A 93,000-nucleotide genomic window follows, 5' to 3' on the forward strand; every position below is an offset into this window, starting at 1 on the left:
GGCTTTTTTAAGCTTCAAATGCTTGTCAATAATTTAACTCGTTCAATTTTTCAAAACCTCAATATCCCTTATGGCAAGTTTTCCTCTGCGTAGAGTGACAAAAGAGGGTTAAGTACGGGCGGATTCCTCTGTTCTCTTAATCATTCAACTTGGTGCAACACCCATAATAGAGCGCGAAAGCTAACACTCAAGAGTGAGCAATGACATTTTTATGTCATTTATGCCTCCAGGAATGACATTGGAATGACATCGAGCGAGTCCTCGTCTCCGCTGATGAGCCAAATCAGAGGGAGCGAAATCAAAGCGATCGAAATTAGATCGCTTCTGACCCAATTTTCCCGCTTATTCTACAGTCTGAGAAACTGGCCGACAGCCAGACAATATTGAGTGCAAATTGACGACGTTTCCGATTACTGCGATCGCAGGTGCTGCAAATCCGACCGCCTCAACTTGCTCTACAATTGTACCCAAAGTCCCGATCAATTCTTCTTGTTCCGGCCGCGTTCCCCAGCGCACTAACGCTATGGGCGTTTCTGCACTCAATCCTGCATCTGTTAACTGGCCGATAATGTAAGGCAAATTGTGGATTCCCATGTATACTACAATGGTTTCCGAGCCACGGGCGATCGCCTGCCAATTTACTTCCGGTCGATATTTTCCCGCTGATTCGTGACCGGTGACAAAGGTGACAGAGGAACTGTACGATCGATGTGTTAAAGGAATTCCCGCATAAGCAGGGGCCGCAATCCCAGAAGTTACACCGGGGACGACTTCTACTGAAACTCCAGCTTTTACCAACTCTTCCATTTCTTCGCCGCCGCGGCCGAAAATAAATGGATCGCCGCCTTTGAGACGAACTACGAGCGCATTATCTCCAGCTTTTTCTATCATTAGTTGAGTGGTTTCGTCCTGCATTAACGAGTGACGACCTTTGCGTTTTCCGGCATCAATTCGTTCTGCTTGGGGGTTGATTGCTGCCAAAATTTGAGGGCTGACTAAAGCGTCGTAAATCACCACATCCGCGCATTCTAACAGAGCTTTTCCCTTCAAAGTCATCAAACCCGGATCTCCGGGGCCCGCACCTACTAAATACACTTTTCCTAAAGACATTTTTCTTTCTTCCTTTACCTCTTCTTTGCCTCTGCGGTTCATTTTTGAATTAAATTCCCAATTAAGTCTGCTAATTGTACACTTGCGCCTAGAGGATTTGCGAGATGAAGTTCCGCCGCAGGAAATTGCTGCTTTAGCTGTGCGACATTTTTCGCGATCGCATCTGTAATTCCTCCATTAAATAAGAAGTATGGCACAATCCCTATTTGCTGCTGTCCACCACGAACCAAACTCTCAATTTGCTCTTCCAAACTCGGCTTTACCGACCAATAAGCTGTCAGCGCACCGAGTTGGCTGGCGATTTCCTCAACAATCGAGTTACCTCCGGGGCGACGGCTGCCGTGAGATAATAAAATCCATTTTGGCAATAGCAGATTGGGGAGAAAAGTCACCTCTTGCATCTGACTTTCTACCAATTTTGTTAAGCCTGCTTCCTGGGAACCTAAATGCGGGCGCAATTCAATTTTTAGCTTGTCACCAAAAGTTTTTTGGGCAATTTCCACCTCTGCGGGTATGTCTTCGGCGACGTGAACTCCCGGCAATAAAAATACAGGCAGGATTTGCAATTCTCTCAGTCCCAGCGACAGGGTACGTTCGCCAAAACTGCAAATTTGTTCGTGCAGCGGTGCGGGCCCAAGTTCTAAGGTGGCGGTTGCTACTGCGGGGAACGAGTCAGCCAAATTTTGAGACAGCAGTTGACCTAGGTTTTCCAAAGCTAGTTGGGGTCTGGGGTCGCGGCTGCCGTGAGAGACTAATAAATAGGTGGATGATCGCAATTTCAATATGGATTTGATGTTAATGTTCGATCGGGATTTCAAATAATTGTAACACCGTAGGGCGCGTGACTTGAAAAATACTCAACCCTCAACCGGAAGCTTCCGAGTCGCGCACCTCTAACAACTAAAGCAAAGTACCCAGCTTGAAAATTACTCAACACAGGGCTTAAATCTTCTAAGCCGCGCACCTTACAAAAGAAGGTGCGCGGCTTAAAATTTACTTAATAATGGGCTTAAATCTTCTAAGCCACACAATCTAAACAACTCTCAAATTAACCTTTGGGAGCGGGATCGGCAATGTATTGGAAAGTAGGTTCTGAGTTCCAAGGGCCGCGTTCATCCTTGCCATTTGTTGACAAGTTAAAGTAGAGATCCACAGTGGAATCTGGCGGAATATTACCGAACAGCGGATCGGTGAGTTTACCCAACGCTTCGAGAGCTTTCATGAACATTTCAGTGTGAGAAATTTCGCGAGTCAGCAGAAAGTGCAGGGTCTTTTTCGTTCCCATATCCGGTGCTAGTTTAATCAACTCTTCGTAGGTTTGGCGAGCTCCTGCTTCCGCACCGATATTAGCGCGTAAATCGCGCACTACATCGCCACCTTCGTTGACATAAGCACCCGTCCAAGCTTGACCTTGGCTATCAAGCAAGTGCGGACCTACACCGCGCACCGCAAACAAAGTGCTTTTATAAGCTTCTGTTTGGTCAACGTTTTTGGTGTGCATTTCGATGAGTTTGCCCACCATTTCTAAGTGGCTGAATTCTTCTATTGCAATATCTTGGAGCATATCCTTAATCCCTGCATCTTCACAGTGAAAGGACTGCACCCAGTATTGCAGAGCTGCTGTGAGTTCTCCGGTTGCTCCGCCAAACTGTTCTAGGAGCAATTGGGCAAAACGCGGGTTGGCTTCGTCTACTGTCACCGCAGCCATTAATTGTTTTTTGTGAAAAAACATGGATCGATACCTCTTTTAATTCTGTTGTTACAGTCTCTGGATTGCAGACTTGTAGCTGTGTTCACCTTCAGCATCCATTGTGCGACAAGCGATCGCACCGAACCTCGGTCGCTGGTTACATCTAGCGCGACAAATTTCTCTGCTTTCAGGTAGAGTTTAAAGTTAAAATTTTAGTTAGTTAGTCGGTATAAACATTACAATTTAGGAGCAGCATTATTGTCGCACTCGGTTAATTTTGCTGACAGGGCATCGAGATGCCGCAGCCACTGAATGCCGCCAACCCAACTGCGAGAGGGGAGGTGTCCGATTGGTGCTTGCTGACTAAATTTAATCTGCCCTAAAGTATTAGCAGAATTGTAGGTTTGCCAGTTGACCCGATCGCAAAATCTGATATAGTCTCCCTTAACGCTTTCATAAATCTGCTTTTGGACGCTGAAGCCAAACCGACCTTGACTGTAGCGCAACCAAAGGCGATCGAGTGTTTGCAAATCTTCGCAGGGAAGCTGGTAAATTTGGCTAATTTCTAGCTGAGTTCCCGGTTCCTGGGAAATAGATTGACACATCAGACCCCAAGTTTCGCGATCGGCTTCTTTCCACTTTTTGTTAGACAAAAAATCGCGCAGTTTGGTATAATCAACTCCCCGTGCAGAAATTAGGGTTGGCTTGATATTTGAAGTATTTGAAGTAACAGATAAGGAAAAATCTTCTGCACAATCGGCGACGGCATTGGTCGGTAAAATTAGAGAATCAGGAGTTTGTAGGGCGCTGAGATCGGTTGAGTTGCCGCTATTATCGAGAGCAGGAGCGATCAATTTTTGGGGCGAAAGCAAATTTTGATGGCGAATATCTAAAGCTGCTTGGATATCTTGCAAAACTTCCGCAGCAAAACTGTACCGCTGAGTGAGACGAGTTTGCAGCAATTTATCTAAAATTTCACCTAACTCGTCGCTAAGACTCGTGGCTTTGGGGAGAAACTCGCGCCACCACCAGCGCTCGTTGTCGCAGTCGTACATATCCAAGGGAGGAACTTGCGTCATTAGGCGAATGCAAGTAACACCTAAACTGTAAAGGTCGCTAGCAGGAAATACTTTGCCGCGCATTTGTTCGGGAGCTACATAATCTTGACTGCCGATGACCGTTGCTGGACGAAGCATAGCTGAATCAGTCAGCAGTTTGGCAATGCCGAAATCGATCAATACGAGTTTGTTGTCTGACTGTCGGCGGATAATATTTTCAGGTTTGATGTCGCGGTGAATGATGCGCTTGTCGTGGATAAATTGCAGCACGGGCAATAAGTCTTGCAGCAGTTGCCAAATTTGCTCTTCATCGTATACACTCTTGTCTAATTCTTGTTTAAGAGTCGATCCCTCTATAAACTCTTGAACTAAATAAATATGACCTTCTTGTTCAAAGCAGGCTAATAATGTAGGGATTTGCGGGTGTTTTCCTAGTTCGTCTAAACGGACGCCTTCTTGCCGAAATAATTCAACGGCTTTGTTGAAAATTTCGGGGTCACGGTCGTAAAAATAAAATTGCTTGACTGCACAGGGGGGTAGAGATGGGATGTCTTCATCAATTGCTAGAAAAGTTTTACCAAATCCGCCTCTACCTAAAAGTTCAATCGGGCGATATCGCTGTCTCAGCACCAGGTTAAAGCCGCAGTTTAAGCAAAATTGTGCGGCGTTGGAGTTCTGAGGATTTTGACATTCAGGGTTCACACAGTAGCTCATATCGATTTTAGATTTTAGATTTTAAATTTTAGATTGCGGACAAGACTTTTTTTTAAACGAACCGCGCAGACGCGAAGCGGCGCGAAGGAATAGGGAAGAGAGAAGAGAGAGAAAAGGGATGGTGGAAAACTCATGCGGTGTGGGATAAGCTGTCCCGCTTCGGGCGTTGTATTTTTCGGGCGGGCGGGACACCCCACAAGCATTTCATCTGAGATGTTGCCCCATTCTCAATAAGGCTTTTAGGGGCGGGCTAGAAGATCCCACCCTAAAAGAAATTCATTCTTTGTGGAACAGGCATCTTGCCTGTTCTTAAAAATGGTGCCAGAGGTGAGTTTTATCAAACAGGACTGTAAAATGTAGATGCGCCTGGGCTGATAAGGCTATTTTAATGCGCTAGATCGAATCGGGAGGCTGCCAAAGCTACCGAACCCAGGCCGCATGACTGCTGGGGGCGAGATAATTGCCGATCGCACAGGCCGATCGCCCAGAGCGAAAATTGTGCTATAGTCTTACTGTGCATGGAACTTGAGGCACAATCGATCTGTCCGGTTCAGGGACGCTCAGAAATATTTCAAAATATTTTTGCCCTACCCCTAGACTTGTGCTGAGATCTGATGCTATAGTTAAAACTGATACGGCGAGCGTAGCCAAGTGGTTAAGGCAGTGGTTTGTGGTACCACCATTCGTGGGTTCAAGTCCCATCGTTCGCCCTTTTGATTCTAAAGTGTTTAATACGATCGCCCGTCGCCTGTACGGTAATTTGCGATGGTCGTAGGGTGTGCAATGCACACCTTAGTTTTTATTGGGATGTCGCGGTTCTGTCGCCACAAGTTCCGATGTGCTAATCTTAAATCCAATCTAAAATCTAAAATCTAACATCTAACATCAAAATATGCCATCTTTAGTAACAGAAGATTGGGGATATAAATTTAGTGGCGATCGCACAATTAATAAGTTTATTCTGGATATAGAAGGAGAAGGGGCTTTAGGGAAATATTGCGATTGGGAATGCAAAGAGCGTGCGGAAATTCTGATGTCGGAGATAGCTGGCAAATCCCACAATCTTTTCTACGTCCGTCGCCAAAAGGTAAATGAGAGATTTTCTGAAGAAGAAATCTGGGAATTACTCCTTGCTACGGATGGAGATGATTTTGAATTACCCCAATTGTTGCAAAAAGCCGATCGCACTTTGCGGTTGTTAGCAACTGTACGCTGTGAAGACGGAATTGGCGGTTTAAAACTGCTGGATGCTGGTTTGGTGGCGGTTCCCAGAGGTAGGAAAGATGGGTATGCTTTGCCGGTTCAGTTGCGACTTTTGGCTAACAGTCGATCGCCAATTCCTCTAAAGTCGATCGCCCGCGTCCAACAAATGCCTTTTTGGGACGACAGACACATACCGACTACCGAACAACTAAAAGTTTGGCATACTTTTTTAAATGTAGAAAAACGCATCGCGGAAGCGCGTCAATTTTGTGTACCTTTCCGAGGACACAATTACGGTTCCGGCTTCAAAATCGTCACTTTTGAAATCGATCGTAATTCCGCAACTCTTGACGGCTACGAGGAAAATTTCTTAGAATTGACCGACTTTCGCGACAGGCTAAAAAAGGCGCGAAATGAAGAAATTATTCTATTTGATTCGCCGCCCGGAAGCAGAAGCAGCCGCGATGGAGAGACATTGGGTAGCATCGCTGAAATTGACTTTGAACATGGTAAATTACGGATTAAGTTAGATGTTGATTTAGGATATCGCATGGCGGGCGGCAGATATCAACTGCCCAAACAAGGATTCTTATATTTTGAGGCTGCGGGCGATATTAGTCAGATCGAACGCAAGAAAAAAGCTTTAAAAATGCTGACAGACGGGCGCGCTCAAAATCCCTATTTGAGTGAGTTTTTATTCGATGCTTCTCAGGCGAGACTGCCTGAAAAAATGATTAAATTGGATCGGGAAAAATTATTAAATCGCAATGCTAATGACGACCAACTTGCCGCTGTAGAAACGGTGCTTTCGGCACGGGATTTAATTTTGATTCAAGGCCCGCCGGGAACTGGCAAAACGACTGTGATTGCAGAGATTTGCTATCAAATTGCCAGTCAGGGCGGCAAAACGCTCATTGCTTCCCAAGCAAATTTGGCTGTAGACAATGCTTTGAGTCGGTTAGTACACAATCCGGCGATTCGGGCTTTGCGGAAGGGAAAAGCTCATAAGGTGCAGGAAGAAGGGCAGCCGTTTTTAGAGGAAAATGCGATCGGCACTTGGCTGCAAAATACGGCGACTGACTGCGAAGAAAAGCTCTCGCAGCGCCTGACTAATGTCAAATCTTTGCGGCAGTTGGTGGCAGAATCAGAGCGATTTACCGCCTACTGGGCAGCAGAGAAAGATTTTTTTAATGAACTAAAACACCTGCATGACAGTCAAGCAAATATTGAGGAAAAGTGCAACCAGCAAGCAGCAGCTTATGAAAAGATTTTAACAGAAAAAAGCGATATTGAATCTCTAGTTAGCGGGCTAGGAAATTTGCTGGATGCGCCGAATGTCAACTGGGAATCTCCAGAAGTTGCCGAGTTTATGCCCAGACTAAAACCTTATTCAGAAGGCAATGTTTTAGTAGAAAACTTTATGGCAAATGTTCGCATTGCCACCAGCTATGCTACTCAAATCGGCTTCGATCGCCCTGCTTGCGGCGCGTTTGGAATTGCGGTTTGGTTGCAGGAAACTGTAGCAGGGCAAATATCGGAATTTAAGACGGCATTCGATCGCGCTGATGATGTTTGTCACGCTATGTCGGCGGTTGCGGAGTCGTTGCGGGTGTCGCGGCAGATGTCGGAGGCTGTGAATCAACTCGAATTGGGCGATCGGCAAAATCAGACACACCGCCACAATCTCGAACAGAAAATCAAGAATTTGGAATTGCGAAAAGCGGAAATTGCAGCCGTTGTCGTCGCCGTTGCACAGTGGATCGAGACAGCGGATACGGGACTTTATGAAGTCGTGAAAACTTGCTGGGAAACGGGCGCAATGCTCACGGATGATATGGTAGGATTGCCACCAGGATTGCTGAAAATTGGCCGATCGCTCAAATTGCCGATCGTGCCGTCCAAATGCAAAATCAATTTGCCCGATTTGGAGCGGTTGCAAAAGGCGATATCCCACGAAGAAAGCGCAGGTTTTAAGGACATACAAGGGCAACAGTTCCGGTTTAGCGAGTTTCTGCACCTAAATTTGAGTCAAACGCCGATCGTGCTCTCTGCGGGCGATCGTACACAGTGGCAACAACTCGCCAAAGACTTCGCCAGCTATTCCCAAGTCAGCCAAAGTCAACGCAAATTTATCATCGAGAAAGCTCGTACTTTCTTAGGCAGCATTCAACAATTTTATAGTGAATCCTTGCATCCAAATCATATCCAGGCTACCTTCGATCGCCTAGTCAAAGAATTGCTGCACAGTATCCTCGCCAATGCGCGTCAGTGCGTGGTTCCTCTGAAAACAGAAACCGAACAGCAGCTTATCAAACAGCAACAATTATTAGATAAAATCGGTCAAACATTGAACCAGCAGCAAATATCCGCCGCTAAACTTCAGGTAGAAACAGCGCAGCAAGAGGCTAACTTAAAAATTAGCGAAGTTACTAATTTGTTGCAAGCAATTGTCCAACAGCCAAATGTACCTGAAAAGTTGCGGATTTTATCCGAACAATATCTCGCCCAAAAATCGAATATTTGGGAGCAACCGCAGCAGTTTGTCAAGCAAGTTGATGCTTGGAAATCCAGCACGATTCAGCTTGAAAAATCCATTGCCGATCTAGACCCTTTTGAGGTTTTGGAGACCATCAAAAACACTCTTGACGAGCATTTATCTCCGCTGCAAACTGCGGCTGCAACTTTGCAGCAACAACTCGCCGAACTTCAAACAGAATTGAGCGAAATTACTGCTCAACTGCAACAGCAGCAACCGACAGCAGCATTACTTGTTGAGAGAAATTGGTGGGAGTCAGCATGGCAAACTATCCCGACCCAATATCAGCCAGAAGTTCCGAATACAGGATTATTCACCGTAGCTTTTTTAAACAAAATTAAGCGTTTATTCAAAACTTGGGAGCGGAAATTAGAACAAGAAGAAACAGCCCTAAATCGTTCTCAAAAGTTTGTGACAGATTGGATTCAAAAACTTCGCAATCCATCAGAAAAAGACCGCAACGATTTAAAGCAAATTTATATTGACAATGCCAACGTTATCGGCATTACTTGCGTGCAAGCTGCTAGCTTCGATTTTACTAAAAACTTTCCCAGCTTTGATGCAGTTATCATTGACGAAGTTAGCAAATGCACTCCCCCAGAGTTATTAATTCCCGCTTTGAAAGGCAGAAAGTTAGTATTAGTGGGCGATCACAGGCAATTGCCGCCGATGTTTAATCAAAGTACGATCGACGATATTGCCGAAGACATCGGCTGTACCGGAGACGAACTTAACTTTATCAAAGAATCGCTGTTCAAAGTTTTGTTTGAAAATGCCAGCGACAGCATCAAAAAAATGCTGACAACTCAGTATCGAATGCACCCACAAATCATGGGCGCCATCAATCAGTTTTACCAGCAAAAACTCAACTGTGGCATTCAGGAAGCTGACACCAAGCGCGCTCACAACCTGGCAGGTAGAATCATTCAAGAAAACAATCACATTCTGTGGGTGAAAACGCCCATCGGACAAGGATTTGAAGAAGAAAAACAGGGTACTTCGCGGTTGAATGTCAAGGAAATTGATGCGATCGAGCGTTTGTGCGAACAAATGGAGACAGCTTGGCAGCCCAAAGTTGCTGACGGTGAACCGCCGAAAGAAATCGGAATTATCACTTTTTATGCTGCTCAATTAAATGCAATTAAAGACAGAATCGAAGGCGAAAGATTCCCTGCTTTGAGCATCCGCACTGGTACAGTTGACATATTTCAAGGCATGGAAAGACCTGTAATTATTGTCAGCACAGTGTGCAATAATGTTAGGGGCGATATTGGATTTGCTAAGGAACCGGAACGGGTGAATGTGGCATTTTCCCGCGCTCAAGAATTGCTGGTAGTTGTCGGTTGCCACGATTTATTTACTCAACAAACAGGTACAGTGGGAAAAATGTATCAGGAAGTTTCAAAAACGGTGCGTCACTGCGGAGGTTTTGTAGATGTTTCTAGCGTCCTCAACTAAACCCATAGACTCAAATTTAAGTTCGCTAGCCGAACAGATTGAGCAACAAAATCCGGGTTTGTCAGTGTTGGCGGCGCGTCAATTCCGCTTTGCAATCCGCCAAACTCCCCTGGAGGTGGCGATTAGCGAACCGCGCGAGTTTAACGTGTTGGAAGAGTTCATTTTGCGGGCGGGTGTTGAGTTTGAACCTGCGCCAACTTTGAAGGAATTGGCGGATTTGCTGGGGTTAGACGAGATTTTTGTGAAGACTACGGCGGCGACTCTGGTTAGTTTGGAAAGCTTGGAGGTGGCTGAAAATGGAAAAATTGCGATCGCCCCGCAAGGTAGAGATTTTTTCGAGAAAGGTGCAGTTAGTCGATCGCAAATTCAATCAATTTATGCCATTTCCGATTCGCTTAATCAAACTCTTACCTTTAAATTCGATGCTTTAGCGACAGAATCGGTCAACTTGCCAGATTTAGCAGATTTAGTCTCGCTCGAACATAAAATTAGCGACCTTGCGAATTTAAGTCTAGCAGAAATCCAGCCGTTAATTCAAGCTTCCGGCTTAGGAATTCACGTCCCCGAAAACGGCAAAATTGTCTCTGCTTGCGATGTCGTCGGCGACGATTTAGATATTTGGCAAACAGTTTCGATTTTTGTGTTGCTAGATGCGAGCGAAAATAAAACTACTATTCAAGTCAGACAGGGAAAGCAAATATTAGAAACAGCTTCAAACTTGCTAAACGAACTTGAATCGCAACAAAAACTTTCCTTGAACGACTTGTGTGAAGTAACCCCAGACATCGCACAGCAAGAATCCGAGACCATCCCAGTCCAGAAAACTCCTAAAAAGCCGTCTAAGAAGAAACGGAAGGAAACGATATGATGAGGACTAAAGTTCTGATTGCGAACTGGTTTGTAGTAAGGACTAAAGTCCTGATTAACTGATATCTTGCACTATTCTCAATTACTTGTTTAGGAACGGGCAAGATGCCCGTTTCACAATAAAATCAACTTTTGTGGAACGGGCATCTTGCCCGTTCTTGACAAGAGTACAACATATAACTATTAACCAACAAATGAGGTAATTGTGCAATATACTTAGATTCCCAACTTCTTGAAGAAGTCGGGGAGCTAATTCGCCCTACTGAGCCTTAACGCATTTCAGCATCCGCCAAGTAGCCGCCGCCGCATAATTCCGCTTTGCAGAATCATCGAAAGCAAACCAATCGCCAATTTCCTTAAAAGCGGCAGAAACAGAACAATAAGAAAGAAGACATTTGAGCAAAAATAGAAGCAGCCCAATAATTCTGAGTGTCTGAAAAAGTTTTAGACGGCTCTTTAGCAACTAAATCCCGGTTCATTCCCCGCGCCGACAAACCAAATTCCGCCGCTCGAAGGCGCACCGCCATCAATTCAGCGCGAGTGACGGACTGCGTAGGTTTAAAAGTTCCATCTTGATAACCGCTAACTATCTTGTTTTCCCGCGCAAATAGAACTTTTCAGGCACTCCAGCGGAGAATATCAACATCGCTATAGGGACGGATAGAAACATTGCTAGGAAATGTGATATAGCATCTTGTATTCCTTTCCAGGATTCCAATACTAAAGATACCAATTGCTCTCTGGTAACAGGAAGTTGCAGTCGAAAGGTATTATTTTGAGAAAACCGGGCTACAAATCCAAAGCCCACAGCTTCTTTAATTTCGGAAGCGTAGATATCATCGGTAGCTATCTCCGAATTGTAGAAAAGCCAGTATGGCCTACGGTATTGGTATTTCCTGCGGTATTGTCTGCGGTATTGGTATTTCCTGCGGTATTGGCTGCGGTATTGGCTGCGGTATTGGCTGCGGTGATGGCTGCGGTGATGGCTGCGGTATTGGTATTGGTATTGGCTGCGGTATTGGCTGCGGTATTGCTTCGGTATTGCCTCCGGTATTGCCTCCGGTATTGCCAATTTCTTCCGGTGCGGATTGATTGGTAGTGAAATAAAAGTGACCTAATGTGCGACCTTGATAAGCTCTTTTACTCAATCGCCAAGCAGGATCGAGAGTGATTTTCATGAAGTCGTTAACATCGCCGTTTGTGCGACCGATAATCACCGATTTACCTTGGTAATCTACCGGAGTTCCAATTAGTAGAACATTGCCATCAACAGTTTCCAAAGTTAGGGTGTATTTTAATGCTAAATCGGTGCCTGCCATGCGAATTGAAAAGCCGTTGCTGTCAGTTGCGCGGCCACAAATACCGGTGAAATCAAAACTAACTAATAAGGGATCGACTTTCACGGGATTAGAGCCACTTTCGCTCCAGCATTTTCGCTTGTCAGATACTTGTTCTAGAATTAGCAATTGGTAGCCACCGGAAGGGCGGGGTTGGGCGATGACAATTACTCGGTCTTGGTTAATGTCGGTTTCGTCAAAAGTAAATGCTTTAGCCGAACCGATCGCGCCAAGTGTTAAAATTGCTGAACCTGCCAGTGCGGCTAGTGTTCGTGCCAATGAATGTTTCATGATTTTTCCCTATTGGCTCCTTATTGTGATGAGACTTATCTAGAATATAAAAAATTCGCCCTCTTCCAACAACAAGATAGAATTTTACCATCTCTTGTTCCGGTGGTACCAAGTGCGATCGATCGGCGATCGTCACCTTGGTTCCTAGTGAGAACTAAAGTCCGAGCGAATTTTTATCAGGACTTGAGTCCTCACTACAAAGTTATAACCGTTATTTTAGCGAGGAACTTGATAAGCTGTTCGGCCTCTAAATTCTATTTTCCGGCGGGCGGGACGCCCACTCCACAATAATTTAAGGGAAGTTGACAGTAAAATTGGCATGAGCCTGGGCTTATTACTTGCGAGAAACGATCGCACTCTTCACAAAAAAAACGGTGCGTTACACTTGGTTAACGCACCCTAAAACAAACATTCAAAAAGTCTCTTTGCCCTCTAGCGGAACATACTGCTAACAGAACTATCTTCGTGAATCCGCCAAATAGTTTCTCCCAGCAAATTGGCTACCGAAAGCACCGTCAACTGCTTAAAACGGTTCTCTTCAGGCACAGGAATTGTATTCGTAACAATTACCTCTTCCAAAATCCCGCTAGACAAGCGCTCGATCGCCGGAGGCGAAAACACCGCATGAGTAGCACAAGCATAAACCTGCCTCGCACCCTCGCGGCGCAACAATCTCGCACCTTCAGAAATCGTGCCGGCAGTATCGATCATGTCGTCCACCAACACAGCAGTTTTGCCCCTGACATCACCGATAAGATTCATCACTTCTGCCACGTTGTGAGCTTGGCGGCGCTTGTCAATAATTGCCAGGGGAGCATCACCAAGCTTTTTGGCAAAAGCTCTCGCCCTAGCGACTCCGCCAACATCCGGCGAAACCACAACAATATCCGTCAATTGCTTGCTCGCCAGATAATCCAAAAGCACCGGCGAACCGTAAACGTGATCGAAAGGAATGTCAAAATAACCTTGAATCTGAGCTGAGTGCAAATCCATCGCCAAAATGCGACCGGCCCCAGCTTCCGTAATCAAATTAGCCACTAATTTTGCAGTAATCGACTCTCTTCCGGCCGTTTTGCGGTCAGCCCTAGCATATCCGTAATAGGGGATGACGGCAGTAATTTGTCTGGCCGAAGCGCGGCGACAAGCATCGATCATAATTAACAATTCCATGAGGCGATCGTTTACCGGACAGCAAGTTGGCTGAATCAAGTAAACATCGCAACCCCGAATTGATTCTTGAATTTGAACGTAGAGTTCCCCATCAGCAAACCGCTTGCGAACCATCGGCCCCAAATCGATCCCCAGATAGCGAGCCACCTCTTGGGCGAGAGGAACATTAGCAGAACCGGAGAACAGCCGCAGACGGTCATGAGCGGAAACCGGCGGCTCGGGAAGCGGAAGCGGTAAAGTAGCAGAACGGATCACAGCAGGCCTCTTGCAGGACGTTTATTCCATCGCTATCTTACCATCTGAAACTAGAAATATTCAGCCAATTTTTTAATAGATTTAACATTCGGGGCGGCCACAAGTGTGAAGTTAGGCGAATTGAATAGGACTTGCAGAAATATGTCCAACAAATCCGCTTTCTACCCCACATTCGGTATCCTTAACGGTCACAATCGGTTTTTACTTATTTTTATCCAGCAATAAAACTATGAATTATACTTGAATACCGTACATTAACGGATAACCAACTTTTTAAAGGCATAATATATTACTGTAAAGATAGAGTCTTCTGCGTAATTATGCTGTATAACACCCCAGGGTGTGGAATGTGGGTTGTAGCGAACTCTGTACTGGCAGAAGTACGATCGCACTTGTGTCCCTGCGTCTAAAAGTTTTGGCGTGAGTCAATTTGGGGCCGAGGCTGGAAGTCTAGCCGCCCAAAATTCAGCCGAAGGCCGAAGGCATCCGGGTTCAATGCGATAAAAATGCCACCAACAGGCAATAAACTTGAAAAATACTGTAAAAAAAGTTAAGAATCGGAAGCATACTCCAGATTTTTGATATCGGGCAAAGCAAGGTAGAAATCGATGAGCTTAAGAGAACGCATTGACGAAGAAATCAAAGCAGCCATGAAGTCCAAGGACAAAGTTCGCTTGGAAACAGTTCGCGGCATCAAGAAATTTATTCTCGAAAAAGAAGTCAGCCTTCGTCCCTCCGGCCAAGAGACGCTGACAGAAGCTCAAGAAATGGAAATTTTGATGCAAATAGCCAAACAGCGCCGGGATTCGATCGAACAATACCGCAAAGGTGGCCGCGAAGATTTAGTGGCACAAGAGGAGGCGGAGTTGGCAATTGTTGAAGAGTATTTGCCGCCGCAGATGTCAGACGAAGAGGTGAGTCAAGTCGTTGACGAAGTGATTGCTTCGGTTGGCGCTACTTCTGCAAAAGATATGGGCAAGGTGATGGGCAAGGCAATGCAGCAGCTTAAAGGCAAAGCAGACGGTAACAGAATTCAAGACATGGTGAAAGCAAAGCTTAACAGTTGACAGTTGACAGTTGACAGTTGACAGTTGGCAGTTGACAGTAGTCATTAGTCAGTAGTCAGTAGTCAGTAGACATCTCCCATAAATAATCTCAAGCTTTATAGAGATGTATGGCTTAGGCCGAGGGGCGACAATTTATTAGGGCTAAGGCCAAAAAACCCGGTTTCTACGAAAAATCGTGCATTTCTCCCTTGAGATATTGACGCAGAAACCGGGTTTTCGAGCGGATTGGCGGGTTGCAAGCTGTGTATTTTCCTGAAAAAACCCGGTTTCTGAGCATCCTTGCGTCCAAGAATGTCAAAAAAATGTAAAATACTAACTTTGGTCGGGACTGGGGACTACAGATAGTGAAGTATGCTCAAGAGCATTAAAGACATAGCATTACTAAGTCTGTGAGCGATCGTCTATTTTTTAACAGTTTTTACTTAAACTTATGCAGCCACCTATTGCTATTGGAACTCTCCTACAAAACCGCTACCGCTTGGTGAATATTTTAGGTCAAGGAGGATTTGGCCGGACTTATTTAGTAGAAGATTTGGGACGGTTTCAAGAACGCTGCGCCCTGAAGGAATTGATCCCAGTGCAAAGCGGGCCTTACGTTTTGGAAAAATCGAAGGAATTGTTTCAAAGAGAGGCGGCAATACTTTACCAAATTGGGCACCCGCAAATTCCCCAGTTTCGGGCAATATTTGAAGAGAACCAGCGTTTGTTTTTAGTGCAGGATTACGTGGAAGGGATGACTTACCGCGAACTGCTGCTCGATCGAACTTCAAATGGTCGCGCCTTCAGTGAAGCCGAAGTCTTGGTATTTATCCGGCAAATGCTGCCGGTACTGGCTCACATCCACGCCCGCGGCATCATCCACCGCGACATCTCCCCAGAAAATATCATCCGCAGGGAAAACGACCAAATGCCGGTGCTGATTGACTTTGGAGTGGTGAAGGAACTCGCCACCAAAGTCCAGTCTCCCGAAGGAACAGCCCACGCGACAACTGTCGGCAAAATCGGCTACGCGCCGATGGAACAGTTGCACAGCGGGCGGGCCACTGCCAGCAGCGACCTCTACGCTTTAGCTGTAACGGCGATCGTCCTGCTGACAGGCAAAGAACCGCAGGAATTGCTCGATCAAACAACGCTGCAGTGGAATTGGCAGCAGCAAGCGCAGGTGAGCACGGGTTTGGCTTTGGTGCTGAATCGGATGTTGAGCCGGTCTCCGGGCGATCGATATCAATCTGTCAGCGAAGTTGCCCAAGCACTCGACGCCCAAACTAATCCTAAGCCCAGCCAGCCAACTGTACCGCCCGCGCCAGCAGTGGTGCCGACAAACCCTTCGCTAATAGCAACGGTGGCCGTGGGCAGACCGCCCGAGCCAGCCGCCCCGAGTTCCCCCCCGCCAAACCAGCCAGACCCGTTAAGTGAGCCTGCTGGCGACACTTTTTGGGACAATCCCATCGCTGCGATCGGACTGCTGGCGGGCTTAGTAATCTTGACTGGCTTCGGTTCCTGGGCCTTAGTAGGCTCATTTCTCAACAATTCGCGCCCCAAACCCACTCCGACACCGCCAGCACTTACAAGTCCGACGCCCACACTAACTCCGATACCAAACCCGCTACCTTTGCCAACCCCAACCCCGCAACCTTTACCAACCCCAACCCCGCAACCTTTGCCGGAACCGAGCCCAGAACCTTTGCCGGAACCAACCCTAGAACCTTTGCCGGAACCGAGCCCAGAACCTTTGCCGGAACCGGACCCAGAACCTTTGCCGGAACCGAGCCCAGAACCTTTGCCAGAACCAAGCCCAGAACCAAGCCCAGCGCCAACTCCGACACCAAAACCGACGCCCGCGCCGACTCCCGCGCCCAAACCGACGCCCAAACCGACGCCCGCACCAACTCCCGCACCCAAACCGACGCCCGCGCCGTCGCCAACACCAGCACCAACACCCGCGCCAGCTCCTGCACCGTCGCCGGAACCGGCCCCAACACCCGCACCGTCGCCGGAACCGGCCCCAACACCCGCACCGTCGCCGGAACCGGCCCCAACTCCTGCACCGTCGCCGGAACCCGAACCGGAACCCGCGCCGGAACCGGAACCAGCACCAACACCCGCACCATCGCCGGAACTCTAAACTTCTGGCAAAATTCCCCTAGACTGAGGTTGAGGCCAATTATTTGTTAGCTTTTTGCCAATGAACTCGCTGCTAATTGCTGGAACTGATACCGACGCGGGCAAAACTGTTTTGACCAGCGCTCTGGCTGCTTATTGGCAAATGTATTTTCCCGATCGCAGTTTGGGAATTATGAAGCTGTTGCAAACAGGAACGGGCGATCGCGAACTCTACACCCGTTTGTTTTCCCTCGACCAATCCCCCGAAGAACTCAATCCGCTGCACTTTGATGCGCCTCTAGCACCGCCGATCGCCGCCGAACGGGAGGGGAGACGTATCGAACTCGAAAAGGTCTGGACGGCTTGGCAAAGCCTCTCGCAGCGCAAGGATTTTGTGTTGGTGGAATCTTTGGGAGGGCTGGGATCGCCTGTAACGTGGGAACTGACGGTGGCCGATATTGCCAGGGATTGGCGGCTGAGGGGGGTTTTGGTAGTACCTGTGAGGTTGGGGGCGATCGGGCAAGCTGTAGCGAATGTTGCTCTCGCCAGACACACTGGTTTTAAGCTGAGAGGAATTGTGCTCAATTGCGTTAAAGCTTATTCGGAACAAGAAATTGCCGATTTAGCGCCCGTTGATTTGATCCAGTCGCTGACTCAAATACCTGTGTTGGGTATTTTGCCGCATTTAGATGACCCGAGTGACCTGGCTAAATTAGCTAAAATTGCTTCAGATTTAGATTTAGAGCGGTTACTGCCAGGGGTTAATTTAGTTGCTCAGACTTCTAAATAACCCTATTCTAAACACCTCTCTTTCTCTTTCTTCTCTTCCTCTGCGTACTCTGCGCCCTCTGCGGTTCATTTAAAAAAAATCTCCTGCACAACTGGGATAGGATTGAAGAAGATTTTCTTTTAACCGCAGAGAGCGCAGAGAGCGCAGAGAAAGAGAAGAAAGAGTTTCACAACTTATTCTGGGCTGCTATAATTAGTGATTACCATTTATTAAGTGATTAAATCTAAAACCTAATCAAAAAAAAGGAGAATAAAACATGGTTTCTACTTTACCGAATTTAACGTCTGTCGATTTATCTCAATTGCGGCTGGAGATTAGAAATTTGCAGCCTCAGCTAGTCGAATGGCGTCGCCTTTTGCACCAAAAGCCGGAGTTGAGTTTTGATGAAAATTTAACGGCGCAGTTTGTCTCGCACAAGTTGCAGGAATGGGGCATAGATCATGAAACTAATATTGCTAAAACTGGTATTGTCGCCACTATAGACAGCGGCAAACCGGGGCGGGTTTTGGCAATTCGGGCGGATATGGATGCTTTGCCGATTCAAGAGGAAAATGAGGTGGATTATCGATCGCAGCATGATGGAATTATGCACGCTTGCGGCCACGACGGCCACACTGCGATCGCCCTCGGTACTGTTTGTTATCTCGCAAAGCACAAACACAGCTTTTCGGGTAAAGTAAAATTTATCTTTCAGCCCGCCGAAGAAGGGCCAGGGGGCGCAAAACCGATGATTGAAGCGGGAGTTTTGAAGAATCCTGATGTTGATGCGATCGTCGGCTTGCATTTGTGGAACAATCTACCTTTGGGTACTGTAGGCGTCCGCAGCGGCGCTTTGATGGCGGCTGTCGAAGTTTTTGACTGCACGATTTTTGGCAAAGGCGGACACGGTGCAATGCCACATCAGACTGTGGATTCGATCGTAGTTACAGCCCAAATTGTCAGCGCTTTGCAGGCTATTGTCGCGCGGAACATTGACCCGATCGACTCAGCGGTAGTAACTGTTGGCAAATTCCACGCAGGCCACACCCACAACGTCATTGCCGATACCGCTCAAATCGGTGGCACGGTGCGCTATTTCAATCCAGCATATCAAGGTTATTTTGCAAAGCGAATCGAGCAAGTAATTGCCGGAATTTGTCAGAGTCACGGGTCTAATTACCAATTAGATTATTGTTCGCTGTACCCGCCCGTTATTAATGATTCGAGAATAGCTGAATTAGTGCGCGGCGTGGCCGAATCAGTTGTCGAAACTCCGGCGGGAATCGTGCCGGAATGTCAAACAATGGGGGGCGAGGATATGTCGTTCTTTTTGCAAGAAGTTCCCGGTTGCTATTTCTTTTTGGGTTCTGCCAATCCAGAGAAAAACTTAGCTTACCCGCACCATCACCCGCGTTTTGATTTTGATGAAACTGCGCTGGGGATGGGTGTAGAAATGTTTGTGCGGTGTGTCGAAAATTTTTGTGTGATGTAAATCAGGCTTTCAGGGGCGGGCTAGAAGCCCACCCCACAAGAAAATTTAGTTTTTGTGGAAGAAGCAAATTGATGTCTTGTGGAACAGGCATCTTGCCTGTTCATGAGAATGGTACAACATTTCAGATATTACCGAGTTTGAAAGATATTCTGCACCATTTTCTTATCTACACTCGCCGCCGCCTTATCCAATTCGGCAATCTCCCCGGAGTCTAACTCCCACCCCAAAGCACCAATATTATCCCTGGCCTGTTCCACAGATTTCGCCCCAGGAATGGGAATAGTTTCTTTGCAGATGCACCAGTTGATTGCTACCTGCGAAACACTCTTGTTTCTGAATGCCGCTATTTCTCGCAAACATTCCAAAAGCGATCGCATTCCCGGAAGTAGCTGCTTGCACGCCAAACCTCGGATACCTTTAGGAAGAGAGCCATTTTCCGAGTATTTACCCGTCAGCAAACCCAAGGCTAGAGGACTGTAAGCAATCAATTTTATCCCCAATTCATCGCAAACATCTTTCAATCCGAGTTCTGTCACCGGATAGGTAGAAAGTAGCGAATATTGCACTTGTAAAGTAACAATAGGAATTTGGCGATCGCTAAATTTCCGATGCACCCATTTCAGCCGTTTCGGCCCGTAATTAGACAAGCCCACTCCCTTGACCAATCCTTGCTCGTAAAGGTCAGCCAGACCGTCTAAAAGAGCCCCCTCTTGCCAAGGAGCGTAATTGGCTGTGGACCAGTGCATTTGTACCAAATCTACATTTTTTCCGAGGCGCCCAGCAGAGGCTTTGCAAGCCGATATCATTGATTGTCGCGTCAGCCTCCAAGGATAAGCAGCCAGTTTTGTCGCAATACAAATACTGTCTTTATTTGCACCTTGATCTTGTTGAGAAAACTGCCCCAAAAGCTGCTCGCTGCGTCCGTTTAATTTGCCTGTTCCGTAAGAGTCGCCGGTATCGAATAAAGTGACGCCGTTACTAACACAAAGATTGAAAACGGCTTGCAATTCCTCGTCCATACTTTCATTGTAGCCCCAGAGCAATCGGTTGCCCCAAGCCCAAGTGCCGCAGCCCATTTTGGGCAGTAAAATTTTTTGCTTTGTTTGCATTTTTATTGATGGTAGTTGTTGGTAATACGGATAGTTTATAGGAACATAACTCGGTATTCCCTAGCCCCCAGTAGAGCTGTTTCATTCTGCCACGGGCCGCCAGGGACTCAAGTCCCTGTCTAATAGCATAAGTCGGTTAAAACCGACTCAAATAGTAATCTCCATTTTTAAAATTAGAGTTACACATATATTCTGCGCTAACTCTATACAAAAACAGCTTTGATAGAATTGCTACAGTCGTCTTTAGACGACTTCAGCTATGAAACAGGGGTTTAAACCCCTGTTGGACGGTCGGACTAATGGCACGCCCTACAAAATTACCAATGACTGATGACTCTTTAATTCTTTTACGTGGTGGGCGAGGGTGAAGGTGCGGTGTTTTTAATAGGTTGCTCTGGCTTAGCTTTCGGGTCGGGTTTGGGTGGCGCAGGTGGAGGAAAATTCGCCGCGCGTCTGGGTATTTGTAGCGCTGTTCGGAATGCAGAAGACGGGAAGAAAGCACTAAATTGAGAAAGTCGATCGGCGATGGGTTCTGGCGCATATTCCCACAAGCTTTCGTAGTAGAAGAAAGCGACGCCTAAGCCGTATCCTTGGACTGCTTGCACCTGAGATTTAATTTGCTGAATCGGTACTGGGTTATTTCTCAAACCTGTCATAATCCCAACTCCGGTGGGAATTTTTTGCTGTGCTTCTTGCATTTCTGGACGGTTAATCTTGTCCACAAATGATTCTAGATTGGGACGGTACACTTGCACGATTAGCTCGTCGGCAATATCCAAACGCACCCAAGCCAGCCAATCTTGCAGGTGATGTTTGTAAGCAAAATCGTAGTAATTGGGAGAAATCGAGAAAATTGCATTGGGTTTGACTGCTTTGACGGCTTGATTTAGCTGCGACATAAAAGCGGTAATTTTATTTGCTCGCCACTGCACCCATGCTGGATTTTGAAAATCTTTTGGCGGAGCTTTTTTTGTTTCTTTGGTATACAAAGCAACTGTGTAGTCATCGTAGCCAAATTCGGCAGGCAAACTCATGTGATCGTCAAATTGTATGCCGTCTGCGTTATATTGAGTGGTGATTTCTAGTACGAGTTCGGTAATGAATTGCTGGACTTCTGGATGAAAGGGATTGAGCCAAACTACTTCGCCGCCGGCGTCGTTTGAGGTTTGGCTGCCGTCCTGTTTTTGTGTCAGCCACTCGGGATGAAGTGTGGCTAATTCTGATGTGGGAGGAGCCATGAAACCAAACTCAAACCAAGGAATCACTAACAGGCCTTGGCGGTGAGCTTGCTCGATTAAATCGGCGAGCATATCTTGTCCATCTAACCCTCTGTAAACAAAGGGTTGAATGTCTCTTTGCTGCGCTACATAGCTGGGATACATTGCATAGCCAGAATTCCAGGCTACAGGATAAATTGTGTTGAAATTTAACCGCTTTAATTGGCTGACAGCATCTCCTAGTTTGCGACGATCTCTGAGGATGTCTTTGTCGTTTGTCGTCATCCAAACGCCGCGAATTTCCTGGCGGGGTTGCTGGGCGATCGCCGGAATGAAGTTGTTCGCCAGCAATACTATAATGAATGAGAGGGCAAACAGAAGCGGGAAAAGAGTTTTAATCGATCGCTGCCAACTGCGCGGAATGATGCGTAATGTCATAGTTTTGAATGGTGAGTTAGCTATCGAAACGCACCCCGGCATAATTTGCTGATAAAATTTGCTCGCTCTACAGTCTACAGCCATTTGCGCTGAATGTGGAATCGGTTAACTGAAATGGGTGAATTGATGTAATGCGATGGCAACTGAGCTAAGTATAATCTCTGAGACAGAGGGTAAGTGACAGCATTCTGTCTAACTGCTGGGAAATCAATTACGCACTGCAAGCTTTCCTTACCGGATAGTGCGGCCCCAGGAGTGCAAGTGCTGTACAATATCGGTGCTGGAACATTTCGATCGAACATCTGTAATTGTGAAACATTTAGTGTTAATTGGCGGCGGTCACAGCCATGCTATCGTATTAAAAATGTTCGGTATCAAACCGCTGCCTGGAGTGCGTTTGACTCTGATTAGCGACGTGCTGCACGCGCCTTATTCCGGGATGTTGCCGGGGCACGTTGCCGGGTTTTACGATTATGATGAATGTCACATCGATTTGCGCTCGCTCGCTGAATTTGCCGGATGTCAAATATTAATCGACCGGGCGATCGCGATCGACTTTAACAAAAACTTAGTTATTTGTCAAACTCGCCCTCCGGTTAATTTTGACTTGCTTTCTGTGGATATAGGCAGCACTCCTGCGACTTTATCTGTACCGGGTGCCGCAGAATATGCAATTGCAGCTAAACCCGTACCGGAGTTTTTAGCTAGCTGGAATCAGTTAATTTCCGAAAGGCAAAACTATCCCCAAAAACCGCTGCGGATAGCGATTGTAGGTGGCGGTGCAGGCGGCGTAGAATTAGCATTAAATATGCAATCTCGATTGGGGAAGGAAGAAGGAAGAGGGAAGAAGGAAGAGGGAAGAAGGAAGAGGGAAGAAAATTTATCATCAGAAATTCATTTGTTTCACAGCGGTGCTGAATTAATGCCTGCACATAACCATCAAGTGCGTCGCCGCATTCAAGAAATTCTCATCAGTCGCGGCATTCAATTGCATTTAAAGGAAAAAGTCTGTGCTGTAAAAAAGATTGAGAGGGAAACCACTCTTCAATTCCCTACCGATTACCAAATTTCCTGTAAATCAGGTTTAGAATTAGAGTGCGATCGCATTTTTTGGGTGACACAAGCATCGGCAGCCAATTGGATCGGAGAATCCGGTTTAGCAGCCGATTCAAACGGCTTTATCCAAGTCAACGATTGCCTGCAATCAGTCTCTCACCCCAACGTATTTGCGGCTGGAGATATAGCTGCGATGGTTAATTATCCCCGTCCCAAAGCAGGCGTGTTTGCCGTGCGTCAGGGCAAACCGCTGTTTGAAAATTTGCAGCAGTTTTTATTGGGAAAACCCCTCAAACCCTTTGCACCGCAGGAACAATACTTAGGGTTAATTGGTACTGGGAATAAAAGGGCGATCGCATCTCGCGGATCTTTCATGTGGGAATCGGCGCTGCTGTGGTACTGGAAAGATTGGATCGATCGCCAATTTATGCAAAAATTTAGCAATCTGCCCAAAACCCGCAATACCAAATAGCAATACATTCAGATATTCTCCTCTCTTCCTCTGCCTCAACAGCGTCAATAGCGGTAAATAAAAAAAGTCTTATTCAAAAACCCTTTAAGCTTGCTATAGTAATATCAGAAGTAAGAAAAACTAACTATGTTCAGAAAAATTGGATTTTGGGTGATTTGGATTGCATTTACCACCTACGCCTTTGTATTTGCACCACCCGACAGCCCAGAACAAACCATCACACTAATTACCAATCTTTCCACAGGCAAAATAGCAGACATCAACCCTTTAATTGTAGCGTTGTTCAACCTCATGGGAGTCTGGCCGCTCATCTACAGTTGTGTCTTATTTGCTGACGGCAGGGGCCAAAAAATACCTGCATGGTTGTTTGCCACTTTATCCTTTGGCGTCGGCGCGTTTGCCTTGCTGCCTTATTTAGCCCTGCGCGAACCTAATCCAGAATTTTCTGCTCCTAAAAATATCTTTTTAAAGATATTAGACTCCCGTTTTACTGGAATTTTCTTAACATTAGCTGCTGTTGGTTTAGTTGCCTTTGGCTTGACAAAAGGCGATTGGTATGATTTTTTTACCCAGTGGCAAACCAACCGTTTTATCCACGTAATGAGTTTAGACTTTTGTATGCTTTGCCTACTATTTCCTGCCTTATTAGGAGACGATATGGCCCGCCGAGGAATGCAGAGTTATATAGCATTTTGGGCAGTAACATTAGTACCGCTGTTCGGGCCGCTGGCTTATCTGTGCACGCGCAAACCGCTGCCGGAAACTAATACTGAAACTGTTACAAATTAGACAGCCGTGCAGGGAAGTTTCAGTGTAATGTAGGAATTAATCACAAGTAATCAGATAAGAAACAGGCAAGATGCCTGTTTCACAATAAGTAAGTTTTATTGTGGGCCGTTGCCCCTAGTAGCCCGCCCATGAAAAACTTATTACAAATAGTGCCAAATCAGAGTATTAATCTAAATAATTATCTCCCAACCTCTAGCAAATGAAAAAATTTCCGATTGTTGGCATCACAACATACAACCGCTGTCCAGTAGGCGAATATCGCTTAAATGGAACTTATATTGATGCAGTGCAGGCTGCTGGTGGCATTCCGATTTTGCTGCCGCCCAATCAATTAGATTCGGCTAGTATTTTGGATGCAGTAGATGGTTTGATTTTTTCCGGTGGCGGAGATATCAACCCAGAACTTTATGGCGGTTATGTCGATCGCACAGTTTACTCGGTTAATGCAGAACGCGACAATTTTGAATTAAGCTTAGCAAAGCTAGCTTTGAAGGCTGACATACCTGTGTTGGGGATTTGTCGGGGAATGCAAATGTTGAACGTAGCCAGCGGCGGCAGTTTGGTGATTCACGTACCGGATGCTTACGGAGACGAGATTAATCACGGATCGGGAATTCCCCCGCGCGCGATCGAGCATACCATTGAAATTGAGCCAACCAGTAGGCTAGCAAAAATTATGGGAAAAACTTCAACAACAGTGGTTTCCTGGCATCATCAAGCAGTGAGGAAGGTAACATCCGATTGGCAAATAGTAGCCAATGCACCTGACACTTTGGTAGAAGCAATGGAACACTGCTATCACCCTTGGATGATAGCAATTCAATGGCACCCAGAAATGTCACCAAACTGTTCGTTCAACTCTCGAATTTTTAAGGCTTTCGTAGAAGCTGCAGCTTCAAAATTTATGAATTCTACCAAGTCTGCATCAAAGGCAATTCATACATTTTGATAGTCACTTATTCTTGATAGTCAGTATCTATTTCAATATCCAGGGTATCTTCATCTATTCTGACATACAGAACATTCGGGCGACAGCAAACCTGACAATCTTCGATATAAGATTGCTCCATACCACCGCTGATATCAACAAAAGTTGTACTCGGTTCGCCGCAGAAAGCACAGTAATATTCAGCCGTTGTTTGCATTTTTCTCGCACTCTCTTTTTGTGACTTCGTGGCGGTAACGAAACATATCTGTTAACCGCATTTCCACCCACCAACCTAACAGCAAATCGACAATCGGGCCGCCCGGAATCGAAAATGCGATCGCATCTGTCAATCTAGTCTTGCCATTTTCTGAGGTAAACTCGTGTCGGTGAGTCCAACTTGCCATCGGCCCCTCAGTTTGTTCATCAACAAACAAGCGATATTGTTCGCACTCAGTGTGAGTCGCCACCCATTTTACAGGAATCGGCCCCAATAACAGGCGAAATTCCGATACAGCACCCACATCGAGTCCCCCTTCGCGGCGAATGATTTTCACCGGTTGCCAAGGCGGAGTCAAAAGTTGCAGAATGTCCGGCCTTTCGTGAAAGTTCCAGACGGCTTCAACAGTGGCATTAATCAGCGACGAGTATTTAAAATTAGGCATTGTATCGTTGGGCTACACAGTTAAGTGCGATCGCGTTTCAGCATTTGCACTATTATCCTCTGTATCAGTACAAACAGCCACTGTTAGTTTCAATCCCAAAGAATTCAGCCAAGTTCCCAGATTGTAAATCGCATCACTTCCTTGTAGCGATAGCAATTCATCCAGTTTTTTTAAGTGCAATTCATATTCTTCAGGAGTCATTTTTGGTTGACCTAGAGCTTCAGCTACATCGCCCAGAGCTCGTTTCAGTAATGCTTCGTCAGGTTCTTCGCCTTCATCTAATTCAAAATGAGTTTCAATATAAGTTGCTGCTAGTTCCGGCTTTTTTCTTAGAGATTCAATCAAAAATCGACGATAAGGTAGGCTTTTAGGCATTTTTGGGTTTTGGTAAACAGTTAATTCAGAGCGGCTTTCAGGCATTTTTGGGTTTTGGTAAACAGTTAATTCAGAGCGGCTTTCAGGCATTTTTATGCTGTTTTCGGACTCGCAAACAGTCACAGTAAGTTTGAACCCCAAAGCCTTCAGCCAAGTTCCCCGATTGTAAATCGCATCGCTACCGGCTTGTGACAGCAACTCATCGAGTTTTTCCTGATTAATTCTAGCCTGTTCTGGGGCTATCTGCTTTTTGCTAAGAACTTCTGCTACATTGCTGAGTACCATTTTTAGCAGTTCCGCTTCGGGGTTTTCTTCTTCAAAAAAAGCCTCTAGATACATAGCAGAGTCTGTTGGGTTTCTGATAGACCGTATTAGAAAGGGATGGTAAGCTAAACTTTTAAGCATTGTCTTAACTCCTAGTTATACTCCAGAAAAGCCACTGGGGAAAGATGGAAAAACTTAGCTAACTTTTGAATTTGACGCGCCGTCAGTTCCCGCTTTCCATCCATCATCTCAGATACCCAAGACTCGGATTCAAAAATATCAACCAAATCTTTTTCTTGAATATTGTCTTCTACCATCAATGCTTTCAGTAGTGCGATACCTTTTAAGACTGGCATTGGCTCATGTTTTTGTTCGTAATCATAAACAAGAGTACCCAACACGTTTAAGTAGTCCCGATCGTCCTGCGTGAGATTGCTCTGACTCACAATAGAATCAATCCGATTTTGTGTAGCGATTAACTCAGCTTCACAAGTAATTGGACGCGGAGGAAAAATTGTGATTATTTCAATATAGTAGCTACTAGGAGTTTTTAAACCAGTCGTCATTTTTCCAGTTCTCCTTATTATATTCTGCATGAGTTAAAACACAGCGGACAAACACTATCTGGTATTCAAAATCGATAAAAGCAATTAACCGATAGTTATTGCCCCCAATATTAAATACCGTAAAGTTACCTACTAAGTCAGCCGAAGGAAATACTTTACGAATATCTACTAAACTTTGCCATTCAGCATCACAACTACGCTGATACCACAGCAACAGACTTGTTTCAGCATTGGGGTGTGTTTCCCAAAATTCTTTTAGTCGTTTTCGGCTAATGACACGCATGACACTATTATAATCTAATTTACTAAACGCGACTTAGTGAATTCTCACATTCTTGATTTGGCTGTCGTGTTGTATGACTCATCGCCTCAGCCAAATGCTTCTTCAAAGTCGGCTCCGGTAGCGGCCCTTTTAAATGACTCCAAGGCAAAACCTGCTCCAATTCCCACTCTTGAAAAACATAAAAATCCATCTCCGGCAACTGTCCCCGCAACTCCTTAAATGCCCGCCGATAACTGCCCAAAGTATCGCCGTAATGCCGCACTAATTCCAACAGCCGAGACAACCGCCGATCGCCCTTTGACAACAAACCCTGAACCACAGACCAGTTATAGCTTTCAGGTCTAAATTCTAAACCTAACTTACGCAATTCTTTATCTAAAAACTTCAGCCTCTTCTCCGCATCTTTATTCACTCCCAACCACTGAAAAGGAGTGTGAGATTTCGGGACAAAAGTGCTGCATCCCAGAGTCAACCGCAAACCTGGAGCGGCTTTTCTCATCGCCCGCATCATCTCCACTGTCTCCTCTAAATCCTCCATTTCTTCGCCGGGAATTCCCGCCATCCCGTAAAGTTTAATTCCCTTTAAGCCGCCAGCCTTAGCATTGATAGCAGCTTGAATAATTTCGTCATTTGTGAGTTTTTTGTTAACGATTTTGCGGAGGCGAGCGCTCCCGCTTTCCACCGCAATCGTCACTGATTTGCTGTCTCTGTTTGTCAATATTTCTGCCAATTTAACTGTCACCGTGTTCGTCCGTACCGAAGAAAGACTCAGGCGCACACCGTCGTATTTCGGATGATTCAAATGATCCAGCAAGGCTTCAAATTCCGGGTGCTGAGTGACCGAAGCACCCAACAAACCTAAACGATTAGTCACAGCTAAACCGCGATCGATCGCCGGAATTAGCGAACCCTCCAAACTCGCAGTTCTAAACGGCAAAGTCAGATAACTTGCCAAACAAAAACGGCACATTTCTGGACAACTCCGAACCACTTCCACCATGTAAATATTTTCCCAAGCTGCTTTTTCGGTCACCACAGTGGAAGCAGATAAAGTATTGCCGCGATAAGTCTGTTTTTCAACCATACTGGGAATTCCCGAATCCACAGGCTGAATCGATTTAATACCCTCAGCCGCATCCAGATAAGTTACTTCGTACAAACTGGGGACGTAAACTCCCGGAACTTGGGCTAAATGCCGCAATTTAGTTTGTCTGTCGGCGGTACGGACTTCTTTATAAGCATCAATAAAATTGTCAATGAGATGTTCACCATCTCCCAGCAAAATCACATCAAAAAAATCTGCAAAAGGTTCTGGATTAGCAGTAAAAACCGGGCCCCCGCCGAATACTATCGGATGATTATCCGTTCGTTTTGACGCCCAAATCGGAATTTCTAGAGATTCCAATAAATTTAGGATATTTACATAATCTAGTTCCCAAGAAAGCGAAAATCCCAGTAATTCTGGATTTCGGGGAAGTTGTTCCCGGATATCAGTAAATAAACGGCCCACTTCAATATCCGATCGCACAGCCAAAGTTGCCCACACTATCTGATAGCCGAGACTGGTAATACCTACGGTGTACTCGTTGGGAAAAGCAAAAATAGTGGGGATAGCATCAGTATCGGGCGTTGCGGGGGCAAATAGTAAGCGTTCTTGAGCAAAGGGATTAGGAGTCACGGGCAAATTTAGTTTTAACAATAGGTCTGTTCTTATCTCATTTTAAGCCATTACCAAAGTCATTGTAGGGTGCGTCAGGGTTGAATGTGGCGACCACAAACTAAGAATCTCCCCCCTGACGCACCCTATCGTTAGTTAGCTGTTACATCCGTTACATCCGAAGAAAGCGAATCTGTTGGCGAACTTCCTTCTTGCTTCTTCAAATTTACTCTGAAATAGAATTGTGATCGTCCTGAGTTCTCGGAGTAGTCGGAGTAGGCGGTGCACTGTGAAAAGTTGCAATCAGCAAACAGATAATCCCAGCATTAATAAACACATCCGCCAGATTAAATACCGGGAACCGAATGAGCCGAAAATCGATAAAATCTACAACATGGCCCGAAACAAATCGATCGATCCCATTCCCCAGTGCTCCCCCCAAAATCAAACCGTAGCCAGCTTGTTCCCAGCGGTTAATTCGCGGCCCGAACCAAGCCAGCACAATCAATCCCACACTAACGCCCAAAGACAGCCAGCGCAACCAAATCGCCCCGCCATTGCTGAACAGACTAAAAGCGGCACCTGTATTAACAACATAAGTGAAGTGAAACACCCCGGGTAACAGCGGCTGCGTCTGCGGAGGAACCGTCAAGTCAAAATTTTGTACCACCCAAAACTTAGTCAGGTGGTCTAAAACTAAACTGATAACAGCAGCAATCCAAAACCAGGGATTTCTTTTAAAACGCATGAATTAAGCAATAGAAAATGGGGCATCGGGCATGAGAGAATTTACTCCAATCTCACTTGTCATTGCGATCAGAATGCAGTGCAGCAAAGCAATCCCAGCCGCAGCGAGATTAATCTCCCGTTTGGCAATGATAGTATAACCTTATTTTGGACACTTACCAGTTACCTCTTCCTTCTTCCTTCTTCCTCCTTCCTTCTTCCTGAAATCCGTTACATCCGTTACATCCGTTACATAATCCGTTGCCGAACTTCCTTCGCAATTAATAAAACATCAATCGGCGCAAAGTAAATGACAGCACTGCGATCGCACAAACTACCGCCAATTGTCCCGGCAGGGGATAAACCGAATATTTAAGAATCTCATCGAATAAAGGTGTTTTTTTTGCCGGAGGCAGCCAGTAAGTAAAAATTAGATAAGTTAAGCCGATCGCGTGAACAGTGAACAAACCGCACAAACAGCTAAAAGCCATAGATTCCAGCCGCGAAGCCACCTTAAAAGCCACCCAGCCGCACACCCAAGCACCAGGCACAAAACCCAGCAAATACCCAAAACTCGCTTCTTTGAGATAGCCGATGCCGCCGCCTTGAGAAAAAACTGGCCACAAAGTTAATCCTAATGCCAAATAAGCAATTTGCGAGAGAGCCGCAGCATTTTTTCCCCCCATGCAGCCTACTAGCAAAACGGCTCCAATTTGATAGGTAACACCTAAAGAGTACGCCTGAAGTCCTCGATCGTCCCACAACCCAATAGGAATTGTGACAGATGCAGGCAAAAAAGTGCCTCCTATCGTCAGAAGCAAACCAATAACAGCCCAGATTAGTTCAATAGGAGCAGGCATTATAGCAGAAGAAAGAAGGAAGACCGAAGTTGCAATCGACCGTTTATGTTTGTGCACTTAAGAACGTCCTAACCGTCAGGGCGGTTGCCATATCATCAAACAGCATTCGTCAGGATGTATTTGTCAGATGCAAGCTTCAATGCCCGCAGCTTTTAAATTCTTAATACTAGCACTACTGTCAAAATAACCACCATTGTATGGTTTTCTGGTTCTCAAGCCTCGATCTTGTGATAATTTAATGGGGAATTTTTCGCTATCGGGCGATCGACTGCTTGTTTCCGTAGCTATTTCTATGCCCTATATCTTATAGAGTCACACTTGTCAAGCTCATAAATAACATTAATAATATTAATTAATATTAAATTGCGATTAAGTGTAAAGATTCTTAACCTAACCTTTACTTTTGCGCGCTATGCTGATGCGGGAGACCCATATAACGATCGCAGATTTTTTATACCTATGCTTTTTCGTCTCAACTTGATTAATCCAAACCGTTTGACTACTGCAATTTCCGCTATGGCGATCGCCCTCAGTGTAGCAGCTTGCACCAGTCCCAGCACAAACACAAGCACCACCACCAGCCCCGGCGACACCGCAGCATCCCCCGGCGCTTCCCCCGTTGCAGCCACGGGCACCGCGGAAAACACCAAACTCGCCCTAGCCTCAGACGTAGCAATCACCGCAGCCGGCGCCTCATTCCCCGCCCCTCTGTACCAGCGTTGGTTTCAAGACTTCAACAAAATCAACCCCAAAGTACAAATTAACTATCAATCAGTAGGCAGCGGCGCCGGAGTCGAACAATTTACCAAAGGCACAGTAGACTTTGGGGCCAGCGACACCGGCATGAAAGACGACGAAATCGCCAAAGTTCCAGCAGACAAAGGCGTGATCTTGCTACCCATGACAGCCGGCAGTATCGTCATCGGCTACAACCTGCCAGACTTAACCGAACCATTGAAACTACCACGGGATGTTTACGCAGATATCTTCGCGGGTAAAATTACCAACTGGAACGATCCCAGAATTGCAGCCGCCAACCCGGCCGCTAAATTGCCAGACCAAGCCATCACCATCGTCCACCGTTCCGACGGTAGCGGTACCACCGCCGTCTTCACCAAACACCTGAGTGCCATCAGCCCCGACTGGAAAAGTGCAGTAGGCGACGGCAAAACAGTACAGTGGCCCGTAGGCGTAGGCGCAAAAGGCAACGAAGGCGTCACAGCCCAAATTCTGCAAACCGTAGGCAGCCTCGGCTACATAGAATACGGCTATGCCAAAAACAACAATGTCAAATTTGCATCTTTGGAAAACAAAGCAGGCAGCTTTGTCGCACCTACCGACGAATCAGCTTCTCAAGCTTTAGCAACTGTGCCGATGCCGGAAAACCTGCGAGCATTTATCGAAGACCCCGAAGGCGCTCAATCCTATCCAATTGTCACCTACACTTGGATGCTCGTCCCCAAAACAGTTACTGACCCCAACAAAGCCAAAACCATCGAGGCAATGGTTGAATACGGCTTAACTGAAGGTCAAAAAGTTAGTTCCGAATTGGGCTACGTTCCTCTGCCCCAAAGCGTTAAAGAAAAAGTAGCCGCGGCCGCTGACGGCATCAGCGCAGACTACAAGATTGAGGTTGCCAAATAGTAACTGTTGACTGTTGACTGTTGACTGTTGTCCGTTGTCAGAGGGAAAAAAGCCCTTCGGCATTGCGCGTGCGGGTAAAAATCAGGAAGAACGAAGAGAGATATTTCTGTGGGGCGGGTTTTACCAGAAATATTTGTTAAAAAGTCAGGGGATTAATAAATCCGCCCCTCTTCTATGTAACAATCGGTGCATCTGTGTAGGGGTGGGTTTGACCAGAAATACTTGTTGAAAAGTCAGGGAATTAATAAACCCGCCCCTCTTTGATTTTATTTATGGTCTTTCTTTCTGCTTCGTTCTAGCTTTTTCCGAAACAGGCTATTTTCGGCTACTATATATTTGGTTTTTTTTTCTATGATTTCAGATAATAACAGCGCTCGATCGCAGACCCGATCGCGCTCTGGGGCAGAAAAGTCCTTAGATCAAGGCTTTATCTGGCTCACGCGGATTTTGGGCATAGGAGTTGGTGTAATTTTGCTGGTAATCGCGCTCACCGTTGCTTATCGGGCTTTACCGGCGATTCAACAGTACGGTTTGGGCTTTCTGTTTGGCAGTAGCTGGAATCCGGTTAAAGAAGAGTACGGTGCGCTGCCGATGATTTACGGGACGATCGTCAGTTCGGCGATCGCGCTCCTAATTGCAGTACCATTAGGAGTAGGGACTGCCATTTTCTTGAGCGAGGACTTTCTGCCGCTACCAGTGCGTACAGCTTTAGTTTTTTTAGTAGAACTTTTAGCCGCCATTCCCAGCGTAGTCTACGGTTTGTGGGGAATTGCTGTATTGATTCCCATGATTACCACTCTCGGCAAGTTTCTCAACGGCACTTTCGGATGGCTGCCGATTTTTAGCACATCGCCAGTTGGGCCGGGAATGTTACCAGCCGGAGTAATTTTGGGAATCATGACTTTGCCCATTATTACTGCTATCTCCCGCGACTCTTTGGCAAGTCTCCCGCCCGAATTGCGGCAAGCATCTCTAGGTTTAGGAGCTACTCGCTGGACTACAATTTTTAGAGTGCTCGTACCGGCAGCTTTTTCCGGCATTGTCGGCGGAATTATGCTTGGGCTCGGTCGCGCCATGGGAGAAACAATGGCTGCAACTCTGTTAATTGGTAATTCCAATCAGTTAAGTCTTTCTGTGCTAGCTCCGGCAAATACTATTGCTTCTCTGATGGCAAATCAGTTTGCGGAAGCCTCCGGGTTGCAAGTAGCAGCTCTGATGTACACTGGGCTAATTCTGTTTATTATGACACTGATTGTTAATATTTTGGCAGAGTGGATTGTCTCTCAAGTAAGAGCGAAGTACAACTAGAAGTTTGCCGCCATTTCCTACATATTTTTAGTTTATGTCAAATAGCGTCTCCGATGAGAATTCTTTGGTATCGAAAACAGGCAGTTTAAAGAAGGTTAAAAACAGCCCGCAAGCGCTGTTTGGTCTGGGGATGACTGTACTGGCTGGAGCTAGTCTGGCCATCACTCTGCTGCCTTTGTTTGCAGTTCTTTCCTATGTCACCGTACAAGGTTTCAATCGCCTAAATTTAGACTTGTTTACCAAGCTGCCACCGCCGCCCGGACTATCGGGAGGCGGTATTGCTAATGCAATTCTCGGTACATTGATGACGGTGGGAATTGCTTCTTTAATTGCTGTTCCTTTTGGTGTATTGGCAGCAGTTTATTTGTCGGAGTTCAGCAGCGGCCAAGTAGCTCGCTGGGTACGCTTTGCTACTAATGTCCTCAGCGGCGTTCCTTCGATTATTGCCGGGGTATTTGCCTACGGTTTGTTCGTGGTAAATATGGGAGGTTTTTCGGCAATTGCAGGGGGTGCGGCGTTGGCTGTGCTGATGTTGCCCACGATTGTGCGGACTACTGACGAAGCTCTACAAATCGTCCCGCAAGATATTAGATGGGCGTCGGTTGGTGTGGGTGCTTCTAATTATCAGACGGTGTTGCAGGTGGTTTTGCCTGCGGCCATTCCAGCTATTTTAACGGGCGTGACGCTGGCAATTGCTCGCGCTGCTGGAGAAACTGCTCCTTTGATTTTTACGGCGCTGAATTCGCCTTTTTGGCCGGCAGGATTTGATAAGCCAACTCCGAGTCTTTCGGTTTTGGTGTACAACTTTGCAACGGTTCCTTTTAAGGCACAGAAAGAATTGGCTTGGGCGGCATCTTTGATTTTGGTGATAATGGTTTTGCTGACGAGTATTCTTTCTCGCTGGGCTACTCGCCAAAAAGTTTATTGAAGGAAGAAGATTCTTCGACTTGGCGAACGGGTAAAAAGAAGGAAGAAGGAAGATTTTCCTTATCTCCAACTTTCCCACTCTCATCTTCTCCTTATTTTGTAAAATTCGATTGGATACTTACCTGTATGATGATGGATTTAGACAAGCAAACGGAAACAGTTTTACGGACAGAAAATATCAATATTTTTTACGGCGCTTTTCACGCGGTTAAAAATGTTTCAATGGAGATTCCTAAAAATCGCATTACTGCCTTGATTGGGCCGTCTGGCTGCGGTAAAAGTACAATTCTGCGATGTTTTAACCGGCTCAACGATTTAGTGAGCGGTTTTCGTTTAGAGGGTAGAATTGATTACCACGGTCAAAATCTTTACGATCCTGATATTGATGCTGTGGCGGTGCGCCGCAAGATTGGGATGGTGTTTCAAAAGCCGAATCCTTTCCCGAAATCGATTTATGACAATATTGCTTACGGTGCGAGGGTAAACAATTATAAGGGAGATATGGATGAGCTGGTGGAAAAATCGCTCAGCCAAGCTTATTTGTGGGATGAGGTGAAGGATAAGTTGAAGCAAAGCGGTTTTTCTCTTTCGGGTGGCCAGCAGCAGCGTTTGTGTATTGCTAGGGCGATCGCGATTAATCCTGATGTAGTGTTAATGGATGAACCTTGCGCTTCTCTTGACCCGATTTCTACGATTAAGATTGAGGAGTTGATGCGGGAACTCAAGGAGAAGTATACGATTGTGATCGTTACTCACAATATGCAGCAGGCTTCTCGGGTTTCTGACCTGACTGCTTTTTTCAATGCTAAACTTTCTGACGATGGGAAGCGGTTTGGCTATCTTGTGGAGTGTGATAAGACTGAGGTAATTTTCCAAAGTCCGAAGGAAGAGTCTACTTTAGATTATGTGAGTGGCCGTTTTGGTTGATTACCCGACAGGTTGAAACAATCGGGCTACACAAACTCTCGTCCCTCTCTAAGGGATGAAAAGAATTTAATTTGCTGAGTATGGTAACGACAAAAAAAACTGCGTAAAAGTTTTGTCAATTTAGAATCCCGCTTTCTTGGAGAAAGCGGGATTCTGGATTTTATGATTAAAAGCTCGATCGTACTTTTTGCAGATATAAGCCGCTGATTTTTGTGAAGAAATGCTCGAAGAGTTCACATATTCTTCATCCAATGCTTGAACAGGTTTTCTTTAACCATGTTTTGCCGCATAACTTCGAGCAAGTATTCCTGAGCTTGGTCTTGGCTTAACCTTTTTACTTCTTCGCGCAGCACTTGAAGTTTGAACTGCTGTTCCATGCTGAGGCTGGTTGTAGGCATATCCATAAATCGCTCCTCCAGTTTGCTGAGATTGATGCGAAATTGATCGGAATGACGTTTCGCAGGATTTGTTGTGTCTCCTACATTGTAAACTATCATAACATTCACTTGACAATATGTCCAAAGTAGACATTTTGAGACTAATTTGTGTAGCAAAAGTACATCTAAGTGGGGGGAGCTCTATCATAAAAAGGCGTCAACACCGGGAAGCATAAGCCAAAGGAGCTAGTTCGTATGGATGCAATGGAGTTTTTTCAAAGCAGTGCTGGGGAGTGGCGTTCTCAGCGCAGCACTCACCACCTCGCTTTCCGCCAAGCGGAGATTGGGGATTCAAATATTCAGGTAACAGCCCTAGCTGGCGATGACGCTAGAGTCGCGGAGATTTGCAAGATGCACGAAGTAGATCCGAGCCGGGCTGCTGGGGGGGCTTTTGTGACATGGCACGGCTCGATGGCGTGGGATAAGGATGATGAGAATCATAAAGGGTCTACGGTGTTCGCGATCGTCCCCGATCCTGAAAATCCCCGGCAGGGCTTGATGTTGCGCGAACGAGGCTATGCGGAAATTGTGCCTGTGGCTGGCCGTTTTGAGATGGATGATGAGGATGGGCTGCTGCTGATTACGGAATACGAGACGATGAGTTCGATCGAGCGTTTCTGGTTTGCTAATCCGAACGTGCGGATGCGGACGAGTACCGTAAAGCGCTTTGGCGGTTTCAGCACTTCGACTTTTTGTACCGAAATTCGGGTGCAACCCGACTCGGATGCAACATCAGAAGCAGCAGGAGATCAAGTACCCGCCAGCGAGTTTTATTCGGCTCTGGGCTGGTAATTTGTAAGCTCGTTCCCCAGCTCTTAAGCTCGTTCCCCCAGCTTTGCCTGGGAAAGCCTGGCAGGAGCCGTTTGCCTCCTGTTTGACGAGGCAGAGCCTCGCCGAGCGGGGTTCCTGCCCGTTTCCGGGGAACGAGCCTTCTTTCTGCATAAGTTCCCTCTCCCCTCTTCCCTCTCCCCTCTTCCTTCTTCCCTCTTCCTTCCCCAAAGTCAACAAATGTTACAGATTGTTGCAAAAATTCAGGAAAATCAGATTTAGATTGCGGGAATCCCCTAATCTGTATGTTGGTTAGTTGTATCCGTTATGCTGGCAGCTCACGGTGTCAACTATTTCTGAAATTTGAGATAACGGAGATTTTAACGTGGCGCTTCCTTTATTAAGCTACGCCCCCAAGAGCCAAAACCAGCGCGTTGCTGGTTTTGAAGTGGGGAGCGACGAGCAGCCGAGAATTTTCACAACTGAAAATGTGCTCTCGTCTGGAGACATGGAAAATTTGATTTGGGCTGGATATCGCCAGATTTACAGCGAACACCAAATCCTCAAGAGCAACCGCCAAAAGTCTTTGGAGTCGCAACTCAAGTTCGGCCAAATTACTGTGCGGGACTTTATTCGCGGTTTGGCGACTTCTTCTCCTTTCTTGGAGCGGAATTATCAAACTAACAGCAATTACCGGTTTGTGGAAATGTGCGTGCAGCGCGTTTTGGGCCGGGATGTGTACAGCGAGCGCGAAAAGATTGCTTGGTCGATCGTGGTAGCAAATAAGGGGCCTCAAGGCTTTATTGACGAGTTGGTCAATAGCGAAGAGTACCTGGATAAGTTCGGCTACGATACCGTACCTTACCAGCAGCGCCGAATTTTGCCTCAGCGAGTTGGAGGGGACACTCCTTTCAACTTGAAAACGCCGCGCTATAGCGAATACCACCGTTCGCAGCTTGGCTTCCCGCAAATCATCTGGCAGACTGGCGTGCGCCGTTTTGTTCCTCAAGAGCAGCAACCGAAGGCTGGCGATCCGTCGAACTATTTGGGTATGGCGCGCAATATGCCCCTGCCTGCTACTCCGCCGCAGCGCGTGCCTCTAGCTAATATCAATATCGATACGATGGTTCCCCGTCGCCGGTAATTGATGCTGCCCTGATGCGATTATTTGTGTCGGGCCGACTGAATCGATCGGCTTTTAGGCTGAGAGAGTTTTGAGTCTTGAGTTTTGAGGTTTGAGTTTTTTGCTAAACTTGGAATCCAAAACTCGGGACTCATAATTTTTTGTCATTAGGAAGAAGGAAGAGGGAAGTTCGGCAACGGATTGTGTAACGGATGTAACGGATGTAACGGATGTCAGTCCGATGGAAGTCGGAAGAGGGAAGAAGGAAGAAGGAAGAGGGAAGAGGGAACAGGGAAGAGGGAACAGGGAAGAAAAATAATTCGACCTTTTCTCATTGTCAACTCTAAGTGCATAGGTGCATTTATGCAGCCGCAATATAACGAAGATGCTGGACAACCATTGCGCCGCCATGCTAAACAGCTTCGTGCCAAAGCCTTATACAGGTACGGTGCCGCGACAGGGCTAGTGTTTTTGCCACTGCTGGTATACGCGGTAGCACCTTTTGCTCCTTTATTTTTGGTCGCGGCTCTTGTGATAGGGGCATTAATCGCCCTTCCGTTAATTGAGGACGGGAAAACGTTTTGGAAGTCGTCTCAGAGATTTGACCAAGGGGCCTGTGGTGAAGAAAAGATTCAGCAAGTTTTGGAGTCCCTAATCCAATCTGGATGGATAGCTGAGTACAACTTAAGATTGCCGGAAGTAGGCGATATCGATGTGTGGCTGCGATCGCCTAAAGGGGTCAATTTTATCCTTGATGTGAAGTCTCACTCAACCGTAGTTCTGTTGGATGGGGATGTGCTCAAGCGTCTATCTTACGGGAAATTGAGAGATTTTGAGAAAGACTTTCTGGCACAGATTGCCAAAGAAGTCACAGCTATCAAAAAAGCTAAGAAGTTAACCAAGGTCACTCCAGTAGTTGTATTTAGCGATGCCAAGGTGAGTTTTAGCAACACAAAGAAGATTAGGGGTGCTTACGTCATGGAACTGGGCAATCTGGTGTCAGGGTTGCAAGAACTCGATCGCACCTAGAGGAGTAGATAAGATTGGGAGAAATGAGAGCAACGGCTACATTGATATGTTTGACATCAACAAATTTGCACAGACCCGTAACATCCCAGACTTGTACTAGCATCTAAGTGATACTGGTGCTATTAAAAAAATTTAAGGTAGAAACAATATCCTAGAGGGAATGTTGAACAAAGCAATCAAGGTAGATAAAATTCTCAACGCCTGATGGCGACTTTCCCTAAAAGCTTTGCTGACTGCTATACCAACTATCAAATATTAGCCCGCAACCGCAATATTTTTAGCAGGGTGTTGAATTGATCGGGCAAAGGTGCGATCGCCTCTATTAATTCTCCTGTTACGGGATGCTGCAATGTCAGCCGCCATGCGTGGAGGGCTTGTCCGGTTAAATTGACGCCGATCGAACGGTTGGAACTGTACATCGGGTCGCCGACAATGGGATGTTTTATTTCGGCTGTATGCACGCGAATTTGATGGGTGCGGCCTGTTTCTAATTGATAGTGCATTAAGCAATAGTTACCAATTCTTTCTTTGATTGTCCAGTGAGTAACTGCGGGGCGACCGCCTTTTTCTACTGGTACTACCGCCATTTTTTTGCGGTCTGTGGGATGCCGTCCGATGGGTAGGTCTATTGTGCCTGTTTCGGTGTTGGGAGCGCCGTAAACTATGCCTAAATATTCGCGGCGGGCGGTTTTGGCTTTCAGTTGGGCTTGCAGGTGTTGGTGCGCGATGTCGGTTTTGGCGATCGCGATCGCACCTGTTGTATCTTTGTCTAATCGGTGCACGATTCCCGGTCGCTGAACTCCGCCTATTTCTGCTAGGGGACAGTGGGCTAAGAGGGCGTTGACTAATGTACCGTCTTGGTGTCCGGCGGCTGGGTGGACGACTAATCCGGCTGGTTTGTTGATAATAATTAGGCTGTCATCTTCGTAGAGAATGTCGAGGGGAATTGATTCCGGCTGCAAGGAAGTGGGCTGGGTTTCGGGTAAAGTGAGGTGGATGCGATCGCCCGTTTTTACTGAGATTTTTTTCGAGGTGCAGGTTTCGTCGTTGACTTTGACGTTGCCTTGTGATATGAGAGTTTGGATTCGCGATCGGGATAAGTCCGGTATCTGGTTTGACAGCCAAATATCTAATCGCTGATTGACATTACTGCGATCGAATTCCTCTGTATTTTCTACTGTGTAAATCTGTGCCGCAGTGTCTGTTTCTATCATTTACTTTTTACTATTTTTTGCCAATTGTGTAAAGCAAATATCTTCATCATAACATCTGTGAGTTAGTTCGCGATCGCACGGGCAACGAGAAACCGGGTTTTTTCACCGCAATACTTCGTTTCTGCCCGCAGACTGGGTAAAAAACCCGGTTTCTTTGATCGGAGTGGTTAAGTCGTTTGAGTATAATCGTCAATTCTATCGACAATTATCGCAGTGGCCGCAGCGCATTGATTTAGCTTCCTTGGCAAACCCAAAAGCTTGCAGCAAAAATTGCCACCTGCACTCGCGATGTTTGAGATATTTAGCCATTTCTTCCGCTGCGGTAAAACTTAACTTTTCTGATTTTTGCTGTGGAGATTTATCGATCGCATAATTAAAAGGATCTTGCCATGTTAATTGTCCGCTGCTGTGCAAGATTGAAAGGGCGATCGCACTTTCGGGAAATTCGCGGGAAACTGCTTCTATATCGCCTTTAACTGGCAGTTTTTTGGCTAATTGCTGAGCTTCTCGATATTGCGATCGCAATTTATCTTGAAAAAATTCCTTTCTTTGTTTATCTTCGGGATAAAGCAAACCCGTCGGTTCGCTAATCAATGTCAGGGCGATCGCCGATTTGCCGTCGCGTCCGCCTCTACCAATTTCCTGAATGTATTCCGATAAGAGCAAAGGTGCTTGAAAGTGAACAACCCACCGGACATCTGGCTTGTTAATTCCCATCCCGAATGCTGACGTGCAAGTCACGAATTTAATATCATTGTTCAGCCAAGCTGTTTCTATTTTTCGTCGTGATTCTGGACTCAAACCTGCATGATATGCTGCTGTTTCATAACCTGCGGCGTCCAACAAATCCGCCAAATTTTCGCTATCTTTTCGGGTGCGGACATAGACTAAACCTGCTTGTTTTTGTCGCTCTTTGATAAAATTTAATAATTGCTGCTTGCGTCCTCTCGGCGTCCAGACAGTCTGCACTTGCAGGTGCAGGTTAGAACGGTAGGGAGTTAGCAGAAATGCTTCGGGTTCTTGCAGTTGCAAGACATTTTTGATTTTCTGCTGTGCTTCCGGGTTGGCGGTAGCGGTGAAAGCGGCGATCGCAATTTTACTATTTGCTGGTTTAGCTTTCAACAAAGCCGGCCGCACTGTTCCCAAACGGCGGTAAGCTGGTCGAAAAGTATCGCCCCATTGTACTAAACAGTGAGCTTCATCTAATATTAAACCGTTGATTTGGATCTGCGGCTGACTGATAATTTCCCAAACTGGTTTGCTGAGTAACGTTTCGGGAGACAGGTACAGCAATCTTAATTTGTTTTGTTGCAGCGATTGCATAGTTTGTCGGCGCTGCGCTGTTGGCAATTGACTGTGGAGGAGGGAAGCAGGAAGATTGCGATCGCGCAATTCTTGCACTTGATTTTCCATCAGTGCGACTAACGGCGAAACTACCAAAGTTAACCCTGTTTGCAACAAAGCTGGCAGTTGAAAGCAGATTGATTTGCCACCACCTGTCGGCATAATTATAATTGTATCTTTTCCGGCTAATAAACTACCGACGATTTCTCCTTGGGGTGGTCGAAAGTCGTCGTATCCCCAGATTTTTTGGAAGGCGGCGCGGGCTTGATTTAATGATGTTGGTTCGGGTTGGTATTTCATTTGATTTATTCCCAAATCAGACGTAATGTGAGCAGTGCGTGTCCTACATAATTAAATTTTGTGTAAGTCTTGATGTACCAATAAACCAGGTGGCTGGTTTTATAGTATGCAAGTATCGAGCAGAATAACTGTTAATTTAATAACAGTTAATAATTTTACTTTTTGAATTATGAACGCAAACACGTTAAGCGAAGTTTTCAGCTATCGGCAAAAGACTTATGATCTTTTCGATACCGTATGTCTAGCAGAAGCAGTGCATGAAGATGGTTTTGCGCTGATTCCTGGTGTACTCAGTCAGTCGGAAGTGGCGCAAACAAAGGAAGCACTCGATCGCCTGCAACCCTTTGGACTCGATGGTAGCAGTTGGAGTGAATTGAACCAGCATTTTAAGTGCGTTTTTAATCGCGATCGGCTGTGGCTTTCCTATGTCGATCGACCGGGTATAATTGAGTTAGCCGAAGCATTAATGGGCAGCGATTGCCACATTATCGGCATGACTGCGTGGAAAAGCGGGCCCGGTTATGATGGTTGGCGCGTCCACGTCGATCAGGTGTTTGTACCCGTGCCCGAAAGCGTGTTTGCCGATCGCACTTTTCAACTCCCGGTATTGATTGGCACGGCTCATTTTTATCTCAGCGATGTCACAGAAGAGCTCTGTCCTACCTATATTATTCCCGGCAGTCATAAATCTGGTCGCAAACCCGATCGCGGGGAAGAAACTTGGAACGGACACTCCCCAGAACCAGTTTTGTGCAAAGCAGGAGATGTGCTGTTTTTCCGCAGTGAAATTTGGCACTCCGGCGGCAAAAATACGACAACAGATGGAACTCGCTACTTACTGCAAGTGCATTATTCCCATCGCAACATCGCGCAGAAATTTTCGCCTTGGCCGTGGCAGTTTAACCCCGAAATTATCGCTACAGCTACAGAACGGCAACTGCGGCTTTTAGGCAAACATCCTGAGTCAGATTACGGTTAAGATAAATTATGAATTTTGTTTGAGGCGCGATCGATAAATAAACGGGAAATGTCATATTTATTTAAGAGTTGGAGTTTTGGATTTGAGATTACGATCAATTCTAGAGGCTGGTAAATCTCCGAATATCTTGAGCAATCCAAAATCCAAAATCCAAAATCTAAAATCGCCTAAGATTGACCGTCCCGGCGGCCGAGCTCGTACACGCCGCCACCAATACAGGCGATCGTACCCATAGATACCGCCCAACCAGTGCCCAGAGACAATTCGACCCCCCAATTGCACAATCCGCCCACAATCAAAAAGGGCAGAATGCTCAACAGCGAAGCGTAAAAGGCATTTTGAGCTTCTCTCGCTTGGCGGGTTCTTTCAAACTCGGCTTCCGAGGTGTAGAGGGATCTCTCGGCAAAATTCATCCAGCGGTTGAGTTGCAGGATTACCCATTCTGTAAGGGGCGACAGGCCCCAGTACAGGGCCAAAGACCACAAGGACGCACCGGCGATCGCAGTTGCGTCTATGGCAAAACTAAACGGAAAAATTTCAGTAAGCATTGCTTGATGTTTGTGATGAATTTGAGATTTTGGATGTTATCCAAAATCTCCGAACTTAACTATAGTGTCAAGCAAAAGCTCGATCGAATTCAACCGCAGCAGCAATTCCTCGGCCAATTTTTTTTTATCACCCCTGGGCATTTACCCGGAAGCCTTGACACGGGTTTTGGATGGAGTAAGATACACGTTGTTGATAAACTGATTCGCGATCGCGGGTAGAGCTCAAAGCCAATCTTGCAGCGAATTGGCATAATTTACATCTTGCACCCTTCTGAGAAACGGGCAAGATGCCCGTTCCACAAAGAATGATTTTTTTGTGGGGGGGGCCGGAAAGCCCGCCCCTGAAAGCTTTATTGACAAGGGTGCAAGATGTGAGCCTAAAAGACAACGCAAACTCGCACACACATTTAACTTTGAGCCGTGAAAAAAATCCTGCAAGACTCTAGAGGCCCGCTGACGGCAAAACGCTTTTTTCGTCTCAGACATATGCTGCTGCTGGCACTTTCGATCGGCATTGTGTTGATCAGCCCTTATTTGCAGCAGCAGGTGGTCAAAGCTCAGTCAGGCTTACCAAGCAGAGTAGCGACGGGTAATTTGTGGCAAGAAGCTTCTTTTCCAGTCGAAAACTTTGAAACATACACTTCCGCCTTCGGCCCCCGTGGCGGGGATTTTCATTACGGTTTGGACTTGGCCGCCCCGGAAGGCAGCTATATCCGCAATTGGTGGGGCGGGCAAATTGTGGAAGTTTGGGAAGATGGCCGGTGCGGCACTGGTATGGTGGTGCGATCGGGAAATTGGGAACACATCTACTGTCACCTCAGAGGCCGAGTGCTAACGGCTAACGGCGGGCGTTATTATACCGATCGCGAAGGTACCGTGCAAATTTGGCAAGGTCAAACAGTGCCTGCGGGTGCGAGAATTGCCAGAGTTGGGATGACGGGCCGCACGAGTGGGCCTCACTTGCACTGGGGATTGAAGTACGGCGGCCGCTGGGTAGACCCGGCTTTGGTACTCCGGGAAATGTACGCGCAACAATCTTAATTAGTCATTAGTCATTAGTCATTAGTCATTAGTCATTAGTCATTAGTCATTAGTCATTAGTTAGTAGCCATTTTTCTTGGTTTGTAGTAAGGACTAAAGTCCTGATTTTTTCGAGAATGAGGAATAAAGTCCTCACTACAAACTTGAATAACTAATGACTAATGACTCTTTACGTTGGTGCCAACTCTTTTTTGGTCAACTCGGTGTACCGCTCGACAATTTGGCGGAATTCATCGCCGTCGATCGTTTCTTCATCCAACAGCGCTTCGACAAGTTTGTCTACCAAAGCGCGGTTTTCGCGGATAATTCGGCGAGCTTCTTCGTAGCACTCAAAGGCAATTTCCCGGACTTGCCGATCGATCTTAATTGCCATGTCTTCGGAATACTCGGATCGCGAATTCCAATTCTGGCCTAAAAACACCTCATTGTTCGGACTTTCCAAAGCCACAGGCCCCAAATCCGACATTCCATAAAGCGTTACCATCTCCCTCGCGAGACTGCTAACTTTTTTGAGATCGCTACCGGCACCGGTGTCGATTTCAGCATCGCCATAAATTTCTGCTTCCGCCGCCCGTCCCCCCAAAGCTACTTTAATTCGGTTTAACAGCAAAGCCCGACTCCTCAAACCTTCGCTGTCGAGCATTTCGTCGTCAAGCACAAAGCTAGTAAAGCCTTCGACCCCGCCGGAACGCGGAATAATCGTTACTTTTTCAACCGGGTCGGCATTTTTGAGCATGGTCGCGACTAGGGCGTGTCCGACTTCGTGGTATGCTGTCATCCACTTTTTCTTGCTGTCGAGCAGCGGGTTGAGGGTAAGCCCGATCGTGATCCGGTCGATCGCGTCGTGAACTTCTAAGTTAGTAATCGTGTCTTTGCGACGCCTCGCGGTAAGAATTGCTGCTTCGTTGAGCAAGTTTGCCAAGTCGGCGCCGGAAAAGCCGGGAGTGCGGCGGGCGATCGTGTCTAGGGCAACTTCTGGGTCGAGTTTTTTGTTGCGTGCGTGAACTTGCAAAATCCCCAAACGCCCTTTGTAACTGGGTAAATCTACCGTTACTTGGCGATCGAACCTGCCGGGCCGCAGCAGGGCGGTATCGAGTACGTCGGGCCGGTTAGTAGCTGCAATCACAATCACGCCACTGTTACCCTCAAAGCCGTCCATTTCTGTCAGCAACTGGTTGAGAGTTTGTTCGCGTTCGTCGTTGCCGCCGCCGATACCAGCGCCGCGCTGCCTTCCTACGGCGTCTATTTCGTCGATGAAGACGATGCAGGGGGCATTTTCTTTAGCTTTGCGGAACAAGTCGCGGACGCGGGAGGCGCCAACTCCGACAAACATTTCGACAAATTCGGAACCCGAGATACTGAAGAAGGGGACTGCTGCTTCGCCTGCGATGGCTTTTGCCAGCATTGTTTTGCCGGTTCCCGGAGGCCCGATTAACAGAACTCCTCTGGGAATTTTGGCGCCGATGGCGTTGAAGCGTTCGGGTTTTTTGAGGAAAGTTACGACTTCTTGCAGTTCTTCTTTAGCTTCTTCGATGCCTGCTACGTCGTCGAACATCACGCCGGTTTTGGCTTCCATTTGGAAACGGGCTCTGGATTTGCCGAAGTTCATGGCATTTCCTTGAGATTGGGTCGATCGGCGCAGGATTGCCATCAGCACTGCCAACACTGCAAAAATCACTAGCAAGTTTACTACTAAACTGACTGCGGCGGCGTTGTCGGCTGTTTGTTTGACTTCAAAGTCAATCTTTTTGGCGCGGATTTGCGAGTACAGTTCTCGGTTGTTGTAGTCGAACAGACTAACTGATTGGGTTTGATCGCTTTTTTGATTTTTTAGCCTAACCTTGGCAGTTTTTTGAGTTTCGTCTACTTCGACTCTACTGACTTGCCCTTTTTCTATGTTGTCGATCAGTTGGCTGTAACTCATGGTGTTTGGCGCGCTCTCGGCAAACACCGGGGTCGAGAGCAATATTCCTTGAGAAATCACCAAACTGCCCAGGATGCGCCAAAGATTCCGTCCTGGAATTGATTTTTTAGGATTCTGGCTCGATTTGTCTTTGTTTTCAGCTAGATGCCCCAGCCATGCGTGTTTCCAAGAATTTTTCATATTGCTTTGCCCAAGGTTGAAGACTGCCAAGATTGACCGCTTGTGGTTTGCTACGTTCATTTATTTTAACAAGATGGCGGGTGTTGGATGGGTTTATCTCTCGCGGGCATCTTAAGAAACCCCTCAAAATAGTGGCTTGTGAACGCTCCGAGTCTGTTTTCCCTGACCGGGCTTATGAGCACTCACCCCTCCTACCCATAACCTTCTATTCTTCCTTCTATTTTCTACATCGGAAACTTTACTTGACAGTTGCCGATCGAACTTGCTATGTTAATCATACTCGTAATGAGTACGCTTTAGGAAAGCAGTTTTTGTTTTTAAGCTTTATGGTAAAAATTGTCGGCATTGGTGGAAGTTTGCGGGCTGGCTCCTACAGCCAGTTAGCGTTGAAGGTGGCAGCAGAACGGGCGCAAGCCCTGGGCGCGGAAATTGAAATATTCGATTTGCGATCGCTCAAGCTGCCATTCTGCAATGGTGAGAATGATTATATCGATTACCCCGATGTGGAAAAGCTGCAGAATGCGGTTAAGCAAGCCGACGGCTTGATTTTGGCAACGCCGGAGTATCACGGCAGCATCAGCGGTGCTCTCAAAAATGCCCTGGATTTGATGAGTTTTGAGCATTTGGACGGGAAAGTTGCGGGTTCGATCAGCGTTTTGGGAGGGCAAGTTAACAGCAACGCACTCAACGATTTGCGCGTGATTTTGAGATGGGTACACGCTTGGGTAATTCCCGAACAAATTGCGATCGGACAAGCTTGGAAAGCTTTTAGTCCGGATGGTAAATTGTTGGATGAAAAACTGTCTGAAAGGTTCGACGAATTTGCTCGGAGTTTGGTAGAAAATACGCGGAAGTTGCGAGGAATTTCGTAATTTTATCTCATGACAAATGCAGTCCGGGACGCAACTGGCCTATTCTTCGGATGCGTCAGTTGCAATAATTGCTCAATTTGAAGAGGTTTTGTCTCTAGTAGAGCAGCCGACAAGCTGTAATGTTAACAGTTAACAGTCAACAGTCAACAGAGTTAAAATGGCATATCGATCATGTCTCCGAAAGGATGGGGTACGTCGATCGGCATTCTTCCGGGTTTTGACTCATATTTGTCTATCCACTTTTTGGCCAATTCCAAAGCTTCCTCCTCAGTCTTGGCATTTTGGACGGCGACGTGGCGGTTGCCGCGGCTATCCCAAACCTCGACGTAGAAAACTTTCTGGGATTGAATAATCCAACCTTTATAAGTGTCTGCTGGTTCCATAGTTAGAATCCTAAAATAATCGGGCGGGGAGTTCCACGGGCGAGCTAATTGTAAATATTGCCCTGCATAAAATGAATTTTACGGGGGTTTCTATAGTATTTTTGGAAAAAAGTCAGTTTTACGGTTAACCTCATGACCCGACTCCTGAAGCAATTATTTAACTGGAGAAAATATCTCCAACCTTTGGCGGCGACGATCGCGATCGCCCTAATCGCATCCCAGATGGCGGTATTGCCGGCATTGGCGACTGGCGTTTACGAAATGCCCGTGTTGTCGGCGGGCGATCGAACTTGGGTGTTCGACAAAGGCGACGTGCTCAGCCGCAGCAGCGAAAGCAATATCAGCAGCGTGCTCGACAACCTGGAAAACAAAACAGGGAAACAAGTCCGATTTGTCACCATCCACCGCTTAGACTACGGCGAAACGACTGCCACTTTCACCGACCAACTGTTTGAACAGTGGTTTCCCGCAAAAGAAGACCAGACTAATCAAATTTTACTCGTTCTCGACACTGTTACCAACAGCGCGGCAATTCGCACCGGGGAAGGGGTTAAGTCCCTGCTAACCGATGAAATTGCCCAGAGTGTAGCTGGGGAAACCGTGCAAGTCCCGCTGCGGGAAGCGAATAAATACAACGAGGCATTTGCGGCTGCAAGTACGCGCATTGCAACTGTTTTGTCGGGCGAACCCGATCCGGGTCCTCCTGAAGTTGTTGACAACATTCAAGTTGAAGGCACGTTTAAAAAAGCTGAAGAAACAGATCAAGGCAATGCCACAGTTGTTGTGGTTGTGCTGTTGGTGTTGGCGACAGTGATTCCGATGGTGACTTATTTCTGGTATCAAGGTTTTTCGTGATCGGGTGCTGACAAATTCGATCGGTTGCCGTTTTGTCAAGAAATTAAGGCAGGGCTGCACTAATCTTGAACGTATTCTCGATCGCTCAACAATGCAATTTCTGCCCGTACAAATTCCCGTCCCAGATAAGCCGCGTGATCTAACATTGTCACCGGACAGGGGCGGGTTTCTTCTAGGATTTTGACGCAAAGTTCTTTGGCGGTTCTGCCGGTAAAAAGTGTGGCCTCAGTGCGTTCTACTTTGCCACGGGCGGGGATGGGTTTGCCAGTTTCCGGATCGACGGCGAGGCCTCGATCGTCGATGATGTTGGTGAAATGTTTGGCACAAATTAAGCTGGTTTCGCGATCGAGATAGATGATGAAGTAGCCGCCTGGATCTAGGTCGATGTGGCGTTTGGATAGCTTGTCATCAATGGCGGTGAGATTTTCTAAGGTTTGACTCATGGTTGGTGAAAGGAAGTAAACAATAGCTATATTTTTTTTGCTATTTCTAGTTTAGTCGGCTGCGGGACAAGTTTGGCAGGTTGGTTGGTTGAATGCGGGGGGAAATTTCGGGTGATCGACAATTCCTGCAATTTGCCGATCGCTCCTATGCTACAGTCGATCGGACTGGACAGATAAATTGATGAGTAAACTTAAGACGCGATCGCTGTTAGAACCCAGACTTTTTCAAGAATTCGGGGTTCTGGATATTGTGTTTTCTTAGCCGTTGCTCACTTATCTAGGATGCAAAATCGGTTATTATTGTATAGATGATTTGTTTGTGTTAAAGCTGAGCAAAAATGAAATTTATAGATTTGTTTTCAGGAATAGGAGGTTTCAGACAAGGGTTTGAAAAAAACGGCTTTAAATGCGTTTTTTCCTGCGAAATTAACAGCAAATGCCGACTAGTTTACACGGAAAATTTCGGTGAGGTTCCTTTTGGAGATATCAGTAAAATTAATCCCGTCGAGTTAGAAGAATTTGATATTTTAGTCGCCGGGTTTCCGTGCCAACCTTTTAGCATCTGCGGCAAAAAGCTGGGTTTTGAAGATACTAGGGGGACGTTATTTTTCGAGATTTGTAAAATTATCAAAATCAAGCAGCCTAAAGTTATCGTTCTCGAAAATGTCAAGCACTTAATCCATCATGACAAGGGAAATACCTTAAAAGTAATTATTGCCAGCCTTGAAGATTTGGGATACAGCGTGAATTACAAAATGCTGAATGCTAAAGACTTTGGAATTCCTCAACATCGTGAAAGAATATTCATTATTGCAACTAAAGGTAAAAATTTTAATTTTTCTCGACTTAAAAGCAAGTTTCCTCCGCAACTCAGGGAATTTCTAGACGAGACAGGGGATTTTGAAATATTGGACAAATCAGAGTATACTTTAATTGAGTCTCCGAGAAAGCAAGATTCGGGACTTTTGTTTGTAGGTTACAGAAATAAAGGTACTTGGAAAACTGGCGTGAGGCCGAATACAGAACATTTATCGAGAGTTCACAGACAGCCTAATCGCATTTATTCGGTAGATGGAGTGCATCCGACTATTCCTTCGCAAGAAACATCTGGCAGGTTTTTTATCTACATTCCTGAGCAAGATATGGTAAGAAAGTTGACGCTGAAGGAATGTTACCGCCTTATGGGTTTTCCTGAAGATTTTAAGAGTTATCCGAGCGCGGGGGAAAGTTACAAGCAAATTGGGAATTCGGTTTGTGTGCCGGTTGTGGAGGCGATCGCGCAAGAAATAGTAAGTCAAAATTTATTGTATGATGAAATGAAGGGATTGCCAAGAGAAATAAATGAATATTTACAGGTTGCTCTTTTCTAACAGCACTTACGCAAGTGTGCCACTCCCATCGACTTGTAAGGTGCGTCAGACGGGTGTAGAGAGCGACAATCGAGGATTTTGGTTCTGACGCACCCTACTAATACAGGACTAATATTAAATTCCTTAATGCGATCGCCAGTTTCATTTTAACACAGCCTCATGCTGTGAAATTTGCACTCAAAACTTTGATCGTTGACTGTTGATCGATATTTGCAATGACACAGCAGTGCCGTGTCCAAATCCGAATATATTTGTAGGGAGACAGGAGTGCTGTGTCCGCGATATTTGCAAGGACACGGCAGTGCCGTATCCCTACCGAAAACTCTAATTAATGAAATTTTTAAGCTTGTAGTTGGGATTCAGAGTCTGCCGGCGCTGAAGCGCAACTACAAACCTCGATTAGGCGGGAACTTGGATTTTTTCGGTACCGGCAAGTTCAAAGGCTGCGTGAATTGCTTTCAAAGCAGTTACTCCTTGTCCTTCATCCACAACGCAGCTAATTTTAATCTCGGAAGTGGCAATCATTTGAATGTTGATTTGCTGGCGGGAAAGCGCTTCAAACATCTTTGCCGCTACTCCCGGATGCGCTACCATCCCGGAACCGACAACGCTAACTTTGGCGATTTGTGTATCGACTGCGACTTCGCCCCATCCAAATTCGGGGGCGGCTTTTTCGAGGGCGTTTTTAGCAGCTTCTGCGTCAATTTGTGCTACGGTAAATGCAATGTCGCGAGTTAATATGCCGTCAATATTGTGACAGCGCTGCGACTGAATGATCGTGTCTACACTGATATTTTCCTCGGCTAAAAGTCCAAACAGTTTTGCTGCTACTCCGGGTCGATCGGGCAATTGGCGAATTGCTAGACGCGCTTGATTGAGATCCAACGCAACGGCGCGGACTGCAGGCGGTTTGTGGGAGGATGAACGCAGCCCAATAGGGGAGTTGGCAACATCAAATGTTTTGCAGAGTTCGGCAACAGCCCGATCGCAATCTTCAGCATCGATTGCACAACTAACTTTAACCTCTGATGTAGAAATCATTTGAATGTTAATTCCCGCATCCGCTAAAGTCTTAAACATCTGCGCCGCTACCCTCGGACGACCGATCATTCCCGCACCCGCAATGCTAACTTTAGCTATTGGCCGCTCTTCTGCTTTCACTTCCGGTTCTCCCAATTCGGGGCGAGAATTCTTGCCGAGGGCGGGGATAATTGCATCTGCAACGGCGGCGGCTTGTTGCAGAGATTTTCGCGTCACGGTGAAGGCAATATCGTTAGTATTTCCTTCATGAATTGACTGAATAATTAAGTCTACATCGAGGTTTTGCTGCGCGATCGCACCAAACAACCGCGCTGCTACGCCGGGGCGATCGGGCAAACGCAGCAGCGACACTCCCGCCTGATCTAAGTCAAATTCCACCGCATCCACCGCTTTTGCGAGCTCCAAGCCCTCCAAAGGACGGGGTTGCGGGGGTGGAGACACTACCCGCGTACCGGGGGCGTCACTCCAGCTAGAAAGCACTACCAGCGGCACGCCGTAATTCTTGGCAATTTCTACCGCGCGCGGGTGGAGGACTTTTGCGCCCAAACTCGCCAATTCCAGCATTTCGTCGCAGGTGATTTCGTCCATCAATTGCGCGTCGGCAACCAAGCGCGGATCTGTAGTCAGAATTCCGGGCACGTCGGTATAAATTTCGCACCTGTCAGCCCGCAGGGCTGCAGCGAGGGCAACTGCTGTCGTGTCGGAACCGCCACGGCCCAAGGTGGTAATTTCCAATTCTCCGGCATCGGCGATACCTTGGAACCCCGCAACCACAACAACTTTACCGCTTTTTAACTGACTCTCCAGCCGATTTGGGTCGATTCGCAAAATCCGGGCGCGGGTGTGGGCGGCTTCGGTGACAATGCCGACTTGGGCGCCGGTGAGGGAAATTGCGGGCTGTCCCATTTCCTGCAATGCCATGCTCAAAAGTGCGATCGAGACTTGTTCCCCAGTGGAGAGCAACATATCCATTTCCCGCTTGTTGGGATTTGCGGAAATTTCCTTGGCGAGTTTAACTAAACCGTCGGTGGTTTTGCCCATCGCTGAAAGTACGACAACGAGAGAGTTGCCGAGCTGTGCCGTTTTTACTACTCGTCTGGCTACTTCCAGAATGCGATCGACTGTACCAACCGAGGTTCCGCCATATTTCTGAACAATTAGTGCCATAGGACTTACACAAAAAGTGATGCAATACTTTAAGCTAATATACGCAAATTTTTGATAATAACCGATGAATGTTTATATCGTTTCTGAGGAGGCTGCTAGGCGATCGGGTTTTTACAGCACATGATGTTCCTAGGGACAGTGAATAGCCGTGTCTCTACCGGAACCTGCGACTGATGGGAATTTAGATTTTTGATTGAAGAATAGAAGAATTGCCAATGACTTATCAAGATCCCAACCCCGATCATCATCAGTCATCCCCAATCTAAAATCTAAAATCTAAAATCTAAAATCGCATTACTCGCCTTCTAACTCTCGCAAACGCGCTTCTAAAGCTTGAATTCGCAACTCAGCTTCTATGCGCCTTTGTCGTTCTTGTTCTGCCACTAATTCGGCTTGTTCTGCCCGTTCCTCGGCGGCCCGCAGCAAATTCCCCTCAGCATCCCACCAGCGCAGCCAAGGCAGTTCTACGCCCTGATAAACCCCTTGCCAAATGCCTAATTCCACTCCCATTTGTGCGATCGGGTAATGTCCGCGCTGATTTTGTGGGAGTAACTCGAAGCGATCCTCTACCAAATGATAAACTTCAACTTGTGCTTTTGTGACTTCATAAATGCCGTAAAAAGCAGGTCGAATTATCCGCTCGTAAATCCAGAATTTGCCCTGGCGAGGAGTCCTATCTCTTTCTTCGCTGCCATCACCAGAAACAAATTCAAGTACAATCCGAGGCGGCATTAATTCCTGCCACATGACATAGGAGCGGCGGAGATTTCCGTCAAGAGTTGGCGGCACGTCGGGTACGTAAAACCAATCAGGCGCTTCGGCTCCTCTTTCTGGCGGTTCCGGGGGTCTGGTCACTCGCCAGTAAATACCGGAATCTTGACCGATGCAGTATTGTCCGTCGGGATGAATTTGGTCTAAAATGGGTCGAATTGATGTTGTTAACAGGATGCTTTGAGGATGTTGTTGGAAGTTTTTTACAAAAGTACCGTCGGAGTCTGGTAATTGAGTGTGATCAGGGGAATCTGTTGCTATAATTTCTGGTTGTTCGGTGACACTCATGTTGACCTCTTGAACGTTTAAAAATTATATTTATAATTATTGCTTTATAGATTAATAATGATATTATATCATTGGAAACCTTCGGTTGCTCTATAGAAAAATTTCAGAAATATGAGTAAGTACAAGTTAATTATTTTTGACTTCGACGGCACTTTGGCAATTACTCACAAAGCTATTGTATTTTGCTTTACCAAAACTTTTGAAAGTTTCAATGTTACCCCGCCTGCGGCTGATATTATTATAGGTACGATCGGCATCAATTTACCAAATACTTTTAAAATCCTGCATCCGGCGATCGCGGAAAGCGCAATTCCTGAATGGGTTGAAACTTACCGCTCTTATTATCGGACGGAAGGTGAAAAGCAGGTAGATTTATTTAGGGGGACCAAGCAAGTCTTGCAGTTGGCGCGTAAGTCGGGATTGAGCCTGGGAGTTTTTAGCAACAAACACGTTAGTTTTGTTAATTCGTTACTGCAAAAATTGAAAATTCACAGTTTTTTTGATTTAATTTTAGGTGACAACGGAGAAATAATTATGAAACCCAGCCCAGCGGTTTTTAACTCGATTATTAAACCGCTGTTTCCGGAATTGGATAACAGTCAAATTTTAATGGTTGGCGATACGGCGATTGATTTGCTATTTGCTAAAAATGCTGGGATAGATGTTTGTTGGGCGGCTTACGGATATGGCGATCGCGCTCAGTGTCTCGCCCTAGAACCGACTTTCGCGATCGACGATATTTCAGAACTTGCTGTGTTCGTTCAACATTAATTTTTACTGGTTTTTTATTAGAATATTTTGAATCGTTTAAGTCCTAGGTTTTTTATTAAAAATATTTCAATAGAGACTCCTGGTATCGGATTTTGGTTCAATAAAAAAAATAAGTGCGCGAATTTGTAAGCTACCTAAACCCTACCAAGTAAACCATACTAAAGATAGAGTGATCCCAAGAACAACTATTATAAATTAACAAGTAGGATTCCTTTGAAGGTAGAAGGCACAAGGCAGAAGCAAAGAGAAAAAAACGAGGGAAGCCAGATTTTTTTTAGGTAGAATTTACCGCCCATATTCTGCATAATAGCCTTCTAACTTCTGCCTGTGGAAAACAGGCAATTCTGTTAAAGTCTAGGGTGTGCTGCCAGTCGGGATCTACAATAAACTCAATTTATAGAAACTCATGCAGATAGATATAAGCATTCCTTCTGAAACGCTATCGCCGACTCGTACTGGCGGCACACCGAATTTAATAGAAGAAGTATTTCGGCTGTACGATCGCGCCCTGGCAGCTACCAGCAACGGCATCGCGATCGCGGACGCTACCCGGCCGGACAAGCCTATAGTCTACTGCAACGGGGCTTTCGAGAGGATTACAGGCTACAATCGCAGCGAAATAATCGGGAAGAACTGCCGCTTCCTGCAAGGCCCGGATACCGATGGCGCTGCCGTCGAGCAAATCCGCGTGGCTTTGAAAGAACAGCATGACTGCAAAGTAGTTCTGAAAAACTACCGCAAAGACGGCACCGCCTTCTGGAACGAACTCAGCATCTCGCCGGTGCGCGACAGCAGCGGGCTCGTTACCCACTTCATCGGCGTCCAATCTGATATCACCGATCGCTTCCAAGCAGAAGAAGCCCTCAAACAAGCCGAGGCAAAATACCGCAGCATCTTTGAAAACGCCACCGAAGGCATATTCCAAACCGCGCCAGACGGGCGCTACCTCAGCGCCAACCAGGCACTCGCCCGAATGTACGGCTACGATTCCCCGTCAGAACTGATCGCCAAATGTTCTGCAAAAAACCTTTACGCCGATCGCACCCGCCGCGCTTCCTTCATTGCAGAAATCAGCAAAAATGGCTCCCTGAAAGAGTTTGAGTCTTGCGTCCGCCGCAAAGACGGCAGCACTACCTGGATCTCGGAAAACGTGCGCGAAGTCCGCGACGAAAATGGCGAACTTCTTTACTACGAAGGAACCGTCGCCGAAATCGCCGATCGCAAACAAGCCGAAGCAGCCCTGCGAAATCAAGAATACTGGTTGAAAACCGCGATTAACGCTGTCCCCGACGCCATCAACCTCACAGACAGCGAGGGGCGCTGGCTGATTGCCAACGACTGCGCCCTCCAACTTTTGGGCTGGGAAACCTCAGACTACCAGGGTAAAACTACTGCCGAACTCGCTGCCGCCGCCGATCCGAGAGTCAGAGAAATCCTGCTAACTTGGCAGGAAACCGACGAAACCACCTGGCAAGCAGGCACTCTCACCTCCAGCCGCCAAATTGTCTCCTTGCCCACAGGCGGCAGCAATTTGTTTGAAGTGCGGAAAGTGCCGCTGTTCAACCCCGACGGTTCGCGCAAAGGTTTGGCAGTGGCGGGGCGGGACATCACGCAGGAAGTGGCAGCGGATGCAGCTTTGCGAGACAGCGAACAGCGGTTTCGGGCAATTTTTGAACGCGCTGCGATCGGCATGGTAGTCGCTACCCTCGAAGGTGTTGCGATCGCCACTAATCCGGCATTTCAAGCTATGCTAGGGCGCTCGGAAGCTCAACTGCGGGGTGTCGGGCTCGACGACTGCGCGCACCCGGAAGACGCAGAAGTTTCCCGCCAGTTGCGCCAAGAGTTGGCCGCGGGCTCCCGCGAAGCTTATCAAATCGAGAAGCGCTACCTCCGCCAAGACGGCAGCATCAGGTGGGGACGCCTCAGCGCCTCTGTCATCGACAGCAGTCAGGGAACGCCACAGTTTATTTTGCAAATGGTAGAGGATATTACCGATCGCAAACAAGCCGAGTCAGCTTTGTTTCAAAATGAGGCTAAGTGGCGATCGCTAATTCTCAACAGTTCCGACATCATTACTATTCTCGACGCCAGCGGTCGCATTGTTTACGAAAGCCCTTCTGTAGAAAGAGTGTTAGGCTACGAAGCCGATGAACTCGCCGGTCAAATTGCTCTCAATTTGATCCACCCTGACGACCTGCCCTCGGTGATTTCCGACGGCGAAAAACTGATGGCAAATCCAGGCGATCCGATCCCCCTAGAAGGTCGGTTCCGGCGCGCTGACGGTTCTTGGTGTTTTCTTGAAGGTGTCGGCATCAACTTGCTAGCAGACCCCGCTGTGAAAGGAATTGTGATCAACTCCCGCGACATGACGGCGCGCAGGCAAGCAGAGTACCGCCTCAGCAAAATCAACGAGTGCTTTTTGGGATTCACCACCGACGCCGCTGAGAACATCCAGCGGCTGACATCCTTAGCCGGCGAGCTTTTGGGCGGAAGCTGCGCCATCTACAGCCGTTTAGGTGGCGGACTGCTGCACGCAATCGGGACTTGGCAAGCGCCGCCGGACTACCCGCTGGTCGATCGCGCCGAGGGCCACATCTGCACTGACGTATGCAGCAAAGGAAGCGATCGGGCTGTTGCCATTCCTGACTTGCAGAACACGATCTACGCCCAAACCGATCCCGCTGTCATCCGCTACCAACTGCGAAGCTATCTGGGACAAGCAGTGCGGCTGGGCGACAATTACGTGGGTGCCGTGTGCGTTGTCAACACCGAGTCGATCGCGCCCACCGAAGCCGACTGCAAGCTGATCGGAATTATTGCCGGGGCGATCGGAGTTGAGGAAGAACGGGCCGCCGCCGCCGATCGCGATCGGCAAAAATCCCAAGAATTGCAAACAGCTTTGCAGGAATTGCAGCAAACTCAAATGCAGTTAGTACAAACCGAAAAAATGTCTTCCCTCGGACAGGTGCTAGCAGGAATTGCCCACGAAATTAACAACCCAGTGGGCTTTGTCGCAGGCAACCTCTGCCACGTCCGAGGCTACGTTCTAGACTTATTAGAAATCGTGCAAGTGTATCGAGAAGAGTACCCGAATCCCCCAGACAAACTTCAGCAACAAGCCGATGATATAGACTTAGAATTTTTAGCAGAAGACCTGCCCAAGTTGCTCAATTCGATGCAGACCGGATGCGAGCGCATTGTAGAAATTATTCAAACTCTTCGCAATTTCTCGCGGGCAGACGAAGCTAAAATCAAGACTGCCGACATTCACGAAGGTTTAGAAAGTACCTTGTTAATGTTAAACACCCGACTGAAAGCCAAAGCCAACTGGCAGGGCATTAAAGTGATCAAAGAATACGGAGAACTGCCGCAAATAAACTGTCATCCCGGACTGTTAAATCAGGTATTTATGAATGTATTGGCAAATGCGATCGACGCCTTGGAAGAAAGCAGCAGCCAAGCCAAATACACCGGAAATTCTATCTTTCCTACTATTACCATTAAAACTGAAACGATTGATGACAAGAGCATTTTAATTCGGATCAAAGACAACGGTCTTGGCATTCCCGAAGATCAGATTGTGCGTTTGTTTGACCCGTTTTTTACCACAAAACCCGTAGGTAAAGGCACAGGTTTGGGTTTATCAATTTCGCACCAAATTGTCGTTGAAAAACACAACGGCAATTTGCAGTGCTTCTCAGAACCCGGTAAAGGTACTGAATTTATCATCAAAATTCCAATTCGTTGACATCAGGACGAAGCTAATCAGGACATCATGTCAATTCCGGTTGCACTGTCCGTGATTGTTGACTGTTGGCTGTTAACTGTCAGTCGAAAAACTGAATGATGGTTGAGTGTTGAGTGTTAACTCGATTTTACGCCCGACGATGCTAGCGGATTTGATATCATGTCCATTAATTATGTCCGCATTCGGCTTAAAAACCCCCTTGATTTCTTAGTCCCTCTCAGCTACGAACGAAAGTTTGTGTAGTAGCGATTTCAATAGCCGAGTCTTATCAAGGGGTTTTTAACGCGGATTTGGTATCAGTGGTTTGACACCCTACTAAGAGCGCGGTAATGTGCTCCAGGCGCACCCTAGATAATATGGTAAGGTGCTCCAGGGGCGCCCTAAATATAGCAGTTTTAAACTGAGTCAGGTACTATGCAGTCAGCACCCCATTACCCATTACCCATTCCCCATGTGTACCTCACTCAACTGAAAAATACTATAATTAGGTTCAAGTAAGTCCTAATGTAGTTAAAAACTAAACTGCGTCCGCAAATTGCCCACAAAAATTGTCGGGTTGTTATCGAAATTATTGGCATTGCTGATCGCATAAAATGCCGGCACGATCGAAATATGGTCGGTGAGAGGCAAATAATAAGTTGCCTCTATTTCGTACTGAGTGCCGCCATTCCCTCCGCCAGAAACTAGAAACCTCCGACCGCCAGTAAAGTCAAAAGGTACTAAATATGACACCGTAAGCAAAGCTCCTTCTTTGAACAAATCGGGAAATGCAAGTCCTAACTGATAAGATTGATTTTTGATCGTGCCGTCGGGTCGGTCAGTCTTGGGAAATATATTGGTTTCCGCGTAGCCGTAGCGGCCGAAAAGACCAAAGCGGCGAGCAACTAACCAATCGAAATTGAAACTATAAGTATTCGCAGTCGCATTGCCCAGGCGGCCGCCGAAACCGTCATCTGCCACACCGTTCAACGGCTTGCTGTTAGGAGATCCAATTAAGCCGCCGATTTGCTGGATGTTGGAACGGCTGTACAAAAAGCGCAAATTAGTCCGATCGCTCGGACTGAATGTTAATTCTGCTGTAGTCGTATTTGTCCCACCAAACAAGCCTTGAGACGGATTGGAAGCGGAATTAAAAACGGAAGTGGGCAAAAATTCCGTACTCTCGCCTAAATAGCCAAAACGCAGTTTCAATGCGCGGCCGATATCCCACAAAACCAAAGCACCGGCACCCCGTCTGGTAGCGCTTAACAAAGGGCTGTTGTTAGAATTAAAGCTGCTCGCACCGTCTACGAAAAAGTTAAACCTATTGTTGTCAAAGTAGCGGTAGAAATTAATCCGCGGCCCGACTACTACTTGGAAGCGGTTGCTAAGCGGGAACCGGTAGGAAAGTTCTCGCAGGGTAACTTCATTGGGATTCACCCCAGCAGTCTGGTCGAGAAAAGGAGTGCCAAAGGTATTGAACAGGCCCGTAGAAGTATATTGATTGGCTGGGGAATTGCCGTTACCTACAGCTAGCTGTGTAATCAATTCGTCTTTCCCTGTAAAGGAAGTAGTGAGGGTCAACCAAACTAACTGACTGAAAGTGATTTCTGGGTCGTCCACTCTCTGCACAATGGGTCTGTTGGTGACAGGATCGCGTCCGGCTACTCGATCGAGCGGAGCAGCATTTCCATTTGTTGCTTCAACTCGGACTCGCTTGCTCGCAAAAGCTCCTGTCAGGTTAAACCAAGCAAATCCGTTGAGTTTAGTAGTAGTTGAAAATTGGTTGGCTTCCAATTCGGCAGTGCGGGCTTCTAAAGCATCTACCCGACCGCGCAAGGTAGCTAATTCTGCTGCAAATTCTTCTTGCAATCTTTGCAAAGCAAGTAAATCTTCTCGCTTGACTAAATTACCAGTAGAACCGCCAAGTTGTTTGGTAATTTGGTCTAAGCAAGCGTTTAATCCGGCGGCGAATTCATACCGAGTCATTGCTCGATTGCCTCGGAATGTGCCGTCTGGATATCCCGCAATGCAGCCGTATCTTTCTACTAAGGATTGCAAGGCTTGAAAAGCCCAATCAGTCGGCAGCACGTCGGACAGTTGGGAAACAGAAGTGACTTGTGCTGCGTCTTCTTGTATGCTGAGGTCATCAGCGGTGCCCGTCTCGCTGCTGATGTCGGCAACTTTGCTGGCTTCAGCCACTTGTTGAGACTGAGGAGAGTTTGCAATTTCTAACTCCTGGGGGGGTAATTCGCGAATTGCCCCCGTTATTTCTGGGGTTGTTGTTGCACGATCGACTGTTGCTATATCTGTTTGGGGTAAAGCGCGATTCACCCATGCTATATCTGTTTGAGGTAAAGCACGATCGACTGCTGCATCTGTTTCGGGTAAAGCGCTATTCACCCATGGTGCATCTGTTTGGGGTAAAGCGCGATCGACTGTGGCTGCATCTGTTTCGGGTAAACTGCGATCGACTGCTGCATCTGTGTCGGGTAAAGCGGTATTCACCCATGCTGCATCTGTTTCGGGTAAAGGGCGATCGACTGCTGAGTTAGTCTCTGCCGTGCTCGCCGCTAACTGCGGTATCTCAATCTTACCTGCTGCCAGCGCTGCCTCTGGGGTAGCCGTAGAGACGGCACTCGCTTCTAGCGCAACTTCTGGAGTTGAGGTATCCTGAATTTGAGCTGTTGCGGAGATCGGCGCCAAAGGCACTGCAGCACCCGAAATCAAGAAAGACAGCCAAAAAGCTTTAACGGAGGTTGCATTATTCACCATAAAACTCACACCACTTATTGAAAATTAAATCTGGCCAATGTTAACCGATAAGCTTGCTTATAAATGTAGTTGGTTTAACAAATTCTTATAAATAGTTAAAATTATTTTAGGAAGCGAGCAATTCCCAATCACTAATGACTGAAGACTACTGACTCCTGACTAATTCCCCAAATGAAGTTTTTATTAGTTACAGATTTAGACAACACGCTAGTCGGAGATGACGAAGCAACTCAAGTTTTCAACCAGCGCTTGCAATCACAGCGATCGCAAATTTGTTTGGTTTACGCTACCGGGCGTTCTTATGCTTCAACTTGCGAATTAATTGCCCAAAAGCAACTGCTAGCACCCGACTATTTTATCGCAGGTGTAGGTAGCGAAATTTACCAAGACGGAATCCTCGATTTAGATTGGGCGGAATATCTTTCTCAAGACTGGGATAAAATGGCGATCTCCTCTTTAGCTCAGCAGTTTTCCCAGCTTAAACCCCAATCCCTAAAAGAACAAAATCCTTGGAAAATCAGTTATAGTCTGGAACCAGCAGGAGAAAATAGCTCGACTGTCCAGGCTTTGCAGCAAAAGTTAACTGAATCGGGACTGCCAGCTCAAATCATTTTTAGCAGCAATCGCGATGTGGATATTTTACCGCAAACTAGCAATAAAGGCAATGCCCTTTTTTATTTACAAAAGCGCCTACAAATTCCATCTGAGGCAACATTAGTTTGCGGTGATTCGGGCAATGATATCAGTATGTTTGAACAGGCTGTCCGGGGAGTAATCGTTGCTAATGCTCTGTCAGAACTCTTAGAATGGCATCGCGAATGTGGCACTGAAAATCATTATTTAGCAGGTTCTGCTTGCGCTTGGGGAATCATGGAAGGAATGGCATATTTTTGGGAATTTTGATGGCCAAAAAAGCGGTTTGGTTTGTAGTCAGCAGTTAAGTCCTCAGAGGATGTTTTAAAAGTCGGCGAAGGTATAATTTAGCCCTTCTGATTGGGCTTAGCTGAGACGATAAATCAAGGTTTGGGCCCCTACTTAGATGTTTCTTTGTGCCCACTATGAGGTAAAACGACGCTTTTAAAACATCCTCTCATACAAATCAGAGGACTGAAGTCCTTAGTACAAACCCACCTCAAGCGCCCCAAGTCCTGCAAACCGTTAAAATCTGTTCAGGAATCTCAACCGCATATCGATCGAACCTGCGAGTTGCGATACCATCAGCGTGTACTGCTTTATCAAAGCTAATCGAACTTAACTTTAGTTACCTCAAGCGAGTTGAAGTTTATTTCCTAGCCTGTTGGGCGGAACGTAGTGGAGGGAGTCGGCTATCCCAAGATAAGTCGCCTATTCCTCGATCGCCAAAGGTTCTATAGTTAAGTGTAGCGCCTAAACCTAAATTACACTCTCTATAAAAACTTATCTTTCTAGATGAACAAGATGTAGGTTGAGTCAACTATTTGCCCCTTTAGTTCAGTTCGCGAACGCACCGCCACATGGAACAAAATACTTTACCTGTAGAGGTGATTCTCTCTCACCCCCGCCAATATTTAGGTAGCATTCGGCTGGATTGGACGCCACAACCGGGGAACTATCTAGATTTAGAGGGACAAACCTACGCTGTCTTGGAACGCCACCACCGCTATCAACTCAAATCCGGCCGCTACCGACTGCAAAAAATTGCCCTGTACGTGCAGTCGGCCACACCGCCGACGGAAAGAACTTTTGTAAGCGGCATCTGGGTTATCGGAGATGCTAGCTGTCGCTTTAATGCTCTATCGGAAATTCTGCGCTGTGCTGTCAATCCCAATGGCCCGTGCAACTGCTGCTGCGATTACCAAAAGTCTTGAACCATCGAGTCAGTACACAATTCCACCTCGCCCAACCGAGAGGGCCGAGAATCTCGGCGTCTCCCTCAATTACAAGAAACTATCACAACCAACTAGCAACTCTCGAATCAAATTTAACTTCTTCAGGCAGGGGGTAATCTATCTTCTGATAGCTGTGCAGCACGTCACGAATGCCAGTATGAATCAAATTTTCTATGTGCAGCAACTGCTCAGAAGAACAGCGAACCTGAACTGTTTGGTTTGACACAGACTCGCCGGAGTCGATCGCAGTATATCTATTAGGAACTCGGCTGAGCACATAAGCAATTAAATCCTGTCGCAATCCCGAAGGCGAAAAAGCTTGTTGGTATGGGTGCTTCGGATAAGACTGCAAGATAATTTCTACTTCCTCTGTTACTACAGCTAAGGTAATATTGACAAGATTTTTCTGCATTTTCCCTGTCCCCAAACACTCGTTAACTAATATTTTTGTGCCCGTTCTCGATCTCGTCTGATTTCTCATGAATTTTAACCGGCTAATACCGCCAATCGTTCTTCGGTCATCACCAGCTCAAACTCTGAACTTACCTCTTCTATAACCCGCAGCACGTAGCAGGGAATCTTGTCCGATAAAATAGCACTTGCCACCGTACCAGTGTGAATTTCTAAGACTGCTTCAGCAGCAGCTTCAAACATCAGTCGCTGTCCCGGAAACAGCACTCTTTCAAAGTACCAATTAGGAATGTTCCCAATCCGAACCACCTGAACTAGGTTGGTAACATTTGCGTAATAGCACAGAATCTGTTTGTTACCTTTATAAGATAGCTGATCAGACATTAAAAAAATCTCCACACTCTTTCAAAAACTTACTGAGACTTGGCTTTGCCTGTTAGTGGCAATTGCGAGTTTGACTCTTTATCAAACGACCGACTTATTTTTGGGGTGTTATTCGAGAGCAAATCACATCTTCAGTTATTAATTTTTGTAGCATTGAGTTATCCTGCCAACACTTAGAGGTCTGGCGCATAAACTCCGTTTTTCCCGGTTAAAAAACCCGGTTTTTTTGGTATGCAGGGCCTAGATCCTGACTTATTGAGGTTGGTTGTACTGTAGCAGCAGTTAATTGAAAGTTCCGTCACTTTCCCGAACTCTCCTGACAACAGATTTACTCTTTGACAGCGGAATGGTGCGGAGAGTGCGATCGACCTTAAGATCAAGAGCTTGGAGTAAACTTTATCTAAAAAATATGAGGAAATTATGAAGACCATCATTTTTTTTGATAAATATACTTTTGCCGAAGCAGGGATTACAACAGTTAGGCAAAAACCTGGTTTTTTAGCCAAAAACTTAGCTCCATCTGTGCTCCTGGGTTAAAAAACCAGGTTTCTCAGGGAACTCTGCGTAAATCTTGGGTTAGCAGGCTGAAACCGGGTTTTTCACCCAAAAACTTCGCTGCATCTGTGATTCCGGGTAAAAAAAAACCGTTCTTGATGCCAGTGTGCGTAACCTCTGGAGGAGTTATTCTGCCTGTAAATACGGTGATAGCCGATCAGCTTTGGAGGTAACAAAAAACCCCGACTCCCTGAGATCATCTCTAGAACTTATAGGGAATCAGAGTTTAAATTAACCAATCACCGATCCATCTCAAAGCTAAATCAAAAAAATGAGGAAATTATGAAAATAGCCGGAAAAACTAGAACTTTCCTGAACGCATCAACCCGGTTTAATAACGTAATTGCGTGATTTTCGGAATAATCAAGAGAACCAGAAAGCGGATTTTCGATCGTCATCCGGCTTTAATGCCCTTGATTCTGCCGTCGGGGTGGGCCGACTTTGTTCGTCTAGTAGCGGTTTCAAATGCCGAGTTTGATATGCTATCTGCGATCGCCTTTTACCCCAGTTTAAAGCAACGGTTCCCAACCCAGAATGTCCGCCACTTGCTGTGCCAAACTCAAAGGATCGAAAGGCTTGGCAATCACCCCCGCTACCCCCAAATCAGCAAATTCGCTCAAATCCATCGCCTGCACCTTAGCCGTCAGGAAAATCACCGGAATCCCCCGAGTAGTCGCATTGTTTTGCAGCAAACCAAACAGAGTAAGTCCGTCCATATCCGGCATCATCACATCTAGCAGAATAGCGTCAGGGAGTTGAGTTTCAGCTAAAAGCAATCCTTGGCTGCCGTCGGGTGCGCTTAGTACAATCCAGCCGCCTAAATGTTCCAGACAGGCCTGAATCACGCTGCAGAGGTTTTTTTCATCATCGATGACCAGAATGCGCTTTGCTGACATAATTAAAACTCAAATTTTAAATTAATCATGGTAAACCGAAAAAGGACTTACGCACGCTGCCTCATCAACCGGGTTTCTTGAAAGATATAGCCAAAGGAAGAAGCAATAAAATTAAGAGTTTCAGCACTTAAAAACGTCCTAATCGTCGGGCGCGGTTGATATATTTTGCCGCTCACCTACTTAAACCCTGAACTGAAAAATCGACCTATCAGCCTCCCAAAATCATTCTACCCGCGTGGGTTGCCAGGAACTTGAGCTTTCGCGAGATATTATCAAAGCAATCTCAAACCTCCAAACTTTTTCCCCCTTCGCCTTCCAACGGTGCAGGCACTGTGAAATAGAAACTGCAGCCTTGTGAGACAACACTTTCGACCCAAATTCTGCCCCCATGCTGCTGTACTATGCTGCGACAGATAGCCAAACCCAAACCCGTACCTCCTTTTTGGCGGGAGTCAGAAGCATCGACCTGTTGAAACCGTCCAAAGATAGTTTCTAGTTTATCGGCAGGAATCCCCCGCCCTCGATCTTTGACTTCAAATAAAACCCGTGAAGCGTAGCTATCCCGTAGGGAATCGCCCAAATCTTCCACCCTGACAGTTACTGTACTCCCTGGATCGGAGAATTTAATCGCATTGCTCAACAAATTTACCAGCAGTTGAACGATTCTGTCGGGGTCAGCCCAAATTTGGGCTGTTTCGGGCAAAATCGACAAATCAATGTTATTTTCAGCAGCCAAAGAAAGTACAGCTTCTGCAGACTTCCGCATCAAAACCTGGGCATCGCACCACTGCTTGACGAGGATAACTTGGCTCGAATCGAGCCGCTCTAAGTCGAGAATATCGTTTACCAAACGCACTAACCGTTCAGTATCGCTGGAAGCGATTTCTAACATCTGTTTGGCAGTTTCCGGTTTACTTTTCAGTACCCCAGCCGCCAGCAAACCTAAAGAACCGCGAATGGAAGCAAGCGGCGTTCGCAGTTCGTGGCTGACAATCGAAATAAACTCATTTTTCATTTTTTCAATTGCCCGACTTTCTGTGATATCTGTGACTGTGCCGACGTGACCAATTAGTTGAGATCTGTCGGAAAAAATCGGAGCTGTTTTAAGCCGACAAAACCGGATGGTTCCGTCTCGCTGGATGTGGCGGAATTCGCAGGAAAATTCCCCATCTAGCGATTGCGATTGGGACCACTTAGACAGAATTAGTTTGAGGTCTTCGCGGTGAACAAACCGCATCCAGCCTTTTCCTAAAGCTGCTGCAGGTGTGAAGCCTCCAATTGCTTGACAGCGGGGATTTGTATAGGTACATTTCCCCTCAGCATCAATTTTGAAAATGCCGACGGGGGAACTCTCGCTCAGAGAGCGAAATAAAGCTTCGCTTTCCCGGAGTTCTGCTTGAGAGCTTTCTAGTTCTCTGGTTCGCTGCAAAACTCGCATTTCTAACCGTTCGTTGAGCTGTTGGAGGGCGGCTTCAGCAAGTTTGCGATCGCTAATATCGCGGTGCACTGATACCCAGTGGGTAAACTCACCTGTTTCGTCAGCTATGGGCACAATGCTCATTTCTACCCAAAATTCCGTCCCGTCTTTGCGGTAATTGATCGAGTCAACCCGCACCGGCTGCCAGGTTTCTAAAGCTGTCCGAACTTGATGGAGACTTGCGCGGTCGGTTTTTTCTCCTTGCAAGATGCGCGGCGTTTTGCCCACAACTTCTTCTAGCGTATAGCCGGTCATCCGCGTGAAAGCTGGATTGACATAAATAATTCGCGGCCCCGGTTCCTCAATCGGTTCAGCTTCGGTAATTAACACGGCGTCGTTAGTAGTGGTAACTACTGATTCCAACAGGCGCAACTGTAATTCTCTAGCTTTGCGATCGGTAATTTCTGTAACAGTCCCCACCATCCGCACTGCATCGCCGGCTTCGTTGTAAAAAAACTTACCTTTTCCCTCCATCCAGTGAATGCTGCCGTCGGGCCAAACCACGCGGTATTCCAGAAAGTAATCTGCTCGCTGGGCCAGGGCCTGATTTAGAGCATTCTCCGTACTTTTTAAATCTTCTGGGTGAACGCAAGCTGCAAAACTTTGATAAGTTCCGGCAAAAGTGCCCGGGGTCAACCCAAACAACTCTTCGTGTTCCCTCGACCAAACTATGCGATTTTTCTGCACGTCCCAGTCCCAAAATCCAATTTTGGTAGCCGACAAAGCTAAGCTGAGTTGCTGATTGGTTTTCCGCAACTCCATGCTAGTAATAGCAACTCGAAGTTCTCCAGCTATTTCGATTTCGCAGCGCTGCCAAGGCAAAGATTTTGACCTCACAGTTTCTTGCCACAAGTCAAAGGAATTGCGAGGAGACAGCGGCCGGCTGCCATCCGGGTTAACTTCAATTTCCCCGTCTGGTTTACCGGCCCAGTTGACAGTTTGAATTGTTTCTGGACGGAACCACAAAATGTAATAATTTTGCATTTCGGACATGGCAAGTACCAGCAAACCGCTAGCAACTTCTTTAAACTTCTCGGATGGCGGATACAGTTTTGAGAGAGAATCTGTATGAAAAATATCATTATTTCTTTGAGTTTTTATCCAAGCAATTAAGCTTTCGATTTCTCCCAATTCCGGGGTTTTGCCGAGGGTTGTTAAATTTTCATTGGCACACACAACTCCACCCGTAGCGCCCACTAAGGTCAGCAATTCATCTCGGGATTTAAGTAAACCTTCTACAAACCAGTGTGATTGAGAAATTTTGGTGACAAATTTATGGCAGTTTTCTTTTAAATAAATAGCATATTCCCAATTTTCGCTATCTTGTTTGTAGCTAAGTTCTAGATTCACAAACTTGGCTAGCAGTTCGCAAGCCTTTCTTGTTTCGTAGTTGACATACTTTCGTTTTGGGTGGTGACAGGCGATCAATCCCCAGAGTTTTTTATCTTTGATTAATGTCAAGGTCATGCTAGCACCAATGTTCATGTTCTTGAGATATTGAACATGGCAAGGGGAAACTGCTCTCAACAAAGAAAAGCCCAGATTCAGGGGGCGACCGGTCAGCGGATTGCAGTGAGGAATTAGTTCTACAGGCTGACAGTTAATATCCGGAATAAACCGAATTGAATTCATGTTGAACAGGTTTCTTGCCTGGGGGGGAATATCGCCAGCCGGATAGTGCAGTCCCAATAAAGGAGCCAAACTTTCTACTTTGTCTTCGGCGACAACTTCCCCCGCCCCGGTGGCATCAAATTGATAGACGATGGCTCGATCGAAACCGATCATCCTCCGCACTTCTTCAACTGCTGTCTGACACAGCACTTGCAGGTTTGGTGTTCTGTGGATTTTGTCGATCGGCTCTTGGACTAAATGATAAAAATTGAAAGAATCGCTAGGTTTGGGGGAAACAGCCGACTCGAGTTCAAGAATTAATGCTGAACTAGATTGATGCACCGTCCCCTGAAAAAAAGACTGGCGGTTTTGACTTTTGAATGATAATCTGATACCGTTAGATTGATCGCAGTGTTCAAATAAAGCTTTTTCTATAGCCTCAATTTCCTCAGTTTCGACAAATTCCTGTAAAAATTTGCCCAAAAGTTCTTCGGGATAAATGCCGAGATCCTCAAATATATTGTTACTAACTTGCAAAATTTTTAAATCAGGAGATTCCAGCACTAAAAGGATGCCATGAGGTTGGATCGCAGCCGGGGCGTAAATTACTTCGCAGTTGCTGCCATTGAGATTGTCTGTGTCTGAGGGCAATACCATTGCTTTCATCTGATTAATACTTCTCTAAATTAGCCTGTGTTCTCGATCGGCGGGCAAGCATCAATCAACAGCACCGCGTCGGATTCACACAATCTAACAATCCCAAGTCTTGGCTAAGGATTCCTGATTTGTTTCGGACACGCACTGCATATTTGCTCCTAGTTATCCCATTAAAAAAAAAGAATACAACTATAGGTACGTTATCGAAATCCATATCTTATCAGTCATTCCCAGTTCTTCAATTCTTTAATTCTTTAATTTTTTAAATCTAAAATTGGATTAGCGCTGTGCCTGAGCCAGTCTGTTTCTGAGTTGAGTCCGCTCCAAACGGTTCAGGAGGCGAGCAATTAATTCCGGTTTCACGATCGGCTTGTTCACGTAGTCGTCAGCACCTGCGACAAACATTTGGCGCACGGTTTCCGATTCGGAATGAGCTGTCAAAAATAGCACGGGGAGCTTGCTCCAGCGCAAATCGTTGCGAACTGCCAAACACAGCTCGATACCGCTGTAACCCGGCATCTCCACATCTAAAATTAGCAAATCCGGACAAGTTGTTTCGAGTACCTCCCAGAACTTTTCGGGATCGTCCAATGTTGTTACTTGAAATCCCCAAGGTTGTAGAATCACTTGCAGTGCAGCCAATAGATGCACGTCATCGTCTACCACCATAACTTTAGCTTCAGCAGGGCCAGTCTGGTCGAGTAGTTGGGCGACTGCTTTGAGTATATCTGCTGGGGGGATAGATTTGTGTAAAAAGCCCGAAGCTCCCAAACGAGCAACTTCTATTCGATCGCTCAATTGATTGTGCCCGCTAAAAACCATCACCGGAATTTCTGGCTTTTCACTGCGGAGTTCGGCTAGGAGAGAAAGTCCGTTTTCCTGAGATCTGGAAAATGTCAAATCCAGCAAAATCGCGTCGGGAGGCTGTTGAGAAATTGCATTTCTTGCCGCTTGCGGAGAGTTGGCGACTTCTATCTGGAAGTCGGAACCGGATGCTACTGTTTTCAGTTGCTCGCTCCCAAAAGTATCATCATCAACAATCAGCATTCGGCGCTTTTGGGAAACCGCAGGAACCAAATCGCCTTCTGGTTCGGCCGACGGGCGATCGAATATCTGTTTGAGCTGATGCAGAAATCCCTCAATCTGCTGAGCCGTATCCGGTTTCCAGATGTTTTCAGCCTTGAACAAATGTTCTATCTGGCGCGCAACTTCTGAACCTTTCGGCAGCCCTAGAGTTCCCAAAGAACCGACTAATTTGTGAGCTTGGGCTTGGGCTTCCTGGCGCACTTCGCCCTCCAAGCTTCCGTTTTTCATTTGAGCGATCGCGCGATCGAATATCGCCACCTTTTCTATAAAATTAGCTTTTAAATTTCCCCGCATTTGGGCAATCGCATTCAAGACTTTGAGACGGCGCTCGTCTTTGTTTAATTCCTGGATCGACCCGCTGGATTCAGTAGATAAAGTCTCTTGAGTTTTAGCAGTTTCTGCCGTTTCCTGCCCAACTTGTTGGCTCTCAATCTCCTCCGGCAGACTTTTGAGCCGATAGCCCAATCCGTAAACGGTTTCCACTAAATCTACAGTCATCCCGGCTGCTTTCAGCTTCTGCCGCAGCCCCTTGATGTGAGCGGTAACGGCTTCTTCTTGAGGAAATTCGCCGGCCGACCAAATGCGATCGAGGATGGCGCTGCGACTGAAAATGCGCCGAGGATTTCTCAGGAAAAGTTCTAGCAAATTGTACTCTTTGGGAGTCAAGTGCAGCACTTTTTCGGCATAAGTTACTTCCGTAGTGTCCGGGTTGACTTGCAGTTTTTCCCAGGTCAAATTTGTACTCGACAAAGTTGCCTTACCCCGGCGCAGCAAAGCCCGAATTCGAGCGATTAATTCTTCGAGATTAAAGGGTTTGACCACATAATCGTCTGCACCCGCCTCTAAACCTTGGACTCGATCGTTGCTGCTATCTAGCGCTGTCAGCAGTAAAATCGGCATTTGGCAGCCGGACGATCGCAATTTTCGACACAAACTAATGCCGTCGAGTTTAGGAATCAGCACATCCAAAACAATCAGGTCGTAATCGTATGCCTGCACCAAATGCAACGCTGTTTCACCGTCTGCTGCCGCATTCACATTGTAATTGTGAGAGTTCAGCGCTTGAGTCAGCAAACTGACTGTAACTGTGTCATCTTCTACCAGCAGGATTTTCATAAACGTCACCTGTTCTTCCAACTATTTTTGGAACTTTTTATCGGTTTTTGGGGCTAATTAAATAGCCTTTTTACAACTGAATTTAAAAATTTCCTACCTTCAGTATAACAAATAGTATTCTGGAAATAGAATAATTGTAAATTATTATTTTTATTTTATTTGTTTGCCTCTCGAAATATTTCATTATATTTGGGCGGGGATTTTATGGCTTTTTGGACTTCAGCGCCTGCTGAATCTTTTGAATCAGATATTGCGAGGAATCTTGATGTTTAACTAAGTCTTCCAACTCGGAAACCGTGACTTCGGCTTGTTCTCTCTCTCGAACTAAAGAATCAGCGGTAACACTTTTTATGACTCCCAAAGGTTCTTGGATAGCGGTCAATGAATTGAATTTTTTTTCCGCTATTAATTCTTCTAACTCTAACAGGGCCATTTCTGCGCGATCGATCTTGATCGTCACGGATTTAGCCACATTAGCACCTGCTCTTGCTGCCTCCGTGAGTTCGTGAACTCGAAGTTTAAACCGGCTGGCAATTTGCTCCATTTGAGTCCCCAATTCAAAAGTTTTACTTGCCAGCCTGCCAATTTCTAGACTCACTTTGCTCAGACCGCTGGGCTGACTTCCCATTTGATTGGTAACTACAGCCACCTGTACTGCTAAATGCCTGACTTGTTCGATCGCCTCCCGGATGGTTCGGGAAGTGCGGTTAACCGTTTCTAAATCATTAGCTATGGCTTTGCCCACGCCCAAAATTTTATCTGTATTGTTGCAAATAGAATTAGCACCTTGAAAAGTAGCTTGAAATGCTTGCCGACCTTCCGAAGAAATCAGTTTCGCAATCCTCACAAATCGCTGATTCATTTGAGCAATTTCTTCAGCTTGTTTGATAAGTGCCACTTGCTGGGAACTAGGATTGGCATAGGACTTTTCTGTTTGACGTTGGTGGATTTTTAAAAGCTCATTACATTCGTGAACCTTAGCCTGTTCTTGTTGAAGTAGCGCCAAATACTTGTGTCTTTCTACTCGGTATTTTTGAATAACTTTGTTAGCTTGCGCTAAAAGTTTTGACTGGGCAATCACCAGAGTATGAACGTCCAAAAGGTGGTGGCTCTGGTCTTCTCTTACCACAATAATCGGTTCATAAACCAAGTCTTTGTGCCTGTTGAAAGACGCTTGCACGGCATCGTCAACTTTCCAGTTTGCCGAAAGCAGCAAAGGCGGAATTCTAATAAAATCTAACAAGGCTCGAATCGGGTGTGACCCGTAAAGTTCTACGCGATCGGGAAAACTCATTTGCTCTCGAAATTTGACGCGAGAAATCATGCCCAATACCTGTGATTCATGGGTAATAATGACTCCCGGCAGCTCGGGTTCTTGCTCAAATCTTTCAGCCACTACCTGTCCTAGAGTTGCAGCGCTCACTTGGAAGTCGTGACACGGCAGATGTCCGATCGTGAAATCGGGGGTGAGTTGAGTTGGATTGCTCATTTACCCGGATAGTGTTAAGTACAAGTTAACAAATTATATATTAATATTATACTGGAATAAGATTGTTGAAAGTAGTCAACGACCCAGCACGGAAGTGACTGGGCTTCGCGCCTAAAACTTCATTTTCAGTTGACCAGCCTGACAGTAATGACACCAAGCGGATACGTAGCTAGTCCCCTGTTCTGTCGTTAAGGGTTAAACATTTTTATTTGGGTTAAGGACGTGCCATTAGCCGAATCAGCTCAGAAAACAAAGGCGCGTGCTAACTTCACCCCAGCAATGGGAGTGGAATTGCTTAGTTTCAATCAACAACCCGGTTCACAAACACCACCAGAAGCGATCGATTATACAGCCGTATCCCTTCCCCCCGTTTCCTCCTACCGCTTTCGCGCTCGTAAAGCGCTGAAGCGGGGGTCACTCGCCCAGAAGAAAGAGGACAACTATAGGGAGAAATTAGCTCTCTGGCTCCGGGGCCTTCTATTACCTACTTTCTGACTTTGGATCGGCCGCGCCTGCTGTTCCCCAGGTTCCGTCCTCACAACAGGGGCATTCATATTTTGTTCTTTAAAACAACCGGGAAAATATCTAGATTGAAACCAAAAACCTTAAATCGGACTTTGCCACTAGCAACCTTTGAGGCTGCTTACCAGTTGTTACAGCAAATGGCTGAAATCCCAGGGGCGATTTGGCTGACCGACGATGCGATCGCTGATTCTCAAAATCTGGACAATTCGTCGGAAAGGTTTGCAGCAGTGGTATCAGAGCATTTTAGCGCGCTGCTGCGGGGCAATCTATTAGATGAGTTCGCAACAAACGGACACAAGCACAGCGAACAAAATCTCCATTCGCAATTGAATGTGCAGTTGACTTTCGACCCCGGGGCGATCGCCAATTTCCTGTCTCCCCTCGCAGACAAACTCGCAGAAATAACGGGCTCACCCTCGTGGAAAATTGACATTCGCGCCCTCAAACAAGCAATTAAAAATATACAGACTAACTCGGCCGTTCTTCAAAGCGAATTCACCCTAAATTTGCTGGATATTCTCGCTGCCAATGCCAGCCAAAATAATCACCTGCCCCTACACAGCCAAACAGAAATAGAGGGAAAATCCGCGCCCAAAGTTATAGATCCAGAAACGCTACAAAGCCAGATTGCTGAAGCCGTCAATCAATTACAAATTGCCAGTCCCTGCATTTCATTTTGTCAGCCAGTAGAAGATGCTTTGCAGCAACAGCTTGAACAAGAGCGACTTTTAAATCAGGTCACAACTCAAATCCGCCAGAGTCTGGAATTGCCTGTAATTTTGTCAAAAGCAGTCGAGCAAGTGCGAGAGTTTTTGGAGGTCGATCGCCTGTTAATTTATCAATTTGAAAAAGTTCCTGCGCCGCACAAGGGCGAGTTAGCTAAAGAAATACCGGCGGCGGTTTCTGGGTCTGGCGAAATCCCCGAAAATTCCGGGTCTTACTTGTATTTAGGTCGCGTTACCTACGAAGCTTTAGCCAATGATGGTATCTCGTCTGTACTAAATTTTAGTGAAGACGCGCAGTGTTTTACCAATGGAGTCATTGACCGAGAGAAATATCGCAAAGGTTTGGCTTTGTGCGTCGCGGATGTGGAAACAAGTTACTCTTCGCAGCCTTGTTTTTTAGAGTTGATGCGGCGGGCGAAGGTACGGGCAAAGTTGCTAGTGCCGATCGTAGTTCAAGACGACTTGTGGGGGCTGCTAATTGCCCACCAGTGTACTTTTCGCGAGTGGGAAGAAAGCAAAAAAACATTTTTGCGACAAATAGCAGAACATTTGGCGATCGCCATTTACCAAGCCGAACTTTATGCACAAGTCCAGCAGCAAAAGCGCACCTCAGAACAGCGCGTAATAGAACGCACGCGAGAACTGCGCGATGCACTGGTTGCCGCCCAGTCTGCCAGCCTCGCCAAGAGCGAATTTTTGGCAGCTATGAGCCACGAATTGCGGACTCCTCTCACCTGCGTCATCGGCATTTCCGACACGCTACTGCGGTGGTCTTACGGCAAAGTTGGCAGTAAAGAAGTGCCAGTGCAAAAGCAGCGGCAGTACCTGCAAACTATCCGAGACAGCGGCGACCACTTATTAGAATTAATTAACGATATTTTAGATTTATCGCAAGTAGAAGCGGGAAAAGCAATATTAAAAATTAGTGAATTTTCACTTTCTAAATTAGCTTCTCAGAGCCTGCACGCCCTCAAAGAAAAAGCTGCGGCTAAGGGCGTGGAACTGCTGCAAGAACAACGGATCAAACAAGAGTGCGATCGCTTCATCGCTGACCCCCGCCGCTTGAGACAAATTCTCTTCAATCTTTTAGGAAATGCGATTAAATTTACTCCCAAAGGCGGGCGAGTCATCCTGCGAGTTTGGGTGACAGAAGATAAAAATCGAACGCCGGCAGTGCGGCAGCCCGGTACTGCACCGGCAGGCAGCACCGCTGTTTTTCAAATCAAAGATACCGGCATTGGAATTCCCGAAAATCAGCGATCGCTTTTGTTTCAAAAATTCCAGCAGTTGGATTCCCCGTACCGCCGCGAATACGGCGGCACAGGTCTGGGATTGGCTTTAACTAAACAGTTAGTAGAGCTTCACGGCGGTGCGATCGAAGTCAGCTCTACAGTTGATGTCGGCTCTACTTTTACGGTTTTTATACCCATCCAAACTTTCAGCAAAGATGAATCCACAAAATTTACATATGAAAAATCGAATTCATCTTTACCGCTGCATTCTTCCTCGTGGGGCAGCCTCGTACTCGTCGAAGAAGATGAAGAAACTGCCATGCTGATTTGCGATATCCTGACAGCAGCAGGACTGCAAGTGGTGTGGATGATTGAAGGTTCGGCTGCCGTGGAACAAATTGAACTTTTGCAGCCGAATGCTGTGATTGTCGATATGCGTTTGCCCGGTATGAATGGCTGCGAAATAATTCACCAACTGCGCCAAAAACCCGCTACTGAAAATATCAAGATTCTAGCTTTAAGCGCTAATGAAATTCCGCCAGATCAGATATCTTTTGTGACGGCGGGAGCTAACGAGTGTTTGGCTAAACCGATTCACCCTGAGCAATTGCTGGACAAAATTATTTCTTTAATGGCCGGGATTGGTAATGGGTAATTGGGCATGGGGCATGGGGAATTGGGCATGGGGCATGGGGCATGGGGCATGGGGCATGGGGCATGGGGCATTTCATAGAATTGAGTTTTTGAGGTAATTATGGGAAGACCTGATTTTGAGGAATTAGAGGTTTATAAGTTGGCGGAAAGTTTGGCGAATCAGATTTGGGAGATTATAAAAAAATGGGATTACTTCACAAAAGATACGATGGGCAAACAGATAGTTCGGTCTGCTGATAGTGTCTGTGCTAATATTGCTGAAGGAAGAGGTCGTTATAATGATCAAGATAATCGGCGTTTTGTAAAAATTGCGAGAGGCTCTTTGTACGAAACAGTAAACTGGTTAAGATTAGCCTATGCTAGACAACTTATCACCAGCGAAGAAGTAAGCAAATTTAAACCAATTATCGATAAATTACTACCAAAAGTTAACGCTTATTTGAGTTCAATAGGGCACAGGGAATAAATTACAAAAAAAGCCCAATGCCCAATGCCCGATGCCCGATGCCCGATGCCCGATGCCCAATTCCCCCTTCTCCATTCCCCATGATTAATTGTCAAATTCCTACAGGATTAATTGTTTCTTGTCAAGCACCTGCTGATTCGCCGCTGCACGATCCGATCGTAATTGCGGCAATGGCGCGAACCGCCATCAATCGAGGTGCATCGGGCGTGCGGATTGACACTCCGGCTCACATTGCAGCGGTGCGAAAACAGATATCCGCTCCCATAATTGGGATTTGGAAGCAGCAATTGCCGGGATGCGAGATTTACATTACTCCTCGGTTTGAAGACGCGCGGGCGATCGCCGCTTCTGGAGCCGATATTATCGCCGTTGATGCTACTCTGAGAAACCGTCCTGCTGGCGGCGAAGACTTAAAGACATTAATCGCGCGAATTCACAGTGAATTGGGCAAATTAGTGATGGCGGATGTAGATACAATAGAAGCTGCGATCGCGGCTGCCGAAGCGGGTGCAGATACCGTAGCAACTACTCTTTTTGGCTACACTCCCCAGACGGAAAATTTATCGCCACCGGGATTTGATTTGCTTGCGGAAATGGTAGAAAAGCTTAAGGTTCCCGTTATCTGCGAAGGCGGGATATCGGGGCCGGAAATGGCTAAAAAAGCCTTGGATTTAGGAGCGGTGGCTGTTGTTGTGGGGACAGATATTACTGGGATTGATCTTAAGGTGACAGCCTATAAGTCGCTGATGGGGAAATAAGTTCGGCAACGGATGTAACGGATTTAACGGATTGAAGGCAGTTCGGCAACCGATTATTTAACGGATTTAAGCAATGTAACGGATGTAACGGATTGAAGGAAGAAGGGAGAAGAAATATTCGGCGATAGAAATGGCTTGTAGGCAAAGGAAACGCGCCAGCTAAGGGTGGGAAATAGCGGGCGATTTCCATCGCCCTTTATCAGGGGAAGTTGCTAAATCAGTGCGCCGTTGATAAAGCTGCTAACTACAGCTAAGGCGATCGCCCCCAGTACCGCGCTCCAAAGGCCCATCCGCAAACTAAATCCTTCAACTAACTTCGCAGCCGAGGCAAAAACAATCACGTTCATTACAAAAGCAAACAGGCCGGAAAGCAATCCCAGCGTCAGTAGGTTCGGTACGAAAAAAACTGCTTTTAGAATTGGCAAAATTAAAACATTCAACATTCCCAAAACCGCAGCGGAAATTACTGCTTTCGGTGTGCTGTCAATTTCTACGCCGATCGGCAGTTGAGAAATTAGTAGCAAGCTGCTACCTGTCACCAGCCAAGCAATCAAAAAATCGATCGGTTCCACAGCGCTCGTACCTCCTTAACAGTTGAATTGTTAAAAAAACCTGATATTTAACATCTACCTTAATCAAACAATCCGGCTGATTCGTCTGCCAACAGGCCGAATTTATGTCTGTCACTAAAGAGTGAGAAGTTCCAATCGCTGCATTTTCTGCCAAATGATCCGGATGGGAACCGTATCAACCTGTTAGTTGAATAAAAAGAGCAGATTAATTAATATGGCTGGCGATTTTTCTTTTAACTCTAAAATCAGATTCGACAAAAAAGCCTTGGACAACCCTGCACGGCAAGGCAGCCGATCGCTCCAAGTTATGATTTTTATGCTGCTCGTCACTACCTTGGTGACGCTACCGGTATTTCGTCTAGCCGAACTGCAACTGGTACAGGGAGCCTACAACCGACAGCGGGCGGAAAATAACCGCATTCGCCCTGTTTCAGTCCCAGCGAATCGCGGTCAAATTTTAGACCGCAACGGCAAAATTTTTGCGGCCAACCGCGTATCTCGATCGGTCTATGTGTGGCCAAAAGAGCGATCGGCCAAGGAGTGGCAAGAGATCGCCGCTACACTGGGCCCGATCGTCAAACTTCCCGCAGCCGAAATTATCAAAAAAATCGATGGAGTGGGCTACAGATCAGCCCTGCCAGTGCGAATTAGTAAAGATATCGATGTCGCTACTTTCGTCGCGTTGGGAGAACAAGCTAATACTTTGCGGGGAGTTGAAATTCGCGTAGAATCGAGCCGAGACAATCCCCACCAGCAATTAGCAGCTCACCTTTTGGGATACGTCGGCGAAGCTAGTTTAGAGCAATTAAAAGCTAATCCTGCATATCCGATGGGGATGCTCGTCGGTCAAATGGGAGTTGAAAAATTAGCCAATTCAACTTTAGAGGGCGTTTGGGGAAACCGTTTAATCGAGGTGAATGCTAAGGGCGAGGAAATCCAAGATTTAGGTGTAAAAGACCCTATTCCTGGCAAACCGGTGCAGCTAACTTTAGATTTAGATATGCAGAAAACTGCAGAAAAAGCTTTGGGCGATCGCTTAGGCGCTGTTGTGGCGATCGACGTGAAAACCGGCGCTCTTTTAACAATGGCTAGTTGGCCGACATTTGATCCCAATATTTTCACCCGCAAGGTAACTCAAAAAGAATGGGATCGGCTGCAAGGGCCAGAAAAACCGTTTTTAAATCGAGCCGTTCAAGGTTATCCAGTCGGTAGCACTTTTAAAATTGTCACTGCTGTAGCCGGGATGGAGTCGGGCAAGTTTTCTCCTGACTCGACTTTGGTAAGTTCTGCTTCAATTAACATCGGCGGAATTTCCTTTAACGAACACGGCGCCGGTTACGGCGTTATCGGTTTCCGCGATGCTTTAGCCTACAGCAGCAATACGTTTTTCTATCAAGTAGGTATGACTGCTGGGCCGGAAGAAATGGCAAAATGGGCTAAAAAAATGGGTATTGGCGGTACTATTAATTTAGATCTTTTGGGGATAGACGGTGCCAATCACGGTCAAGTTCCGATACCAGCCGAGAAACAGAAAATGTATGGGGAAGATTGGTATGTGGGCGATACGGTAACAATGGCGATCGGTCAAGGTTTGGTACTTTGTACTCCCCTAGAATTGGCAGTGATGGTGTCAACTATTGCCAACGGTGGTTGGCGAGTGCAGCCACATTTGTTGGCTTCTCAAACCAATACGCCTGTTACTCAAAAAATTTCAACAGGTATTAAGCCGGCAACTTTAAATGTCATTAAACAAGGATTGATTGAGGTGGTGAAAAAAGGTACAGGCCGCGGCTTGAATGATGGTACTATTCCTTTAAGTGCGGGCAAAACTGGAACGGTGGAAATGCCCGGTCATCCTGACAATTCTATGTATGTGGGTTTTGCTCCTGCTGACAAACCTGAAGTTGCGATCGCAGTTATAGTTGAAGGCGGCGGATATGGTGCTGTATCGGCGGCACCAATTGCTCACGAGGTATTTAGAACCTATTTTCAAAAGCAGGGTTTTAAACCTACTAATAAGCCTCTATAGTCATTAGTTAATAGTGGACTGTTGACTGTTGACTGTTCTCATTTTGTCCCATACTTCGATCGCACTATCCTTGATATCTGGGAAAAGTGCGATCGATCAAAAGTTTTCCCCTACCAATCCTCTCACTTCCACGGTCGATAAATTCATCATTTGCGCTACCTGTTCCAGACCCACTCCAGAATTTAAGAGTTGATTTACGAGCGAGCGTAATGTTCACTCCGCAGCTAGTCGTCCCAGGTTCTCTTCCTTATGAGTCTTCAAAAACTCCCCCGTTTCAGGAACTCTAAACCTCAATTATCCTGAAATTAGATGCAATTCTAGTCCCAGCACTTCACTGAACAACCACAGCGTATCGAAAGCGATATTGTTGGCTGCAATCGGCTCATACTGATTGTTTATTAGACGTAATCCCTGTAAAATTGGATTCAGATAATCTCCCGACGGATCATACTGAAAATATTCCCTAACTCCCCAAGCCCGATAACTTTCCGGTTTGGTTTCTTGGTCTTTCGTCTGAGTTGTTTTCCAAGTAATTTATAACACAAAATCGGGAGTAATTCCGCCTTATTCCCCAACTTTATAATTATCTCTTTTGCGGTTTGCCACTCCAAACACCACATAAATATCCGGATCAACAACCGCTTGGTTGTTCCCTTGTTCATAATAAATGAAAGAATTAGCTGACACGTAAACATCAGAACGTTCTTGAAAGTAAAGCTTGACAGCTTCTACGGTGTAAGTCATTTAATCGCGCGTGATGTCGCTTTCAGCCATCGGCTCTCCGTCGCTGCTGGGATCTTCAATTTCTACTTGTTCGACTTGAGTTAAAATTGTCATTTTTCAATTTTCCTCAAAGTTAATTAATTTAATATCGGGTAAATAAGCGTTCTAAGGTTTCTAGTGAGAACTTCATTCCTAGTAGTTTTATGAGGACTGAAGCCCTCACTACAAACCTATTTAATTGTGGTCGTGACCGCTGACATGATAGGATTTAATGCTAGCATTCTGTCGGTACTTTTAAAAGTTCGAGATTTCTCAAACAAATCAACAGCCGTAAGGTACACAGGGAGCACGCTACATAATTAGGTTCTGCGTCCTGGACTCTAAGGCTGGTAAGATGGTGTACAGATACAGACTATTTAAATTCTAATTAATCCCTCTCTCTAAAATAATCATTTCCGAACCAACAACCGGACTTCTAGCTATTAACTTGCCTTCCATATTCGCAATTTCTAACTTGCTGAAATCGAGTGAGTTAGCCTCCTTCCACATCTTGGTTGCTAGTTGATTTTGCTCAACTACGCTGAGCTTGTACCAATCTTCAGCGACTTTTACTGTCAAAATGCTGCTGGAAAAATTAGCTTGAACAGACTCAACTAAACCGCCGCCCAGTCGATTCTTAATGTCAGTAACTTGATTTTGAATCCCAGCAATCAGAGACTGTTCGGGCGTCAGCGGGGGCGGTGGGATAATTTCTACTGGTTGCGGTTTTTCCGGCGCCACTAAATCGGGCAACTTGCTTTTGAATTTAGCAGAGATTGGCTCAGACGGTGCGATCGCCTCTGGCGATTTCGGCGTTCCCGATGCCATAAAATCACCAAAAGTTGGAGGCGACTGCTGCGCTGCTGGCAAAGGCACTTTTGCTACTTTATCCGGCGGTTTTCCTGAGAAACTGTTGAAAGTTAAACCGACTGCAACGATCAGAATTGCTGCTATGGCGGCGTTTAAAATTGGATCGGACAGCTTCTGGTTCGTAGATGGTGGCAGTAGCGATCGCACTAGCCGCACAATACTTTGCCAAAGTACACCGACGTTCTGTAAAAAACTCCCTTCCCTGCGTTGGGATACAGGTTTTTTCTCAACTTTTACAGCCACTTTTGGTGGCACACTGTTAACTTCTGCTGCAACAGCGGGAGGAGTTACTGTTGCTGAGTCAGAAGCGGTGGGCGCGATCGGCTTTACTTGCTGCAAGGGGGGTTCGGCTGGTAATTTTTTGCCTTTTTTTCCCAAATTCCCAATCGATGCCATCAAAGTTTTGATTCTCTGATTTTTGGGAACCGCGCTGCTGGCATTTTGAGTTTTGCTGCCAGTGGGGGCAGACTTTGCAGCCGAATCAACCTGCGGTGTCGGAGATTGAGAGGGTTCTGGAATTGACTGGTTTAGTTGTTCTTCTGACATTTTCTCTGCCTTGGGGCGTTGCAAATATATCTAAAAGCGATAAATTTTTAGTTGAGCCATCTCAACCTTAATTTATCATTTTATTAGTTGTAACCGAATCAAAATGAGCATCAAACGCCGTCACTTTCTAATTTTAGGCAGTCTCAGCAGCTTTGGTTTTGCCGGAGTCTGGAAAATGTTTCAGCTTCGGACTGCCTGGGGTACAGACGCCAACGCTGCTGTGCCTTCTAACGTTGAGGCAGAAAGGGCGATGGTCTCTTTGCCGGCCTCACCGCCTATTTTACGCTTTATTTCGGTAGCCGACACCGGTACGGGCGCTGAAGGTCAGTATGCTGTCGCTGAGGCGATGGCGCAATATCACCGGGAAAACCCTTTTAATGTTGCTGTTCTCGCCGGCGACAATATCTACAATAACGGCGAATTTGAAAAAATTAATGCTGTTTTCGAGCAACCTTATGGGCCGTTATTGCAGCAAGACGTAAAATTTTATGCTTGTCTGGGAAATCACGACATCCGCACTGGTAACGGCGACCAGCAAGTTAAATATGCGGGTTTTAATATGCAAGGTCGCTACTATACTTTTCGGCGCGACCCGGTACAGTTTTTTGCTTTAGATACCAATCACAATGCTGACTGGGAAAATCAGCTTGTTTGGCTGGAAAAAGAGTTGAGTCAGAGCACCGCACCTTGGAAAGTTGTGTTCGGCCACCACCCGATTTATTCCTCTGGCGTGTACGGATCGGATCAATCTTTTATTAAGACTTTGACGCCTTTGTTTCAAAAGTACGGCGTGCAGCTTTATATCAACGGACACGAGCACAGTTACGAACGCACTCGCTCGATTAACGGTACGACTTATTTAATTTGCGGGGCTGGGGCTGGCACTCGTCCGGTGGGGCGTTCTGAGTGGACGGAGTATTCTGCTAGCCGCCTGAGTTTTGCGACGTTTGATGTCTATGAAGACCGGATGTTTGTCAGTTCTATCGGTACTGACAAACGGGTTTTTGACCGAGGGGTGATTCAAGTGCGATCGGCTTAATTCAAATTATATTCAGGAGCCAACAAAATGAATAGGGGTTTTAGAGCCAATAAAACTGGTTTTGTTTTAGAAACAACTGTAGAAGGTACGTTGAGAGGCCACGGATATCTCGAAATATGCCCTCAGTTGCCGAAAAAGCGCAAGCGAGAGTGGCTCTTAATCTCTACTGAAAATTCCAACCGATATGCTAAACAGGTTTATATCGGGTCTAGCATTTATGAAACTGAAATAAATGTCGATTTTTATATTGTAAATTCCGGTTTGTTTCCTCGGGGTCTGATTGTTGAGTGCAAGTGGCAAGAAGACAAAGGTTCAGTAGACGAGAAGTATCCTTACCTAAATTTAAATATTAAAAATTGTTATCGGGTTCCTACTATTGTTATAGTGGGTGGTGACGGTATGAGGCAAGGTTCGATCGACTGGTTTAAAAAACAAATTTCTGACAATCAAAATCTGTTGGCAGTTCACAAGCTCGAAGGTTTTATTACCTGGGCTAACAAATATCTATAACAGAACTTGCGGAACTTTGCCGTGTGTGGGGAAACTACGTATTGCTGCTACAAAATATGCTTAATTAGAGAGTGGGCTTAAGTAAGGTTTAAAATAAACGTATTAATAATTCTTTGATTTTTCCGCGCTTAAAACTATTAGAATTAATTCCCCTAGATGCTGAAATTTCAATGAGTTTTGGCAGAAATTTATTGGGGAAAAATTGAGTATCGCTGTAGATTTTTTCGATAAAATCGCAGTTAGAATTAGATAGCATAACTTTCACGCCCCGTTCTGCAAGTTCTGCAAAAATATCTCTCAGTTTAAGCTGTTCCGATTCTTTGAAATTATCCCGGCTGTAAGTCGTGAAGTTACTGGTGGCACTGATGGGATAATAAGGCGGATCAAAATAAACAAAGTCTTCGCTGCTGGTAGCAAAATCCAAAATTTCATCGAATTTTCTGACTTCAATTTGAGCGGGCGCGAGTAAAGATGAAACCGATCGCAGTAAATCTGCTTGACAAATGTTAGGGTTTTTGTATCGACCTATGGGAACATTAAATTCACCTTTTGAGTTTTCTCTGTAGAGGCCGTTGTAACAAGTTTTATTTAGGTAAATCAGGCGTGCTGCTTTTTCTGTATCTGTTTTGTAGGAGCGCGATCGCACCGAGTAATAATAATCTTTATTGTCCTTGGTATGTTCTAACTGATGCTCCTCTAAAAGTAGAATCAGCTCCTCAACTTTATCCCTGACACAGCGATAAGCATTAATCAACTCAGGATTAATATCTGTTAAAACAGCTTGCAAACCAGGGTGCTGCTGTGCTAAGTAAAAAAATACAGCTCCGCCACCCAAAAAAGGCTCGTAGTAAGTTGTGAACTTTTCAGGAAAATAAGGTTGATATTGTCCAATCAACCTAGTTTTGCCTCCTGCCCATTTCAGAAAGGGACGTGGCAAGACGAAAGAAGGTGCGGAAGCAGACATTTATCTAGAAATAACGGCCCTATAATATTTATCACAACTAGAACTCAATAGAAATACTTCTGAAGTTCTTACCGGAGGTCGCGTGGCATTAAACAGACAGTGCCGGAGCCATCGGCAAAAAGTTTTCGTTAGAATTATATATATCAGCCTCGCCGGCAAAAATGCCCGATCGCCCGATTGGCGGATTTAGCTCCGGCTGTGCCAAAATTGTCTAACTCGCTCACAAGTGTTACCAGTCCAAGATCGAGCTGTGACACTTTACCCCACCAAGCCAATGCAAGATTTTATTAATAACGTCTCTCGCTACCCGCGCTTTTTCATTACGATATGTCTGGGAATTTTCTTTTTCCTGTTCGAGCGACTCAAACCCCTGCTCGATCGACCGGCAACTGCGATCGCCCTGATTAGTTCGATTGTAGCGACTTTTGTCTTTCTAACTTTTACACTGCGGGCTATGTTAGGCCTGAGTTCGGTTTAAAGCCAAGCTAAAACGCAAACATCAACGGCAAATTCAGTTAAAACACTAACTCCCAAAGTAGCTGCCAATTCTTGCAGGCGATCGCACACTTGACAATAGTCGCTGCGATAGATTGGAAGAGGAAAAAAATTGGGCTAGTTACGCCAGTGCTGCTCAACCAAGGCGCAGGCAAACATTACCGAAGTGCAGGGCGTTTGGGGCTATCAACATTCACTGGGGAAATACTGCACCTCTGTTTCCCCGGTGTCCCACTTAATCATTAGGAAGCGGCACACCCCGCCCCGCTTTCCTCTCCCGTTAACCTGACGGTATCACGAGAGTTTCCAGCGGACAAGACAGATGAAGTTTGAACATATCTATCAATTTTTTCAAGACCCCCCTCCTGTTTATCTAAACAAGGAATTAGCTGTGTGTTACATTCTCTCCGTGTTATTGCGCGGAGATTCCTACGGTACAGAACTGATTGGCCAACTAGAGAGGGAATTCCCCATCTACCGCCTTTCTGATACCGTTCTCTACAGCGCTCTGAAATTCCTCGAAGATGAAGGCGTCATCACCGGTTACTGGAAAAAAGTAGAAGGACGCGGCCGCCCCCGCCGGATGTATCAAATCCTCGCTGAGTGGCGGCACCAAGCTCAAGACCTTGCTCGTCTCTGGCACGATTACATTGGTCAGGGAAACGGCGCTTCAGAGCGTCGTTCCCGCCCCTTAGAAACTGGTCAGACGGGTTAACCGAGTTGGAATCGGATGCCTAAACCCTGGAGATGCTGGCGCTACTTGCAAAGCGATTTGCCTTCCTTGCCTTCGCTTTGCTCGATCGCCCGCGGCACAGCGATTAAAGCAGCTACACTACGTCAGGACTTACGCATTGTCACTTGAGAATTAGGGATGATGGGGAGATATGGGAATTGGGTGATGGAGAGCAAAACGCCTTGCAGAAGAAGCTTTCTGCGAATTTTGATAACAAAGTGTCTGCGTAAGTCCTCGATCGCTTTCGTATGTCAAGTTATGTAAAGTAATAGTAGATAATTTCAATTACACAAACTTCTACCGATGGATACTGCTGTTCTTCCTTCAACATTTGTGCTAACGCTACTGCTGGCTGTTGGCTTGTTTTTCTTCATCAAGGCTTCAGTCAAAGATCGAATCGAACAAGTCAAGCTGGCTTCTGAGAGCGCTCAAGAGTCACTGTTAGCCGACTTACAACAGTATTTTGCCGATAGAGCTTACCGAGTTGCAGCCGTCGATGCCCCCAACTATAAAGTCACGTTTGAGGGTTTTGTGCGGCCGAGTTGGTTTCTAGCTATTTTTCTAACTCTGCTGAGTGCAGGCGGCGCTCTGTGCTTGGGACTGGTTTTGGGAATGCTAGTTCCTCAACAGGGTCAAATTTTCCTAGCTTTGGTACTGCTGTCCCCGCTAGCGGGGGTATTTTACTGGAAAAAAGCTGGACGCTCTGAGCAAGTCTCCCTCAAACTCGAATCAGTTGCTGAGTCGGGAAGCCAAACCAAGAGCTTTGTTACTGTCAGAGCTCACCGCGATGAACTAGCAGCCATGCAAAAAGCTTTAGATTTGAAACCGATCGATTAAAAGTTTGACGCGGAACGTTTTTTGATATGCTAGATGCCGTAGTTAGACTTCTAGCTGACAAACCGATGACTCAAGAGCGGCTCTTTCGTTGATAAACCAGTGATAAACCAGTGGCTGTTTTTTTGATCCACTTGTTCGATCGACCAAAAAGTAAAAAAAAACCATTATCGTGAAAGTGCCAATTGTGGCGATCGCCCTTGGGCTGCGATCAAGCCTGTTGCGATGGCTCCTTATACCCTAATTCGTAAGGACTTTTCGCAGAAATTTCAGTTGGCACTCTCCAGACAATGAGAACTCTCGCGCTTTTGTTAAAAGACTTAGAAAAACATTGCTGTCAATGTTTTGAGCTAAACATTTTGAGCTATGCGCGGCTGGCTGACACCACAGGAATTTTTTCTGTGGTAGCTTCCAACATCACCTTTAAGCTGGGAAACAAGAAATGGTTCTCTTCTACGTATTGGGCTCCAAATAAACCTTTTTCAGCCCAGAAGTATCTGTCAGTGGTATGCTCGTTACGCTTGACTAACAGCAAAGCTGGGGGAGCAATGCCTTCTGCATGGATGAACTTGCGAGCCGCTGTTACGGGTTTATCTTCGCCGCTCTCGATGCTATATTGAGGCACACACTCTAAAATTCTGCGTCCTTCTTGTCGGCGGCGACTCTTGCGTTTGCGTCTCCTGGCCAATTTCTTTACCTCCTCTGTGAGCAGACAGTATGAGCAGACAGGTTGTAATGATAGCTACCAAATCCGAGGCCAGTATATCCGTTCTAGCTCAAAATTTCAACTGTTTTTAATATATCGACATAATCTTAACATTCGTGCCGATCGACAAAAGTGTAGGGGTTGTGGTAGGGCTGGCCGCAAGTTCCGGCAAGATCCAAGGTTGGGGATCGGTGGAAGCTGCGCGGAGGGCGATGCGGGGCAATTTTGGTTCATGAAAGCCCCATGCCTTCAACATAGCTGCCTTCTATCAAAGGGAAGAAACCTGAAACCTAGAAGTCTCTCATCAGTAATCGGTAGCCGATCGTTTGTAATTTACTTAGAATTCCGTTAGATATCTTAATGTGGCGCTCATGTTAATGCCAGCCAGTTCAGAATTTGTCAAACTTTGCCGCTCGCAGGTGGCCATCGCCGTTAGTTTGGGAGCGAAATTCAGCGCGGTATACCTGACACAAGAGTTGGTAGAAGGCAGCGAAGCAAAGTTGGTGCCGATCGCAGTTTACCCAGAAAGCTCAGCCGAATCGGAAGAAAATCAGGGGTTGAGGTTGCAATGTTCCGAAAGCTCGACAGTGAAACCAGTGCCGCGACTGCTGGCGCCGCCGGTTCGGCCTGTGGAAGAATCAACGGTGGGGGCGATCGCACCCGAGCGACTTCCGGGTAAGGAGCGCAGTTCCCATCAGTGCCAAGGCCCGGAGAATGTGTGGCAGCAGCGGATGCAAATTGTGACGCCTCTGATACACGAGGGAGCTGTAATGGGACTCCTAGTCAGCGGTCGGCAAGACAGGCCTTGGAACGAGCGAGAAGAGGCTCAGATACAACAAATTGCTCGCACCTTAGCCCTAGCCTGCATTTTAGACCAGCGATCGCAGTGGATGCAGCAGGAATTGGGTACGAGTCGGCAAATCCAGGCTCAGGTTTACGACACGATGCACAATTTGCTGCACCAGTTCAAAAGTCCGCTGACAGCGTTGCGAACTTTTGGCAAGCTGTTAGCGCGGCGGCTGGTACCGGAAGACAAAAACCGCAATGTGGCTTTTAGTATTGTCCGAGAGAGCGATCGGCTGCAAGAGTTGCTGGGCCAGTTCGATCGAACCGTTGACACCGGCGAAGCACATCTAAAACTGCGATCGGGGACTTCAGAAAAAGCAATGTCCAATGTGGAATCAATCCGGCATTCTCCTCTGTCGCTGTTACCTGCTGCCAATTTGCAGGAATCCTGTTTTGTGGCAGAAGTCTTAAAACCGCTGTTAATTTCCGCCGAGGCGATCGCATCTGAAAGGCATCTGAAATTGCTAGCCGACATTCCGGCAGATTTGCCGCCAGTCTCAGCGAACGATCGAGCTTTGCGCGAAGTTTTGAGCAATTTAATTGACAATGCTTTGAAATATACCCCTGCCGGCCACCAAATTTATATTAAAGTCAGGTACAAAGCAGCGGATGGCGATCGGGCAGGATACAGCCAATTGCCTGCCATAGCAGTTGCCGTTAGCGACACAGGTTCCGGCATTCCTCCCCAGGATTTAGAGCATTTATTTGAGCGGCACTACCGGGGAGAAAAAGCGCAGACCGAAATTCCGGGTACAGGATTGGGTTTGGCGATCGCCCGCGATTTAGTCCGCCAAATGCAAGGAGAAATAGAAGTATTTTCCCCAGTCAATCCTGAATGGCTGCCATCGGCGGAAACTCATTTATATCCAACCGATCGCGGCACTACCTTTGTGGTTTGGCTACCAGTGAATAAGTAACGAACTCTATTGCTTAAAGACATTTTTTATGAAGCATCTACCTTTATCCAATCAAATTTCCAAGTTATCAAATTCTTTAAAAGTTTTCAAGAAAAACTTTTTTGGTGTACCGTTTTTAGCTTTTTTTAATATTATGACTCTTCTGATTTTGGGCGGGGTGAGCATATACGCCAAACTCAACAACAAGGGACGCGGAGTTGAACGCCTATTTAGCGACCCTTTTAATTTCTGGTTCCCTTACGAAGGCATTCTCACCGGAGTTTCCGAAGTTCTCGGGTGTCTCCCAGTCGCAATTTGTGCATTTACTTTCGGAGTGTTGCGCCAAAAAGATCGGGGTAGTAGATCGGCGATATTCTTATTTTTTAGTGCTTTACTCCTGGGAGCCTTTTACCTGGATGACAGGTTTCGGATGACTTTGATTATGTCTCGGTTGGGAATATCTAAGAAAATAATTTATTTGTGTTATGGGAGTGCAGTTTTCCTTTACGGAGTTAAGTTTTGGCGATACATCAAAACCACTCATTACCTGCCATTAGTTGCAGCATTCTTCTTGTTTGCTATCTCGCGGTTAGAGGATCTTTTAGAGACTCCACATCAAGCATTACACGCGATGCTAGAAGATGGCACTAAATTATTAGGTCTTGTGAATTTAGCCGTGTATTTTTGGTACGTCTGTCATCATGAAGTTTGGCGGCATTTCCAGCAAAGCGAAAATCGTTGATCGCGTCGATGATATTACAAAAAAAGTCGTTTCTGAATTAAGGGATCACTAAGCAACGCCGGCAATCGCATAAAACCAAAATAATTTCTTTGATTTTGATATGGCATTGGAAGATTAGCAAATTTTATATAGTAAATTAATAATCCAAAAGAAAGTCTGATCAACTTGTTGTCTCATTTAGAATAAAAAAATTTTTTTCGCTTCAAACTAGCTATCAGGGTGTATTAATATTGTATTTTCGCGCTCAACTCTTGTCCTATAGGTTGTGTTAATAATTTGACATTCCTCGGTAAAATTTGGGTAAACTTTCCAGCAATCTGTCAGATAACAATAGCATTTCGATTTATGAACAACAGTCCAAAGTTGTTCAAAGGTTTGGCGACTATGATCGCCTAATACCCATCCTAAAATAGCGGGTGTAAAGTGGTCTACTGCTGTCCATAACCAGATGCAAGTTTTTTGTGAGCCGACAAATGTTTCTAATTCATCCAATCCACCCAGTTGTGGATTTGTCTCTGTGCGCTCAAAATCTGGCAAGAGTTTTCCTACTGGTTTGAGCCAATTAATTATTGTCGTAGCACATTTTTGACTCTCTCAATTGCTCGCCAACCCATACCATTGACCTACATTTTTAGAGAGTAATTTTTAACCTCTTCAGAGTAACCTTTCTGAGGTTGATAGCAATCTATAAATTGTCTGCAACAACCGACACAAATATAATTCTGTTTACCTCTTTTTATGACCATTTTTATTAACAGAAGTTGCCTGACATTCAGGACATTGCAGAATATCTGCGTTTAATGAGTGTTATTTTTTTGCCGATCGCACTATAAACTTATCATACCCTAATTCAGCCGCGCCCTAATTGATGTATCACCGGGTTCATCAGCTTTGACTATTTTTTTACGAAACTCGATCGCAGAAAGTTTCATTTTTTCCGCTTATCTACTGACTGCACTGTACTATATATACATGGAATAGGCGGTATTTTTACGGCACAGTTGGTAAGACCTCGGAAGAGATTGTTAAAAAATATATGGGAAACCAACACAATTAAGTTAGAAGAAGGTGGCTTTAGCCACAGCAGCCAGACTTTTGAAGGGGTGGACTTGCTGCGCGAAAAAAGTCTGTCATAATTCAGATTAATTAGCCATTAGCACTTACCCTGTTTTTATGCAACTGAAAACAGCTATACGATCAATTCAGCCCTATGAATTTTCTAGGCCATAGCTACCGCGAGATGGGTTCCTATACAGATAGTAGGCATCTCAATAATAAACTGCGTTCCCTGCTCTGGCGTAGAAATACACTCCAAGTGACCGCAGTGTTTTTCTAGCAGAATTTTTTTGCTGATTGACAATCCCATGCCTGTACCTTTTCCTATTGGTTTAGTAGTAAAAAAGGGAGTGAAAAGTTTAGCACGAACTTTCTCAGTCATGCCAGCGCCATTATCGGCAATTGTTACCCGAATGCCTGAACCCGTGCTAATATTCTCCTGCGAACTACCCGGTAGGACTTCAGTACGAATCAAAATTTTGGGGTGAAAAACTGCACCCTCTTCTCTACTTTGCCGCTCTTCTAAAGCATCTATAGCATTCGCTAAAAGGTTCATAAACACCTGGTTGAGCTGACCTGCATAACAGGTTACAAGCGGCAATTCACCATAGTCTCTAATCACATTAATAGCAGGACGATCTGACTTAGCCTTGAGGCGATGCTGCAATATCATCAAGGTGCTATTAATACCTTCGTGAATATCTACTGATTTGATTTCAGTTTCATCTAAGCGCGAAAAATTGCGTAGAGACTCCACAATTATACGAATGCGGTCGATACCTAACTGCAAGGAAGAAAGCAACTTTGGCAAATCGTCCATGATAAATGGCAACTCTCCATCTTCTATTGCATTGAGAATTTCTGCTTCTGGTTGTGGGTAATGCTGTTGGTAGAGATTCAACACATAGATGAGTTCTTTAATATAATCTTTCGCATAGGAGATATTGCCGTAAATAAAGTTAACCGGATTATTAATTTCATGAGCGACACCTGCGACTAATTGACCGAGACTAGACATTTTTTCACTTTGAACTAGCTGGAGTTGTGTCTCTTGCAGTTCTTGGACAAAATGCTCTAAGGCAAGAGCTTTTTGGTGTTCTTTTTCTTCACTGATACGGAGTGCTTGTTCTATTTGTTCGCGCCGCTCTATTTCCGACTGCAATTTATGACCTAAACAAAAACTTCTCAAAGCTGTTAGCACTGTAGTGTATAGCTTTGATGTCGTTAATTCAGTTTTAGTTTTATAGTCATTTATATCATAATTGATAATAACGCTTTTTTCGGGTACTTGACCGGGTTGACCAGTGCGTAAAATAATTCGCACTAACTGATTGCCTAACACTTCGCGGACATATTTCACAAACTCTAAGCCAGCGTCATCCGTTTCCATGATTACATCAAGCAGGATGATAGCCACATCAGGATGTTCTTGAATTAACTGTTTAGCTTCCTTAGCCGAATAAGCACTAATAAATTTTAAAGATTTATTTTCATAAACAAACTTTCTTAAGGCGAGATCGGTAGCTGTGTGCACTTGAGCCTCATCATCTACAATCAAAATTTTCCAGCTTTCTGTCGGAAAATCTTCTGATACTTCATCGGCAAAAAATAACTCTTCATCTGAGTTAACTTCTTCCGCAAATAACACTTCTTCAGATGATTTTTCATTTGAAAAGCCGTAAATATTCTTGTCCATTGCTGCTCACCTTTCTGTGTTACTGATGTTTGGATTTAGGAAACTACGGTTGTGAATCGATTTGGACGGGTAGCTTAATAATAAACTTGGTGCCGACTCCGACCTCACTTTTACATTCTATTTCACCCAGAAGTTTTTGGGTAACTAAATTGTAGACAATATGCAATCCCAACCCGCTACCACCCTGACCGCGTTTGGTAGTAAAGAATGGCTCGAAAATTTTACTTAAATTTTCTGGGGGAATGCCTTGACCATCATCGGAATATTCAAAGCTAAGTCGAGATCCCTCTTGCTGCCAATCAAAAGCCAGCTTTCCACTAGCGCCCGGTTCGTAAGCGTGAATCAGAGAGTTCATCAGCAAATTTGTGATAACTTGGGATAATGCACCTGGATAAGAATCTAGGGCTATTTTGGTGTCTCCCTTAATTTCGATCGAATGTTTGCTATTTCTCAATTTTGGTTTTAATTGGATTAAAATTTCATCGAGATAATCTCTTACCAAGAAAGTTCGTCCTTCTTCGCTAGAGCGATCGACTGCTACTTCTTTAAAGCTCTGAATCAATGCTGCTGCCTGATTTAGATTAGTTAGAAGGGTGTTGCTGCTTTGGCTGGCTATATCCAAAAATTCTTCTAGTTCCGAGCGTTTCATTTTGCCACTCTTATAAGTAGAAGCAAATTCTGTGGTATGTTCTGCTAAAGCTGACGCAACGGTGACACCAACGCCGATGGGAGTATTAATTTCATGGGCGACGCCTGCTACTAATCCTCCCAGCGATGCCATTTTTTCCGATTCCACTAGCTTACTTTGAGTCGCTTTTAAAGCATCCAGCGTGTTGGATAATTCGTGGGTGCGATCGCTCACTAATTGCTCTAAGTTTTGATTGAACTCCTGCAAGTTATTGTAGAGTTGGGCATTTTCAATGGAAATGGCTATTTGGGCCGATAACAATTTTAACAGTTCTAGCCGATCTGTAGTGAAAGCTCCTTCTGTGAGATTATTTTCTAGGTAAAGAATGCCTGTCAGTTTGCCTTGGTGCAGCAGAGGAGTGCAGAGAATCGATTTCGGTTGAGTGGCTGCAATATAAGGATCGCGGGTAAATTGTCCCTCTTGGGTGG

Annotated in this window: 80 protein-coding genes, 1 tRNA gene and 1 pseudogene; 40 read left to right on the forward strand and 42 right to left on the reverse strand. The window is 46.1% G+C overall.

All coding sequences use genetic code 11. The annotated features are described in order from the left end of the window. Positions 1–342: 342 nt before the first annotated feature. The 4 genes from cobA to QUB25_RS19005 form a co-directional block, all read right to left on the reverse strand. On the reverse strand, positions 343–1,152 hold the full coding sequence (gene cobA / locus QUB25_RS18990) for a uroporphyrinogen-III C-methyltransferase (RefSeq protein ID WP_333185104.1): 810 nt from the start codon (positions 1,150–1,152) through the stop codon (positions 343–345). Further along, positions 1,149–1,892, reverse strand: a complete 744-nt coding sequence (locus tag QUB25_RS18995; protein WP_333185106.1) for a sirohydrochlorin chelatase — start codon at positions 1,890–1,892, stop codon at positions 1,149–1,151. The genes cobA and QUB25_RS18995 overlap by 4 nt, the downstream gene beginning before the upstream one ends. A gap of 266 nt (positions 1,893–2,158) precedes the next feature. Further along, positions 2,159–2,842 carry a manganese catalase family protein gene (locus tag QUB25_RS19000; protein ID WP_333036883.1) on the reverse strand — a complete coding sequence of 228 codons (684 nt, stop codon included), beginning with the start codon at positions 2,840–2,842 and terminating at the stop codon, positions 2,159–2,161. A gap of 194 nt (positions 2,843–3,036) precedes the next feature. Further along, positions 3,037–4,572, reverse strand: a complete 1,536-nt coding sequence (locus QUB25_RS19005; protein ID WP_333185108.1) for a serine/threonine-protein kinase — start codon at positions 4,570–4,572, stop codon at positions 3,037–3,039. Between the two features lie 637 nt (positions 4,573–5,209). On the opposite strand from QUB25_RS19005, the gene QUB25_RS19010 reads away from it, so the two are divergent. From QUB25_RS19010 to QUB25_RS19020, 3 genes are all read left to right on the forward strand, one after another. Next, positions 5,210–5,282, forward strand: a tRNA-His gene (locus QUB25_RS19010). Positions 5,283–5,464: 182 nt separating this feature from the next. Next, positions 5,465–9,769, forward strand: a complete 4,305-nt coding sequence (locus tag QUB25_RS19015) for an AAA domain-containing protein (RefSeq protein ID WP_333185110.1) — start codon at positions 5,465–5,467, stop codon at positions 9,767–9,769. Further along, complete coding sequence (locus QUB25_RS19020) at positions 9,747–10,637, forward strand: hypothetical protein (protein WP_333185112.1); 891 nt, start codon at positions 9,747–9,749, stop codon at positions 10,635–10,637. The genes QUB25_RS19015 and QUB25_RS19020 overlap by 23 nt, the downstream gene beginning before the upstream one ends. A 355-nt stretch (positions 10,638–10,992) precedes the next feature. Here QUB25_RS19020 and QUB25_RS19025 read toward each other — a convergent pair whose 3' ends face one another. The 3 genes from QUB25_RS19025 to QUB25_RS19035 form a co-directional block, all read right to left on the reverse strand. Continuing rightward, positions 10,993–11,226 carry an S-layer homology domain-containing protein gene (locus QUB25_RS19025; protein ID WP_333185202.1) on the reverse strand — a complete coding sequence of 78 codons (234 nt, stop codon included), beginning with the start codon at positions 11,224–11,226 and terminating at the stop codon, positions 10,993–10,995. 288 nt (positions 11,227–11,514) lie between these two features. Continuing rightward, positions 11,515–12,264, reverse strand: coding sequence for a DUF3747 domain-containing protein (locus QUB25_RS19030; protein ID WP_333185114.1), 750 nt, complete (start codon positions 12,262–12,264; stop codon positions 11,515–11,517). A 432-nt stretch (positions 12,265–12,696) separates the two neighbouring features. Next, positions 12,697–13,689: a ribose-phosphate pyrophosphokinase gene (locus QUB25_RS19035; protein ID WP_190734335.1), complete on the reverse strand. Its 993-nt coding sequence runs from the start codon at positions 13,687–13,689 to the stop codon at positions 12,697–12,699. A gap of 608 nt (positions 13,690–14,297) precedes the next feature. Here QUB25_RS19035 and QUB25_RS19040 point away from each other — a divergent pair. The 4 genes from QUB25_RS19040 to QUB25_RS19055 all read left to right on the forward strand — a co-directional run bounded on the left by QUB25_RS19040 (position 14,298) and on the right by QUB25_RS19055 (position 19,120). After that, positions 14,298–14,756: a GatB/YqeY domain-containing protein gene (locus QUB25_RS19040; RefSeq protein WP_006635515.1), complete on the forward strand. Its 459-nt coding sequence runs from the start codon at positions 14,298–14,300 to the stop codon at positions 14,754–14,756. A 430-nt stretch (positions 14,757–15,186) separates the two neighbouring features. Then, a complete protein-coding gene (locus QUB25_RS19045) occupies positions 15,187–16,881 on the forward strand; it encodes a serine/threonine-protein kinase (RefSeq protein WP_333185116.1) in 1,695 nt (564 codons plus the stop codon). 60 nt (positions 16,882–16,941) lie between these two features. After that, positions 16,942–17,649: a dethiobiotin synthase gene (bioD, locus tag QUB25_RS19050; protein WP_333185118.1), complete on the forward strand. Its 708-nt coding sequence runs from the start codon at positions 16,942–16,944 to the stop codon at positions 17,647–17,649. Between the two features lie 256 nt (positions 17,650–17,905). Further along, entirely contained in the window at positions 17,906–19,120 is a 1,215-nt protein-coding gene (locus QUB25_RS19055) for a M20 family metallopeptidase (protein WP_333185120.1), read from the forward strand. A gap of 128 nt (positions 19,121–19,248) precedes the next feature. Here the strand turns inward: QUB25_RS19055 and QUB25_RS19060 are convergent, their stop codons facing one another. After that, on the reverse strand, positions 19,249–20,229 hold the full coding sequence (locus QUB25_RS19060; protein WP_333185122.1) for an aldo/keto reductase: 981 nt from the start codon (positions 20,227–20,229) through the stop codon (positions 19,249–19,251). A 347-nt stretch (positions 20,230–20,576) separates the two neighbouring features. Then, positions 20,577–21,968 carry a glycoside hydrolase family 10 protein gene (locus QUB25_RS19065; RefSeq protein ID WP_333185124.1) on the reverse strand — a complete coding sequence of 464 codons (1,392 nt, stop codon included), beginning with the start codon at positions 21,966–21,968 and terminating at the stop codon, positions 20,577–20,579. Between the two features lie 226 nt (positions 21,969–22,194). Here QUB25_RS19065 and QUB25_RS19070 point away from each other — a divergent pair, with 226 nt between their 5' ends. The 3 genes from QUB25_RS19070 to QUB25_RS19080 all read left to right on the forward strand — a co-directional run bounded on the left by QUB25_RS19070 (position 22,195) and on the right by QUB25_RS19080 (position 25,150). Further along, positions 22,195–23,412 carry an FAD-dependent oxidoreductase gene (locus QUB25_RS19070; protein ID WP_333185127.1) on the forward strand — a complete coding sequence of 406 codons (1,218 nt, stop codon included), beginning with the start codon at positions 22,195–22,197 and terminating at the stop codon, positions 23,410–23,412. Between the two features lie 126 nt (positions 23,413–23,538). Next, positions 23,539–24,201 carry a DUF2834 domain-containing protein gene (locus QUB25_RS19075; RefSeq protein ID WP_333185129.1) on the forward strand — a complete coding sequence of 221 codons (663 nt, stop codon included), beginning with the start codon at positions 23,539–23,541 and terminating at the stop codon, positions 24,199–24,201. Positions 24,202–24,400: 199 nt separating this feature from the next. After that, complete coding sequence (locus QUB25_RS19080) at positions 24,401–25,150, forward strand: gamma-glutamyl-gamma-aminobutyrate hydrolase family protein (RefSeq protein ID WP_333185131.1); 750 nt, start codon at positions 24,401–24,403, stop codon at positions 25,148–25,150. A gap of 7 nt (positions 25,151–25,157) precedes the next feature. Here the strand turns inward: QUB25_RS19080 and QUB25_RS19085 are convergent, their stop codons facing one another. The 8 genes from QUB25_RS19085 to QUB25_RS19120 form a co-directional block, all read right to left on the reverse strand. Further along, positions 25,158–25,346 (reverse strand): CPXCG motif-containing cysteine-rich protein, encoded by a 189-nt coding sequence (locus QUB25_RS19085; protein WP_006635525.1) that lies wholly within the window; start codon positions 25,344–25,346, stop codon positions 25,158–25,160. Next, complete coding sequence (locus tag QUB25_RS19090) at positions 25,330–25,791, reverse strand: SRPBCC family protein (RefSeq protein ID WP_333185133.1); 462 nt, start codon at positions 25,789–25,791, stop codon at positions 25,330–25,332. The genes QUB25_RS19085 and QUB25_RS19090 overlap by 17 nt, the downstream gene beginning before the upstream one ends. A gap of 12 nt (positions 25,792–25,803) precedes the next feature. Continuing rightward, on the reverse strand, positions 25,804–26,571 hold the full coding sequence (locus QUB25_RS19095; protein WP_333185135.1) for a hypothetical protein: 768 nt from the start codon (positions 26,569–26,571) through the stop codon (positions 25,804–25,806). 11 nt (positions 26,572–26,582) lie between these two features. Beyond that, positions 26,583–26,996 (reverse strand): transcriptional regulator, encoded by a 414-nt coding sequence (locus QUB25_RS19100; protein ID WP_333185137.1) that lies wholly within the window; start codon positions 26,994–26,996, stop codon positions 26,583–26,585. Then, complete coding sequence (locus QUB25_RS19105; protein WP_333185139.1) at positions 26,971–27,279, reverse strand: type II toxin-antitoxin system HigB family toxin; 309 nt, start codon at positions 27,277–27,279, stop codon at positions 26,971–26,973. The genes QUB25_RS19100 and QUB25_RS19105 overlap by 26 nt, the downstream gene beginning before the upstream one ends. Before the next feature lie 22 nt (positions 27,280–27,301). Further along, the gene (locus tag QUB25_RS19110) at positions 27,302–28,957 is read right to left on the reverse strand and encodes a radical SAM protein (RefSeq protein WP_333185205.1); all 1,656 of its coding nucleotides are present in this window, start codon (positions 28,955–28,957) and stop codon (positions 27,302–27,304) included. Positions 28,958–29,162: 205 nt separating this feature from the next. Beyond that, positions 29,163–29,684, reverse strand: a complete 522-nt coding sequence (gene lspA, locus QUB25_RS19115; protein ID WP_333060393.1) for a signal peptidase II — start codon at positions 29,682–29,684, stop codon at positions 29,163–29,165. Between the two features lie 259 nt (positions 29,685–29,943). Beyond that, positions 29,944–30,522, reverse strand: coding sequence for a biotin transporter BioY (locus tag QUB25_RS19120; protein WP_333036862.1), 579 nt, complete (start codon positions 30,520–30,522; stop codon positions 29,944–29,946). Positions 30,523–30,981: 459 nt separating this feature from the next. Here QUB25_RS19120 and pstS point away from each other — a divergent pair, with 459 nt between their 5' ends. The 4 genes from pstS to pstB all read left to right on the forward strand — a co-directional run bounded on the left by pstS (position 30,982) and on the right by pstB (position 35,328). After that, positions 30,982–32,166, forward strand: a complete 1,185-nt coding sequence (gene pstS / locus QUB25_RS19125; RefSeq protein ID WP_333185142.1) for a phosphate ABC transporter substrate-binding protein PstS — start codon at positions 30,982–30,984, stop codon at positions 32,164–32,166. A 351-nt stretch (positions 32,167–32,517) separates the two neighbouring features. Then, entirely contained in the window at positions 32,518–33,474 is a 957-nt protein-coding gene (gene pstC, locus QUB25_RS19130) for a phosphate ABC transporter permease subunit PstC (RefSeq protein ID WP_333036860.1), read from the forward strand. 34 nt (positions 33,475–33,508) lie between these two features. Continuing rightward, entirely contained in the window at positions 33,509–34,402 is an 894-nt protein-coding gene (pstA, locus tag QUB25_RS19135) for a phosphate ABC transporter permease PstA (protein WP_333060391.1), read from the forward strand. 125 nt (positions 34,403–34,527) lie between these two features. After that, a complete protein-coding gene (gene pstB, locus QUB25_RS19140) occupies positions 34,528–35,328 on the forward strand; it encodes a phosphate ABC transporter ATP-binding protein PstB (protein WP_333036858.1) in 801 nt (266 codons plus the stop codon). A 233-nt stretch (positions 35,329–35,561) separates the two neighbouring features. On the opposite strand, the gene QUB25_RS29860 is transcribed toward pstB, so the two are convergent. After that, positions 35,562–35,825, reverse strand: coding sequence for an NblA/ycf18 family protein (locus tag QUB25_RS29860; RefSeq protein WP_445242210.1), 264 nt, complete (start codon positions 35,823–35,825; stop codon positions 35,562–35,564). Between the two features lie 135 nt (positions 35,826–35,960). On the opposite strand from QUB25_RS29860, the gene QUB25_RS19150 reads away from it, so the two are divergent. The 3 genes from QUB25_RS19150 to QUB25_RS19160 all read left to right on the forward strand — a co-directional run bounded on the left by QUB25_RS19150 (position 35,961) and on the right by QUB25_RS19160 (position 38,685). After that, positions 35,961–36,557 carry a phycobiliprotein lyase gene (locus QUB25_RS19150; RefSeq protein ID WP_333185145.1) on the forward strand — a complete coding sequence of 199 codons (597 nt, stop codon included), beginning with the start codon at positions 35,961–35,963 and terminating at the stop codon, positions 36,555–36,557. 361 nt (positions 36,558–36,918) lie between these two features. Continuing rightward, positions 36,919–37,677 carry a phycobilisome rod-core linker polypeptide gene (locus QUB25_RS19155; RefSeq protein ID WP_333060389.1) on the forward strand — a complete coding sequence of 253 codons (759 nt, stop codon included), beginning with the start codon at positions 36,919–36,921 and terminating at the stop codon, positions 37,675–37,677. A gap of 342 nt (positions 37,678–38,019) precedes the next feature. Then, positions 38,020–38,685: an NERD domain-containing protein gene (locus tag QUB25_RS19160; protein ID WP_333185147.1), complete on the forward strand. Its 666-nt coding sequence runs from the start codon at positions 38,020–38,022 to the stop codon at positions 38,683–38,685. A gap of 248 nt (positions 38,686–38,933) precedes the next feature. Here the strand turns inward: QUB25_RS19160 and QUB25_RS19165 are convergent, their stop codons facing one another. Continuing rightward, entirely contained in the window at positions 38,934–39,899 is a 966-nt protein-coding gene (locus tag QUB25_RS19165; RefSeq protein WP_333185150.1) for an RluA family pseudouridine synthase, read from the reverse strand. Positions 39,900–40,094: 195 nt separating this feature from the next. After that, positions 40,095–41,543 (reverse strand): RecQ family ATP-dependent DNA helicase, encoded by a 1,449-nt coding sequence (locus tag QUB25_RS19170; protein ID WP_333185152.1) that lies wholly within the window; start codon positions 41,541–41,543, stop codon positions 40,095–40,097. Between the two features lie 169 nt (positions 41,544–41,712). Between QUB25_RS19170 and QUB25_RS19175 the strand changes: the two genes are divergently transcribed. Beyond that, the gene (locus tag QUB25_RS19175) at positions 41,713–42,522 is read left to right on the forward strand and encodes a phytanoyl-CoA dioxygenase family protein (RefSeq protein WP_333185154.1); all 810 of its coding nucleotides are present in this window, start codon (positions 41,713–41,715) and stop codon (positions 42,520–42,522) included. Between the two features lie 167 nt (positions 42,523–42,689). Here the strand turns inward: QUB25_RS19175 and QUB25_RS19180 are convergent, their stop codons facing one another. Beyond that, on the reverse strand, positions 42,690–43,070 hold the full coding sequence (locus QUB25_RS19180; RefSeq protein WP_333046563.1) for a hypothetical protein: 381 nt from the start codon (positions 43,068–43,070) through the stop codon (positions 42,690–42,692). Positions 43,071–43,103: 33 nt separating this feature from the next. Here QUB25_RS19180 and QUB25_RS19185 point away from each other — a divergent pair, with 33 nt between their 5' ends. Both QUB25_RS19185 and QUB25_RS19190 read left to right on the forward strand, forming a co-directional pair. Then, a complete protein-coding gene (locus tag QUB25_RS19185; protein WP_333185156.1) occupies positions 43,104–43,289 on the forward strand; it encodes a hypothetical protein in 186 nt (61 codons plus the stop codon). A 267-nt stretch (positions 43,290–43,556) separates the two neighbouring features. Then, a complete protein-coding gene (locus QUB25_RS19190) occupies positions 43,557–44,111 on the forward strand; it encodes a M23 family metallopeptidase (RefSeq protein ID WP_333036920.1) in 555 nt (184 codons plus the stop codon). 169 nt (positions 44,112–44,280) lie between these two features. On the opposite strand, the gene ftsH is transcribed toward QUB25_RS19190, so the two are convergent. Beyond that, the gene (gene ftsH, locus QUB25_RS19195) at positions 44,281–46,215 is read right to left on the reverse strand and encodes an ATP-dependent zinc metalloprotease FtsH (protein WP_333185158.1); all 1,935 of its coding nucleotides are present in this window, start codon (positions 46,213–46,215) and stop codon (positions 44,281–44,283) included. A gap of 326 nt (positions 46,216–46,541) precedes the next feature. Here ftsH and QUB25_RS19200 point away from each other — a divergent pair, with 326 nt between their 5' ends. Further along, positions 46,542–47,087, forward strand: a complete 546-nt coding sequence (locus tag QUB25_RS19200; protein WP_333060382.1) for an NADPH-dependent FMN reductase — start codon at positions 46,542–46,544, stop codon at positions 47,085–47,087. A gap of 152 nt (positions 47,088–47,239) precedes the next feature. Here the strand turns inward: QUB25_RS19200 and QUB25_RS19205 are convergent, their stop codons facing one another. Next, complete coding sequence (locus QUB25_RS19205; RefSeq protein ID WP_006635545.1) at positions 47,240–47,470, reverse strand: hypothetical protein; 231 nt, start codon at positions 47,468–47,470, stop codon at positions 47,240–47,242. A gap of 132 nt (positions 47,471–47,602) precedes the next feature. Here QUB25_RS19205 and psb32 point away from each other — a divergent pair, with 132 nt between their 5' ends. Then, the gene (gene psb32 / locus QUB25_RS19210; RefSeq protein ID WP_333036839.1) at positions 47,603–48,325 is read left to right on the forward strand and encodes a photosystem II repair protein Psb32; all 723 of its coding nucleotides are present in this window, start codon (positions 47,603–47,605) and stop codon (positions 48,323–48,325) included. Positions 48,326–48,384: 59 nt separating this feature from the next. Here the strand turns inward: psb32 and QUB25_RS19215 are convergent, their stop codons facing one another. Continuing rightward, the gene (locus tag QUB25_RS19215) at positions 48,385–48,768 is read right to left on the reverse strand and encodes a DUF4346 domain-containing protein (RefSeq protein WP_333036837.1); all 384 of its coding nucleotides are present in this window, start codon (positions 48,766–48,768) and stop codon (positions 48,385–48,387) included. Positions 48,769–49,106: 338 nt separating this feature from the next. Here QUB25_RS19215 and dcm point away from each other — a divergent pair, with 338 nt between their 5' ends. Continuing rightward, on the forward strand, positions 49,107–50,138 hold the full coding sequence (dcm, locus tag QUB25_RS19220; protein WP_333185161.1) for a DNA (cytosine-5-)-methyltransferase: 1,032 nt from the start codon (positions 49,107–49,109) through the stop codon (positions 50,136–50,138). Between the two features lie 399 nt (positions 50,139–50,537). Here the strand turns inward: dcm and QUB25_RS19225 are convergent, their stop codons facing one another. Together QUB25_RS19225 and QUB25_RS19230 are read right to left on the reverse strand one after the other, a co-directional pair. Further along, on the reverse strand, positions 50,538–52,346 hold the full coding sequence (locus QUB25_RS19225) for an aspartate kinase (RefSeq protein ID WP_333066490.1): 1,809 nt from the start codon (positions 52,344–52,346) through the stop codon (positions 50,538–50,540). Between the two features lie 294 nt (positions 52,347–52,640). After that, entirely contained in the window at positions 52,641–53,405 is a 765-nt protein-coding gene (locus QUB25_RS19230; RefSeq protein WP_333185163.1) for a Uma2 family endonuclease, read from the reverse strand. A gap of 111 nt (positions 53,406–53,516) precedes the next feature. Between QUB25_RS19230 and QUB25_RS19235 the strand changes: the two genes are divergently transcribed. Beyond that, entirely contained in the window at positions 53,517–54,176 is a 660-nt protein-coding gene (locus tag QUB25_RS19235; protein ID WP_333185165.1) for an HAD family hydrolase, read from the forward strand. A gap of 406 nt (positions 54,177–54,582) precedes the next feature. Next, a complete protein-coding gene (locus tag QUB25_RS19240; protein WP_333185167.1) occupies positions 54,583–57,924 on the forward strand; it encodes a PAS domain S-box protein in 3,342 nt (1,113 codons plus the stop codon). Between the two features lie 510 nt (positions 57,925–58,434). Here QUB25_RS19240 and QUB25_RS19245 read toward each other — a convergent pair. Then, positions 58,435–60,678, reverse strand: a complete 2,244-nt coding sequence (locus tag QUB25_RS19245) for an iron uptake porin (RefSeq protein ID WP_333185169.1) — start codon at positions 60,676–60,678, stop codon at positions 58,435–58,437. Positions 60,679–60,849: 171 nt separating this feature from the next. Between QUB25_RS19245 and QUB25_RS19250 the strand changes: the two genes are divergently transcribed. Both QUB25_RS19250 and QUB25_RS19255 read left to right on the forward strand, forming a co-directional pair. Continuing rightward, entirely contained in the window at positions 60,850–61,581 is a 732-nt protein-coding gene (locus QUB25_RS19250; protein WP_333185171.1) for a sucrose-phosphate phosphatase, read from the forward strand. A 590-nt stretch (positions 61,582–62,171) separates the two neighbouring features. Further along, positions 62,172–62,525, forward strand: coding sequence for a DUF6464 family protein (locus QUB25_RS19255; RefSeq protein WP_333060373.1), 354 nt, complete (start codon positions 62,172–62,174; stop codon positions 62,523–62,525). A gap of 82 nt (positions 62,526–62,607) precedes the next feature. Here the strand turns inward: QUB25_RS19255 and QUB25_RS19260 are convergent, their stop codons facing one another. The 6 genes from QUB25_RS19260 to QUB25_RS19285 form a co-directional block, all read right to left on the reverse strand. Continuing rightward, positions 62,608–62,958, reverse strand: coding sequence for a late competence development ComFB family protein (locus QUB25_RS19260; RefSeq protein WP_333185173.1), 351 nt, complete (start codon positions 62,956–62,958; stop codon positions 62,608–62,610). A gap of 74 nt (positions 62,959–63,032) precedes the next feature. Next, the gene (locus QUB25_RS19265) at positions 63,033–63,341 is read right to left on the reverse strand and encodes a DUF1830 domain-containing protein (RefSeq protein WP_333036817.1); all 309 of its coding nucleotides are present in this window, start codon (positions 63,339–63,341) and stop codon (positions 63,033–63,035) included. A gap of 1,064 nt (positions 63,342–64,405) precedes the next feature. After that, on the reverse strand, positions 64,406–64,792 hold the full coding sequence (locus tag QUB25_RS19270) for a response regulator (RefSeq protein ID WP_333036815.1): 387 nt from the start codon (positions 64,790–64,792) through the stop codon (positions 64,406–64,408). A gap of 283 nt (positions 64,793–65,075) precedes the next feature. Then, positions 65,076–68,546, reverse strand: coding sequence for a PAS domain S-box protein (locus QUB25_RS19275; protein ID WP_333185176.1), 3,471 nt, complete (start codon positions 68,544–68,546; stop codon positions 65,076–65,078). Between the two features lie 270 nt (positions 68,547–68,816). Next, positions 68,817–70,739, reverse strand: coding sequence for a response regulator (locus tag QUB25_RS19280; protein WP_333060368.1), 1,923 nt, complete (start codon positions 70,737–70,739; stop codon positions 68,817–68,819). 202 nt (positions 70,740–70,941) lie between these two features. Beyond that, entirely contained in the window at positions 70,942–72,228 is a 1,287-nt protein-coding gene (locus QUB25_RS19285) for a chemotaxis protein (RefSeq protein ID WP_333185178.1), read from the reverse strand. 590 nt (positions 72,229–72,818) lie between these two features. Here QUB25_RS19285 and QUB25_RS19290 point away from each other — a divergent pair. From QUB25_RS19290 to QUB25_RS19300, 3 genes are all read left to right on the forward strand, one after another. Then, the gene (locus QUB25_RS19290; RefSeq protein WP_333060366.1) at positions 72,819–75,365 is read left to right on the forward strand and encodes an ATP-binding protein; all 2,547 of its coding nucleotides are present in this window, start codon (positions 72,819–72,821) and stop codon (positions 75,363–75,365) included. A 99-nt stretch (positions 75,366–75,464) separates the two neighbouring features. After that, complete coding sequence (locus QUB25_RS19295) at positions 75,465–75,830, forward strand: four helix bundle protein (RefSeq protein ID WP_333185180.1); 366 nt, start codon at positions 75,465–75,467, stop codon at positions 75,828–75,830. Between the two features lie 80 nt (positions 75,831–75,910). Next, positions 75,911–76,588 (forward strand): N-acetylmannosamine-6-phosphate 2-epimerase, encoded by a 678-nt coding sequence (locus QUB25_RS19300; protein WP_333060426.1) that lies wholly within the window; start codon positions 75,911–75,913, stop codon positions 76,586–76,588. Positions 76,589–76,800: 212 nt separating this feature from the next. Here QUB25_RS19300 and QUB25_RS19305 read toward each other — a convergent pair whose 3' ends face one another. Then, complete coding sequence (locus QUB25_RS19305) at positions 76,801–77,160, reverse strand: phage holin family protein (protein ID WP_333036800.1); 360 nt, start codon at positions 77,158–77,160, stop codon at positions 76,801–76,803. Positions 77,161–77,374: 214 nt separating this feature from the next. Between QUB25_RS19305 and mrdA the strand changes: the two genes are divergently transcribed. Next, positions 77,375–79,189 (forward strand): penicillin-binding protein 2, encoded by a 1,815-nt coding sequence (gene mrdA / locus QUB25_RS19310; RefSeq protein WP_333185182.1) that lies wholly within the window; start codon positions 77,375–77,377, stop codon positions 79,187–79,189. 564 nt (positions 79,190–79,753) lie between these two features. Here mrdA and QUB25_RS19315 read toward each other — a convergent pair. Beyond that, positions 79,754–79,933 carry a hypothetical protein gene (locus QUB25_RS19315; RefSeq protein WP_333185185.1) on the reverse strand — a complete coding sequence of 60 codons (180 nt, stop codon included), beginning with the start codon at positions 79,931–79,933 and terminating at the stop codon, positions 79,754–79,756. A 402-nt stretch (positions 79,934–80,335) separates the two neighbouring features. Then, positions 80,336–81,367 carry a hypothetical protein gene (locus tag QUB25_RS19320; protein WP_333185187.1) on the reverse strand — a complete coding sequence of 344 codons (1,032 nt, stop codon included), beginning with the start codon at positions 81,365–81,367 and terminating at the stop codon, positions 80,336–80,338. Positions 81,368–81,470: 103 nt separating this feature from the next. On the opposite strand from QUB25_RS19320, the gene QUB25_RS19325 reads away from it, so the two are divergent. Together QUB25_RS19325 and QUB25_RS19330 are read left to right on the forward strand one after the other, a co-directional pair. After that, positions 81,471–82,406, forward strand: a complete 936-nt coding sequence (locus QUB25_RS19325; RefSeq protein ID WP_333064722.1) for a metallophosphoesterase — start codon at positions 81,471–81,473, stop codon at positions 82,404–82,406. A gap of 27 nt (positions 82,407–82,433) precedes the next feature. Then, complete coding sequence (locus QUB25_RS19330; protein ID WP_333185189.1) at positions 82,434–82,916, forward strand: PD-(D/E)XK nuclease superfamily protein; 483 nt, start codon at positions 82,434–82,436, stop codon at positions 82,914–82,916. Between the two features lie 88 nt (positions 82,917–83,004). Here the strand turns inward: QUB25_RS19330 and QUB25_RS19335 are convergent, their stop codons facing one another. Next, on the reverse strand, positions 83,005–83,880 hold the full coding sequence (locus QUB25_RS19335) for a DNA adenine methylase (protein ID WP_333185191.1): 876 nt from the start codon (positions 83,878–83,880) through the stop codon (positions 83,005–83,007). Between the two features lie 274 nt (positions 83,881–84,154). Here QUB25_RS19335 and QUB25_RS19340 point away from each other — a divergent pair, with 274 nt between their 5' ends. The 4 genes from QUB25_RS19340 to QUB25_RS19355 all read left to right on the forward strand — a co-directional run bounded on the left by QUB25_RS19340 (position 84,155) and on the right by QUB25_RS19355 (position 85,945). Further along, complete coding sequence (locus QUB25_RS19340) at positions 84,155–84,358, forward strand: DUF751 family protein (protein ID WP_190657763.1); 204 nt, start codon at positions 84,155–84,157, stop codon at positions 84,356–84,358. 339 nt (positions 84,359–84,697) lie between these two features. Continuing rightward, complete coding sequence (locus tag QUB25_RS19345; protein ID WP_333036786.1) at positions 84,698–85,090, forward strand: PadR family transcriptional regulator; 393 nt, start codon at positions 84,698–84,700, stop codon at positions 85,088–85,090. A gap of 15 nt (positions 85,091–85,105) precedes the next feature. Continuing rightward, on the forward strand, positions 85,106–85,237 hold the full coding sequence (locus QUB25_RS19350; protein ID WP_333064725.1) for a hypothetical protein: 132 nt from the start codon (positions 85,106–85,108) through the stop codon (positions 85,235–85,237). Positions 85,238–85,411: 174 nt separating this feature from the next. Beyond that, complete coding sequence (locus QUB25_RS19355) at positions 85,412–85,945, forward strand: cofactor assembly of complex C subunit B (protein WP_333036782.1); 534 nt, start codon at positions 85,412–85,414, stop codon at positions 85,943–85,945. Between the two features lie 361 nt (positions 85,946–86,306). On the opposite strand, the gene QUB25_RS19360 is transcribed toward QUB25_RS19355, so the two are convergent. Together QUB25_RS19360 and QUB25_RS19365 are read right to left on the reverse strand one after the other, a co-directional pair. Further along, positions 86,307–86,630, reverse strand: coding sequence for a DUF3155 domain-containing protein (locus QUB25_RS19360; RefSeq protein ID WP_006635576.1), 324 nt, complete (start codon positions 86,628–86,630; stop codon positions 86,307–86,309). 106 nt (positions 86,631–86,736) lie between these two features. Then, the gene (locus QUB25_RS19365) at positions 86,737–86,904 is read right to left on the reverse strand and encodes a hypothetical protein (RefSeq protein WP_333064726.1); all 168 of its coding nucleotides are present in this window, start codon (positions 86,902–86,904) and stop codon (positions 86,737–86,739) included. 121 nt (positions 86,905–87,025) lie between these two features. Between QUB25_RS19365 and QUB25_RS19370 the strand changes: the two genes are divergently transcribed. Both QUB25_RS19370 and QUB25_RS19375 read left to right on the forward strand, forming a co-directional pair. Next, complete coding sequence (locus QUB25_RS19370; RefSeq protein ID WP_333185194.1) at positions 87,026–88,411, forward strand: sensor histidine kinase; 1,386 nt, start codon at positions 87,026–87,028, stop codon at positions 88,409–88,411. A gap of 28 nt (positions 88,412–88,439) precedes the next feature. Continuing rightward, on the forward strand, positions 88,440–89,132 hold the full coding sequence (locus QUB25_RS19375) for a hypothetical protein (RefSeq protein ID WP_333185196.1): 693 nt from the start codon (positions 88,440–88,442) through the stop codon (positions 89,130–89,132). A gap of 14 nt (positions 89,133–89,146) precedes the next feature. Here the strand turns inward: QUB25_RS19375 and QUB25_RS19380 are convergent. Next, a pseudogene (locus QUB25_RS19380) lies at positions 89,147–89,918 on the reverse strand (IS1 family transposase). Between the two features lie 178 nt (positions 89,919–90,096). On the opposite strand from QUB25_RS19380, the gene QUB25_RS29865 reads away from it, so the two are divergent. After that, on the forward strand, positions 90,097–90,189 hold the full coding sequence (locus QUB25_RS29865; protein WP_445251967.1) for a transposase: 93 nt from the start codon (positions 90,097–90,099) through the stop codon (positions 90,187–90,189). 162 nt (positions 90,190–90,351) lie between these two features. On the opposite strand, the gene QUB25_RS19385 is transcribed toward QUB25_RS29865, so the two are convergent. Both QUB25_RS19385 and QUB25_RS19390 read right to left on the reverse strand, forming a co-directional pair. Then, entirely contained in the window at positions 90,352–91,884 is a 1,533-nt protein-coding gene (locus tag QUB25_RS19385) for an ATP-binding protein (protein ID WP_333185198.1), read from the reverse strand. A gap of 43 nt (positions 91,885–91,927) precedes the next feature. Then, positions 91,928–93,000: GAF domain-containing sensor histidine kinase (locus tag QUB25_RS19390; RefSeq protein ID WP_333185200.1), on the reverse strand; the 1,073-nt coding region annotated here is incomplete at its 5' end.

Origin of the sequence: Microcoleus sp. B3-D7 (assembly GCF_036705305.1) — a bacterium.
In the GTDB taxonomy this organism is placed as follows: domain Bacteria; phylum Cyanobacteriota; class Cyanobacteriia; order Cyanobacteriales; family Microcoleaceae; genus Microcoleus.

What these genes read in the sequence shown, in the direction of transcription:
- QUB25_RS19245 (WP_333185169.1), bottom strand. Translation starts at nt 60,678, where the DNA reads ATGGTGAATAATGCAACCTCCGTTAAAGCTTTTTGGCTGTCTTTCTTG.
- QUB25_RS19150 (WP_333185145.1), top strand. Translation starts at nt 35,961, where the DNA reads ATGGATGCAATGGAGTTTTTTCAAAGCAGTGCTGGGGAGTGGCGTTCT.
- bioD (WP_333185118.1), top strand. Translation starts at nt 16,942, where the DNA reads ATGAACTCGCTGCTAATTGCTGGAACTGATACCGACGCGGGCAAAACT.
- QUB25_RS19250 (WP_333185171.1), top strand. Translation starts at nt 60,850, where the DNA reads ATGAAGTTTTTATTAGTTACAGATTTAGACAACACGCTAGTCGGAGAT.
- QUB25_RS19005 (WP_333185108.1), bottom strand. Translation starts at nt 4,572, where the DNA reads ATGAGCTACTGTGTGAACCCTGAATGTCAAAATCCTCAGAACTCCAAC.
- QUB25_RS19275 (WP_333185176.1), bottom strand. Translation starts at nt 68,546, where the DNA reads ATGAAAGCAATGGTATTGCCCTCAGACACAGACAATCTCAATGGCAGC.
- QUB25_RS19030 (WP_333185114.1), bottom strand. Translation starts at nt 12,264, where the DNA reads ATGAAACATTCATTGGCACGAACACTAGCCGCACTGGCAGGTTCAGCA.
- QUB25_RS19180 (WP_333046563.1), bottom strand. Translation starts at nt 43,070, where the DNA reads ATGCTTACTGAAATTTTTCCGTTTAGTTTTGCCATAGACGCAACTGCG.
- pstS (WP_333185142.1), top strand. Translation starts at nt 30,982, where the DNA reads ATGCTTTTTCGTCTCAACTTGATTAATCCAAACCGTTTGACTACTGCA.
- QUB25_RS19075 (WP_333185129.1), top strand. Translation starts at nt 23,539, where the DNA reads ATGTTCAGAAAAATTGGATTTTGGGTGATTTGGATTGCATTTACCACC.
- QUB25_RS19325 (WP_333064722.1), top strand. Translation starts at nt 81,471, where the DNA reads ATGAGCATCAAACGCCGTCACTTTCTAATTTTAGGCAGTCTCAGCAGC.
- QUB25_RS19100 (WP_333185137.1), bottom strand. Translation starts at nt 26,996, where the DNA reads ATGACGACTGGTTTAAAAACTCCTAGTAGCTACTATATTGAAATAATC.
- QUB25_RS19255 (WP_333060373.1), top strand. Translation starts at nt 62,172, where the DNA reads ATGGAACAAAATACTTTACCTGTAGAGGTGATTCTCTCTCACCCCCGC.
- lspA (WP_333060393.1), bottom strand. Translation starts at nt 29,684, where the DNA reads ATGCGTTTTAAAAGAAATCCCTGGTTTTGGATTGCTGCTGTTATCAGT.
- QUB25_RS19225 (WP_333066490.1), bottom strand. Translation starts at nt 52,346, where the DNA reads ATGGCACTAATTGTTCAGAAATATGGCGGAACCTCGGTTGGTACAGTC.
- QUB25_RS19085 (WP_006635525.1), bottom strand. Translation starts at nt 25,346, where the DNA reads ATGCAAACAACGGCTGAATATTACTGTGCTTTCTGCGGCGAACCGAGT.
- QUB25_RS19190 (WP_333036920.1), top strand. Translation starts at nt 43,557, where the DNA reads ATGCTGCTGCTGGCACTTTCGATCGGCATTGTGTTGATCAGCCCTTAT.
- QUB25_RS19170 (WP_333185152.1), bottom strand. Translation starts at nt 41,543, where the DNA reads ATGAAATACCAACCCGAACCAACATCATTAAATCAAGCCCGCGCCGCC.
- QUB25_RS29860 (WP_445242210.1), bottom strand. Translation starts at nt 35,825, where the DNA reads ATGATAGTTTACAATGTAGGAGACACAACAAATCCTGCGAAACGTCAT.
- QUB25_RS19385 (WP_333185198.1), bottom strand. Translation starts at nt 91,884, where the DNA reads ATGGACAAGAATATTTACGGCTTTTCAAATGAAAAATCATCTGAAGAA.
- QUB25_RS19090 (WP_333185133.1), bottom strand. Translation starts at nt 25,791, where the DNA reads ATGCCTAATTTTAAATACTCGTCGCTGATTAATGCCACTGTTGAAGCC.
- QUB25_RS19355 (WP_333036782.1), top strand. Translation starts at nt 85,412, where the DNA reads ATGGATACTGCTGTTCTTCCTTCAACATTTGTGCTAACGCTACTGCTG.
- QUB25_RS19095 (WP_333185135.1), bottom strand. Translation starts at nt 26,571, where the DNA reads ATGCTTAAAAGTTTAGCTTACCATCCCTTTCTAATACGGTCTATCAGA.
- QUB25_RS19340 (WP_190657763.1), top strand. Translation starts at nt 84,155, where the DNA reads ATGCAAGATTTTATTAATAACGTCTCTCGCTACCCGCGCTTTTTCATT.
- QUB25_RS19230 (WP_333185163.1), bottom strand. Translation starts at nt 53,405, where the DNA reads ATGAGTGTCACCGAACAACCAGAAATTATAGCAACAGATTCCCCTGAT.
- QUB25_RS19350 (WP_333064725.1), top strand. Translation starts at nt 85,106, where the DNA reads ATGCCTAAACCCTGGAGATGCTGGCGCTACTTGCAAAGCGATTTGCCT.
- QUB25_RS19300 (WP_333060426.1), top strand. Translation starts at nt 75,911, where the DNA reads ATGATTAATTGTCAAATTCCTACAGGATTAATTGTTTCTTGTCAAGCA.
- QUB25_RS19020 (WP_333185112.1), top strand. Translation starts at nt 9,747, where the DNA reads ATGTTTCTAGCGTCCTCAACTAAACCCATAGACTCAAATTTAAGTTCG.
- QUB25_RS19040 (WP_006635515.1), top strand. Translation starts at nt 14,298, where the DNA reads ATGAGCTTAAGAGAACGCATTGACGAAGAAATCAAAGCAGCCATGAAG.
- QUB25_RS19185 (WP_333185156.1), top strand. Translation starts at nt 43,104, where the DNA reads ATGTTATCCAAAATCTCCGAACTTAACTATAGTGTCAAGCAAAAGCTC.
- QUB25_RS19265 (WP_333036817.1), bottom strand. Translation starts at nt 63,341, where the DNA reads ATGTCTGATCAGCTATCTTATAAAGGTAACAAACAGATTCTGTGCTAT.
- QUB25_RS19295 (WP_333185180.1), top strand. Translation starts at nt 75,465, where the DNA reads ATGGGAAGACCTGATTTTGAGGAATTAGAGGTTTATAAGTTGGCGGAA.
- QUB25_RS19045 (WP_333185116.1), top strand. Translation starts at nt 15,187, where the DNA reads ATGCAGCCACCTATTGCTATTGGAACTCTCCTACAAAACCGCTACCGC.
- QUB25_RS19285 (WP_333185178.1), bottom strand. Translation starts at nt 72,228, where the DNA reads ATGAGCAATCCAACTCAACTCACCCCCGATTTCACGATCGGACATCTG.
- QUB25_RS19375 (WP_333185196.1), top strand. Translation starts at nt 88,440, where the DNA reads ATGAAGCATCTACCTTTATCCAATCAAATTTCCAAGTTATCAAATTCT.
- QUB25_RS19000 (WP_333036883.1), bottom strand. Translation starts at nt 2,842, where the DNA reads ATGTTTTTTCACAAAAAACAATTAATGGCTGCGGTGACAGTAGACGAA.
- QUB25_RS19270 (WP_333036815.1), bottom strand. Translation starts at nt 64,792, where the DNA reads ATGTCAGCAAAGCGCATTCTGGTCATCGATGATGAAAAAAACCTCTGC.
- mrdA (WP_333185182.1), top strand. Translation starts at nt 77,375, where the DNA reads ATGGCTGGCGATTTTTCTTTTAACTCTAAAATCAGATTCGACAAAAAA.
- QUB25_RS19015 (WP_333185110.1), top strand. Translation starts at nt 5,465, where the DNA reads ATGCCATCTTTAGTAACAGAAGATTGGGGATATAAATTTAGTGGCGAT.
- QUB25_RS19335 (WP_333185191.1), bottom strand. Translation starts at nt 83,880, where the DNA reads ATGTCTGCTTCCGCACCTTCTTTCGTCTTGCCACGTCCCTTTCTGAAA.
- QUB25_RS19235 (WP_333185165.1), top strand. Translation starts at nt 53,517, where the DNA reads ATGAGTAAGTACAAGTTAATTATTTTTGACTTCGACGGCACTTTGGCA.
- pstB (WP_333036858.1), top strand. Translation starts at nt 34,528, where the DNA reads ATGATGATGGATTTAGACAAGCAAACGGAAACAGTTTTACGGACAGAA.
- QUB25_RS19060 (WP_333185122.1), bottom strand. Translation starts at nt 20,229, where the DNA reads ATGCAAACAAAGCAAAAAATTTTACTGCCCAAAATGGGCTGCGGCACT.
- QUB25_RS19330 (WP_333185189.1), top strand. Translation starts at nt 82,434, where the DNA reads ATGAATAGGGGTTTTAGAGCCAATAAAACTGGTTTTGTTTTAGAAACA.
- psb32 (WP_333036839.1), top strand. Translation starts at nt 47,603, where the DNA reads ATGACCCGACTCCTGAAGCAATTATTTAACTGGAGAAAATATCTCCAA.
- QUB25_RS19055 (WP_333185120.1), top strand. Translation starts at nt 17,906, where the DNA reads ATGGTTTCTACTTTACCGAATTTAACGTCTGTCGATTTATCTCAATTG.
- QUB25_RS19240 (WP_333185167.1), top strand. Translation starts at nt 54,583, where the DNA reads ATGCAGATAGATATAAGCATTCCTTCTGAAACGCTATCGCCGACTCGT.
- QUB25_RS19365 (WP_333064726.1), bottom strand. Translation starts at nt 86,904, where the DNA reads ATGTTGAAGGCATGGGGCTTTCATGAACCAAAATTGCCCCGCATCGCC.
- QUB25_RS19315 (WP_333185185.1), bottom strand. Translation starts at nt 79,933, where the DNA reads ATGACTTACACCGTAGAAGCTGTCAAGCTTTACTTTCAAGAACGTTCT.
- QUB25_RS19345 (WP_333036786.1), top strand. Translation starts at nt 84,698, where the DNA reads ATGAAGTTTGAACATATCTATCAATTTTTTCAAGACCCCCCTCCTGTT.
- QUB25_RS19165 (WP_333185150.1), bottom strand. Translation starts at nt 39,899, where the DNA reads ATGATAGAAACAGACACTGCGGCACAGATTTACACAGTAGAAAATACA.
- QUB25_RS19080 (WP_333185131.1), top strand. Translation starts at nt 24,401, where the DNA reads ATGAAAAAATTTCCGATTGTTGGCATCACAACATACAACCGCTGTCCA.
- QUB25_RS19205 (WP_006635545.1), bottom strand. Translation starts at nt 47,470, where the DNA reads ATGGAACCAGCAGACACTTATAAAGGTTGGATTATTCAATCCCAGAAA.
- QUB25_RS19065 (WP_333185124.1), bottom strand. Translation starts at nt 21,968, where the DNA reads ATGGCTGTAGACTGTAGAGCGAGCAAATTTTATCAGCAAATTATGCCG.
- dcm (WP_333185161.1), top strand. Translation starts at nt 49,107, where the DNA reads ATGAAATTTATAGATTTGTTTTCAGGAATAGGAGGTTTCAGACAAGGG.
- ftsH (WP_333185158.1), bottom strand. Translation starts at nt 46,215, where the DNA reads ATGAAAAATTCTTGGAAACACGCATGGCTGGGGCATCTAGCTGAAAAC.
- cobA (WP_333185104.1), bottom strand. Translation starts at nt 1,152, where the DNA reads ATGAACCGCAGAGGCAAAGAAGAGGTAAAGGAAGAAAGAAAAATGTCT.
- QUB25_RS19200 (WP_333060382.1), top strand. Translation starts at nt 46,542, where the DNA reads ATGGTAAAAATTGTCGGCATTGGTGGAAGTTTGCGGGCTGGCTCCTAC.
- QUB25_RS19160 (WP_333185147.1), top strand. Translation starts at nt 38,020, where the DNA reads ATGCAGCCGCAATATAACGAAGATGCTGGACAACCATTGCGCCGCCAT.
- QUB25_RS19175 (WP_333185154.1), top strand. Translation starts at nt 41,713, where the DNA reads ATGAACGCAAACACGTTAAGCGAAGTTTTCAGCTATCGGCAAAAGACT.
- QUB25_RS19105 (WP_333185139.1), bottom strand. Translation starts at nt 27,279, where the DNA reads ATGCGTGTCATTAGCCGAAAACGACTAAAAGAATTTTGGGAAACACAC.
- QUB25_RS19320 (WP_333185187.1), bottom strand. Translation starts at nt 81,367, where the DNA reads ATGTCAGAAGAACAACTAAACCAGTCAATTCCAGAACCCTCTCAATCT.
- pstC (WP_333036860.1), top strand. Translation starts at nt 32,518, where the DNA reads ATGATTTCAGATAATAACAGCGCTCGATCGCAGACCCGATCGCGCTCT.
- QUB25_RS19215 (WP_333036837.1), bottom strand. Translation starts at nt 48,768, where the DNA reads ATGAGTCAAACCTTAGAAAATCTCACCGCCATTGATGACAAGCTATCC.
- pstA (WP_333060391.1), top strand. Translation starts at nt 33,509, where the DNA reads ATGTCAAATAGCGTCTCCGATGAGAATTCTTTGGTATCGAAAACAGGC.
- QUB25_RS19120 (WP_333036862.1), bottom strand. Translation starts at nt 30,522, where the DNA reads ATGCCTGCTCCTATTGAACTAATCTGGGCTGTTATTGGTTTGCTTCTG.
- QUB25_RS19280 (WP_333060368.1), bottom strand. Translation starts at nt 70,739, where the DNA reads ATGAAAATCCTGCTGGTAGAAGATGACACAGTTACAGTCAGTTTGCTG.
- QUB25_RS19260 (WP_333185173.1), bottom strand. Translation starts at nt 62,958, where the DNA reads ATGCAGAAAAATCTTGTCAATATTACCTTAGCTGTAGTAACAGAGGAA.
- QUB25_RS19370 (WP_333185194.1), top strand. Translation starts at nt 87,026, where the DNA reads ATGCCAGCCAGTTCAGAATTTGTCAAACTTTGCCGCTCGCAGGTGGCC.